General features: G+C 69.1%; 105 protein-coding genes and 1 pseudogene (1 of these 106 running past the window's edge). 34 read left to right on the top strand and 72 right to left on the bottom strand.

Annotation, left to right across the window (positions count from 1 at the left end; translation table 11 throughout):
- Window positions 1-108 precede the first annotated feature (108 nt).
- A complete protein-coding gene (locus NXI30_08825; protein MCR9094307.1) occupies window positions 109-444 on the bottom strand; it encodes a hypothetical protein in 336 nt (111 codons plus the stop codon).
- Window positions 441-740, bottom strand: coding sequence for a SelT/SelW/SelH family protein (locus NXI30_08830; protein MCR9094308.1), 300 nt, complete (start codon window positions 738-740; stop codon window positions 441-443). Before NXI30_08830 ends, NXI30_08825 begins: the two co-directional genes overlap by 4 nt.
- Window positions 741-837: 97 nt before the next feature.
- Between NXI30_08830 and NXI30_08835 the strand changes: the two genes are divergently transcribed.
- Window positions 838-1743, top strand: a complete 906-nt coding sequence (locus NXI30_08835) for a formamidopyrimidine-DNA glycosylase (protein ID MCR9094309.1) — start codon at window positions 838-840, stop codon at window positions 1741-1743.
- A 4-nt stretch (window positions 1744-1747) separates the two neighbouring features.
- Here the strand turns inward: NXI30_08835 and NXI30_08840 are convergent, their stop codons facing one another.
- The 5 genes from NXI30_08840 to NXI30_08860 form a co-directional block, all read right to left on the bottom strand.
- Window positions 1748-2416 (bottom strand): TetR/AcrR family transcriptional regulator, encoded by a 669-nt coding sequence (locus tag NXI30_08840; GenBank protein MCR9094310.1) that lies wholly within the window; start codon window positions 2414-2416, stop codon window positions 1748-1750.
- Window positions 2417-2612: 196 nt separating this feature from the next.
- Window positions 2613-3278 (bottom strand): aquaporin, encoded by a 666-nt coding sequence (locus NXI30_08845; GenBank protein MCR9094311.1) that lies wholly within the window; start codon window positions 3276-3278, stop codon window positions 2613-2615.
- A complete protein-coding gene (locus tag NXI30_08850) occupies window positions 3275-3676 on the bottom strand; it encodes a VOC family protein (protein MCR9094312.1) in 402 nt (133 codons plus the stop codon). Before NXI30_08850 ends, NXI30_08845 begins: the two co-directional genes overlap by 4 nt.
- A 31-nt stretch (window positions 3677-3707) precedes the next feature.
- Window positions 3708-4295, bottom strand: a complete 588-nt coding sequence (locus tag NXI30_08855; GenBank protein ID MCR9094313.1) for a hypothetical protein — start codon at window positions 4293-4295, stop codon at window positions 3708-3710.
- An 87-nt stretch (window positions 4296-4382) separates the two neighbouring features.
- The gene (locus tag NXI30_08860) at window positions 4383-5321 is read right to left on the bottom strand and encodes a sulfotransferase domain-containing protein (protein MCR9094314.1); all 939 of its coding nucleotides are present in this window, start codon (window positions 5319-5321) and stop codon (window positions 4383-4385) included.
- Between the two features lie 170 nt (window positions 5322-5491).
- On the opposite strand from NXI30_08860, the gene NXI30_08865 reads away from it, so the two are divergent.
- Both NXI30_08865 and NXI30_08870 read left to right on the top strand, forming a co-directional pair.
- Window positions 5492-7837: an LptF/LptG family permease gene (locus NXI30_08865; protein MCR9094315.1), complete on the top strand. Its 2346-nt coding sequence runs from the start codon at window positions 5492-5494 to the stop codon at window positions 7835-7837.
- A 107-nt stretch (window positions 7838-7944) separates the two neighbouring features.
- On the top strand, window positions 7945-9129 hold the full coding sequence (locus tag NXI30_08870; protein ID MCR9094316.1) for a mitochondrial fission ELM1 family protein: 1185 nt from the start codon (window positions 7945-7947) through the stop codon (window positions 9127-9129).
- 73 nt (window positions 9130-9202) lie between these two features.
- Here the strand turns inward: NXI30_08870 and NXI30_08875 are convergent, their stop codons facing one another.
- The 3 genes from NXI30_08875 to NXI30_08885 form a co-directional block, all read right to left on the bottom strand.
- Window positions 9203-10138, bottom strand: a complete 936-nt coding sequence (locus NXI30_08875) for a hypothetical protein (GenBank protein MCR9094317.1) — start codon at window positions 10136-10138, stop codon at window positions 9203-9205.
- 130 nt (window positions 10139-10268) lie between these two features.
- Entirely contained in the window at window positions 10269-11402 is a 1134-nt protein-coding gene (locus tag NXI30_08880; protein ID MCR9094318.1) for a mitochondrial fission ELM1 family protein, read from the bottom strand.
- A 48-nt stretch (window positions 11403-11450) separates the two neighbouring features.
- Window positions 11451-12617: an endonuclease/exonuclease/phosphatase family protein gene (locus tag NXI30_08885; protein ID MCR9094319.1), complete on the bottom strand. Its 1167-nt coding sequence runs from the start codon at window positions 12615-12617 to the stop codon at window positions 11451-11453.
- A 468-nt stretch (window positions 12618-13085) separates the two neighbouring features.
- Here NXI30_08885 and NXI30_08890 point away from each other — a divergent pair, with 468 nt between their 5' ends.
- A complete protein-coding gene (locus tag NXI30_08890; GenBank protein MCR9094320.1) occupies window positions 13086-14090 on the top strand; it encodes a 3'(2'),5'-bisphosphate nucleotidase in 1005 nt (334 codons plus the stop codon).
- Window positions 14091-14102: 12 nt separating this feature from the next.
- Here NXI30_08890 and NXI30_08895 read toward each other — a convergent pair whose 3' ends face one another.
- Window positions 14103-14885 (bottom strand): hypothetical protein, encoded by a 783-nt coding sequence (locus NXI30_08895; GenBank protein MCR9094321.1) that lies wholly within the window; start codon window positions 14883-14885, stop codon window positions 14103-14105.
- A gap of 224 nt (window positions 14886-15109) precedes the next feature.
- Between NXI30_08895 and NXI30_08900 the strand changes: the two genes are divergently transcribed.
- Both NXI30_08900 and NXI30_08905 read left to right on the top strand, forming a co-directional pair.
- Window positions 15110-15919, top strand: a complete 810-nt coding sequence (locus NXI30_08900; protein MCR9094322.1) for a right-handed parallel beta-helix repeat-containing protein — start codon at window positions 15110-15112, stop codon at window positions 15917-15919.
- A complete protein-coding gene (locus NXI30_08905) occupies window positions 15910-16788 on the top strand; it encodes a hypothetical protein (protein MCR9094323.1) in 879 nt (292 codons plus the stop codon). The genes NXI30_08900 and NXI30_08905 overlap by 10 nt, the downstream gene beginning before the upstream one ends.
- Here NXI30_08905 and NXI30_08910 read toward each other — a convergent pair.
- The 3 genes from NXI30_08910 to NXI30_08920 all read right to left on the bottom strand — a co-directional run bounded on the left by NXI30_08910 (window position 16730) and on the right by NXI30_08920 (window position 21298).
- Window positions 16730-19762 carry a hypothetical protein gene (locus tag NXI30_08910; protein MCR9094324.1) on the bottom strand — a complete coding sequence of 1011 codons (3033 nt, stop codon included), beginning with the start codon at window positions 19760-19762 and terminating at the stop codon, window positions 16730-16732. The genes NXI30_08905 and NXI30_08910 overlap by 59 nt on opposite strands.
- Window positions 19763-19985: 223 nt before the next feature.
- Complete coding sequence (locus NXI30_08915) at window positions 19986-20447, bottom strand: hypothetical protein (protein ID MCR9094325.1); 462 nt, start codon at window positions 20445-20447, stop codon at window positions 19986-19988.
- A 116-nt stretch (window positions 20448-20563) separates the two neighbouring features.
- Entirely contained in the window at window positions 20564-21298 is a 735-nt protein-coding gene (locus NXI30_08920; GenBank protein ID MCR9094326.1) for a hypothetical protein, read from the bottom strand.
- 107 nt (window positions 21299-21405) lie between these two features.
- Between NXI30_08920 and NXI30_08925 the strand changes: the two genes are divergently transcribed.
- Complete coding sequence (locus NXI30_08925; GenBank protein MCR9094327.1) at window positions 21406-21858, top strand: hypothetical protein; 453 nt, start codon at window positions 21406-21408, stop codon at window positions 21856-21858.
- Between the two features lie 9 nt (window positions 21859-21867).
- Here NXI30_08925 and NXI30_08930 read toward each other — a convergent pair whose 3' ends face one another.
- From NXI30_08930 to NXI30_08945, 4 genes are all read right to left on the bottom strand, one after another.
- Window positions 21868-22386: a hypothetical protein gene (locus tag NXI30_08930; protein ID MCR9094328.1), complete on the bottom strand. Its 519-nt coding sequence runs from the start codon at window positions 22384-22386 to the stop codon at window positions 21868-21870.
- Window positions 22387-22598: 212 nt separating this feature from the next.
- A complete protein-coding gene (locus NXI30_08935) occupies window positions 22599-22784 on the bottom strand; it encodes a hypothetical protein (protein MCR9094329.1) in 186 nt (61 codons plus the stop codon).
- Between the two features lie 414 nt (window positions 22785-23198).
- On the bottom strand, window positions 23199-23633 hold the full coding sequence (locus NXI30_08940; protein MCR9094330.1) for a hypothetical protein: 435 nt from the start codon (window positions 23631-23633) through the stop codon (window positions 23199-23201).
- Window positions 23634-23687: 54 nt separating this feature from the next.
- Window positions 23688-24164 carry a GNAT family N-acetyltransferase gene (locus tag NXI30_08945; protein ID MCR9094331.1) on the bottom strand — a complete coding sequence of 159 codons (477 nt, stop codon included), beginning with the start codon at window positions 24162-24164 and terminating at the stop codon, window positions 23688-23690.
- A gap of 129 nt (window positions 24165-24293) precedes the next feature.
- On the opposite strand from NXI30_08945, the gene NXI30_08950 reads away from it, so the two are divergent.
- Window positions 24294-25478 (top strand): cytochrome P450, encoded by a 1185-nt coding sequence (locus NXI30_08950; GenBank protein ID MCR9094332.1) that lies wholly within the window; start codon window positions 24294-24296, stop codon window positions 25476-25478.
- 249 nt (window positions 25479-25727) lie between these two features.
- Here the strand turns inward: NXI30_08950 and NXI30_08955 are convergent, their stop codons facing one another.
- From NXI30_08955 to NXI30_08985, 7 genes are all read right to left on the bottom strand, one after another.
- Window positions 25728-26141: a DUF4279 domain-containing protein gene (locus NXI30_08955; protein MCR9094333.1), complete on the bottom strand. Its 414-nt coding sequence runs from the start codon at window positions 26139-26141 to the stop codon at window positions 25728-25730.
- Window positions 26142-26234: 93 nt separating this feature from the next.
- On the bottom strand, window positions 26235-26555 hold the full coding sequence (locus tag NXI30_08960) for a hypothetical protein (protein MCR9094334.1): 321 nt from the start codon (window positions 26553-26555) through the stop codon (window positions 26235-26237).
- Window positions 26556-27002, bottom strand: coding sequence for a hypothetical protein (locus NXI30_08965; GenBank protein ID MCR9094335.1), 447 nt, complete (start codon window positions 27000-27002; stop codon window positions 26556-26558). It lies immediately after the preceding gene.
- A 38-nt stretch (window positions 27003-27040) separates the two neighbouring features.
- Window positions 27041-27535: a GNAT family N-acetyltransferase gene (locus NXI30_08970; protein MCR9094336.1), complete on the bottom strand. Its 495-nt coding sequence runs from the start codon at window positions 27533-27535 to the stop codon at window positions 27041-27043.
- The gene (locus tag NXI30_08975; protein MCR9094337.1) at window positions 27535-27885 is read right to left on the bottom strand and encodes a hypothetical protein; all 351 of its coding nucleotides are present in this window, start codon (window positions 27883-27885) and stop codon (window positions 27535-27537) included. The genes NXI30_08970 and NXI30_08975 overlap by 1 nt, the downstream gene beginning before the upstream one ends.
- Before the next feature lie 19 nt (window positions 27886-27904).
- On the bottom strand, window positions 27905-28468 hold the full coding sequence (pyrE, locus tag NXI30_08980; GenBank protein ID MCR9094338.1) for an orotate phosphoribosyltransferase: 564 nt from the start codon (window positions 28466-28468) through the stop codon (window positions 27905-27907).
- 46 nt (window positions 28469-28514) lie between these two features.
- The gene (locus tag NXI30_08985) at window positions 28515-29693 is read right to left on the bottom strand and encodes an acyl-CoA dehydrogenase family protein (GenBank protein ID MCR9094339.1); all 1179 of its coding nucleotides are present in this window, start codon (window positions 29691-29693) and stop codon (window positions 28515-28517) included.
- Between the two features lie 408 nt (window positions 29694-30101).
- On the opposite strand from NXI30_08985, the gene NXI30_08990 reads away from it, so the two are divergent.
- On the top strand, window positions 30102-30233 hold the full coding sequence (locus NXI30_08990) for a hypothetical protein (protein ID MCR9094340.1): 132 nt from the start codon (window positions 30102-30104) through the stop codon (window positions 30231-30233).
- A 222-nt stretch (window positions 30234-30455) separates the two neighbouring features.
- Here the strand turns inward: NXI30_08990 and NXI30_08995 are convergent, their stop codons facing one another.
- The 4 genes from NXI30_08995 to pyrF form a co-directional block, all read right to left on the bottom strand.
- A complete protein-coding gene (locus NXI30_08995; protein MCR9094341.1) occupies window positions 30456-33611 on the bottom strand; it encodes an efflux RND transporter permease subunit in 3156 nt (1051 codons plus the stop codon).
- A 10-nt stretch (window positions 33612-33621) separates the two neighbouring features.
- Window positions 33622-34788, bottom strand: coding sequence for an efflux RND transporter periplasmic adaptor subunit (locus NXI30_09000; protein ID MCR9094342.1), 1167 nt, complete (start codon window positions 34786-34788; stop codon window positions 33622-33624).
- Window positions 34760-35425, bottom strand: a complete 666-nt coding sequence (locus NXI30_09005; protein MCR9094343.1) for a TetR/AcrR family transcriptional regulator — start codon at window positions 35423-35425, stop codon at window positions 34760-34762. Before NXI30_09005 ends, NXI30_09000 begins: the two co-directional genes overlap by 29 nt.
- A gap of 169 nt (window positions 35426-35594) precedes the next feature.
- Window positions 35595-36527, bottom strand: coding sequence for an orotidine-5'-phosphate decarboxylase (gene pyrF / locus NXI30_09010; protein MCR9094344.1), 933 nt, complete (start codon window positions 36525-36527; stop codon window positions 35595-35597).
- Between the two features lie 70 nt (window positions 36528-36597).
- On the opposite strand from pyrF, the gene tgt reads away from it, so the two are divergent.
- Both tgt and NXI30_09020 read left to right on the top strand, forming a co-directional pair.
- Entirely contained in the window at window positions 36598-37743 is a 1146-nt protein-coding gene (gene tgt, locus NXI30_09015) for a tRNA guanosine(34) transglycosylase Tgt (protein ID MCR9094345.1), read from the top strand.
- 23 nt (window positions 37744-37766) lie between these two features.
- On the top strand, window positions 37767-38900 hold the full coding sequence (locus NXI30_09020) for a DsbA family protein (protein MCR9094346.1): 1134 nt from the start codon (window positions 37767-37769) through the stop codon (window positions 38898-38900).
- Here NXI30_09020 and NXI30_09025 read toward each other — a convergent pair.
- Genes NXI30_09025 through NXI30_09035 form a run of 3 tightly spaced genes read right to left on the bottom strand, consistent with a single transcriptional unit; the run spans window position 38897 to window position 46196 of the window.
- Window positions 38897-39736: an alpha/beta hydrolase gene (locus NXI30_09025; protein MCR9094347.1), complete on the bottom strand. Its 840-nt coding sequence runs from the start codon at window positions 39734-39736 to the stop codon at window positions 38897-38899. The two genes, NXI30_09020 and NXI30_09025, sit on opposite strands and share 4 nt — an antisense overlap.
- Window positions 39733-45759: an acyltransferase domain-containing protein gene (locus NXI30_09030; protein ID MCR9094348.1), complete on the bottom strand. Its 6027-nt coding sequence runs from the start codon at window positions 45757-45759 to the stop codon at window positions 39733-39735. The genes NXI30_09025 and NXI30_09030 overlap by 4 nt, the downstream gene beginning before the upstream one ends.
- Window positions 45756-46196 carry a lipocalin-like domain-containing protein gene (locus NXI30_09035; protein ID MCR9094349.1) on the bottom strand — a complete coding sequence of 147 codons (441 nt, stop codon included), beginning with the start codon at window positions 46194-46196 and terminating at the stop codon, window positions 45756-45758. Before NXI30_09035 ends, NXI30_09030 begins: the two co-directional genes overlap by 4 nt.
- 755 nt (window positions 46197-46951) lie before the next feature.
- Here NXI30_09035 and ychF point away from each other — a divergent pair.
- The 3 genes from ychF (at window position 46952) to NXI30_09050 (ending at window position 51304) form a co-directional block, all read left to right on the top strand.
- Window positions 46952-48046, top strand: coding sequence for a redox-regulated ATPase YchF (gene ychF / locus NXI30_09040; GenBank protein MCR9094350.1), 1095 nt, complete (start codon window positions 46952-46954; stop codon window positions 48044-48046).
- A 114-nt stretch (window positions 48047-48160) separates the two neighbouring features.
- Window positions 48161-49462 (top strand): O-acetylhomoserine aminocarboxypropyltransferase/cysteine synthase, encoded by a 1302-nt coding sequence (locus NXI30_09045; protein ID MCR9094351.1) that lies wholly within the window; start codon window positions 48161-48163, stop codon window positions 49460-49462.
- Window positions 49463-49501: 39 nt separating this feature from the next.
- Window positions 49502-51304, top strand: a complete 1803-nt coding sequence (locus NXI30_09050) for a homoserine O-acetyltransferase (protein ID MCR9094352.1) — start codon at window positions 49502-49504, stop codon at window positions 51302-51304.
- A 15-nt stretch (window positions 51305-51319) separates the two neighbouring features.
- On the opposite strand, the gene NXI30_09055 is transcribed toward NXI30_09050, so the two are convergent.
- Window positions 51320-52222, bottom strand: coding sequence for a hypothetical protein (locus tag NXI30_09055; GenBank protein ID MCR9094353.1), 903 nt, complete (start codon window positions 52220-52222; stop codon window positions 51320-51322).
- Between the two features lie 160 nt (window positions 52223-52382).
- On the opposite strand from NXI30_09055, the gene NXI30_09060 reads away from it, so the two are divergent.
- Window positions 52383-52868 (top strand): ribonuclease HI, encoded by a 486-nt coding sequence (locus tag NXI30_09060; protein MCR9094354.1) that lies wholly within the window; start codon window positions 52383-52385, stop codon window positions 52866-52868.
- 12 nt (window positions 52869-52880) lie between these two features.
- Here NXI30_09060 and NXI30_09065 read toward each other — a convergent pair whose 3' ends face one another.
- The 5 genes and pseudogenes from NXI30_09065 to NXI30_09085 all read right to left on the bottom strand — a co-directional run bounded on the left by NXI30_09065 (window position 52881) and on the right by NXI30_09085 (window position 57176).
- On the bottom strand, window positions 52881-53381 hold the full coding sequence (locus tag NXI30_09065; protein ID MCR9094355.1) for an arsenate reductase ArsC: 501 nt from the start codon (window positions 53379-53381) through the stop codon (window positions 52881-52883).
- A gap of 33 nt (window positions 53382-53414) precedes the next feature.
- Complete coding sequence (locus tag NXI30_09070; protein MCR9094356.1) at window positions 53415-53891, bottom strand: hypothetical protein; 477 nt, start codon at window positions 53889-53891, stop codon at window positions 53415-53417.
- 74 nt (window positions 53892-53965) lie between these two features.
- Window positions 53966-54349 (bottom strand): annotated as a pseudogene (locus NXI30_09075) (EVE domain-containing protein).
- 104 nt (window positions 54350-54453) lie between these two features.
- Window positions 54454-55662: an SDR family NAD(P)-dependent oxidoreductase gene (locus tag NXI30_09080; GenBank protein ID MCR9094357.1), complete on the bottom strand. Its 1209-nt coding sequence runs from the start codon at window positions 55660-55662 to the stop codon at window positions 54454-54456.
- 62 nt (window positions 55663-55724) lie between these two features.
- The gene (locus tag NXI30_09085; protein MCR9094358.1) at window positions 55725-57176 is read right to left on the bottom strand and encodes an ATP-binding protein; all 1452 of its coding nucleotides are present in this window, start codon (window positions 57174-57176) and stop codon (window positions 55725-55727) included.
- A gap of 321 nt (window positions 57177-57497) precedes the next feature.
- On the opposite strand from NXI30_09085, the gene aroC reads away from it, so the two are divergent.
- On the top strand, window positions 57498-58595 hold the full coding sequence (aroC, locus tag NXI30_09090; GenBank protein MCR9094359.1) for a chorismate synthase: 1098 nt from the start codon (window positions 57498-57500) through the stop codon (window positions 58593-58595).
- A 205-nt stretch (window positions 58596-58800) separates the two neighbouring features.
- The gene (locus tag NXI30_09095; protein MCR9094360.1) at window positions 58801-59814 is read left to right on the top strand and encodes a DUF2007 domain-containing protein; all 1014 of its coding nucleotides are present in this window, start codon (window positions 58801-58803) and stop codon (window positions 59812-59814) included.
- On the opposite strand, the gene NXI30_09100 is transcribed toward NXI30_09095, so the two are convergent.
- Window positions 59811-60242 carry a nuclear transport factor 2 family protein gene (locus NXI30_09100; protein MCR9094361.1) on the bottom strand — a complete coding sequence of 144 codons (432 nt, stop codon included), beginning with the start codon at window positions 60240-60242 and terminating at the stop codon, window positions 59811-59813. The two genes, NXI30_09095 and NXI30_09100, sit on opposite strands and share 4 nt — an antisense overlap.
- 110 nt (window positions 60243-60352) lie before the next feature.
- Between NXI30_09100 and NXI30_09105 the strand changes: the two genes are divergently transcribed.
- The gene (locus tag NXI30_09105; protein ID MCR9094362.1) at window positions 60353-61240 is read left to right on the top strand and encodes an aminoglycoside phosphotransferase family protein; all 888 of its coding nucleotides are present in this window, start codon (window positions 60353-60355) and stop codon (window positions 61238-61240) included.
- Between the two features lie 14 nt (window positions 61241-61254).
- Here the strand turns inward: NXI30_09105 and NXI30_09110 are convergent, their stop codons facing one another.
- Together NXI30_09110 and NXI30_09115 are read right to left on the bottom strand one after the other, a co-directional pair.
- Window positions 61255-61680 carry a DUF4079 domain-containing protein gene (locus NXI30_09110; protein MCR9094363.1) on the bottom strand — a complete coding sequence of 142 codons (426 nt, stop codon included), beginning with the start codon at window positions 61678-61680 and terminating at the stop codon, window positions 61255-61257.
- A 23-nt stretch (window positions 61681-61703) separates the two neighbouring features.
- A complete protein-coding gene (locus NXI30_09115; protein ID MCR9094364.1) occupies window positions 61704-62429 on the bottom strand; it encodes a competence/damage-inducible protein A in 726 nt (241 codons plus the stop codon).
- Window positions 62430-62517: 88 nt separating this feature from the next.
- Between NXI30_09115 and NXI30_09120 the strand changes: the two genes are divergently transcribed.
- Window positions 62518-62811 carry a 2Fe-2S iron-sulfur cluster-binding protein gene (locus NXI30_09120; GenBank protein ID MCR9094365.1) on the top strand — a complete coding sequence of 98 codons (294 nt, stop codon included), beginning with the start codon at window positions 62518-62520 and terminating at the stop codon, window positions 62809-62811.
- 16 nt (window positions 62812-62827) lie between these two features.
- Complete coding sequence (locus tag NXI30_09125; GenBank protein MCR9094366.1) at window positions 62828-63205, top strand: CbiX/SirB N-terminal domain-containing protein; 378 nt, start codon at window positions 62828-62830, stop codon at window positions 63203-63205.
- A gap of 19 nt (window positions 63206-63224) precedes the next feature.
- Here the strand turns inward: NXI30_09125 and NXI30_09130 are convergent, their stop codons facing one another.
- On the bottom strand, window positions 63225-63818 hold the full coding sequence (locus NXI30_09130; protein MCR9094367.1) for an NUDIX hydrolase: 594 nt from the start codon (window positions 63816-63818) through the stop codon (window positions 63225-63227).
- A gap of 95 nt (window positions 63819-63913) precedes the next feature.
- On the opposite strand from NXI30_09130, the gene NXI30_09135 reads away from it, so the two are divergent.
- From NXI30_09135 to NXI30_09155, 5 genes are all read left to right on the top strand, one after another.
- Window positions 63914-66019 (top strand): chloride channel protein, encoded by a 2106-nt coding sequence (locus NXI30_09135; protein ID MCR9094368.1) that lies wholly within the window; start codon window positions 63914-63916, stop codon window positions 66017-66019.
- Between the two features lie 180 nt (window positions 66020-66199).
- Window positions 66200-67072: a hypothetical protein gene (locus NXI30_09140; protein ID MCR9094369.1), complete on the top strand. Its 873-nt coding sequence runs from the start codon at window positions 66200-66202 to the stop codon at window positions 67070-67072.
- Window positions 67073-67134: 62 nt separating this feature from the next.
- Entirely contained in the window at window positions 67135-67632 is a 498-nt protein-coding gene (locus NXI30_09145) for a hypothetical protein (GenBank protein ID MCR9094370.1), read from the top strand.
- A gap of 56 nt (window positions 67633-67688) precedes the next feature.
- On the top strand, window positions 67689-69143 hold the full coding sequence (locus tag NXI30_09150; GenBank protein MCR9094371.1) for a sigma-54 dependent transcriptional regulator: 1455 nt from the start codon (window positions 67689-67691) through the stop codon (window positions 69141-69143).
- On the top strand, window positions 69143-70360 hold the full coding sequence (locus NXI30_09155; protein MCR9094372.1) for a phospholipase D-like domain-containing protein: 1218 nt from the start codon (window positions 69143-69145) through the stop codon (window positions 70358-70360). The genes NXI30_09150 and NXI30_09155 overlap by 1 nt, the downstream gene beginning before the upstream one ends.
- An 81-nt stretch (window positions 70361-70441) precedes the next feature.
- On the opposite strand, the gene NXI30_09160 is transcribed toward NXI30_09155, so the two are convergent.
- Window positions 70442-71116, bottom strand: a complete 675-nt coding sequence (locus tag NXI30_09160; GenBank protein ID MCR9094373.1) for a hypothetical protein — start codon at window positions 71114-71116, stop codon at window positions 70442-70444.
- Window positions 71117-71223: 107 nt separating this feature from the next.
- On the opposite strand from NXI30_09160, the gene NXI30_09165 reads away from it, so the two are divergent.
- The 4 genes from NXI30_09165 to NXI30_09180 all read left to right on the top strand — a co-directional run bounded on the left by NXI30_09165 (window position 71224) and on the right by NXI30_09180 (window position 75115).
- Window positions 71224-72000, top strand: a complete 777-nt coding sequence (locus NXI30_09165; protein MCR9094374.1) for a hypothetical protein — start codon at window positions 71224-71226, stop codon at window positions 71998-72000.
- 356 nt (window positions 72001-72356) lie between these two features.
- A complete protein-coding gene (thiC, locus tag NXI30_09170) occupies window positions 72357-74045 on the top strand; it encodes a phosphomethylpyrimidine synthase ThiC (protein MCR9094375.1) in 1689 nt (562 codons plus the stop codon).
- An 11-nt stretch (window positions 74046-74056) separates the two neighbouring features.
- Window positions 74057-74527: a DUF4149 domain-containing protein gene (locus NXI30_09175; protein ID MCR9094376.1), complete on the top strand. Its 471-nt coding sequence runs from the start codon at window positions 74057-74059 to the stop codon at window positions 74525-74527.
- A 369-nt stretch (window positions 74528-74896) separates the two neighbouring features.
- Complete coding sequence (locus NXI30_09180; GenBank protein MCR9094377.1) at window positions 74897-75115, top strand: hypothetical protein; 219 nt, start codon at window positions 74897-74899, stop codon at window positions 75113-75115.
- Between the two features lie 302 nt (window positions 75116-75417).
- On the opposite strand, the gene NXI30_09185 is transcribed toward NXI30_09180, so the two are convergent.
- Entirely contained in the window at window positions 75418-76062 is a 645-nt protein-coding gene (locus NXI30_09185; GenBank protein ID MCR9094378.1) for a M48 family metallopeptidase, read from the bottom strand.
- Window positions 76063-76097: 35 nt separating this feature from the next.
- Here NXI30_09185 and NXI30_09190 point away from each other — a divergent pair, with 35 nt between their 5' ends.
- Together NXI30_09190 and NXI30_09195 are read left to right on the top strand one after the other, a co-directional pair.
- Entirely contained in the window at window positions 76098-76772 is a 675-nt protein-coding gene (locus NXI30_09190) for an LON peptidase substrate-binding domain-containing protein (GenBank protein ID MCR9094379.1), read from the top strand.
- 496 nt (window positions 76773-77268) lie between these two features.
- Entirely contained in the window at window positions 77269-79047 is a 1779-nt protein-coding gene (locus tag NXI30_09195; protein MCR9094380.1) for a DnaA/Hda family protein, read from the top strand.
- A 94-nt stretch (window positions 79048-79141) separates the two neighbouring features.
- Here the strand turns inward: NXI30_09195 and NXI30_09200 are convergent, their stop codons facing one another.
- From NXI30_09200 to cofG, 3 genes are all read right to left on the bottom strand, one after another.
- Window positions 79142-79723, bottom strand: a complete 582-nt coding sequence (locus NXI30_09200) for a porin family protein (protein MCR9094381.1) — start codon at window positions 79721-79723, stop codon at window positions 79142-79144.
- 208 nt (window positions 79724-79931) lie between these two features.
- Entirely contained in the window at window positions 79932-81185 is a 1254-nt protein-coding gene (gene cofH, locus NXI30_09205) for a 5-amino-6-(D-ribitylamino)uracil--L-tyrosine 4-hydroxyphenyl transferase CofH (protein MCR9094382.1), read from the bottom strand.
- Between the two features lies 1 nt (window position 81186).
- Window positions 81187-82434: a 7,8-didemethyl-8-hydroxy-5-deazariboflavin synthase CofG gene (gene cofG / locus NXI30_09210; GenBank protein ID MCR9094383.1), complete on the bottom strand. Its 1248-nt coding sequence runs from the start codon at window positions 82432-82434 to the stop codon at window positions 81187-81189.
- Between the two features lie 259 nt (window positions 82435-82693).
- On the opposite strand from cofG, the gene NXI30_09215 reads away from it, so the two are divergent.
- Window positions 82694-84409, top strand: a complete 1716-nt coding sequence (locus NXI30_09215) for a diguanylate cyclase (protein MCR9094384.1) — start codon at window positions 82694-82696, stop codon at window positions 84407-84409.
- Between the two features lie 26 nt (window positions 84410-84435).
- Here the strand turns inward: NXI30_09215 and NXI30_09220 are convergent, their stop codons facing one another.
- The 18 genes from NXI30_09220 to NXI30_09305 form a co-directional block, all read right to left on the bottom strand.
- On the bottom strand, window positions 84436-85203 hold the full coding sequence (locus tag NXI30_09220; GenBank protein MCR9094385.1) for an SH3 domain-containing protein: 768 nt from the start codon (window positions 85201-85203) through the stop codon (window positions 84436-84438).
- A gap of 59 nt (window positions 85204-85262) precedes the next feature.
- A complete protein-coding gene (locus NXI30_09225) occupies window positions 85263-86201 on the bottom strand; it encodes a lysophospholipid acyltransferase family protein (GenBank protein MCR9094386.1) in 939 nt (312 codons plus the stop codon).
- 1 nt (window position 86202) lies between these two features.
- Window positions 86203-91809, bottom strand: a complete 5607-nt coding sequence (locus NXI30_09230; GenBank protein MCR9094387.1) for an ATP-grasp domain-containing protein — start codon at window positions 91807-91809, stop codon at window positions 86203-86205.
- Window positions 91806-92594, bottom strand: coding sequence for a 4'-phosphopantetheinyl transferase superfamily protein (locus NXI30_09235; GenBank protein MCR9094388.1), 789 nt, complete (start codon window positions 92592-92594; stop codon window positions 91806-91808). The genes NXI30_09230 and NXI30_09235 overlap by 4 nt, the downstream gene beginning before the upstream one ends.
- The gene (locus NXI30_09240) at window positions 92591-93391 is read right to left on the bottom strand and encodes a 1-acyl-sn-glycerol-3-phosphate acyltransferase (GenBank protein MCR9094389.1); all 801 of its coding nucleotides are present in this window, start codon (window positions 93389-93391) and stop codon (window positions 92591-92593) included. Before NXI30_09240 ends, NXI30_09235 begins: the two co-directional genes overlap by 4 nt.
- A 33-nt stretch (window positions 93392-93424) precedes the next feature.
- Window positions 93425-93670, bottom strand: coding sequence for a phosphopantetheine-binding protein (locus tag NXI30_09245; protein ID MCR9094390.1), 246 nt, complete (start codon window positions 93668-93670; stop codon window positions 93425-93427).
- A gap of 90 nt (window positions 93671-93760) precedes the next feature.
- Window positions 93761-95050, bottom strand: coding sequence for a beta-ketoacyl-[acyl-carrier-protein] synthase family protein (locus NXI30_09250; GenBank protein ID MCR9094391.1), 1290 nt, complete (start codon window positions 95048-95050; stop codon window positions 93761-93763).
- Window positions 95047-95535, bottom strand: a complete 489-nt coding sequence (locus NXI30_09255) for a beta-hydroxyacyl-ACP dehydratase (protein ID MCR9094392.1) — start codon at window positions 95533-95535, stop codon at window positions 95047-95049. The genes NXI30_09250 and NXI30_09255 overlap by 4 nt, the downstream gene beginning before the upstream one ends.
- Entirely contained in the window at window positions 95528-96262 is a 735-nt protein-coding gene (locus tag NXI30_09260) for a 3-oxoacyl-ACP reductase FabG (protein MCR9094393.1), read from the bottom strand. The genes NXI30_09255 and NXI30_09260 overlap by 8 nt, the downstream gene beginning before the upstream one ends.
- On the bottom strand, window positions 96259-96852 hold the full coding sequence (gene fabA / locus NXI30_09265) for a bifunctional 3-hydroxydecanoyl-ACP dehydratase/trans-2-decenoyl-ACP isomerase (GenBank protein ID MCR9094394.1): 594 nt from the start codon (window positions 96850-96852) through the stop codon (window positions 96259-96261). Before fabA ends, NXI30_09260 begins: the two co-directional genes overlap by 4 nt.
- Before the next feature lie 19 nt (window positions 96853-96871).
- Complete coding sequence (locus NXI30_09270; GenBank protein ID MCR9094395.1) at window positions 96872-97867, bottom strand: ketoacyl-ACP synthase III; 996 nt, start codon at window positions 97865-97867, stop codon at window positions 96872-96874.
- 163 nt (window positions 97868-98030) lie between these two features.
- Window positions 98031-99005 carry an SDR family oxidoreductase gene (locus NXI30_09275; GenBank protein ID MCR9094396.1) on the bottom strand — a complete coding sequence of 325 codons (975 nt, stop codon included), beginning with the start codon at window positions 99003-99005 and terminating at the stop codon, window positions 98031-98033.
- A gap of 446 nt (window positions 99006-99451) precedes the next feature.
- Window positions 99452-102460, bottom strand: coding sequence for an exonuclease domain-containing protein (locus NXI30_09280; protein MCR9094397.1), 3009 nt, complete (start codon window positions 102458-102460; stop codon window positions 99452-99454).
- Between the two features lie 111 nt (window positions 102461-102571).
- Window positions 102572-104227, bottom strand: coding sequence for a thiamine pyrophosphate-binding protein (locus NXI30_09285; GenBank protein MCR9094398.1), 1656 nt, complete (start codon window positions 104225-104227; stop codon window positions 102572-102574).
- A gap of 331 nt (window positions 104228-104558) precedes the next feature.
- A complete protein-coding gene (gene pal, locus NXI30_09290) occupies window positions 104559-105077 on the bottom strand; it encodes a peptidoglycan-associated lipoprotein Pal (protein ID MCR9094399.1) in 519 nt (172 codons plus the stop codon).
- Window positions 105078-105425: 348 nt separating this feature from the next.
- A complete protein-coding gene (locus NXI30_09295; protein MCR9094400.1) occupies window positions 105426-105704 on the bottom strand; it encodes a peroxiredoxin family protein in 279 nt (92 codons plus the stop codon).
- 75 nt (window positions 105705-105779) lie between these two features.
- Window positions 105780-106028 carry a hypothetical protein gene (locus tag NXI30_09300; GenBank protein MCR9094401.1) on the bottom strand — a complete coding sequence of 83 codons (249 nt, stop codon included), beginning with the start codon at window positions 106026-106028 and terminating at the stop codon, window positions 105780-105782.
- Window positions 106025-106465, bottom strand: coding sequence for a hypothetical protein (locus NXI30_09305; protein ID MCR9094402.1), 441 nt, complete (start codon window positions 106463-106465; stop codon window positions 106025-106027). Before NXI30_09305 ends, NXI30_09300 begins: the two co-directional genes overlap by 4 nt.
- Before the next feature lie 47 nt (window positions 106466-106512).
- Here NXI30_09305 and thiI point away from each other — a divergent pair, with 47 nt between their 5' ends.
- A complete protein-coding gene (gene thiI, locus NXI30_09310) occupies window positions 106513-108069 on the top strand; it encodes a tRNA 4-thiouridine(8) synthase ThiI (GenBank protein MCR9094403.1) in 1557 nt (518 codons plus the stop codon).
- On the opposite strand, the gene NXI30_09315 is transcribed toward thiI, so the two are convergent.
- The 7 genes from NXI30_09315 to NXI30_09345 all read right to left on the bottom strand — a co-directional run bounded on the left by NXI30_09315 (window position 108066) and on the right by NXI30_09345 (window position 113480).
- A complete protein-coding gene (locus NXI30_09315; GenBank protein MCR9094404.1) occupies window positions 108066-108308 on the bottom strand; it encodes a cysteine-rich CWC family protein in 243 nt (80 codons plus the stop codon). The two genes, thiI and NXI30_09315, sit on opposite strands and share 4 nt — an antisense overlap.
- A 50-nt stretch (window positions 108309-108358) precedes the next feature.
- Window positions 108359-108961, bottom strand: a complete 603-nt coding sequence (locus NXI30_09320; GenBank protein MCR9094405.1) for a DUF3106 domain-containing protein — start codon at window positions 108959-108961, stop codon at window positions 108359-108361.
- Window positions 108958-109593, bottom strand: coding sequence for a hypothetical protein (locus NXI30_09325; protein ID MCR9094406.1), 636 nt, complete (start codon window positions 109591-109593; stop codon window positions 108958-108960). The genes NXI30_09320 and NXI30_09325 overlap by 4 nt, the downstream gene beginning before the upstream one ends.
- On the bottom strand, window positions 109590-110213 hold the full coding sequence (locus NXI30_09330) for a sigma-70 family RNA polymerase sigma factor (GenBank protein ID MCR9094407.1): 624 nt from the start codon (window positions 110211-110213) through the stop codon (window positions 109590-109592). Before NXI30_09330 ends, NXI30_09325 begins: the two co-directional genes overlap by 4 nt.
- Before the next feature lie 72 nt (window positions 110214-110285).
- A complete protein-coding gene (locus NXI30_09335; GenBank protein MCR9094408.1) occupies window positions 110286-111110 on the bottom strand; it encodes an alpha/beta hydrolase in 825 nt (274 codons plus the stop codon).
- 59 nt (window positions 111111-111169) lie between these two features.
- Complete coding sequence (gene sppA, locus NXI30_09340; GenBank protein MCR9094409.1) at window positions 111170-112903, bottom strand: signal peptide peptidase SppA; 1734 nt, start codon at window positions 112901-112903, stop codon at window positions 111170-111172.
- An 85-nt stretch (window positions 112904-112988) separates the two neighbouring features.
- Complete coding sequence (locus NXI30_09345) at window positions 112989-113480, bottom strand: hypothetical protein (protein MCR9094410.1); 492 nt, start codon at window positions 113478-113480, stop codon at window positions 112989-112991.
- Between the two features lie 142 nt (window positions 113481-113622).
- On the opposite strand from NXI30_09345, the gene nudC reads away from it, so the two are divergent.
- Window positions 113623-114431, top strand: partial view of an NAD(+) diphosphatase gene (gene nudC / locus NXI30_09350; protein MCR9094411.1) — the 5' portion only. The gene runs 31 nt beyond the window's last position; 809 of the gene's 840 nt are visible here — the first part of the coding sequence; the start codon lies at window positions 113623-113625; its stop codon lies off the right edge, out of view.

Below are 114431 nucleotides of genomic sequence, written 5' to 3' on the forward strand. Positions count from 1 at the left end.
AAAAACCACGCCGGATCGAACCGGGGTCCGGCGACGAGAACGCAAGTCACCCGCAGTTCCTGCGCGGTACTTCGCTCAGGCGTGGCGGAGGGACACGGAACCCGCGGATCAGCCGAGCTCGAACGCGGATTCTCCCGTTCGATCCCGGAACAGGGTCTTTCCCTGCGCACGGAGCTCCGCGAGCCAGGCGCGCGCCTGGGCCAGCGCCGAGGCGAGGGCCGTCACGCTGTCGGGCCCTGCGACCTCGATCGGGCGATGGAGGTTCGCGAGGGCCACACGACAGACCCAGGCCCCCCCGTCGCTCGCCCGCTCGGGCGCCGAAAGGGTCAGCGTGAGCCGCGTTCGCGCTCCGGCGGCCTCGGCGCTGTCTGCCCCATCCGCTGCATTCGCTGCTTCCGCCGCCTCCGCCGCAAAGAGCTCGACGCTCGCGATCGCGCCCTTCATTCCGAATCCCCCTTGCGATCGGAGTGGCCGAGATCGCGCTCCGGCGCGACCCGGTCCCGGATCCGCTGCTTCAGCTCGCGAAGCTCCGGGAAGCCCCCCTCTTCCTTTCGATCGAAGACGACCTCGTCGCCGAGGCGCACGACGAAGACGCCCCCCGTTCGACCCGGCACGAGGGCCACCTCGGCCAGCTCGTTCTCGAAGGTCGTGAGCAGCTCCTGGGCCGTCCAGGCGGCGCGCATCAGCCAGCGGCAACCGACGCAATACTCGATCTCGACGCGCGGCGCGCGATCCGACATGGGGTTCCTCCGAACCCCGGAGCGGGGTTCCTGCAGCGCCCGATGATACCCGCCTGCTTGCTACCCTCGGCCGAGCGCGGGGGGCGCAGGAGGCCGCTTGCCCGAGTACCCGGATCTCACCGTCTACGTCGAAGCGCTCGAAGCGCGGATCGTCGGCCAGCCCCTCGAGCAGCTCCGGATCCAGAGCCCGAGCCTGCTCAAGTCCGTGCAGCCGAAGCCCGCCGACGCCCTCGGCCGGGTCGTCCGCGACGTGTCGCGGATGGGCAAGCGCCTGGTCATCCACTTCGACGACGAGCTCTTCCTCGTGCTCCACCTGATGATCGCCGGCCGGCTCCAGTGGAAGAAGCGGGGTGTGGCGATCCCGCGCAAACGGGCCCACGCGGCCTTCGACTTCCCGAACGGCTCGCTCCTGCTGACCGAGGCGAGCACGAAGAAGCGCGCGTCCCTCCACGTCGTCGAAGGCCTTCGCGCCCTCGCCGATCTCGATCCGGGCGGGCTCGAGGTCTTCCGCGCGACGCCCGCGCAGTTTCGCGAGGCCCTCGAACGCGAGCGTCATACCCTCAAACGCTCGCTGACGGATCCCCACCTCTTCTCCGGAATCGGCAACGCCTACTCCGACGAGATCCTCCACCGCGCGGGCCTCTCCCCCGTCCGCATGAGCGACAAGCTCTCCGACGAGGAGCACGCGCGTCTCTTCGAGACGACGCAGGCGGTCCTCGAGGAGTGGACCGATCTGCTGCGCGCGGAGGTCGGCGAAGGCTGGCCCGAGAAGGTCACCGCCTTCCGCCCCGAGATGGCCGTCCACGGGAAGTTCCGCGAGCCGTGCCCGGTCTGCGCGACGCCGGTCCAGCGGATCGTGCGCGCGGAGAACGAGGTGAACTACTGCCCGGAGTGTCAGACCGGCGGCAAGGTCCTCGCCGATCGCGCGCTCTCGAAGCTGCTCGGCAAGGACTGGCCGCGCACGATCGAGGAGCTCGAGAAGCGGCGGCCTGGCGGCGCCTGAGCCGTCAGTCCGACTCCGACTCGCCGACCGGCGCGAGCATGACCCGCGCGAAGCGGCGCAGGAAGCGCTTCTGGAGCTCGATCTGCTCCGGCGCGAGCGGATCCGCCCCGAAGAGCTCGCGGAAGAGCGGCGCCATCGTGAAGTGTCCCAGGATCACGTGGATCCAGGCCGCCACCGCCATCGGCTGCTCGTCCTCGCTCCAGACGGTGAGTCGCGACGACATGGCGCCGAGGCCGGACTCGACGATCGGGCCGATCCAGCCGTGGACGATGTGCGAGAGGCTGGGGCCGCCGGTCAGCGACTCGTGCTGGATCAGCTTCGCGATGTTCGGGTGATGGGCCAGATGGTCCATGATCGCATCGAGGGTCCGATCGCTCGCCGTCTGTCGTTCCTCGACGGAGAGGGCTCCGGCCTCGTCGTTCGTGGCGGTGATGATCGCGAAGAGGGGCTGGACACCGCGGGCGAGCACGGCCTCGTAGAGGGCCTGCTTGCCGTCGAAGTGATTGTAGAGGGACGGTGCGGTCAGGCCGGCTTCTCGAGCGATGTCACGGACGGCGGTCCCGGCCAGCCCGCGCTCCGCGAAGAGCGCCTCGGCCACGTCCAGGATCCGCTCGCGGGTGGATTCCGGATCCGCCGGCGCGCTCGCGGGGCTGTCTTCGATCGCCTCTGCCATGCGTCCTCTCGACCCCGCGGAGCAGCGTCACCCCGTTGGCGTGGGGTCCGCGGGAACGAACGTTCGTTCGACTCGAGTCTCGGCGCTCGATCCGTCGCCGTCAATGATGGCCGATCGGCGCTCCTCCGGAAGGATTCTCGTCAGACGGAAGAACTCTGCGCGTCGCACGAAGGGGCCTCGACGTCGCGGCGCCCCATCAGTCGAGGGAGGTGTCGGCCCAGACCACGCGGTGGAGGAAGACCGCGGCGAGTGCGCCCAGAACCGGCGCCGCGCAGTAGAGCCAGAGCACCGAGACGTCCCCCGACACCACCGCCGGACCCAGCGAGCGAGCGGGATTCATCGATGCCCCGGTCAGCGGTCCCCCGAAGAGCGCGCAGAGCGCGACCGTCGCGCCGATCGTCAGTCCTGCGAAGAAGGCCGACAGCTTGTGTCCGATCGCGCAGGCCATGATCACGAGCATCAGGATCGTCGTGAGCAGGACCTCCATCGCGAAGGCCGGTCCGAGCCCGCCGATCGGAAGCGTCGCGCCGAGCGTCGTCGCCTCCGGGTAGAGCCCGCGGAGCGTCGCCGCGCCGGCGAGGGCGCCGACACACTGCGCCAGGATGAAGGGGACGACCTCACGGGCCTCGAACTCCTTCGCGGCCCAGAACGCGATCGTGACCGCCGGATTGATGTGCGCACCGGAGATCGGCCCGAACGCGACGACCATCATCATCACGATCGCGCCGAACACGATCGAGATCCCCATGTGGGTCACCGCTCCACCGGACAGGTCGTTCGCGACCACGGCGCCGCAGCCGGCGAAGACGAGGCCGAAGGTGCCGAGCAGCTCCGCGAGGAGCCGCCGCACGCGCACGTTCATCCGCCCTTCCCCCGTTCCTCCGGCGGGACTACCGGACCTTCGCTGTGGCCGATCCGGAATCGGTGGCCGTTGTTGTCGGCGACGGTGAACTCGCGCATGCCCCACGGATGCGAGGCGATGTCGTCGACGATCGTGGCGCCGCGCTCACGCAGCGTCTCGATCACCGCGTCGGCGTTCTCGACGCGCACGAAGTTCGTGACCGGTTCGAAGGGCTCGTCGGTCTGGGAGAAGAAGATCTCGCTCTCTCCGTTGTAGACCGCGCCGTACTCCTCGTCGTAGTTCCAGGCGATCGCACAACCGAGGACGTCTCGATAGAAGCGCTGGGTCTCGCGCACGTCGCGCACGGGAAGCTGCGGCGTCACGAAGTGCCAACCCTGGTTCGGTATCGCGGTCGTCATCGCGGTTCCTCCGCTCGCAATCGGCGCATGCCTAGCTTCCCTCTCCCGGCATCGGCGCGTCGGGCGGCGCCTCGGGCACGCCGGGGGTCGGCGGATTGGGTGGCGCCTCCGAAGCCGTCCATCCGAGCTCCGCCTCGAAGCGGGCACGCCGCTCGGTCCGGACGGTCGGCGGCGCCCGGCGAATATATTCCTCCGCCCGCGCCCGCGCCTCGCCCTCGAGCGCACGAAGATGGTCGACGAGCTCGCCCGTCCGGGGGGCCGCGAAGCGCCCGTCCGGACAGCGCGAAGGCAGCGCCGTCCAGACGACCCCGTCGTAGCCGGACCCGGGCAGCCACGCCGAGACCGCGTCCCGCGTCGCCTCGCTCGCCTCCCCGCGAATGCCACCGGAGCCCGCGTGCAGCTGCGCCCCGATCCAGCTCGGCCAGCGCGCCGAACCGATCCGCTCGCGCCGTCCGAGCGCCTCGATCGCCGCGTCGAGACCGTCGACGTCGAGGGCCACCGCCCAGGTCGGGATCGCCACCGCCTGCTCGTCGATCACGAGCGTGACGCGGCCGTCGTGCGCGACCCGGGAGAACTCGATCGGGAGTCGCGGGCCGTCGGCGCGGAAGGGCCCGTCCATCGGCAGCGACCGCGGATCCCAGAGCAACGAGCCCCAACCCAGACAGGCGATGCGCAGGGTCGTCTCCTCGGTCCGGAGTGGCCAGGCCTAGCCGTTCGCCGCCTGGTCCGGCGACGGCGGACGTTCGTAGCCATAGGCCGGGGACAGCGTACCAGCGACCAGGTCGTCGATCTTCGCGACCTCGTCGTCGCTGAAGTAGTCCTTGTAGCCGCCGACCTTGGCGCGCCGGACCTTGTAGGTGTTCGGATCGCCCTTCTTGCCGGGCTTCATGCGTCCGCCGGCGAGCCAGTACACGTTCTTCTCTTCGAGCTTCCGCATGTTCTCGACGCTCGAGTATTCGACGGCGCTCTCGACCGCGTCCTCGTTCGCGCCGGTCCCGTTGATGAATTCCATCACGCGCTCGAGGACCGCGGCGGTATCGCTGCGCATGTCCTCGTAGCGGACGATGAGCAGGTCCTCGACGTGCTCGGCCTCCCGGGCCCAGAGGTTCAGGTAGTCGATGATCCCCGGGAGCCCGACGTTCTCGTCCATCACGAAGTCCCAGGCCGGAACCTCGGCGCCGTGGGGCGGGTACTTGTTGAGCTTCTTCTTGGCCGGACGCATGCGGTGCTGCCACTGGAAGTACTGGCTGACCGCGATGTCCTTCGGATTCCGGACGAGGAGGACGACCTTCTTGCCATAGAAGGACGCCTTCGAGTCGAACTCGCCGGTGTAGTCCTTGATGTAGTTGTCGTGGGTGAAGAAGATCTTCGGGATCTCGGGATTTCGGCGGTGGTAGTTCTCGAATCCGAGGAGGACCCCTTCCGGAATCCCGTGCATGATCTGGTAGTAGCGGGAGATCATCACGCGCAGCCAGGTCCGGCCGCTCTTGCCGAAGGACACGACGGCCACGTCCGCACGCGAGAGGCGGCGGGTCTCCTCGCGGCCGCGCAGCCAGCGTTCGATCCGAACGCGCCGGTCTTCGGGCAGCCAGAACAGGAGGGCCATCACGACCTCTCGGGTCGCCTTCTTGAGAATCGATTCCATGGCGGGGATCCTTCGGGCGGGGCGCCCGGGAGTGGCGGCAATCTATCACAGGCCGGCCCGAGACCCTGTCGAAATGGGTGTTTCCACCCTCATTTCGGTCCGGGAACCGGAAGGACGCTGGCCTCGTCCATCGCCGAGCGCAACACTCGCGCCCGAAGAGGAACTCCCGTTTGACCCCGTCCGCCGCCCACGCCCCGGTCGACGCGCCGACCCCGGACCCGGCCGCTGCGCCGGTCCCGCCGGAACGTCGCGATCGACGCCCGCGCCAGAGCCGCAAGCTGACCCGGTACCTGATCTCCGAGATGGTGCTGCCGTCGGTCTTCGCGCTCGGGGCGTTCGGCCTCGTCGTGCTGATGACCGATCTGCTGGGCTACGCCGAGCTGATCGTGAATCGCGGGCTCGGTCCGGGCGAGGTCGCCCAGATCGCTGGACTCCAGCTCGTCCCGACCCTCGCGCGGACGCTGCCCTTCGCCGTCCTCGTCGGCTCGCTGGTCGGACTCGGCCGGCTCTCGGGCGACCGCGAGCTCCTCGCCCTCGAGACGTCGGGCTTCTCCGCGAGACAGCTGGCGCGACCGGGACTCCTCTTCGCCCTCGCCGCCACGATCGTCTCCGTCGGTCTGACCGTGGTCGTCGCCCCCGCCTCCCAGCGAGCGGTCCGCGACCGGATGATCACCCTCTCCGAGGAGAAGCCGGGCCTCGCCCTGCGCGAAGGCGCCGCCACGAGCATCGGCGGCTGGCGGATCGAGGCGCGCGAAGTCGAGGACGAGGGCGCGCGCCTGGCAGGCATCCTCCTCTTCATGCCGAGCCTCGGCGAGACCCTGTTTTCCCAGCGTGGCGCCGTCCATACGGATCCGGACGGCACCAAGCGCCTCGTCCTCGAAGACGGCCTCGTCCTCTCGAACGGCGAGACGCGCGCCTCGCTGCTTCGCTTCGACCAGATGGAGACCGTCCTCCCCGAGATGGAGGAGGAGAAAGGCGTACCGGTCGATCCCGTCGCGACCCTCGCGTTCGGGCCGCTGATCGACGAAGCGAGCCGGACCGACGACCCCGCCGCCGCGCGGTGGGCGTTGATCGAGGCCCACCGTCGGATCGCCCTCGGCGCCGCGGCGCTCCCCTTCGGTCTCCTCGCCATGGGCCTCGCCCTGGGCCGTCGCGACCTCTCGCGCTCGGGCGGAACCGTGATGGGCCTCGTCGGCGCGATCGCCTACTACGCGCTCTTCCAGTTCGCGGAGGGCATGCTGCGCAACGAGGACGCACCGGTCGCCCTCGTCGTCTGGATCCCGAACACCGTCCTGATCGTCGTCGCGGGCGTCCTGCTCTACCGCGCCGGACGGCACGCCTCCGAGTCGGACCGCAGCAAGGGCAACGACGGCGGCGGGGTCCTCGCCCGCGCCGGGATCGTCCGGAACAAGCTCCGCATGAAGCGGTACGCGCTCCCTCGCTACGTGAGCAGCCAATTCGTGCGAATGGTCGCCGCCTCGATCGTCGGCCTCGTCTTCGCGTATCTGGTGATCGACGTCTTCGACAACCTGAAGTGGTTCAATCAGTACGGCTCGACCGCCGACGAGATCGCCCGCTACTACGGTGCGCGGCTCCCGGTCCTCGTGGGCCGCGTGGTTCCCATGGCCCTGCTCGTCGCCGTCGCCCTCACGATCAGCCTGATCGGCGCGAACGGAGAGCTGCTCGGCATGCGGGCTTGCGGGATCCCGGTCTTCCGCGTGCTCGCGCCGGTCTGGCTCCTCTGCGGCCTCGCCGTCCCCGCCTATCACCTGCTCGCGAACGAAGTCGTGCCCCGCGCGACCGCCGAGGCGAGCCTGATCAAGAAGCGGGACATCAAGAACCAGGACGTCGGTCCCGTCCAGCAGCGCGAGCGCGTCTGGTACCGCGTCGGCACGCGAATCTACGAAATGGAGCGGCTCGATCTCTTCACCGGCCAGGCCAACGACGTGACCCTCTACGACCTCGGAAGCGACGGCCTGCCGGTCCGGCGGACCGACGCCGACTACGCGCGCAGCATCTCGAGCCAGGGCCTGTGGAGTCTCGAGGACGCGCGGACGGTCGAGCTCGCCGAGGACGATCGGCTGCGCCGCCCGAACAGCGTCCCGCGCCTCGCGGAGTTCGGCGAGGAGACGCCCTCCGAGATCGAGACCGCCCACATGACGCCCTCGGATCTGCGTCTCGCGCTCGCGGACCCGGACCTCGAGCCCCGGGAGATCTCCGCCTACCAGACCGATCTGCAGATGAAGATCGCGGCGCCGCTGGCGTGTCTGCTGTTGCCGTTGATCGCCCTCTTCTTCGCAGCCACCGGCCCCCCCTTCCCGCGACCGGTCCATACCCTGATCGCCTGCGCGATCATCGCCGTCGCCCACGCGCTCGCGACCAGCTTCTCGGGCTCGATGGGCTACGGGGGAACGCTCGATCCCGTGCTCGCCGGGTGGGGTCCTTCGGTGCTCTTCGGTGCCGTGGCCGCCGGCATGGGCTTCCGCCTGCGCCGAAAGCTGAGCCGCTCCGGGTAGCCGACGGTCGATCCTCGGCTCACCCCTCGGGCACGCCGGGTCATGCTCCGGACTCCGGGGCTGCGGTAGATTTCGCGAGCCGGGGAGCGCCGGCGCTGGGGAAAGCCTTGTCGGATCCGGGACCCGAGAGCACGATCGACGCCTCCTCGAGAGAGGCGAGCGAGCCGAGCGAAGAGAGCGAGCCGCGCGACGTCCCGATCGTCTGGCTGCTGATGGGCAATCGCGCCGGAGACAACTCCCAGGTGCAAGGCCTCGGTGAGGCACTCGGCTGGCCCCTCGTCGAGAAGCACTTCGAGTTCCAACCCTGGGAGAAGGCGGTGAACCTGCCCTGGGGCGCCCACCTGCTGGGCATCAAGCGGGACCGTTCGACCCCCATGTCCGCGCCCTGGCCGGACCTCGTCATCTCCGCGGGACGCAAGAACGAGCCGATCGCGCGCTGGGTTCGCGCCCGGGCCCTCGCCGAGGAGGGCAAGCGGACCCGCCTGATCCACGTCGGGCGCCCCTGGGCCGCGCCGCCGAACTGGGACCTCGTGATCACGACGCCCCAGTACCGCCTGCCCCACGACCCGAACATCCTCCACAACGAGACTCCGCTCCACCGCGTGACCCGCCCCCGCCTCGACGAGGACGCGCGCAAGTGGGCGGATCGCGTGTCCCACCTCCCGAAGCCCCTGATCGCCGTCCTGTGCGGTGGCAACTCCGGGCCCTACCCCTTCGACCGCGCCTCCGGCGAGCGCCTGGCCGCCGCGGCGGATGCCCTCGCGAGCGAGTTCGGCGGATCGCTGCTCGTGACGACGAGCAAGCGCACGCTGCCGGAGACGACCGAGGCGCTCTTCGAGGGGATCCAGTCGCCGTCGATCCTCTACGACTGGAAGCCCGACGACACGGACAATCCCTTCTTCGCGTTCCTGGGACTCGCGGACCGGGTGATCGTGACCGCGGACAGCGTGTCGATGATGACCGAAGCGTGCGTGACGGGGCGCCCGGTCTATCTCTATGACACCGGCGAAGGGATGACCTCGATGAAGGAAAACCCCTGGCTCGACGGCGAGGCGGGCCACGAGGCGGGCGATCCGAAGCTGGGGCTCTCACGCTGGCACCTGAAGGCGCACATCTATCGCCTGACGATGCGCATGGGTCCCCAGCGCCTGACCCGCGACATCCGGATCGTCCAACAGCTGCTGATCGACACCGGTCGCGCGGTCTGGCTCGGCGACGGACACCCGGACGCGGAGCCGGAGCCGCTGCGCGACATGGAGCGGGCGGTCGCGGCGGTCAGGGCGCTCTTCTAATCCGCCGCCTGCGGGCGCTCGCCGGGTCGCCGCCGGCCGCGGGCGCTCGCCGGGTGACCGCCGGTCGAAGGCGCTAGGCCGCGAGGGGCTCCACGCGGTCGAGCACCTCGAAGGCGTCGTGGCGGACGTGGTTGCGGTCCATCTCGTCGCGCAGGAAGTCCTCGGAGACGATCCCCTTCTCGACGCACTCGCGGAGGAGGCCGAAGAAGAAGTCTTCCTGGCGCTTGTCCGGATGGCTCTTGTAGTCGGGGACGAAGGCGTAGTCGCCGAAGAACTTGCGGCGCGCGCGCAGCACCCAGCGCATCGGCGGGAAGAACTTCCACTTCTCCGCCGGCACGTAGTCGGCGGGCAGGCCGCTCTTCCAGGGCTGCGTCCGTCGCTTCGTATTGTGGATCAGCTTCGTCTTCTCGGTGAGCCGATCGAAATCGTTCCACTCGTGCTCGAAGAGACCGATCTTCGAGCGGTCCTCCTTCTTGAGCCCGATCCAGTCCTGGTAGTCGAGCTCGCGGCGGAAGAGCGAATCGAACTGCTCGCGCACCTTCCAGTGGGTGAGCTGCGCGCAGTCCAGGAGCATGACGCTCGTCGCCAGGATGCCCTCGAAGCCCTTGGCCCCGGAGCGCGGGCGACACACGATCCTATTGCCTTCCATGTCTCGGTTCAGCAGCTCGTTCACGTCGCCCACGGCGAAGACGTCCGGGTCGGTCACGACCGCGCGGCCCTGGTAGCCCATCAGCTCCGGCGGCATGAAGCGCAGCGGCGTGAAGGACTGCAGATCCTCGTTGTGCCAGATCCGCGAGGCCCCGTCGCGCAGATAGGGTCGCCCTTCGTACTCCGCGAACCACGGGTAGTCCTGGTGGCGGATCAGGTGGACGTCGAACGCGTCGGGGTCGCTGGAGTTGCGCTTGAGCGCGTACTGCCCGACGAGCGCGCCGACCATCTGGCGGTGATTCGTGTGGATGAAGACGTTGGGACGGCTCGAATCGATCGCCGCGCTCGGTTCCGTGTTCATCAATCGTTCCCTCCTCGACCCGGATGGGCGGACGCGGAGCCCTTCGGCGCCGCGCAGGCCGGTCGAATCGCGCCAGAGGCTATCACAGGCCCGTCTCGACCCCGTAGGGCGAGGCCGACGCCGCGTCTCGTCAGTCCTCGAGACCGGCCAGCGCGCGAACCCGGCGGACGGCCCCGACGAGGGCCTCGTCCACCCACCGCGACGCGGTGGGCATCGGGTCCGTCGACCACGCGGCGAACCCGTCCGCCACGAGCCGCCGCGCCGTCGCCGTGAGATCCCTGGAGTGGATCGGCCGTCCGAGCGCGGCCATCGTGCGCGCCACCACACCGCCCGCCGGAATCGCGTCCCGGGTCGGATCGACCGGGCGAAGCAGGCGCGCGCCCTCGAGCACGCGCTCGATCGCCGAGGGCGCCCGACCGAGCGCGAAGAGCGAGAGCGGTCGACCGAGCTGCGCGACCTCGACCATCATCGAGAGGCTGTCGGTGGTGACCACGAAGTGATCCGCCAGCGCGAGCAGCCCCCGATACGGGTTGTCGATCGCAGCGAGCGACGCATCGTAGACCGCGAGCTGCTCGTTCGGGTCCGGCTCCTTGGCCTCACGGAAGTAGTCGACGATGGCGGCCGGGGTCCGGCGGCTGGTCACGATGTAGAGGGAGCCGCGGTGCTCGGCGACGAGCCGGCGGGCATCCGCATGGAGCGCCCGCGCCTCCTCGACCCCGAAGCGGAGCCCGCCCGTCGGTCCACCGACGAAGAGCGCCGTGAGCGGCCGCGGCGCGAGTGTCAGCCGCCCGACCCAGGCCTTCTTCGTCTCCGCGAGCGCCTCGTGGTCCAGCTCCATGAGCGGGTAGCCGTGGCGCGCGACGTTCGGCGCGTCCGGCAGGACGTAGTGATCCGCGGCGACGATCAGGTCGAAGGACGCCGCCTGTCCGCGCGGCTTCCCGACGACGACCAGGCGCGTGCGTCCGCCGGACGCCTCCTTGATCCAGAGCGCGACGCTCGCGAGTCGGCGCCCCGCGCAGACGACGAGGTCCGGCCAAGGCCCCTCGAGCGCATCGGACTTCTCGCGATCGACGTGATCGAGGGATACGGCGACCGGTGGCTTGGCGTCGACCCACTCGGGCTTGATCGCGAAGAACTTCTCGACGGCGAGTCCGTCGAGGCCGGCTCGGCGCGCGAGGTTGTGGACCTGTGCGTTGTCGCCGCGCTTCTCGCCGACCACGAGCCAGACCGTCGCCCGTTCTCCGCCTCGATCTTCTTCCTTCATCCGCGCGGGAACGTACCGGATCGGGGACCCGGCGGTCGCGCGCGCAGGCTAGGCGCGGGCGTCGTCGAGGGTCCGCTCGAGCTGCGCGAGGGTCGCCCGTGCGTCCGCGAAGGCGCCCTGCTTTCCCTGCGCGTCGAAGTGGGCGAGCGCACCGTAGGCACCGGCCGGCAGGATCGAGAGGAAGGCGATCCCGCCCGCCGCGCCGCGCAGCAGCCGTCGTCGCGAGATCGGCGGCGCCCGTCGAACACCGAGGGCCACCACCGACGCAGCGGCGAAGGTGAGGGCCTGCTCGCTGTGCACACGATGGCGCCGCGCGGCCTCGGCGTCCGCGACGTGGAGCAGTCGACGCGCCCGATCGATCGCCATCGGGTCCGGGGGACTCACGCTCGAGAACGCCACGGGATGGACGAGCGGAGTGAGCGCGAGCTCGGCGCGGAAGCCGAAGTGGTCCGAGAGCGATCGGTCGATCTCACGGATCCGCGCGGTCTCGGCGAAGAGCAGCCGCGCGTCCCGGGCGCGCCAGGCGACGTCGGGTCCTGGACGGACGAAGAGGAAATCGATCCGCTTGTCTTCGGCGGTGCGATGACGCTTGTAGTAGTTGGTCCGCGAGAGGGTCGGGTGGCGACTGCCGCCACCGAGCTCGAAGGCGCCGGAGAGTCCCTGGAAGAGGTCGTACTCGGTCTCGCCCGCGGCGCAGTTGAAGTCGCCCCCGAGAACGACCGTACCTTCGGTCTCGCTCAGGTGGCGCAGGATCTGGAGGAGCTGCGCCAGACGGACGGCGCTGTTGAGGCGCGGTCGTTCGCGCCGATAGCGCGCGTGGAGATGGGTGTTCACGACCTCGAGGGGGCCGTGGTCGCTCTCGATGGCGACCGTCTGGAAGCCCTTGCCGCCGATGAACTCGCCGGTCGAGAATCGCTCGGGGTCACCCCGGAATCGAAAGCGTTCGAAGCGCGAGCCCAGGATCGACTTGCGGGAGAGCGTCATCAGTCCGCCGTTCGCCCCGGGGCCGTCGGCCACCTCGAAGCCGGCCTGGAGCGCGCCGGCCCGCAGGGTCGTCCGGACCTCGTCGGTCCACGCCTCCTGGACCAGCAGCACGTCGAGGTCCGACGCCTGCAACCGACGCGCGATCAGCCGCATGCGGGACGAGACATCGTCCCCGAATCCGAAGGTTTCGGGGAGTCCCCAGACGTTGAAGGTGCCGAGGCGCAGGGACACAGGGCCTCCTCGGGGATCTCGAGATCGCCCGCGAGCTTCCGCCCGGGCGGCGCGAGACCCTCGGTGCGGAGCAGGAGAGGGATCTCCGACCCGATTGGAATGCAAGTCGCAGACCGCCCGAGCGGTGGATTCGCGGTCCCTTCCGGTCGTTTCCCGATAGAGCAGACACCCGCTGCGGATGCGGCGTTGCCTGCCGCTCGGTTGCATCGTGCCGAGCCCCGAACGATCCCGGCGGGAAGCGCGAGCAAGGGAAGGACCGTGCCCTTCCAGCGCCCCTTTCGTTCCACTCCGCAGGCGATTGCGGTCACACGACGCGCGCCCTCGACGCCCCGATCATTCCGCTATCGTCGCGCCTCCCGCCCGGCGGGTTCCGTTCACGTCCCCATCTCCATCCACCTCCCACACTTTCACGCCCACCGCGAGCCCGCGCCGTACCGCGCCCGCGCGTCCGGGCCACCCGAGGAAGCCGTGTCCACCATCGACCTCCAGAGCGAACTCGACGCCGCGATCGTCGCCGTCCGCGACGCCGCCACCGTGTGCCAGAGCGTCCAGAAGAACCTCGTCACCGCCGCGACGATCGAAAAGAAGGACAAGAGTCCGGTCACCGTCGCCGACTTCGCCTCCCAGGCCCTCGTCTGCTCGGCCCTCGCCGGCACGTCCAAGGTCGCCGACGTCGTCGGCGAGGAAGACGCGAAGGATCTCCGCGAAGCCGGCGCCGAAGAGACCTGCGCCAAGGTCGTCGAGCACGTCCGCGGCGTGCGCGGCGCCGAAGTCTCGACCGACCAGGCGCTGGACTGGATCGACCTCGGCGGCGTGACGCCCGACGGAATCGACACCCCGTACTGGACCCTGGACCCGATCGACGGAACCAAGGGCTTCCTCCGCGGCGAGCAGTACGCGATCGCCCTCGGCCTGCTCGACCACGGACGCGTGGTCTTGGGCGTCCTCGGCTGTCCGAACCTGCCCGGTCCGGACGGTCGGCCCGGTTGCCTCCTCGCCGCGACCCGCGGCGGCGGCGCGCAGATCCTGCCGCTGCTCGGCAATGGCCGCGACGGTGCAAAGGACATCCGCGTCAGCGACGTCACCTCGACCGCCGCCGCCCGCTTCTGCGAATCCGTCGAGTCCGGCCACAGCGACCAGGATCAGAGCGCCCAGATCGCCAAGGCCCTCGAGATCACCGAAGACCCGGTCCGCGTCGACAGCCAGTGCAAGTACGCGATCGTCGCTCAGGGCGAAGCGCAGATCTATCTTCGGCTCCCGACGCGCAAGGACTACCGCGAGAAGATCTGGGACCACGCCGCAGGCCTGATCGTCGTCGAGGAAGCCGGCGGGCGCGTGACCGACGTGCGCGGCAACGCCCTCGACTTCGCCCACGGACGCAAGCTCGAGAACAACGCCGGGATCATCGCCACCAACGGCCCGATCCACGACCGCGTGCTCGAGGTCGTCGGCCAGTACATCGACGTCGGCTGACCGCCACAGTCGCTAAGCAACGAGCGACGGCGATCCCGCCTTTCTCCGCGCGAGACCGACCAGCACGAGCAGACCGGGCGCGAGCATCGCCACCGCCGACGGCTCGGGCAGCATGAGCTCGAGCGTGACGTCGTAGCTCGCGGTACCGGCGTGCGGACCCGGGTTCGAGCTCAGCGCCGGCGACAGGCCATTCATCACTGCGTTCAGGCGATACGAGCCCGCCGGCAGCGTCCCGCTCAGGGCGAGCGGGCCGAACGTCGTGTCCTCGTTGAGGATCGCCGGGACCGCCGGACTCGTGTCGTCGAAGATCAGGCGTCCCGAATAGATGCCGTTCGGATCGTTCGAGAGCGAGACCGTCAGGACGTAGTCCACGGGCTCGATCACGTCGAAGGTGTACGTCGACGTGTTGTTGAGCTGTGCCCCGGCCACACCGACGCCCCATATCCACTCCGCTTCTCCCGTCGAAGTGCGGGACATCTCGAGCAGGTAGCTGTCCGAGGTCAGCGTGAGCGTCTCGGCGAGCAACATCGCCGCGTCGACGGTGGCCCAGCCGTCGGCATTGCCCCATTCCGTGGCGTGCGCCTCGTTCACGAAGAGATTCTGTGCGCCGTCGACCGCGTCGACCACGCGATGTCGATCGATCGTGCTCGTCGCGCCCGCCCAGACATCGAACGTGTACGAAGTGGCGCGGCTCGTGATCAACGCGATCTGCGCGCCGGCGATCGCAGGCGACCCGAGGACGAGGAGCACCGCGACCGCGATCAGCTTGCGAGCTGCGTTTCCCGACTCGGACATCGATCTCTTCTCCCCGACGTGCGCCCGCGGTGATTCCCGAGCGCCGGGCCACAGGCTCGACGAGCGGGATTAACGTGGCCGAAACCGAGAGCCCCTCGGGGCCGATCGCTCCCACGGCCGGGACCAGGCCCCGTTGCGCGGCGGTTAACGCGCCCGGCGCAGGCTCTTCCCGTCGCTTCGGTCGGAGTTCCCCGACGCACGCGGCAAGCCACGAAAGGGCCTCGATGATCCGGAAACGACGATCCACACGCGCCTGGCGCATTCTCCTCAAGGCGATCGCGCTCCTCTGCACGACGGCCGCCCCGGTGCTGGCCGGGGACGGTCGAATCGAGATCAACCAGGCGCGGGCCCTCGCGGGCGGCGTCAGTTCCAGCGACGCGCCAGGCTTTCCGGTCACGCTCGAATCCCAACGGAGCTACGTCCTGACCAGCAGCCTCTACGTGCCGGCCGCGACCCCGGGCATCCAGTTCCCTGCGAGCAGTGAAGGCATCAGCCTGGACCTGAACGGCTTCACGGTCGAGGGTCCGGTCGCCTGTACCGGTACACCCGTCAGCTGCAGCGCCCGCGGGGTCGCCGACGGAATCCGAGCGCACAGCGCCAAGGACGCCACGATCCGGAACGGGAACATTCGTGGCTTCGACGGCAGCGGCGTCGAAGCCTTGTTCGCGTCGGGGCTCACGATCGAATCGCTTCGCGTCCGGAGCAATGCCGGGGACGGGCTGAGGCTGGGTGGGACGGTCACCGTTCGCGATTGCGCGCTCGTCCTCAACGGCGAGAGCGGCCTTCAGTCCGTCGGAGCGGGCGGCAATCTCAGCGGGCTCCACGCGGTCGACAACGGCGACATCGCCATCGACCTCGGCTCTGGCGACGGTGGAATTCTGAGCGACAGCTGGATTTTCTCGACCGGAACCGCGCTCCGGATCGGGAGCCTCTCCTTCTTCGGCTACCGCGACAACTCGATCCAGGGCGCCGTCTCGGGCTCGACGGGCAACCTCGGCGGAAACATCTGCAACGGGTCGCCGACGTGTCCGTAGGGCCGACGAAGGCGCGAAGACGAGACAGGCTGACCCTTTTCGCCGTCGGCCTCGTCGGTGCCGCCTGGTCGCTGACCGCGCTCGCCCAGCCGCCGACCGCCTACGACACGACCCTCCTCCTGGGCGCTTCGCCACCCATCCTCGTCGAGGACGAGGACGTCGTCGCGTTCTCCCCATCGGGTCCCGTGGTGCTCGCGGACCTGCCGCCCCTCCCCGCGAATGCGGGGCTCAACGCGTTCGAGCGCGACGGACCGGACGTGCTCTTCAGTCTCGACGTGACGGCGATCGTCGAGGGCACGACGATCGAGCCCCGGGACGTCGCGCGCTGGAACGGTTCGGCGTTGAGCCTGGAGATCGACGGAAGCGCAGTCGGCATTCCGGACGGGATCGAGATCGACGCCGTCGCCCTGTCGCTCTCGACGGGCAACCTCCTGATCTCGATCGACGGCACCGCGCTCGTCGGACCGGTGACGGTCGAAGACGAAGACCTCCTGCGACCCGCCCCCGCTCCTCTGATCGTCTTCGACGGGTCCGCCGAGGGGATCGACCCGGCGCTCGACCTGAACGGCTTCGGTCTGCTGACGCCGACGCTCGGGCTCCTGACCTTCGACGGCAGCGGCCAGGTCGATGGCATCGACTTCGACGACGAAGACCTCCTCGCCTGGGACTTCACCACTGGAGCGTTCACCCTCTACCTGGACGGATCCGCCCTGCGCCCCGCCACCCCGGCCGCGGACGTCCAGGCCGTGCCGGAGCCACTCGTCGGTCGGATGACACTGTGGGGTGTACTCGCGCTCGCCTCGCGCGGGCTCAGGAAGCGGGTCGCCGAACGCCGACGGGCACACCTAGCCGGCGTGCGAAGCGGCTGAGGTCCGCGCCGATCGGCAGCCCCGCTTCCTCCAGACGACGAAGCCCGAGCTCGACGACGGCGCGCGCGCTCCTTCGATCCCCTTTCCGGAAGTACGCGATCGCCTGGAGTCGGTAGGCATCCTCGGCGAGCTCGTCCTCGGCCAGCGCCGCTTCCAGCCAGCGATGGGCCTCTTCGAACCGTGACCGGCCTACGAGCAGGCCCGCGGCGCGAACGCAGCCGGCGATGAACCTCGCCCGAAGGCGCACTCGCTCCATCTCGCCCCAGGACGCATCCGGCGCGTCCGACAGGAAGTCGCCGCGGTAGAGGGGCAAGGCCGACTCGAGCGCCGCCAGCGCGGCGGCCGTGCGCCCCGCGCGATCGAGTCGCTCCGCATGGTCGAGCCCCTTCTGGAACTCCTCCGAGTCGACCACGAGCCAGCTCCCCGACTCCAGCCGGATCGAGCCCGATTCGGAGCGCACGAAGTACGGAGGCGCATTCGACTCCCGGGCCGGCTCGAGGGCGTTGATCAGGTGGTTGAGGTTGACGCGCAGATTATTCGATGCCGCCGGGCCGTCGAGCTCCGGCCAGAGGGCGTCGGCCAGCTCGTCACGCGAAGCGCGCCCCTTCCAGGCGAGGCGCTGCAGGAGCGCACGGACGCGCTGGCGGGCCAACGCCGGGTGCTGGACGATCACGCCGTCGCGTCGGACCTCGAGCGGACCCAGGAGGCCGATCGAGAGTCGCTCGCTCGGCCTTCTCGGCGTCTCGCCGAGGATTCTGCGCGCGAGCGCCACGCGCGGCTGGTCCTCGGACCGGGTACCGAGACGATTCGTCAGCTCGGAGAGCGCCGCGCGTCGTCGACCCGCAACGTCGCGCGCAATGTCTTCCGCTGGACGTTGCCCCGCGGTCGCGGCCGCGAGTGCGAGCTCCAGCACGAGATCGGGCACCAGAAACGACCGGAACAGCTCGACCCGGCCCCAGTCCAGGGCGGTCGCCGGCCCCGCGTCCCCTCGCTCTCGCAGGGCGACCAGGGCTCTCGCGGCCTCCAGCCCCCTCGCATAACACGGCCCGACCGGGAGCGCGTCGATCTCGTCGCGCGCGTCGGGAGCGAGCACGTAGAACTGCGGCAATGCTCGGAGGGAGTGGCGGTTGTAGCGCGCCTCCTCGGGCGCCTCGGCCGACGCGGCGGCGAAGAGCGCTCTTCCGTCCTCGCCACGCCCCTCGGACACCGCCACCATCATCTGACCCGCGGCCACCGCCAGTGCCGCTCGCGGGCCGAGTCCATCGTGCGAATCCAGCGCCACGCCGGCCATCAGCTCGCGCGCGACGCTCTCCAATCCGGCGGCCGCCGAAAAGAAGGCAACGGTCGAGCGGAGCACGATCGAGTTGTGCAGATGCCCTGCGTCCTCGTTCGCGACCTCCCCCGACAATCGCTGGAGCGCGCCTTCGTCCAGGCGCCCGAGCAATCCGCGCGCTTCGAGCCGCGAAGCGCGAATCGACGCTCTGATCACGTGCGGGAGCTGCTCGTCCTCGTCGACGGAGATCCGCAACGCCCGCTCCGGCTCTCCAGCGTCCAACGCGGCGATGAGCAGCGTCGAGTCCATGATCGGGCGCAGCTCCGCGACGGAATCCCGCGCCGCATCGAGCCGCGGCAACGCTTCCGCCGCTCGCCCTTCGAGCAGCGCGGCCGTCGCGAGCGAGGACCTGGCCAGCCCCTCCCGGGAGGGATAGTCGAGCTCGAGCACCAGAGCCGCCACCTGTCGAAGCAGCACGCCGCTTCCCGCGAAGAAGCCCAGCATCGCCATCGCGTTCAGCGCACCCACCTCGAGATCGGTCTCAGCGCCCGCACGAAAATCCTCTCGTGCCTGGACGATCAATGGAAAGGCGCCCTCCGGATCGAAATGGATCCGGAAGACCCCCTCGACGAAGCGTCCGACCGCACGCGCTCGCGTCGCTTCGGATCGGGACCGGACGAGCGCCTCCAGGTCGGCGGTGGATGCGCGCAACCAGCGGGACACGCCCGCGAATCGCGAGACGACGGAATCGACCTGCGACTCACTCCCGACGCGTTGGGCGAGCTCGAGCGACTCTCGGTGGAACCCCTGCGAAGACAGCCACTCCACCGCGGCATCCACGCTCGCGGGATCCCACTCGGCGTCGATCGTTCGAAGCGTCGGTTGCCAGAGGGCGTGCAGGCGCCGCTCACCCCGCTCACCGGTCGACACGAGCGGCATTCCGTCGAAGAGCTGCTCCGCCGTCATCGCCGAACCGGCGACCCCCGCGACACGGGCATCGTCGACCCAGTCGAGGTCCACGAGGCGCGCGAGCGCGCGGAGACGAGCGGGGTCGATCGCCGAGAGCACCTCTTCCCAGAGATAGTCGCCCACGCCGGATGCACCGACCGCAGCAGCCAGCTCGAGACCCGCTGGCCACCCGCCGAGGCCGCTGTCGCCGTCGAGACCGCGATCCGCGAGGAAGCGCGAGCGCTCCTCCTCGTCGAAGGCCAACGCCTCGTCGTCGAGGGTGGTGACCTCCCCCGCCGCGATCCAACGCGTGATCGCGAAGGGAAGACTGCCTCGTGTCGCGAGCACCAGGTGGCCGTTCTCCGGCAGGACGTGGAAGAGCGACTCCAGGAGACGTGCGCCCGGGGTCCCTGCGCCCAGTCGGTGCGCATCGTCGAGCACGAGCGCAACGTCGTTCGGACTGCGGCGCCAGATCGCGTCGGCGGCCGCCTCGACGACGTCGCGACCATCGTCCTCCAATCCGAACACCGCGCGAAGCGCGCTCGCCAGGGAGCGCTCCCCTTCATCCGACGCGCGGCAGCTCAGCCAGACGTCGATCCCGGCAGGATCCTCGCGATTCGCCTCGAGCGCCTGCGAGAGCAGGATCGTCTTTCCGAACCCGGCGCCCCCGCGCACGACCGTCAGCTTCCGGTGGAAGCGTCCGTCGAGGGCTTCGAGCAGGCGCGGCCGGTCGATCGTTCGATCGATCGACACCGGGGACGACCACGAGGGTGCGGAGTTGGGATGCGCGAACGAGTTCACACGGCTCTCTTGCACTCCGGGCGAGGAAGCCGCTGGTGCGCACGATCAACGACGGAGGCCACGCGAGCCTAACGAATCCCCTTCCCGGGCCCAGCCGAGGACGACGCGGGCGGACGCGACGCAGCCAGTCTCTCTCGGGAAACGCAAGCCAGCGATGGGGAAACGCATTCCGGGTTCATCCCTGCAGGAAGAACCACGCCCAGGGCAGGATCACGGTGTAGAGCGCGATCCCGACCAGGGCCCAGGGAAGCTGGCTCGCCGAGAACGCGTCCGGCTCCTCGACGCCGGTATGCGCGACCGCGATCCGGTTGCCCACGAAGGCCAGCGCGGCCCCCGCCGCCAGCGGCACGGTCCCGACGAAGAGCAGCGGGAGCCACAGCTCGCGCTGGACGAGCGGCGCGATCGCGACGGTCGGGACGAGCAGCAGCGTGCCGGGCACCGTCATGCCGTACTTCAACATCCAGAAGGGCGCGAGCAGGAGCGCCCCCGCGTTGAAGCCCCGCCGCGGATCGGCGAGCGGCGTGCCCGCGACGCGGGCGCGCGCGGCCTCGACCTCGATCCGACGATGGGCGAGCAGTGCCCAGTAGAGGCCGAGCGCTCCGAGGGTGATCGAGTAGGCAGCGATGACGTAGACCAAGACGCGTCTCCGGCGCGAGGATGTGCCGCCGGAGGGTATCACGCGATCGCGGCGCGAAGACGGGGCGCGACGGATCGCTGCGGGGGCGACAGCGGGACGGAGCAGACGGAGCGGCTCTACTCGACGTCCGACTTCGGGTCGAGCCCCGTCGGCGGCGGGGCGGCGACGGTCGCGCTTTCGCGATCGCTGATCAGCTGTGCGAGGCGCTCGACGGCGTCCTCGGCCTGCCCTCGCATCAAGCGGTCACGGATGCCCGCCGGCAGCGACCCGCCGACTTCCGCGCGGCTCACGTAGGTCGCGAACGAGCCGAACGGCGCGCGTGGCCGGAATTCCCAGTAGCCTGCGGTCCGCAGTCGGAGCACGCCTTCTTCGGGCGGCGGGAGATGCTCGTTCTCGTCGACCCAGTCGATCCGGTGGATCCCACTCGACACGTCGTGGGAGGCGACGATCCGGACCGCGAGCTCTCGATCCGAGAACATGAAGGGCAGGTCGACGAAGGTGTGGACGAGGGCCGAGTCCCGGGTCCGTTCGAGCAGGACCCGCCGTTCGCCGCGGGTCGTCGCGTCGTTTTCGGCCATCGACGCCATCAGCGTCCTGGCCGCGATCGCCGGCGGGACCTCGAAGCTCGTCTCGATCCGGAACGCGGGCACCCCGGGCGCGGGATCGGTCTCGACGTAGATGGACCACGGGAGGTCCCCGTCCCGCGTCTCCGACTCCTGCCAACCGGCGAAGGCGTCCCCGGGCGCGTCCGCGGACGCGGTGCCTGGGAGCGCGACGACCGCGAAAGTCGCCACCGCCGCGATCCACACGACGGCCCAGCTCGCTCCGGTCGAACGGTCTTCCCTCTGCATTGGACGACACTCCGGGGGTCCGCCGGTCCCGTGGGCTCCGGCGCAGTGCGTCACGCGAGGGTAGCCTTCCTGGAGCCCTTCTGGACAGGGCGCAAAGGAGACGATTCGTGGCCGAAACGAAGAACGCGGAATGGACGGCAGACTCGATGTATGCGCTCGGGGTGCGGCACGCGACCGCCGAGGCGGAGGGCGATCTCGAGGCGACGATGGCGACCCTCGTCGACGAGCCGGTCTACGAGTTCTGGCCGATGGGCAAGCGGATGATCGGGACCGACGCCGTGCTCCGCTACTACGAACATCTCGTGAGCGACTTCATGCCGTCCCAGATCGGCTACGAGATGATCTCCGAGACGGTGAGCGCCGAGGCCCTCTCCCAGGAGTTCGTGATCGAGCTCCGCGGCGAGGACGGAGCGCCGGAGACCCACCGCGTGCTCGGCGTGCTCTACGCGGCTCAGGACGGATCCGGATTGATGGGCGGCGAGCGGATCTGGGGCTCGGACGAATTCCTTCGCCGGATGATCGGCCCGATCTGGGACGAGCTCGAGACGATCGAGGCCTAACGAAGCGCGCTAGACGGGGGGCTGGAGCGGCTCGGGCTCCGGCGTCTGGACCGCGGCCTGCTTCGGAACGGAGCGGGTCACGAGGCCGTAGATCAGAAGCGGCAGCTCGAGGGTCACACCGAGCAGCGCGAGGAAGAGCACCCCGCCCCGTGCGACGCGGGTCGCCAGGTATTCGTCGGGCAGACCCAGGTAGAAGAACGCGATCGCCAGGCCCGTCGCGGCGAAGCCGCCGAGGGACATCGCCACGAAGGTCCCGAGCGTGTTGCCCTCCGGACCGAAGCTGAAGAGGAAGCCGGAGGCGAGGTTGTCGCCGATCTCGGCCTTCCCGCCCGAGACGATCGCGCCGAGATAGTGGCTCCATTCGTGGGCCAGGTAGGCGCCGACGAAGAGCAGCACGCCCACGATCCATCCGGACAGGTCCGCGACGAAGTCGGTTCCCGCCGAGCGCGCCGCCAACAGCCACCAGGCGACGACGGCCGACGTCACGAGGACGAGATCACGAACGATGAATCGGTGGAGCATGGACATGGCGACTGCCTAGCACGCCCCGGTCGAGGGGGCTCCTCGAAAGGGACGGGCGCCGGACACACGTGTCCGGGTCGCCTCTCCTCGCGACGACGCTCCTCCTGGGAGCCGGAACGATGTAGGGGGTGGGGGCGCGCCAGAAAGGCTCGCATCCCGCAAGGGCACCGCGAGCGGCTCCGAACGAATCGGAGCCCTCGAGGCCTCCGGGCCTGAGCTCAGCCGGGGAGGCGGAGGTGAAGGGTCGCGCCCTTCGTGGTGGCCTCGAGGTTGGACCACTCGGCCAGCAGTCGGCAACGTGTGACCTGAGCGCTCCCGGGCGACCCCATCTTGATCTTGATCTCGCCCTTCGGGCTGCTGTTGAGGCGGTCGATGACCGCGGACCAGTCTCTGACTTTCCGCATGATTGAACCTGAATGTGTGATTGGTGACGGACGCTTCGAACTGACAATAGCTCTTAGCACGTGTTGGGAACGTGCATGGGCGAGCTTAATCACGGAAACCGCGCCGCCTAGCGTTGCGGTTTCGAATTCGGAAAATGTTCGCGGCCATTCGTCACGTTCGCGTCGAACGGAGCCGCGTCGCGTGGCCGAACGGGGTCTTGCGTCGTTCGATCGCGCACCGGCTGTGGCGCTCCTCGAGATGTCCTCTCCTGGCGCGCATCCCCGAAAGCGTGGTCGCCTAACGGCCGTTCGGACCCTTCCAATCCAACTCACCGTCAGCAGACGGTCCGTCACAAACGACGACGGGCCCACCAGAACGGCGGGCCCGTGCGGACGTCGACTCATCGAGGCGATTGAACCAGTCGGTTCGTCGCGTCAGCCGTTCTCCGGCAGGTAGGTCTGGAAGAGCTCACCGATCTCCTGCTCTTCGTGGCGCGGAACCTTGTAGTAGGTCCGGATGGTCAGGTCCCCGTTCTCCTCGAACCGGTACGTCTCGATCGAGAGGCCGATCTGGTCGCGTCCATTCGAGTGGAAATGATTCTCGAGCAGCCAGGCGACCTCGTTGTCGCAGATGAAGAGCGAGCCCGGGACGATCCGGAAGCGGACGTTCGGTTGGAAGAGGTCCCAGGAGTCGAGGCAGGCGTGTTCGAAGCCCACCTTTTCGGGGGTTCCGACCGGATCGAGCATCCGCACGGTCCCCGGCGCGACCTTTTTGTAGTTTTCGATCCAGGCTTCCTTGTCACCGGCGTTCCAGAGCTTCGGGTAGTTCTCGGCCCAGGTCTTCAGCTGGTCGAAGGTCGGCTTCGGCATGTCTGCTCCTCGCACCTCCGTCGGGGACGGATCAAGTGCTGCTTCGGGAAGCGATCAGGATAGTCGCTTGGTCATGAAATAGGTCGGCGGCGCGTCATGGGCGAACCCGAAGCGCTCGTAGAGACGCTGCGCGGCTTCGTTCGACCCGACCACCTCGAGCGTCAGCTTGGCCGCCTCCCGTGCACGGGCGCGCCGTTCGAGCTCGGCCAGGATCGCGGTGCCGACGCCGTGCCCCTGCGCTTCGGGCAGGACCGAGAAGTCGTGGAGGTTCACCGACGGCTGCCCCGCGAAGGTCGAGAAGCTCCAGACGCAGACCGCCGCCCCGACGACGCGCTCCCGCAGACGACCGAAGAGGACGAAAGCCATCGGGTGATCACGCAGTCCGGGCCCGAGGTTGCGTCGCGCTCGCTCGGAGAGCGGCGCGCTCTGTCCACCCGGCCCCCGCGCGTAGGCGTCGAGAATCTCGAAGAGGCGTTCGACCTGGGCCTCGTCCTCGAGATCCGCTTCGACGACGTCGATCGGATCGTCCATCGGGTGCGCCCTCCGCGCAGAGCGGCTCCGGGCTTCATGCGCGGCGCGCCGTCTCGGGCAACCCTACGCTAGAGGACCGGATCGGGGCGCGCATTCACGCGCGACGGATGTGAAGGAACGAGAGCCGCCATGCCGACGATCGACCCTGCCAACGCCGATTTCGTGCTCGACGAGATGCCCGGCGACGCGCTCCACGCGTTGTTGCGCGCCTGTCGCGAAGCGGGGCCGATCGTGCCGACGCGCTTCATGGGGCTCGACGCGCGAGTGATCGCGGGTCACGACGCCTTGCTCGAGGCCTTCCTCGACGAAGCGACCTTCCCGGGACACCGCATGTACCAGGCCTCCTTCGAGCCGGCGATCGGCGCGAGCTTCATCTCCGATCCGGATCCCGTGAGCCATCTGCGAACCCGGAAGCTCGCCACGCCCGCCTTCCGTTCCCGCGCCGTCTCCCGCTTCGCCGAGGAAGGCATCGCCCCCCTCGCCCACGAGCTCCTCGACGCCCTCGCCGACCGCGAGCGATTCGATCTCGTCGCCGAGTTCACCGCCCGCCTTCCCTACCTGGTGATCACCCGCCTCCTCGGTCTGCCTCGCGAACGCGAGGACGAGTTCCACGCCTGGGCCCTCGCCCTCCTCACCTTCCGTGACGATCCGGATCGTGCCCTCGAGGCCAAAGCCGCGCTCTCGGCCTTCCTCGCTCCGGTCGTCGAAGCGAGGCGCGCCGAGCCCCGCGACGACGTGATCAGCGAGCTGGTCGCGAGCGAAGTCGACGGACGCCGCCTGACCGACGAAGAGGTCTTCTCCCACGTCCGCCTCCTCTTCCCGACCGGCGGCGAGACGACACACGGATCCCTCGGCAACCTGCTCTCCACGCTGTTCACGCGCGAAGGCGAATGGGCGCGCCTCGTCGCCGATCCGTCCCGCATCGAACGAACCGTCGCCGAGGGCCTCCGCTACGAGACCCCGATCGCCGTCCTGCCGAGGCTCTCGGCGAGCGCCCCGACGGCGTTCCGCGGCGAGAAGATCGACCCGGACACCTGGGTCCTCTTCGCGATCGCCGGCGCCAACCGCGACCCCGATCTCGTCGAAGCCCCGGACCGCTTCGACCCCGACCGCGCGCAACCGCCGAACCTGGTCTTCGGCCGCGGCCCGAAGAGCTGCCCCGGCCTCCACCTCGCCCGCCGCAACATGGAGGTCGCCCTCGGCGTGCTCACCGAACGCCTCCCCCACCTCACCCTCGAGGACGAATCCGCCGCCCTCCCGCGTCGCACCGTCCTGCGCTGCCCCGACGCCCTCCACGTCCGCCGCCTGGACTAACGAAGAAGCAACGGGACCACCCACGGTCACCGCAGCCCAGCGCTCACGCGCCCCGAACACGATCAACGGAAGTAGTCGAAGCTCGACTCGACGCCGCGAACACGATCAGCGTCAGTAGGAGCTCGACTCGGCGCCCCGAGCCCGATCGGCGTCAGAAGAAGCTCGACGACACGCCCCGAGCCCGATCGCCGTCGCCTGAGGGGCCAGGCGCCACGCGGGCGTTCAAGCCGTGCCCCAGCCGCAAAAAGGTCAAGCGTCGACGTCACCCGAATAGATATCGAAGGCGGCGACCAGCCCGCGCTCGGAGAGGGCCTGGGCGATCCGGGGCGAGAGTTCGAAACCTTCGTTGTACTGGTCGAGGAAGAGGCTGCAGAGGATCGACGCCGAGAAGCGATCGGTCAGGCTCGACCACTCGTCCATGTCGTTCGAGAGCGAGCCGAGCATCACCTCGATGTGCTCCTCGAGCTCGACGCGCTCGGAGAGTGGGCTGTCGAGGATCCACGCGCCGGTCGGCTCGACGGCGTCGCCGCCCTTGCCCTCGATCTTGTCGCCCTTGCGATGCTGGCGCGACGGCGGGCGTCCGAGCAGCGCCGAAACCTCGTCGGGATCCAGGGACTCACCGAAGACGCGCAGAGAGGCACGTACGCGCCCGATCGCTGCCATCGCTCACTCCTCTCCAGATCGTCGGGCGGGTTCGACCCGATCGCTCCCGATCCTATCACAGTGACGCCAACGGCCCTCATGTCGCTTCGACGGCTACTTGAGTACGCAGCCTTCGTAGCAGGCCTTCCCGATCGAGACCGTTCCGGCCTGCGAGAGGCAGTCGAGGATGCATTCGTCCAGCGCGCTCAGATTCTCGCAGCGACTGCCCTGGTAGAGGTCGAAATCGTAGTCGGAGAGTTCGTGCCGGGCGTCCACCACCCGCCCACAGAGCATCATCTTCTGCCCCACCGTGAACTCGTTGAGCTCGTCGGCCCCGCCCCCGGACACGATGTTCGCGAGCTTCGCGCCGATCCAGAACACCAGGAACGCGACCACGAGCGCGAGCAGCAGCGCCGGCAGGAATCGTTTCTTCACCTAACACCCCTCCACTTCGAACGTCTGGGAGAGCAGGACTTCACGCGTTTCTACGACGCGGATCACGAACTCGTAACGCCCGCTCTTCAGCTCCTCGGGATGCTCGAGGTGCCAGAGGGCGCGACCGGAGAGAACCGACTCGCCCCAGTCGAGCTCGGGGTTCGGGGCCCGCGCGGCCGACTCGGTCCCCCAGAGTCGTTCCGAGGGAATCGCGAGCTCGGGATGGATCCATCTGAACTCGACCGGAAGCACCCCGCCGAATCGCGCCCCCTCCGCCTCGATCCGGTAATCGACGCCGAAGAGCGCGCCGGGCGCGCAGGCGATCCGGGTCGTCTCCTCGACGAACGCGTAGCGACCGGACTCGAGCGAGAAACGACCGGCGAGCTCCACCGACGCCGCGAGCGACTCGGGCGCGATCTGACCGCCGCACCCCGCGAAGACGAGCACGGCAACCGAGAAGAGCGCCCATTCGACGCCTCGCCCTCTCACAGTGCTCGTTCGAACCACGTCACGTCCCAGTACCGCCCGAACTTGAAGCCGACCTCACTGAACGTCGCGATCCGTTTGAAACCGCACCGCTGGTGCAGTGCCAGCGAAGCGTCGTTCGGAATTGCGACGCCGCCGTAGGCCCGATGGGCCTGCGGCTCCTCCACCAGCGCGTCGAGCAGGTGGAGATAGAGCGTCGTTCCCGCCCCCGTCCCGACCCGATCGTGATCGAGATAGATGGAGGTCTCGACGCTCCGCGCGTAGGCCGGCTTCGAACGGAACACACCGCTCGAGGCATATCCGAGGAGATCGTCCCCGTCCGCAGCGACGAGAAGGCGGTGGGGTCCCGACGTCGAGAAGCCCTCGAACCAGCCCATGCGCGCCTCGAGGGTCACCGGTGCGAGGTCGAAGGTCACGTGGGTGTGTTCGACGTAGTGGTTGTAGATCTCGAGGAGCCGCGGAACGTCCTCGGCGATGGCGGGACGGATCTTCATCAGAAGCGCTCGCCCCCGCGCTCCCTCCCCGGATCGGGGAAGTCGCGGTAGAGGGCGAACTCGACCCGGGCCGCGTGGCGGTTCACCGCGTGGTGCAGCGATTCGATCGGCCCTTCCCGGCGCGAGACCTCGCCGAAAGCGCGATCGAGCTGGGCCAGGTCCTCGACCTCGATCTCGACGTGGAACTCGCCGAGCGTGCGCGGACCGAGACCGAGCTTCCGCCGCGTGAGTCGGTGGCCCGCGATCCGGCCGTCTTCGCGGAGACGGCCCAGGTAGGCGTGAACGGCGTCGGAGAACTCGACGTCCGAAGTGCCCGGCTCGAGGTCGCACCAGATGTGATAGACGTCCATCGATGGTCCGCCCCGCCGGCTAGATGGGCAGATCCTCGCGCGTGAACAACGCTTCGAGGGTCACGTCGCGCTCGGCGAAGGCCTCCGCGGCGCCTTCGCCGCGATCGACCAGGCAGATCACCCGCGCGACCTTGCCGCCGGCCTCCTCGACGATGTCGAGGGCTTCGAGGGTAGAGCCACCGGTCGTCGTCGTGTCCTCGAGGAGCGCGACGTTCTGACCCGCCGCGAAGCCGCCTTCGAGCTGGCGCCCGAGGCCGTGCTTCTTCTTCTCCTTCCGCACGAAGAAGCCGAGGAGACCGTCCGTCGCCGGATCGTTCGCCGCCGCCGCGAGGACCGCGGACACGAAGGGCACCGCGCCGACCGCCATCCCGCCGACGGCGTCCACCGGCGGTCCGCTCTGCAGCATGTCGAGGACCAGCTTGCCCGCGAGTCCCACGCCCTTCGGCCGCATCAGGGTCTGACGCAGGTCGAGGTAGAAGTTGCTCTTCTTGCCACTCGCGAGGGTGACCTCCCGTCGCTCGAACGAGACGTCGAGGATCAGGTTGAGGAGGGCCTGGCGATCGGCGGGCGTCACTTGGGGCATGTCTTGGGGGCGTCCTGTGATGAGGGTCTATCGATCGGGCGAGATCCTAGAGCTTGCGGATCCCGAGCGCGTACTCGGCCACCATCTTGGTGTGGAGGTCGGACGTGCCCTCACCGAACTCGAGCGCCTTGGCTTCCATCAGCAGGCGTCCGATCTCGTATTCCGCGGTGACGGAGTAGCCGCCGAAGACGGCCATGCCGTCGAGCGCGTTCTGGGTCGCGGCGACGCTGGCCTTCCACTTGGCGAGCGACGACTCGAGTGAGCAGCGCTCGACCCCCGCGTCCTTCATCCGTCCGAGCCGGTAGACGAGCTGCCGGGCCTGCTCGGTTCGCGCGACCATCTCTGCGAGCTTCGCCTGCACGAGCTGGAACTCGCCGATCGGCTGACCGAAGGCCTCGCGGTCCATCGCGTAGGGCGCCGTCAGGTCGATCGCGCGCTGGGACTGGCCGACGCAGCGAGCAGCGACCGAGAAACGACCCATGTCGAGGGCACCGCCCAGGATCGGGAAGCCGCCGCCGGGCTTGCCGAGCACCGCCTCGTCCGGCACGAAGACGTCCTCGAAGTGGACCTCGGCCAGATTGTCGCGCTTGAGCGTCCGCATCGGGAACTTGCCGATGGTGAGGCCCTTCATCTCGCGGGGGTCTGCGACGAACGCGGTCACGCCCTTGTGCTTCTTCGTCCGATCGATCGAGGCGACGATGAAGAAGAGACCCGCATGGTCGGCGTGGGAGATGAAGACCTTCGTGCCGTTCAGCAGATAGCCGCCGTCGACCGGCTTCGCGGTCGTCTCCATGTTCGCGAGGTCGGTGCCGCCGCGGGGCTCGGTCAGGCAGGCGGAGCAGATGATCTCGCCGCTGGCGATGCCCGGCAGGAATTTCTGCTTCTGCTCGTCGGAGCCGTGGGCGAGGATCGAGCCGGCGCAGAGCGAATTCGCGACGGACACGACGCTCGCGATCACCCAGTCGACCCGGGCGAGCTCTTCCATGATCACGCCGTAGGTCAGGACGTCGGTGTAGGACCCGCCGTACTCCTCCGGAATCATCGGACCCATCAGTCCGAGTTCCGGCAGCTTGTCGACGAGCTCGGTCGGGTAGCGCTCTTCGTTCTCGTATCGCTCGACGTGCGGAAGGATCTCGGCTTCGGCGAAGTCCCGGACGGTCTTGCGGACGAGACGCTGCTCCTCCGTCAGGTCGAAGTCCATCATGCGCTCGAGGGCAGCGTTCATCGTCTCGGGTTCCTTGGTCGTCGGGCGCGGCGGGCGGGCGATACGGGGAGCGCCGGCCGGGGCCACCCGCGAATCGCCGGCGCGGCCGATTCCGCCTCGGGCGGCACCGTGGGAGCCGGGGGGCGCGCGGACCGGCCCGGGGCAGCGCGGCGCGGGGCCGCTCCGTTGCGATACTAGCCGCTCCCGGGTGGGACGCCTGAAAACGTCCGGTTTCCGGGCGATTGGAGCGGTTTATCCCCGTGGGGCATCGGAAAACCGATGGAAATTCCGGGGCGCCTCGCCTAGATTTCCGGCCCTCCGGACGCCGACCCCCCGCGACCGGCACCCGAATCCACCCCGCACGCCCGAGCCTCCCGCGGCAGACCCTGCCGGCGGCCTCGCTCGACCCGCGGAGAAAGACGATCCCCGATGAGCGCAAGCAAGAAGTCCCGCGGCCACATCAAGCGAAACAAGAGTGCCCGCTACCGCGCGAAGCTCAAGGCCAAGCACCGCCGCGCACGCAAGCGCCAGACCGGCGGTGAGCGGAAGTATTATCGATAGGCTTCGCCTATCGATGTGCACGGCGCTGCGCGCCGCGCACGGGTGACTCTTTTTGGCGGGCGCTGCGCGCCCTTGGGCTAGGGGCGGCGTTGCTCGCGCGAGGCGACGTGCCGGCGCTTTGAGGGGCGCCGTTCGTTGCGGGCCCGCCGCCGCACGCCGGTCCCGCAAGAGACCGTGGCGACGGTTCGTTGGCGACCCGCTCTTCGTCGACTCGTTGCGTCGTCAGGCGGCGCGGGCGGAGCTGGGGAGGCGGGCGACGACGCTTCTTGCGAGGGCGCCGACGCCGCTGATGGGCTGGTCCTGCTTGCGGCTCTCGAAGACGACGAAGACGCTCGGGACGAAGTAGAGCGCCAGGATCGAGGCGCCGATCACGCCGCCGGCGATCGCGGTCGCCATCGGGGGCCAGAAGCGGCCGCCGAAGATGATCAGCGGCAGGAAGCCGCCGATCGTCGTCATCGTCGTCGCCAGGATGTGGCGCGTCGCGTCCAACACGACCTCCGCCGTCGCTTCCGGATCCGCGTTCACCGATCGTGCGTCCGATCGGAGGTGGTTCAGCACGACGATCGCGTCGTTGATCGCGAGCCCCACGAGCCCCATCGTGCCGACGATCGCGACGAAGCCCATCGGGTGGCCGAAGATCCAGATCGCGAGCATCGCGAGTCCGACGCTCAGGAACGCGACGGCGAAGATGATCGAGGCCATGCGGAACGAGTTGAACGTCAAGACGATCGTCGCCGCCATCAACACGAAGAGCGGGAGCGCGAACGCGGCGAGCTCCTGGGTCGACTCGGCACGCTGCTCGAAGTCGCCACCGAGCTCGAGTCGCACGCCGGGCGGGAGATCGATCGAGGCGGCGTCCATCCGCGTCGAGAAGTCGTCGAGGGACGTCTGGATCAGCTGATAGGGCACGAGGAACGCCTGGACGGTGTTCACGCGTTCGCCGTTGCGGCGGGTGATCGCCGCGAGCTCGGGCGTGAGCTCGAGTCCGCCGACGACGCTGAGCGGAATCCCTGCCAGCGCATCCGCGGACCCGACGTCGGCGTTCCCGCGCAGGAAGCGCGTCGCCTGGATCCGATCGATCGCCGCGCGATCCCGGTCCTCGACGCGGACGCGGATCGGAATCTCCTGCGTGCCGTCGAGGATCCGGCCGGCGCGCACGCCGGTCAGCGCCGCGTTCAGCTGATCCGCGATCTCGCCGAGGGGGAGACCCGCGAGCCGCGCCCGGTCCTCGCTCGCGTTCACGACCAGCTTCGGGCGGCCGCCGAGCAGCTTCGCCCGCGTATAGGTCACGCCCTCGGTCTCGGCGAGGACGGCGCGGATCCGCTCCCCGCCGTCGCGCAACGCGTCGAGATCGGGTCCGACGAGTCGCACCTCGATCGGCGCATCGAAGGGCGGCCCCTGCTCGAAGGGCAACGCCAATACCAGCGCCTCCGGCACCGCGCGCCGGAGCTCTGCCTGGAGCTCGGGCAGGATCCGCTCCGTCTCCGCCGGCGACGCCGTCTGGACGAACCCGCCGCCGTAGCTCGCGATGTCGTAGTTGCCGAACATGTTGTAGAAGACGCGCGCGGGCGACTCGCCCGTGAACCAGTGCGACTCGACGACGCCTTCCTTCGCGTCGACGATCGCGCGCACGCGATCCACGACCTGCCGGGTCGCGTCGATCGAATAGTGGGCAGGCAGGTCGACCAGGACCTGGAACTGATCGCGATCGTTGGCCGGGAAGAACTGGAGCGGGAGCGAGCCCGCGACGGCGAAGCCCAGGATCGGAAGCGCCGTGCCGACCGCGACGCCCAGGGCCGGGCGGCGCAGGACGGCGACGATGCTCTGGCGGTAGCGCTCGCGAAGGACCGGGTTCGAGTAGCCGTGCCCCGAGCCTTCCGGTGCCTCGGGGTCGTGGGCGATGAAGAAGCCGGCGAACGCGATGATCACGGTCATCGACAGGGCGAAGCTCGACAGGACCGCGAGGCTCACACCGACACCGATCGTGCCCACGAACTCGCCGCTCGCGCCCGGCTGGAGCGCGATCGGCATGAACGCGAGGGTCGTCGTGAGCGACGACGCGCCGAGGGGCACGACCATCGCGCGAACGACCTGCCCGACCGCGTCGGCGCGGGCCACGCCGCGTCGCAGCTTCAGCGTGTACTCGTCGACCACCACGATCGCGTTGTCGATCAGCAGACCCAACGCGATGATCAATCCGGTCACCGAGATCTGGTGGAGCGGAATCTCGAGCCACTTCATCTCCATCAGCACGAGGAGCAGCGTGAGGGGCAGGATCGACGCCACCACGAGCGCGGACCGGAAGCCCATCATGAAGAAGAGCACCGCGACGACGATCGCGGCGCCGAGCGCCAGGTTCGTCACGAGATCGGAGAGGCGCGCTTCGGTATAGCCGCTCTGGTCGAAGAGGATCCGGTAGCCGACGCCGGCCGGGACCTCCTCGCCGTAGCGCTCGATCACGCCGCGGGCGCGCGCGGCCCAGAGGTCGACGCGACCGCTCCGCGCCAGCATCGTCGCCGAAACGGCGACGCCCCGGCGCCCGTCGAGGATCGCCATCGTCGCCGGCGGGTCGACCTGGGTCTTCGAGACCGTCCCGAGGTCGCCGATCCGGAGCATGCGCCCATCGGACGTGCTCCGCAGCGGAATCGCGCGAACCCGGTCGACGTCGGTCAGCTGACCCGCCACCTCGAAGGGGATCGTGCTCGCTTCCGCCTCGAGGCGCCCCGCCGGTCGGCGCGTGTCCGCCTGCCCGATCGCCGCCGCCACGTCGTTCGCGTCGACGCCGATCTCGGCGAGCACCAAAGGATCGAGCGCGACCCGCAGCTCTTCTTCGGCTTCGCCGTAGAGCTCCGTCTCCTTCGTGCCGGGCAGGACGCGCAGGCGACTCTCGAGCTCTTCCGCGAGACGGGTGAGGAGCGCGAGCGGCGCCTCCCCCTCGCCGTCCCAGGTGAGGCCGACGAGGAGCGTGACCGCCGTCGACGTCCGGTCCGCGAACTCCGGGGGACTCACCTGTTCGGGCAGCTCTGGCAGGACGTCCGCGAGTTTGTCGCGCACCCGGGACCAGATCTCGTCGACGTCACTCTCGTCGTACTGCTCTTCGAGCTCGAGCCGGACGGACGAGAGGCCCGTCCGCGAGATCGACTCGATCGTCTCGATCTCGTGAATCTCCTGGAGACGGCGCTCGATCTTCTCGGTCACGAGGGATTCGACGCGATCCGCGGTCGCGCCGGCATAGAAGGTCGTCACGTCCGCATAGCGTCGCGAGAGGGCCGGGTCCTCCTGGCGCCGAAGCGTCTGGAGCGAGCCGAGCCCGCCGACGACGATCAGCCCGAGGAACAGGACGAGCAGGCGGCGGTGTCGGTAGAAGAGATCGCTCACGGGTCCCCCCTCAACCCGCTTCGCCGACCGGCGTCACGGCGAGCCCGGGAATCAGGCGATGCATTCCGTCTGCGACGATCCGATCGTTCGTCTCGAGGGTGCCGCGAACGAAGGCGGCATCGCCTTCCGCGTGGACGATCTCGACGACGCGGCGCTCGGTCCGAGACACACCCTGGGCGTCCTCACGCACGGCGAAGAGCGTCCAGGTTCCCCGACGCCCTTCGGCCAGGGCCGCCATCGGCACCCAGGCGCCGCGACTCGGAACGGAGCGCGTGACCCGGACCCAGACGAGCGTCCCGTCCGCGACCCGGAGCGGATCGTCGGTCTCGGCATCGATCTCGAAGAGCGCCGCCCGCGTCCGCGTCTCGCGGTCGAGCTCGGGCAGCACGTGGCGCAGGGTCGCGCGGAGCGTGCCCGCCGATCCTTCGACTTCGTAGGTGCGCCCCGGCTCGAGGGACGCAGCCACCTCTGGCGGGACGCCGAGGCGGACTTCGCGCGCGCCGTCTTCGATGAGCGACAGGACCGGCGTCCCCGGCGTCGCGACGTTGCCCTCGTCCTGCTGGCGTCGCACGACCACCGCCGGGTACGGCGCCTCGATCCGGGAGAGGCTGAGGGCGACCGCCGTGCGCTCGAGAGCGGCGCGATCCGCCGCGAGCTGTGCTTCGAGGCTCGCCTCTTCGGTCAGCGCCTCGTCGAGGGACTGGGCCGAGAGCGTGCCGGACGCGGCGAGGCGACGCTGACGCTTCGCGGTGACCCGGGCGAGCTCGAGGCGGGCCTCGGTCGCCTTCATCCGCGCCCGCTGCTCCCGACGCTCCGCCTCGAGCGCGCGGGTGTCGAGCTTGGCGAGAAGCGCGCCGGCCTCCACCCGGTCTCCCTCGTCCACGAGGATCTCGGCGAGGCGCCCGCCGCGCTCGAAGCCGACCTCGCTCCGACGCCGACTCGTGACGCGACCGGCGATCCGATCGCGCACCTCGAAGGCGTCGAGCACGACGACGTCGGTGAGACGAACGGGAATCGCCTCCGTCGCCACCGCCGGCGGCGGCGGGGCCTCCCCGTTCGCGAAGGCCGCCCAGGCGCCGGCGATGAGGAGCGCGACGAGGACGAGTCGTGATCCCGTTCGGCGCAGCAGGCCGGACGGGTTCGACGCGTCAGTCGTCGTCTGCTCGGGGTTGGACATGGTGGACTCCCGGATCGCTCGAATTCGGGGGCGCACCGATTCCGCGTAAGAAGGTGTCGACGGCGGGCCCGATCAACTGATCGAGGTCGCGGCCGAGCAGGAATTTGTTGCTGAGTTCGAGGGTGACCAGGCCGTGCAACATCACCCAGGCGAGATGAGCCAGATCGATCGGGTCCCCGAACGCACGTCCGGAGTCGACCAGCTCTTCCATCACGGACACCAGCGGTGTCCAGCCGCGCAACACTTCGCCCCGCGTCTCGGGATTGCGGAGCGTCTCTCCGAGATCCGTACTCGACGAGAGCGAGAACATGATCCGGTAGGCGTGCGGTTCGTCGCGGGCGAAGGCGACGTAGGTCTTCGCGAACGCGTGCAGGCGATCCTCGGGATCGCGATGCTCGAGGGCGGCTTTCTCGGTCCGCACGCCCTGGCGGACGAAGGCTTCCGTCCGGACGGCGGCGAGGATCGCCTCCTTGTTCTCGAAGTACCGGTACGGAGTCATCGGACTGCAGCCCAGCTCGCCCGCCAGGGCCCGCATCGTCACTCCGTCGAAGCCGTTCTCCGCGAAGAGCCGCTCCGCCACGCGACACAGGTCGGCGCGGAACGCTTCGATCTCTTGCTCGGACAGGGCTCGCGGCATGCGCGTAACTTACATCGTAAATTTACGCTGCATAGGACGACTCGTGTTCCAAAGGCGGAACAGACGATTTCCTGAGCCAGGACAGCGACTTACAAATGTTCGACCGGCGTACGTTCGACGGGTCACGCGCGGCCGGGGTTCTATTCGGCGTACGAATCCCGCGCGGGCGTCAGCGCTGGACGGCATTCCCGAGCTCGTCGACGGCCTGATCGAGAGCGGCGTCGAAGGCCTGCTCCCAGGTCTTGGGATCGTCGGTGCCCTTGGCGTCGCCGGGGAAGAGGATGCCGCGGGACGAGTTGACGACGCCCCCTTCGAGACCCTTCGGCCCCGGCACGAACCCCTGGACCGCCGCCGCGGCCGACCCACCCTGGGCGCCGTACCCGGGCACCAGGAAGAGCGCGTTCGGCAGGGCGTCGCGAACGCGTCGCGCCTGGTCCGGCCAGGTCGCACCGACCACCACGCCGAGGCTCGACCAGGGCGTCGTCTCTCCGGCGAGCTGCGCCTCGAAGCGCCCCAGCCCGTCCGCGACGATCCCGAAGAGCGGATCGCCGTTCACGTCGCGGTCCTGGAGATCGCCACTCCCGGGATTGCTCGTCCGCACGAGCACGAAGAGGCCACGCCCGGCGTCCCCCGCCACGCGGGCGAAGGGCTCGATCGTGTCGAAGCCCAGATACGGATTCAGCGTGATCGCATCGACCGGCATCGCCGCGTCCGGCGCCAGGTATGCGGCGGCGTAGCCCTCGGCGGTCGAACCGATGTCCCCGCGCTTCGCGTCGAGGACGACCAGGATGTCGGCTTCCGCCGCGCGCCGGCAGAGCCCGTCGAGCACGCGCAGCCCGCGCCAGCCGAGCTGCTCGAAGAACGCGATCTGCGGCTTGATCACCGCCACGCGACCGACCAGCCGATCGAGGACCGCCGTCAGGAACGTCTCGACCGCATCGACCGTGCGCTCGTCGTCCGTCGCCATCGTGCCCTGCCGGAAGAGCGGCGGGATCGGCGCCAGATGCGGATCGAGTCCCACGCAGAGCGGATGGCCGAGATCGCGAACCCGGGTGATCAGACGATCGGCGAACGAGGACGGGGCTTCGCGGACGGGGGCCAAGCGGATCTCCTGTCTGGACCGGAGCGAGGTCGGCGCGGATCCTACCCCAATCGGGGCTACGTTGCGGCGAATGGACGCTCCGCTCCCCACGACCGAATCCCCGGCCCTGCGCTTCACCCTCGAGCGAACGAGCGATCGTGCCCGGGCGGGACGCGTCGAGACGAGGCACGGGGCGATCGACACGCCGGCCTTCATGCCGGTCGGGACCCATGGGGCGCTGAAGGCGATGACCCCGGCCCAGGTCGCCGACACGGGCGCGCAGATCGTCCTCGCCAACACCTATCACCTGGCCCTGCGCCCGGGGGAGGCCCTGGTCGAGAAGCTCGGCGGACTGCATCCCTTCATGCAGTGGCCCGGCCCGATCCTGACCGACTCCGGGGGCTTCCAGGTCTTCTCCCTCCCCGGCGTCGAGATCACCGACAAATCCGCCCGCTTCAAGAACGAAGTCACCGGCAAGGAGATGGACCTCACCCCGGAGCGCTCGATCGAGATCCAGAACGCGCTCGGTGCCGACATCATCATGGCCTTCGACGAGTGCACGCCCTACCCGGCGACCCGGGAGCTCGCCGGCCAGGGAGTTCGCCGGACGCTGCAGTGGATGGAGCGGTGCCTGCGCGCGCATGGTCGGCCCGGCGAACAGTCGCTCTTCGGAATCGTCCAGGGTTCGACCTATCCCGAGCTGCGCGAGGCCTGCGCGGCTTCGCTGGTCGCGATGGACTGCCCGGGCTACGCGATCGGCGGCGTGTCCGTCGGCGAGGGGCACGAGCTGCTCTGTCAGGTGACCGACCACGCGGCGCCGCTCCTGCCGGAAGCCAAGCCCCGCTACCTGATGGGCGTCGGTCTTCCCGAAGACCTGATTGCGTGCATCGGATACGGCATCGACATGTTCGACTGCGTGATCCCGACCCGATACGCCCGCTCGGCGACGGTGTTCACGTCGCGTGGGCGGATCCGGCTCACGAACCGCCGATTCCGTCGCGATGCGTTTCCCGTCGACGCGGCCTGCGACTGCTACACCTGCACGGGCGGATTCACCCGGGCGTACATCCATCACCTCTTCGCCGCGAACGAAGTCCTCTCGGCGGTCCTCTGCTCGATCCACAACGTGCGCTTCTACCAACGCCTCGTGGCCGACGCGCGGCGCGCGATTCTCGCAGGCGACTACGCGGCTTTCGCCGACGAATTCATGGCCCGCTACCGGAACGAGCCAGCCTAGAGCGGGTCGCTACCCTCCCGGCCATGCATACCGACTCGTCGCGCAAGCTCGCCTCGTTCACCGCCCTCGTGGCCCCCGCCACCTGGGCCCTGCTCGCCACCTTCGCGGTGTGCGTCACCACCGGCTGTGGCGCCCTGGGCCTCGATTCGAAGGGGCAGCCGACGGCGGCGGCCTCGACCGCCGCCCCGGGGCCCTCCACCGAAGGCGGCGATCGGGTCGCGCTCGTCCTCGACGGTCGCGAGATCACGGTCGACGAGCTGCACGCCCACATGCAGAAGCAGTTCCTCGACGAGCTGCTCCGCCAGCCCGAGTCCGAACTCTTCGAGCTGCGCGAGAACGCCGCGCGGGATCTGGTCCAGCGCCACGTGATCGACGCCGCCGCCGCGGAGGAAGGCCTTTCTCCGGAAGCGCTCCTCGAGAAGGTCACGAGCACCGTCCCCGAGACGACGGTCGAGCAGGTGACCGCCTGGTACACCGAGAACCAGTCCCGTCTGCGCGGCGCACGCCTCGAGGACGTCGCCCCGCAGATCAAGGACATGCTCGACAACGAGGCCAAGGCCCGTGCCTGGGGCGAGTACATCGGCCCGCGACTCGAAGCCCTCGAATGGCGCTTCGCCCTCACGCCGCCGCGCGTCGATCTCGAAGCGACCCGCCTGGTCCGCGGACCCGCCGAGGCCCCCGTCACGATCATGACCTTCAGCGACTACCAGTGTCCCTACTGCATCCGCTCGGAGCCGGTCCTCGCCGAGGTGCTCGAGCGCTATCCCGAGGACGTTCGGCTCGTCCATCGCCACTTCCCCCTCGACAGCATCCATCCCCAGGCCCGCCCCGCGGCGGAGGCCGCGATGTGCGCCGACGAGCAGGGACGCTTCTGGGACTACCACGACGCGATCTTCGCCCGGAGCGGCCGCCTCGAGGCGGACTCGTTCGCGGAGATCGGACGCGAGCTCGACCTCGACCTCGACGCGCTGGGACAGTGCATGGGCGAGCGCCGCTACCAGGCCTTCGTCCAGACCGACTTCGAAGCGGGCGAGGCGGCGGGGGTGACCGGCACGCCGGCCTTCTTCGTGAACGGCATCGCGCTCAAGGGCGCCCGGGACGCCGACGAGATCAGCCGCGTGATCGACTCGGAGCTCGCGCGAATCCGCGCGAACTAGCCCGCCTCTTCGAGGAAGGCGATCAACGCGTCACCGAATGCGTCCGCCGAGTCCAGCATGATCGAGTGCCCGGCACGCTCGAAGACCCTCGTCTGCGCTGAGCCGCCGGCGCGGCGCATCATCTCCTCGCAGGTCTCGGCCGACAGGATCGACGAGAGCGCGCCCCGCGCCACGAAGATCGGCAGCCGGAGGCCCTGGTAGGTCGCCCAGAGTCGCGCCGAGGTCGCCTCGCTCGAAGGGGTCGCCGCCGCCGTCACGAACGCCGGATCCAGAGCGGGCTCGAAACGGCCGTCGAGTCGACGCGCCAGACTCGCCTCCACCAACCGCGCGAGCGAATCCGCTTTCGCGAAGGGGTGCACCCTGGCCAGGATCCGCGCGTATTCGTCGACCGATTCGTACACGCGGAACGTGTCGGCGACTTCCCCCAGGACGGCGCCCGCCCCATCCGCGCCGAGGGTGGGCCCGATGTCGACGAGGGTGAGCGAGCGTGCGTGCGGTCCGAGCCGTTCCGCGGCGATCATCGCGACCTGCCCCCCGAGCGAATGCCCGACCAGATGCACACCGGTCCCGCCCTGGGATCGCACGACCGCCTCGAGGGCCGCAGCCATCCGATCGAGCCCGTAGTCCGGCTCGGCCGACCAGGGCGACTGGCCATGTCCAGGCAGGTCGATCGCGATCGGTCGGAAGCGATCGGGGAGCGACGCCACCGCGACGTCCCAGACCGCATGGCAATGGCCGAAGCCATGGACGAAGACGACGGGCTCCCCGGCGCGTCGCGGATCGAAATGCGCGATCGAAGCCGGCTGGCTCTCGGAAGCGAACCCGGCCACGCTCATCGATCCGCCCCTTCACCGGCATCGTCGATCCGATCCGCCAGCGCGCCGGCGATCTCCGACAGCGAAGGAAGACCCTCGAACCAGTCCCGCTCGATCTCGAGGGAGAGCGATCGGGAGAGCCCGACGAAGAGCTCCATGGTCATCAACGAGTCGAGACCGAGGGCATCGAGACGACGGCCAGGCTCGAGCGCTTCGACCTGCGTCTCGTCGAGATCGAGGACCGTGGCCAGCTCGTTCGTGACGAGTCCGAGCGTTGCTTCGCGACGCTCGGCGATCGACATGCGGGCCAGCTCCTCCCGGGAGTGCCCCCGGCTCGCGACCTCACGCGGCGCCCCGTCGCCCGCGACGGGGCTCTGCCAGCGCGCCGCATCCTCGGGATCGATCCAGGCGAGGGACGGGTGTGCCTCCGCCTCGACCGCTCTCGCCACGACGTCGACGAGGCGATCGAGGGTCGCCTCGCCGTCGATCGAGAGATCCGTCCAGCCCATCCACGCGTCCTCGGATCGCGCGAGCAGGTCGATCAGGAGTCGCCCCTCCCAGGCTCGATCCTCCGCCGGCACGCCGACGGCGGCCGGGCGCAACGAGACGAAGAGCGTCCGCTCGGCCCCCCTACGCGCGAGCGCGTCGCGCCGGGCCGCGCGACCGGCCGCGTCTCCCCCGTCGAAGTGGACCCGCACGCCGCGCAGCGCCCGCGTCGGGTTCGCCGAAGCGACGTCGTCGGCCTCGACGCCGCGACGGCGGAACGCCTCGACGAAGTCGCGGGTCGACGACGGGCCGTGGGCCGAGACGAGCAGCCGACGCGTCTCCCCATGCATTCGAGACGACGGACGAATCGACGCCTCCGCGGCGGACTCGAAATCGAGGCAGACCCGGCCCACGTGGCGGCCCTGCGCGGCGTGACGGAACGCGCGCGCGCATTCCCCGACCGGAAAGACGACCCTCGGCGGCGGCTCCAGGGACTCGCGGGCCGTGGCGGCGAATCTGGCGAGGGACTCGGCGACCCAGTCCGCGTCCTCTTCGACGAGCGAAACCAGATCGCAGCGGCTGAGGCTCGCGTTCGCCGGCAGCTCGAGGGCTTCACTCCCCGGCGTCGCGCGGAGATCGACGAAGCGACCGAAGGACCCGAGGCGCCGCGCGAGGGCGCGCAGCCCGGCGCCCGACGCGTGCGAGACGATCACGTCGAAGCTCCCCTCGTCGTCGTCGCCACGCCCGTAGGCCAGCGCCCCCCGTCGACGCACCCCCGCGACGAGCGCATGTCCGACGCCCCCCCGACCGGCATCGACGTACACGCGCTCCCCGGCCTTCAAACCGACGACGCGGTCGAGCACATGATCCGCCACGACGGTCGGGAAGGTGGCCGAAGCCAGCGCGACCGGATCCGCCGCGCCGGAGACGCGCGCGACCCGCGCGGCGGGAACGCGCAGCCTGCGCGACATCGCCCCCCGGACGAGCCCGACCACGCGATCCCCGATCGCCACCGAGGTCACCTCCGGCGCCACCCCGAGGACGCGCCCACAGAAATCGAGACCCAAGGCCGCGGGACCGGCGTCCCGATCGTCGAGCTCGGCGAGCACGTCGACCCGCGACAGCCCGGCGGCTTCGACTTCGATCATGACCTCGCCCGGACCCACCGCCGCCTCCGTCGCTTCCGTCCCTTCGATGGCCTGGAGCGCGACTCTCGAACCAAAGCTGCGTGCTGGCGTTCGCGCCACACGGAAGTCGGTCTCCGCCGCGCGGGTCCCCGACGCCTCAGAGCCCCCGACCGCCGCCGGATCGACGAGTCTCGGAACGCGAACGACGCCGGATCGGACCGCCAACCACCGGTCTTCGATCGAGCGTCCGAGCAGTCCCACCAGACGGGAACGATCGGCAGCGTCCGCTGCGGCGCTCGCATCGAACACGCGACACCGATCGAGCTCCACGGCGTTGGTGAACTGTTCGATCTCCTTCGAGACCGATCGGGCGATCGGACTGCCCGCCCGTTCCTCCGACTCGACGGGCAGCAGCCCCCGGGTCGCGATCCAGATCTCCGCCGCGTCGGCGGTGACGGATCGGATCGATTCGGCCCAGGACCCTACGCGGTAGTCGCGGTGGAGGCGCGGTTCGCGGTCGCCGTCCGAGGGCGCGGCTCCCCAGGCGAGCAGCACCAGTCCCCAGGCCGAGTCATCCGATGCGCGCATCAAGGGCGCGAGCATCTCGAGGTCCTCGATCTTCGGACAGAAGCGGCACTCGTCCCCGCGCTTGCGGAGCTCGGAGGCCAGGAGCTCCGCGCGGGACGCGTCGTCGGACACCACGAGCCATCGACGGATCCCCGGCTCCGCGCCCTCCGCTCTCGAGGCCACCTGCGGCTCGAGCGCTCGCCAGGCGAGCGCCAGGGGAGCGTCCGTGGCGACCCCGGGCGAATCGATCGCGCCGCGCACCTGCGTCCGAACGCCGACCATCTCGGCGAGCACGTTTCCGTCCCGATCCTGGAAGGCGAGATCGAAGACGGGGGCGTCTCGTGTCGAGTCCGAAGTGTCCTCGTCGCGCCGCTCGACGCGACACCAGACCTCACTGCCGAGCTTCCCGAGAAGACGGATCCGTTCGACCGAGACGAGCTCGACGCTCGGGCCCGCGATCGCCGCACCGACTCCCTGCAGCGCCGCCTCGACGAGCACGGGATGAGCATGATAGGCGTGCCACTCGGACTCGATGCTCCGGGAGAGCAGCAGGCGACCGACGAGCACCCTTCCGTCGTCGCGCGCCGGCCGTCGGAGCTCCTTCAACGCGCGAGAGCGGCGACTCGTCTCCACACCGGCGCGAGCGAGTCCCTCGTCCACGCGCTCCGCCTCGAGCACTTCCCCGTCCTCGGCGGAGAAGGGCGCGCCGATCTCCGCAGGCTCGGCTTCCCTTGCACGAAGCATCGCCGTCGCGTGGCGCGTCCACTCCGCCCCGGCGCGATCGGCGCGGCTCGACACGATCAGCTCGAACTCCTCGCCGCGCGGGCGGGCCACGAGCTGCAAGCGCCGGCGACCGGTCGCGCCGAGCGTGAGCGGCGCCTCGACGCGCAGGCCGTCGATCGGACCTGCGCCGGCCGGCTGCAGACGCTCGGAGGCCGCGATCGCCAGCTCGAGGAAGATCGACTCGAGCACGACGGTCTCGCCGGCCACCCGACGATCCGCCACGAACGCCGCCGTATCGGCGTCGAGGAGGGTCTCCCACAGCTGCACGCCCGGATCCGTCGAAGACTCGACCGGGGAGCCGAGCAGCGGGTGGGTCGGGCGGTCGCGGTCGAGTCGCGTGCGCTCGGAGAACCAGTAGCGGGTCCTCTGATAGGGATAGAGCGGAGTCGAGACGACCCGTCCGGACGGACCGAAGCGGGCGAAGTCGACCTCGACGCCCGACGTGAAGAGCGCCGCCACACAACGGGCGAGGGATTCCATGGCAGGCTCTTCGCGCACCAGCGACCCGACGAAGCCGAGCGCATGTCCGGCGTCACGGCCGGTCTCGTCGATGGCGCGGGCGAGGGTCGGATGGGGCGAGATCTCGAGGAAGACCTCGCCGCCCTGCTCGGCGGCCGCGCGCACCGCGTCGTCGAAGGCGACCGCGCGGCGCAGATTTCGGACCCAGTAGTCCGCATCGAGGACGGGCGGTGCCCCGCCCTCTCCGTCGACCGACGAATGGATGGGAATGTCGGATGCCCGCACGATGAGGCGGTCGAGGTCCGCTCGGAAGTCGTCGACGAGGGGATCCATGTGGAAGCAATGCGACGCGAAGTCGACGTCCAGGAGCCGCGCGAACTCGCCTGCCGCCTCGCGTGCCGCAACGAAGGCCCGGACGCCCTCACGATCGCCGGACACGATGGTCGTTCGCGGCGAGCTGACCCCTGCGATCTCGACCCGTGACCCGTCCGAAGCGGCCTGCTCGGCATCGAGCCACCCCTGAACCGCGTCTCGCGAGGCCGCCACGACCGCCATCGCCCCCGCACCGCTCGCCCGCGCGACCACGCGTCCGCGAACGCAAGCGAGTCGCGCGACGGCGTCCACGTCGAGCGCTCCGGCCACGAAGGCCGCGGCGATCTCGCCCATGCTCTGACCGACGACGCGATCGGGCACGACGCCGAAGCTCCGGAGCAGCTCGGCCAGAGCGATCTCGAACGCCACCAGAACGGGTTGGAGCACGTCGAGGGGCCAGCCCTCGGCGTCGTCGGTGGACTCGAGGATCGACCGGAGCGACCAGTCGACGTGGTCACGGTAGGCCGCGTCGAGGACGTCGATCACCTCTGCGAAGACCGGCTCCTCCCGAAGCAGGTCGCGGCCCATCCCGACCCACTGCGCGCCCTGGCCGGGGAACACCATCACGAGCTGCGGGCGGCGGTCCGTCGGCGCGACGCCCTGGAGCGCGTCCCTGGGCGTGTCCCCGGCGAGCGTCGCATCGAGCACCTCGCGCAGCGCCGCGGGCGACGACGCGCGGAACGCGGCGCGGTGCGCACGCCGATCTCGCTTACACGCGTAGGTGTAGAGCAGATCGTCGAAGGCGGACGCCGGCGATCCTGCGAGGTCCGGATCGTCGAGTCGCGCGCGCGTCGCTTCGATCATCTCGCGGAGCGCACGGGGATGGTGGGCCGAGAGGGCGAGCACCCGTTCGCGGGTCGGCGGGCGGGAGGCCTTCGGTGTCGCGCGTTCCGGCGGGCTCTCGAGCACGACGTGGGCGTTCGTCCCGCTGATCCCGAAGCTGTTCACGCCGACGAGCGCCGGGCCCGGCTCGGGCCAGCCCGTCGTCTCGTCCTGCACGCGAATCGGAATCTCGTCCCAGGGAATCGTCGGGGTCGGCGTCTCGAAATGGAGCTGCGCGGGCAGTGTCCGATGGCGGATCGAGAGACACGCCTTGATCAGCCCCGCGACCCCGGAGGCGGACTCCGTGTGTCCGAGATTGCCCTTCACCGACGCGACGCGCAGCGGCCGCTCCGGATCCCGTCCCGGCCCCATGACGTCGGCGAGCGCCCCGATCTCGACGGGATCTCCGATCGCCGTCCCGGTTCCGTGCGTCTCGACGTACTGCACGCGCGCCGGCTCGACGCCGGCCTGCGCATAGGCGTCGCGCATGGCCTGGGCCTGACCGAGACGACCGGGCGCCATCATGTGCCCGCCGTCGCGCCCGTCCGAGCTGATGCCGCTCCCGCGGATCACCGCGTAGATCGGGTCGTCGTCCGCGAGTGCGTCGGATACGCGCTTGAGCAGCACGACGCCCGCGCCTTCGGCCCGGACGAACCCGTCGGCGTTCGCGTCGAAGGCGCGGCAGGCGCCGGACCTCGAGAGCATGCCGCTCCGACTGAGCGCGATGTTGCCCTCCGGCGAAAGGAAGAGATTCGCGCCGCCGGCGATCGCCAGATCCGCCTCGCCACGACGAAGACTCTGGCAAGCGAGATGCGTGGCGATCAACGACGACGAGCAGGCGGTGTCCAGGGTGAAGCTCGGCCCGGTCACGCCGAGCAGAAACGCGATCCGGCCGGAGAGCACGGCGTGGGACATCCCGCCGACGGTGAACACGTCGTGACCACGGAAGACGTGCTCTTCGCCGAGGACGCCCGTGCGCTCCCGCGAGTAGTCCTCCGCCATGTAGCCGAGGATCACGGCCATGCGCTTCCCGGCGACGGAAGACGGCGGAATCCCGGCGTCCTCGAGCGCGTCCCAGGTCACCTCGATCATCAGCCGCTGCTGCGGATCCATCGTGACCGCGTCCCGCGGCGCCAGGCCGAAGGGCTCGGGATCGAAGAGCTCCGGGTGCTCCAGGAAGCCGCCCTTCTTCGACGAGATCCGGCCGGGCACGCGGGGGGTCGGGTCGAAGAAGTGATCGAGGTCGTAGCCGAGCGCGACGCGATGGGCCGGGGCCTCCCGGACCGTGTCGCGTCCGGAGCGGACGATGTCCCAGAACTCGGCGGGGCCGCGCGCGTCCGCGTAGCGACAGCCGATTCCGACGATGGCGACGGGCTCGTCCGGGCTCCGGGGCGCGGGCGACGAGCTGCCCGCTTGCTTCGAACTCACGTCGGGAAGACGGCCCGTTCCACCCGCGTCCACGCGAGGCGACCGACCGGGGCATCGTTTCCGACCGAGAGCGCGGCGGTGAGCAGCTCCAGACGGTCGCCGCTGATCTTGTACCAACGCTCCTGGATCGTCCCGGTCCAGGCTTCGAGGGAGCTCACCTCGACGAAGTGCCGGATCCGGTCCCCGTTGATTTCAAAGGGTCCGGTATAGGCCATGAACTGGTCGTAGGTGCTCGCCTGTGCGGCGGCGCCGAGCTCCCCGTCCGGCACTTCACCCCGGGCGGCGTTCATGAACGCCGCGGACATGAAGCCGTCGGCGTTGTAGAAGAGGTAGCCGGCGAGGTCCTCGCCGTACGGGTGACTGATCGTGCCGTCGGTCGCCTGGAGCTCGAACGCGTCGAGCCGCCAGGAGCCGAGCAGCGGATGCGCTGCGGTCATCTCGCCCTCCCATCGAATGCGAGCGCACAACCTATGGAGCGCATCGACCTCGATCAAAGGCGTGCATCAGACCGGACTTCGAGCGGAGTCCGAGATCGGACCCGTGACGCTCGCGAGTAGGACGAGAGAGCGGGACTGCTCAGGGGGGCGAAGACCACGTGCGCCGAAACGGGGTCCCGAAACGACTCGGCGGGGTCCCCGCCACGGCTTTCGCCGACTACGTGAACCCCGCCGAGGGAGGTGAGCGTGCTTACCGGTTTCCGATCCGTGAGCGCCTCTGCCCGGGCTCGATTTTCATCCACGCAGACCGCACGAAGCGGATCGCGAGAATCGTGCTCATGGGCGAAGTCGTAGAACGCCTGAAAACCTGCGAACCCCGTACGGCCTGCGGTGGAGCCGTCCCCTGCCGGAGCTCGTGTTCGTCCTACGTTTTCGTCACTCTTGGTCCGGTCACCGGCCGAACAAGCCGACGGTGCCTCGAACCGCCTCTCTCACCTCCTCCGTTCCTTCTCGACTTTCTCACACCCGCGTCACCCGCTTCCAGTGGAAAATGCGCGTTCAGTCAAACTAACGCCCCGTTAGATAAAGCGATTTAGCCACTCCTGTTACACATTTTCGAGCCCGATCCCATTCCCTCGCCGAATCGGGTTCATCGAGACACTTCTCAGAAGGAATCCGCGCATCTACGAATTTCCGATCCCGAACGACGCCTCGGCCATGACAGGACCGAGTGGATTCGGGAACATGCGCCGCCTATGGGACTCACCTGCGGCATCGTCGGCCTCCCGAACGTCGGTAAGAGCACGATCTTCAACGCGCTGACCGCCGCCGGAATCCAGGCCGAGAACTACCCCTTCTGCACGATCGAACCGAACACCGGCGTCGTGACCGTCCCCGACGGCCGGCTCCAGCAGCTCGACGACCTGATCCACTCCAAGAACGTCGTCCCGACGACCGTCGAATTCGTCGACATCGCCGGTCTGGTCAAGGGCGCGTCTCAGGGCGAGGGCCTCGGCAACCAGTTCCTCGGCAACATCCGGGAAACGAACGCGATCATCCACGTCGTCCGCTGCTTCGACGACGAGAACGTGGTCCACGTCGACGGCTCGACCGACCCGGTGCGCGACGTCGAAACGATCGAGCTCGAGCTCGGGCTCGCCGACCTCGACACCGTCGAGAAGCGCATCGACCGCGTGAAGCGGGTCGCGCGGTCGGGGGACAAGCAGGCCAAGGCCGATCTCGAGATGTTCGAGCAGCTCCGCGACCACCTGTCCGCCGATCAGCCCGCGCGGACCTTCGAGGTCGCCGAAGTCGTCCGCGCCTCGTTCGACGAAGCCTGTCTGCTGACCGCCAAGCCCATCCTCTACGTCGCCAACGTCGATGAGGAAGGGCTCGCTTCCGGCAACGACTACAGCGCCGCCCTCGAGGCCCACGCCGCCACCTCCGGCGCCGAGGTCGTGCGCATCTGCGGCAAGGTCGAAGCGGAGCTCTCGGAGCTCGACGACGAGGAAAAGGGAGAGTTCCTCGCGGACCTGGGGATCGAGGAGCCCGGGCTCCATCGCCTGATCCGCGCCGCCTACGCGCTCCTCGAGTTGGTCACGTTCTTCACCGCCGGCCCGAACGAGATCCGCGCCTGGACCATCCGCCAGGGCACCGCGGCGCCCCAGGCCGCCGGTGAGATCCATTCGGACTTCGAGAAGCACTTCATCCGGGCCGAAGTCATCCCCTTCGACACCTACATCGAATGCGAAGGCGAAGCCGGCGCGAAGGCCAAGGGCGTGATGCAGGTCGAAGGGAAGGAGTACGTCGTCTCCGACGGCGATGTAGTCTATTTCCGGACGAGCGCCTGATTTACCCGACGCGCGCAGAGCGCGCTGACGATCGCTTCGCGATCGCCCGCTCAAGGCTGTGCGGCCCAACTCCTTCTCTCGAGCCGGCCGGAGGCCGTACAGGAGACCCCCCCCATGAGTGAAGAACAGAAGCATGGACTCGGCACGATGGCGGTCCACGCCGGTCAGGAGCCGGACCCCGCGACGAACGCGCGGGCGGTCCCGATCTACGCGACCACGTCCTACGTCTTCAACGACACGGAGCACGCGGCGAATCTCTTCGGGCTCGCCGAGTTCGGGAACATCTACAGCCGGTTGATGAACCCGACCAACGACGTCCTCGAGCAGCGGCTCTGCGCGATGGACGGCGGGGCGGCGGCGCTCAGCCTCGCGTCGGGCCAGGCCGCGATCACCGCCGCGCTCCTCACGATCTGCCACGCGGGCCAGAACTTCATCTCCGCCACGAGCCTCTACGGCGGAACCTGGACGCTCTTCACGCAGACCTTCAAGCAGATGGGGATCGAGGTCCGCTTCTTCGATCCGGATCACCCGGAGCAGATCGACGACCTCGTCGACGAGAACACCCGCTGCGTCTACTTCGAGAGCCTCGGCAACCCGAAGAACGACGTGCCGGACTTCGCGAAGATCACCGAGAAGGCGCACGCGCACGGTCTTCCGACGCTCTGCGACAACACGGTCATGACGCCGGCGCTGCTGCGACCGATCGAGCACGGCGTCGACATCGTCATCTACTCGACGACGAAGTTCATCGGCGGCCACGGCGTCCACATCGGCGGCGCGATCATCGACAGCGGCAACTTCCAGTGGGCCGAGAACCCCGACAAATGGCCGGAGTTCTGTGCGCCGTCGCCGTCCTATCACGGCGCCGTCTTCGAGGAGGCGCTCCGCCCGGTCGGCAACATCGCATACGTGATGCACATCCGGACCCACTGGCTCCGCGACACCGGCGCGGCCATGAGCCCCTTCGCCGCGTTCCTCACGCTGCAGGGCCTCGAGACACTCCACCTGCGGATGCCGCGCCACTGCGAGAACGCCCTTGCCGTCGCGAACTTCCTCGAGGGCCACGATCTGGTCGAGTGGGTGAACTACCCGGGCCTGCCCTCGCACTCGCACAACGGCATGGCGAAGCAGTATCTGGCTGCTGGCGCGGGCGCGATCCTCGGCTTCGGCATCAAGGGCGGCGAGGCCGCGGGCAAGAAGTTCATCGAGAACGTGAAGCTCGCGAGCCATCTCGCCAACATCGGCGACGCCAAGACCCTCGTGATCCACCCCGCCTCGACGACGCACTCCCAGCTCACGCCGGAAGAGCAGGCCAGCGCGGGCGTGACGCCGGAATACGTGCGCGTCTCCGTCGGAATCGAGGACGCCGCCGACATCATCGCCGACCTCGAGCAGGCCCTGCGCGCGAGCGCGTAGGCCCGGCAACCCGAGGGTGGCGATTCGCGGGGGCACGGCATGAGCGCCGATGAGGCCGGACACGTCCGTCTCATCGGCGCGCCGCTACCCCACGCCGAGGCCTGGCGGAGCGAGGAACCCCTCCGCCTCGAGAGCGGCGACGAGCTACCGCGCCTGCAGGTCACGTACGAGACCTGGGGCAGCCTCGACGGCGAAGGCAGCAACGCGATCCTCGTCTGCCACGCGCTCTCCGGGGACTCCCACGCCGCGAGCCACGCGGAAGACGACGATCCCGGTTGGTGGGAGCTGCTGATCGGGCCGGGCAAGGCGATCGACACCGACCGCTTCTTCGTGATCTGTTCGAACGTGCTGGGCGGCTGTCGCGGCACGACCGGGCCCGACTTTCTCCGCCCCGGCGGCGAGCGACGCTACGGCGCGGAGTTCCCGACGGTCACCGTCCGCGACATGGTCGAGGTCCAGCGACGCCTCCTCGACCACCTGGGCATCGACCGCCTCGCCGCCGTGATCGGCGGATCCCTGGGCGGACTCCAGGCGCTCCAGTGGTCGATCGACCATCCGACGCGGGTCGGCGCCGCCGTCGTGATCGCCGCCGCGCCCCGGCTCTCGAGCCAGGGCATCGCCTTCGACGTCGTGGGACGCAACGCGATCCGTCACGATGCCCATTTCGCCGAAGGGCAGTACTACGACGGCCCGTCGCCGGAGGCGGGGCTCGCCCTCGCGCGGATGCTCGCGCACATCACGTATCTCTCCGACGAGTCGATGCGCGCGAAGTTCGATCCGACGCGGCTCCAGCCACGAGCGATCGAGACGGGCTTCGAGAGCGTCTTCTCCGTCGGCTCGTACCTCGCCTACCAGGGAGAACGCTTCGTCGAACGCTTCGATGCCAACAGCTACGTCACGCTCACGACGGCGATGGACCTCTTCGATCTCGGCGAGGGCCCGGACGCGATCCGCGAGTCCCTCTCGAAGAGCACCTGCTCGTTCCTCTTCCTCAGTTTCACGACGGATTGGCTCTACCCGGTCGAGGCGTCCCAGGAGCTGGTCGACGCCCTCGTCGCCGAAGGGCGACCGGTCAGCAGCTGCGTGATCGAGAGCCCGGCCGGGCACGACTCGTTCCTGCTGGAAGAGTCGATGGTCCTCGGCCAGCGGACCGTCGCAGCGTTCCTCGCCTCACAGCTCGGGGAGAGCGGGCCGATCCGCGTGCCCGAAGAGCCCGAGACCGACGAGCCCACGAGCATCTTCTACACGAACCGCCTCGACTACGGGCTCATCCTGCGACTCATGCCCGAGACCGGGAGCGTCGTCGACCTCGGCTGCGGAAACGGCGAGCTGCTCTCGATCCTTCGAGACCGCGGCCACGCGCCGCTCCTCGGTATCGAGCGTGAAGCCGACGCGGTCGCCGAGAGCATCCACCGGGGGATCGTGACCGTGCACGCCGACGTCGACTCCGGCCTCGCGGCGATTCCCGACGACGCCTACGACGTGGCGCTGCTCTCGCAGACGCTGCAATCGATCCTCGACGTGGTCGGCGTCCTCCGCGAGATCGTCCGGATCGCGAAGCGCGGCATCGTGAGCTTCCCGAACTTCGCGCACCGTCCGCTCCGCGAGATGTTCCAGCGCGAAGGGCGCCTCCCCAAGGAAGAGGGCCTCTACGCCTACGAGTGGTACGACACGCCGAATCGGCGCTTCCCTTCGATCCTCGACTTCCAGGAGCTCTGCGCGACGCTCGGGATCGAGATCGAAGAGGCGATCTACATCGACTCCGCCCGCGAAACCGAGGTCACCGACGACCCGAACCTCCACGCCGACCTCGCCGTCGTCGCGATCCGACGGATCGACTGAAGGCCGAGCGTCGAATCAGTCGTCGCCGCGACAGCGCGCGACCTGATAGACCCCGTCCTGCGCTTCGCCGGGCAGGTCCACGTGGACGGCGTAGCTGGGATAGCCGGGATAGTCGGCGCAGATGCGACGCTGATCGGGATGGATCCGAACGGGCCACAGACTCCGCGGGCGTGCCCGGAGCGAGGCGTGGTTGCGAAGCTCGAGATGTCCGGGCCAGGTCCGACCGAGTCCACCGCCCGGCGTCGGGCGATAGACGATCCCGACGCCCAGGCTCTGTCCGTCGACGCCGTCGTAGTCCCAGTAGCCGACGTCCTGCCACCCGCTCTGGAGCGCGAGCCCCTCGCCCGAGGGCGGAACGGCCGGGTTCGTCGGGTTCGAAGGGCCGGTCGAACGGCCGGTCGAAGGCGCACCCGACGCGACCATGCGGGGCGAGCGGAAGACGACCTTGTCCCGGTAGCCGAGGGTCCGCCGATTCATGTCCCGAGCGAGGAAGCGCTGGAACACGACCGCGCGGATCGACGTCGCCCGCGTCGACAGATTGGTCGCGATCACCGTGAACGAGTAGCTGCTGTCCGCGACGGCGGTCTGCGACCAGACGGTGCCCGTCTTCCAGCCGACGCGCTCCCCGAACCCTCCCGTCGTCACGGCGTATTCGCTGCCGAGGTCGTCCTGGATCCGGATGTCCCGATAGATCTCGATCCCCTTGTCCGTGTAGCGGTTCGTGATCGAGAGACGACAGATCGCCGACCGGTCGGGGGTGATCTCGCAGGACGTCATCTCGATGGACACGTCGTTGAAGGACACCACGTTCGAGGAGGGCGGCGTCGGAACCGGGAGCTCGAGGGCAGCGAGCTCGGACTGACATCCGAGCAGGCAGACGATCCAGATCGTCCGGGAGAAGAGGGCGCGAGACTTCATGGTGACTCCAATCCGCACCGACCGGCGCGGTTCAGGAAAGAAGAAGGGGCACGCGTCTGTGCCGTTCGGTAGCAGGTCGGTTTCACGCCAGCGAGAGACGTACGCCCAACTTTGCCGCCCCTGCTTTCCGATCCGACATCCTTCGGTAAGCTCGGCCGCCGTGGCAAAACGAAACGGCGCACAGAAGTCCCCGCAAGAAGTCCTCGATTCCGAGTTCGGCGGTCCCGAGACCGGGATCTTCACCGACGGATCCTGCGACCCGAACCCCGGACCCGGCGGATGGGGTTGGGTCTGGGTCGAGAAGGGCGAGATCCTCGACCAGGGCCATGGACGCGCCCCCGACACGACGAACAACCGGATGGAGCTCCAGGCGCTGATCGAAGCGTTCAAGAAGCTCCCCGAAGATCGCGACCTCGTCGCCTACTCGGACAGCCAGCTCTGCGTGAACACGATCAACGAGTGGGCGCCGGGCTGGGAGAAGCGCGGCTGGAAGCGCAAGAGCGGTCCGATCAAGAACCTCGAGCTCGTCCAGGAGCTCTACGCGCTCGCGCTGGCCAAGCCCCGGATCGAGCTGCGCTGGATCCGCGCCCACGAGGGCGCGCGCTGGAACGAGTACGCCGACGCGCTCGCGGCCTACGGCGCCTAGTACGGCCCTTCGTCAGACGTCCGCGATCGCGTGGATCCGATCGGCCAGCTCGGTGGCCGTGAGGGCGTCGAAGTCGAGGGCGACGAGCGCCTCGACCTTGTTCGCGAGCTGATCATGGATCCGCTCGAAGAAGGCCCGCTCCTCGTCCTCGGATCCTTCGAAGGCGGCCGGATCCTCGACGCCCCAATGCGCGCGGATGGGCGCCCCGGGCCAGACCGGGCAGGTCTCGTTCGCCGCGTTCCCGCAAACGGTGACGACGATGTCGATCGGGGGGGCGTCGTCGCCGGCGAAGACGTCCCAGCTCTTGCTGGACAGGCCCGAGGTCTGGTAGCCGAGGCGCGCGAGGGTCTCGATCGTTCGCGGGTGGGGCGCACCCTTCGGCTGGCTGCCGGCGCTGTGGCTCGCGAAGCGGGCGCCACCGCGGCGCGCGAGGGCCGCCTCCGCGAGCAGGCTGCGCGCCGAGTTGCCCGTGCAGAGGAAGAGAACCCCGATCGGCCGTGCGTCTGCTGCCATGGCGCTTCGCCTCGCTCTCCCCGCGAACCGGGCCTAGGGCCCGCCGTCGAGATCGATCCCGTCCGTGACGTTGGCGAAGCGCTTCGCGAGGTCGAGCGCCTGGCGATAGCCGGCGATGAGGTCCTCTTCGGCCAGCGTCGACAGGCGATGGCTGAAGACCGCGTAGATCACGCCGTCGGAGAGGGCGTACTTCGCGTCGAGTCCGTGATGGAAATTCGCCTGGAGCATGCCCACCAGGTGCTGGACACCGACGTTCTCGGTCAGCGGAACGGGCACGATCAGCTGCATGCGATCGGTGTCCGGGTCCGAGATGAGCACGACGTCGATTCCGTCGACCTGGCTCCGGAGATAGCCAGCGCCGCCCGCGATCTTCTCGACCTGCCCCTCGAAGATCCGTTCGAGCCTGACCTGATCCATCGCACCCGCGCCCGCCGGCGTCCCTCCGCCGATGGAGACGCAGCCGGAGAGCAGGATCGAAATCGTCGCGAGCAGGAGGACCCTGACCTTCACTTCTTCGCTCCCTTGCCACCCTGCCTGGCCCGCGCCGCGGCGACGCTGTCCGCGATCTTCGGCACCTTCGTCTTGCCGAGCTTCGCGACGTGGCGGAACTCCTCCGAGGTGAGGGGGACGACCGAGAGGCGACCGCGCTTCACCAGCTGGATCTCGGGCAGCGCGGGATCGGCCTTGATGGTGGCGAGGCTCACCGGCCGCGTGAACGGGACGATCGGCGCGACATCGACCACGACCCACTGCGGGTCGTCCGCAGTCGGGTCGGGATAGCCCTCGCCCACGATCTCGACGATCCCGACGACCTCCTTGCCCTCGTTCGAGTGGTAGTAGAGAGCGAGGTCCCCGTTCTTCATGGCCGCGAGGTTGTTCCGGGCCTCGTAGTTGCGGACGCCGTCCCAATAGGTCTGGCCGTCCTTCACGAGGTCGTCCCAGGAATACTTGAAGGGCTCGGATTTCATGAGCCAATAGCCGCGTGCCACTCGGTTCTCCGGTGTTCTGGAGGGATGGGTCTGGTCGAGAGTAGGGAAGTCGGCGCAGGGAAGCGTCGCACAGTCGCGACGAGCTAGCGCAGCTCTTCCGGGGTCTGCTTCGCCATGTGATGGCCGGCGACGAGGGCGAGGATCGGGCGCGTCGTCAGGCGATAGGCGGCGTTGGCGCGGATCCAGTTGAACCAGCCGGCGATCACCGACGGCTGCTCGCCGAGGGAGCGCAGGCCGAGGGCCGCGACTTCGTCCGCGTCGGCGCCACCGTGCGCGATCTCGCCGGCGACCTCCTGGAACTCGGTCTCGACGGTGCCGGGCTCGAGGACGAGGACGTCGATGTTGCTCGCGCGGAGCTCCACCCAGAGCGCTTCTCCGAGTTGTCCGTCGAAAGCCTTCGTCGCCGCGTAGACCGCGTGGAGCGGGAGCGGCTGTCGCCCGGCGACGGAGCCGGTGAAGAGGACACCGCCCCGGCCGCGTTCGCGCATCCCCTGCACGAACGCGTGGGTCAGGACGAGAGGCGCCTCGCAGTTCACCGTCACGAGACGGCGGAGTCGTTCGCCGTCGAGCAGATCGAAGCGTCCCGCGTAGCCGAGCCCCGCGTTGTTCACGAGCAGACCGATCTCGAGATCGGAGACCGCTTCGACGAGCGCCGCCGCACCGCCGGCCTCGGCGAGATCCACCGCCACGACCCGGGTCTCGATCTCGTAGTCCCGCTCGAGCTCCGTCGCGAGACTCTGGAGCCGGTCCTCGCGCCGCGCGCTCAGCACGACGTTCACGCCGTCGGCGGCGATCTGCCGCGCGAGGGCCGTCCCGATCCCGGCCGAGGCCCCGGTCACGAGCGCCCAGTCGCCGTAGCGCGCGCGGAGCGCCAGCGGCTTCGGGTCGAAATGCTCGCGGTGCGTCCAGAACGCCCAGGTGAGCGCCCCCATCGGCAGTGCGGGGAAGATCCCGACGATGATCCCCGAGAAGCCGCCGGTCTCGAGCGCCGTCCAGAGATAAAGACCGAAGGCGACCTGCGCCGTGTAGGCGGGCGCCCAGAAGGACATCCACGGGCGACGGCGGCGGAAGCCGTAGACGGCAGCGCCGTATACGAACCAGTGGGGCACGGCGAGGATCTTGGCCCAGATGCCGGTGAAGAGGATCCCGAACCAGACCTCCTGGTCGACCTCGACGGGCTTCACGAAGAGATCCCACGGCATGTAGACGAAGGCCATGTACGCGCAGAAGACCATCACCGCGTTCATCCACCACGGACGCTCGCGGAAGACGTCGAACAGCCACTCGCGCATCGGATCTCCTCGGACGGGGCGCCGGGAAAGTAACCGATGTGCAGGCCCCCGGGAGCCGTCGCTCAGGTCCGGCGCGGGTCGACGTGGAGCGGGAAGTAGAGATGGAAGGCCGTGCCTTCGCCTTGCGCGCTCTCGACGCGGAGCCCGCCCTGCGCGGACTTCACGAACGCAGCGACGCTCGCGAGACCGAGGCCGGTCCCCTCGCCGGGCGCCTTGGTCGTGAAGAAGGGCTCGAAGACCCGGGGCAGGACGTCGGCGGGGATCCCGCAGCCATCGTCCCACACCGTCAGGCGAACGTGGTCGCCGGGCCGCAGCCCGGGGATCGGGTCGGCCTCCCCCGTCTCGTCCTGGCCCGACGCGTCGATGCGCACGACCCGCGTCGAGAGGTCGAAGTGCCCACCCTCGCCGACGGCTGCGCGCGCGTTGGCGGCCAGGTTCAGGAGTGCCGATTCGAGCCGACCGCGATCGAGGCGCACCGGCGCAGGCGTCGGGCCCGGGTCGATCGCACACTCGATTCCGCGCCCGAGCACCTGGCGGACCCTCCCCGACAGCGACGCGATCGTGTCGCCGAGATCGAGGGTCTCGATCCCGTCGTGCTCCCGACGGCCGAATCGAAGGAGCTCGTCCACCACGGTCGCGGCCCGCTGGGCGGCGGCGCAGAGCTCCGCGAAGTCCTCGTGGCCCCGGTCGCCGGGCTTCAGGTCGAGCTCGAACCCGAGCAGCTCGCCGTAGCCCAGGATCGCGGTCAGGATGTTGTTCAGGTCGTGGGCCGTCGTGCTCGTCATCCGGCCGATCGTCTCGAGGCGCGATTGGTGCGCCCTCGCCTGTCGCAGGGTCGCGAGGTCGCCCTCGAGGAGGATCCGGTCGAGGGCCAGGCCCACGAGTCGACCGAGATGCTCGGCCCGGTCCAGGGTCGCCAGCCGGTCCGCTCCCGCCTGCGCAGTCGCGGCGACGCCGAAGACGCCGAGGAGTCCTCGGGGCGAGGGGCACGGTACGAGCAGCACCGGGTGGGCACGTCGCCAGCCGAGCAGCGTCGCCCCTTCGCGCGCCTTCCCGATCGCGGTCGCCGGCCCCGTCGGCAGGTAGGCGATTCGCCCGGCGGTCAACGCGTCCCGTACGGCCGACTGCGCCTCGAGGTCGAGCCGCGCCGGAAGCGCCGAGAAGGATCGCGGCCCCGTCGACGGGGGGGCGAGCCAGCGCTCCGCATGCTCGAAGCCGCCGGCGGACCCGTCGGTCCCCGTCCGCCCGAAGCCCACGGCGACCATCGCGTCGGCCGCGAAGAAATCGACGACCTCGGCCCGCAGTCCGAGGCCGAGGGTCTCGAGGGCGAGCGCGATCGTGCCTTCGATCGTGCCGCCGTCCGGGTCGACGAGGCGCAGCGACAGTCGCTGGATCGCGGCTTCGAAGTCACGCCCGGGCGGCTCCGTCGGAGCCCCGGCGACCGGCCGGCCGCGGCGCTCCACACCTCCCGGCTCCCCGGCCTCGGCGATCTCCATCAGCAGCGAACTGGACATGACTCCCGACCCCTCTCGGCAGCGACTCCCGGAATCGCCCCCATGAAAAGGATGTCGTCGGGTCCGCGAGCAGGCTTTAGTGTTGCCGCAGCTTTCCACGGTCATTGGAATCCGATTCACCCCGGGCGCACAGGCATCCTCTGGAGGCCGTATCCGGGTTTTTCCCCGGCTTTTCGTTCTCCATCCAAAAGGGGTACCCTCGGCGCCGTTTCGACCCCCCTTCCGGGGCTGGGCTTCCGATCTGGAAAGGCGCGTGACTCCGCGCCACCTCCACCCCCCTCGACTCCCCGGCGAACCCCGCACGAGCGACCAGCGATCACCATGGGCAGCGTCTACGGCCATCTCTTCCGCATCTCCACCTTCGGCGAGTCCCACGGCGGCGGCGTCGGGGTGATCCTCGAGGGGTGCCCGCCCCGGCTCGAGATCGACATCGCCGAGATCCAGCGCGACCTCGACCGGCGGCGCCCCGGCCAGAGCGTCCTGACGACGCCCCGGCAGGAAGAGGATCGGGCCGAGATCCTGTCCGGTGTCTTCGAGGGTCGGACGCTGGGAACCCCGATCGCGATGCTCGTGCGGAACAAGGACGCGCGTCCTTCCGCCTACGACGAGATGCGCGAGACGTATCGCCCCTCCCACGCCGACTACACGACCGACGCCAAGTACGGGATCCGGAACTGGCAGGGCGGCGGCCGCGCCAGCGCGCGAGAGACGATCGGGCGGGTCGCGGCGGGCGCGATCGCGCGCAAGCTCCTCCGCGAGTACGCCGGCGTCGAGGTCCTCTCGTGGGTCCGGCGCGTGAAGGACATCGACTCGAAGGTGGACCCGGAGACGGTCACGCTCGAGGAGATCGAATCGAACGACGTGCGCTGTCCCGACGCGGACGCCGCCGAGAAGATGTACGCGCTGATCGACGAGGCCCGGCGCGACGGCGACAGCGTCGGCGGCGTGGTCGAGTGCGTCGCGCGGGGCGTCCCGGTCGGGCTCGGAGACCCGGTCTTCGACAAGCTCGAGGCGGATCTCGCCAAGGCGATGATGTCGCTGCCCGCCGCCAAGGGCTTCGAGATCGGCTCGGGCTTCGAGGGCACGCTGCTCACGGGCAGCGAGCACAACGATCCCTTCGAGATCGACGGCGAGGGGCGGACGAGAACGTCGACGAATCGCTCCGGCGGCGTCCAGGGCGGCATCAGCAACGGGGAAGCGATCACCCTGCGGATCGCCTTCAAGCCGACCGCGACGATCCGGACCGAGCAGCAGACCGTCACGTCGGGCGGCGAGGAGACGACCCTCGCGGCCCGGGGACGACACGATCCCTGCGTGCTCCCGCGTGCAGTGCCGATGGTCGAGGCGATGGTCTGCCTGACCCTCGCGGATCACTGGCTGCGGCAGCACGGCCAGGACGTCATCCCGCGAGAAGACTGAGCGCGCTCCGGACGGCTCGGCCCCGCACGCTCAGTAGGCCTCGCCATCCAAGAGGATCGCGATCGCCGCGGGACGGGAATCGGGATGGACCTTCCTCGCGGACGCCCCGGATTTCCGCAGCCGTCCGAAGCCCTTCGCGCTGGGACGCGTATCCTTCCCGTGGCGCCTGCCCCCGACCGATGGCAGCGCGGAGAGGATCTCTTCCATGGCCAACGAATGGGCACAGCTGGCCAGCTACGGATCGCTCGTCGAAGCGGAGCTCGATCGCGCGCGACTCGAGCAAGCGGGCATCGAAGCGAGAACGGCGAGTGACGACGTGGGCGGCGCCTACCCGGTCCTCCAGGGCCACGGCTGCAGGCTCTTCGTTCGTGCGGAGGATCGGGGGCGGGCCTGGGCGCTCCTGGCCGACGCTCCCGCGCCACCGCCGGAGGTCGAGTCGCCGGACGTCCTCGCCGCCGCGGAAGACCAGGTCGCGAACCACGAAGGCAGAAGGCTCACGCGCTTCGAACCGCTCGACGTTCTGCTGATCTTCCTGCTGCTCTTCTTCGCTCTCGCGCTCGCCTCGTCGGCGACCGCCGTGCAAGAGGAGACCCGCGTCACCCTCGATACGACCGATGGCCTCCAGACGAACGGCGTCATCGTCCGTGCGGCCGAATTCGGGGGCCGCCGAGCCGTCGAAGTCACGATGGAGAGCGATTTCGCCGGCGGCGACTCGAACACGATCGCCCTCGTCGAGGGCATCGATTTTCGGGACGGAACCATCGAGTTCGACGTCGCGAGTGGCGTCAACCCCGAGAGCTGGTTTCTCGTGAAGTGGATCGCGCGCGGCTTCGCCGGCATCGCCTTCCGCGTTGCCGACGACCTCTCGCGCTTCGAGTCGATCTACCTGCGGCCGACCAACGGCGACGCCGAGGACCCGGTCCGGCGGTCACACGCCGTCCAGTACTTCTCCTACCCCGACTGGGACTTCGCGCGTTTCCGCGAGGAGTCCCCGGGCGTCTACGAAGCGCCCGCTCCGATCGGACCCGATCGCTGGATCCACGTGCGCGTCGAAGTCGCCGGATCCATGGCGCGCCTCTACGTCGACGACACGCCCGAACCCGTCCTCGTCGTGAACGACCTGAAGCTCGGCCCCGACGCCCGCGGCGGCATCGCCCTCTTCGTCGACGCCGGCACCAGCGCCTGGTTCTCGAACCTGGTGGTCACGCCGGCACGCTAGTCGGCGAGATGCGCTGCCTGGTACGCCTGAATCCGAGCGTCGTCGCCTTCGTTCACGAGATCGGCGAAGAACCGGATCCGATCGCCCTCGAACTCGACGCGTTCCGTTCCGCTGAAGACGAGATCCGGCTTGCCGGCGAGGCTGTAGGTCCCGCGCCAGTCGAAGGTGACGGTGTCGTCGACGGCCACCGGCGCGCCGAGGAGTTCCGTCTTTCGTGCGTCGAAGCGCCGATCGAGCTCGTCAACGCTCGCCTTCAGCTGGGCGAGGACCGCGTCGCGCCCTTCCCAACGGCCGCCGAGGGGTGGGCCGCCGGTGACTTCGTAGACGGCGTCCTCGGTCAGGAAACCTTCGAGTCGACTCCAGTCGTCGTCGGCGAAGGACTTTTCGAAGGCGGCGGCGAACTCGATGAAGCGCTGGATGGGGTTCAACGGAAGCTCCTGCGCGGGCGCACGGGACGCGGGCCGAGCGTAGCAGGACGTCGGGACGCCCTGCGGCATACTGAGGCCGCGCGTTGACGCGCTGAGGGGAACGACGCGCGATGACGCCGAAGACGCCGCCCGCCGAAGTCGCGATCGACGAGGGCCTCGTCCGGCGTCTCCTTCGAGCGCAGCATCCCGACCTCGAGGACCGGACCCTCGCCCTGGTCGGCGAGGGCTGGGACAACGCGATGTACCGACTCGGCGACGACCTCGTCGTTCGCCTGCCCCGACGCGAAGTGGCCGCGAAGCTCGTGCGGCACGAGCAGCGCGCGCTCGCGACCCTCGCGCCCCGGCTGCCGATTCCGATCCCGACGCCCGTGCGGCGGGGCGTGCCCGGCGAGGCCTACCCCTGGGCCTGGAGCGTGATCCCCTGGTTCGACGGCGAAGAGGCCGTGTCCTCACCGCCGCCGGACGGAGACGCGGAACGCTTCGTCGAGTTCCTCCGCGCTCTCCACGCGCCTGCCCCCCCGGACGCGCCCGAGAACTCCGTGCGCGGCATCCCGCTCGTCCAGCGGGCCGAGGCCGTCGAGACCTGGTTCGCAGAGCTCCGCCGAGAGACCGACGTCGTCACACCCACGATCGAGGCGGCCTGGGCGGACGCGGTCGCTGCACCGATCGCGGAGATCGACGTCTGGCTCCACGGCGATCTGCACGGCCGCAACGTCCTGATTCGCGACGGCCGCTTCGCCGCGATCATCGATTGGGGCGACGTCACGAGTGGCGACGCCGCCTGTGACCTCGCATCGATCTGGATGTTGTTCGAGGACCCGGCGGTCCGCGCGGACGCACTCGATCGCTACGGCGCGGACGAAGCGCTCCGGCGGCGCGCGCTCGGCTCCGCGATCAGCTTCGCCGCGGTGCTCCTCGCGCACGGGCGTCGGGACGCCCCGCTCCTCGCCCGGATCGGTGCGAACACGTTCCGCCGGGTCGAGACGGACCTCGCCTAGCAGGCGATCTCCCGTCAGGGCAGCAGTGTGAAGCCCGCGATCGCGGACGCCAGCGCGGACGCGATCGCCGCACCCGCCGCGATCCGATGGACGTCACGTGCCCCCGCCTTTCCGCTCGCGAGCGCTCGACCGCTCCAACCCGTCCAGAGGAAGAGGCCGAGCACGATCAGTCCGAGAATCGCGTGAAAGCTGTCGAAGACGCCGCGCTCGCGGAAGTAGAGCATCGACGGCGGGCCGGCGGCGAAGCCGACGACGACCATCGCGATCGCGGACTTCCCGAATCGGAGATGACGCGCTCGAAGCGCGCGTCCGGGCGGTTGCCCCTTCGCGCGACGGCGACGGATCTCCAGACCCATTCGAGCGGTCGCGATCGCCAGCGCGATCGAGACGACCATCCAGAGTGGATGGGCGAAGGCGAGGACGCGCTGCCAGGTCTCCACGATGTCGCCGACGGGAGACGCGCCTACTCGATCTTGTAGACCGAGTCGGGGGGCAGGTTCGCGACGAGGCTCTCCATCGCCTTCTCGAGGTAGCTCTCGTCGCGGGACTCGAGCGTCAGCATCACGCGGTAGTGCTCCTCGTTGATCCGCGGGTAGCTGCCGAGCATCAGCTCGGGGAACTCGCGCAGCAGCGCGTTCAGGATCTCGGCGATGTCGCTCTCCGCCGGACGGACGTAGAACTTCTTCAGCTGGAAAGGCACGCCGCTGAAACGATCCGAGAGCGAGTGGAACTTCTTCTCGAAGAGCTCCGGGATCCCCGGGAAGACGTGCACGTTCTCGACGATCACGACCGGAAACCAGAGCCCGCCCACGTCGATGATCTCCGCGCCGGTCGGGATGATCGCCATCTTCTTCATCGCGTCGTTCAGCGGTTTGTCCGAATAACGCGCCATCCGGTCGACCATCGACTGGTTCATCTCCAGCTCGCGATCGAAGGCCTTCGCGACCCCGTCCATCGTCATGTCGTCGTGGGTCGGACCGATCCCGCCGGACGTGAAGACGAAGTCGAAGCGTTCCGACATGTCCCGGGTCTCGCGGGCGATCAGGTCGATGTCGTCGGGGATCGTCAGGATTCGCTCGAGATCGACGCCCAGCTTCCGCAGCTCCACGGCGAGGAACGCCGAGTTGGTATCGCGCACCTTGCCCGAGAGGATTTCGTTGCCGATGACGAGAAGTGCCGCGGTGGCCATGGCCAGAATCGTAACCCAGCCGGACGCGGCCGGGGGCTCCCCAGAGGCGTCCTCCGCCGACCCGGGTTCCATTCCCTAGACTCCGGCGATGCGTTGCCGAGTCCGATTCCTGCCCTCCGAGAAGGAGCTCGAAATCGAAGCCGGGGAGTTGACCCTCCTCGAGGCGACCCGTGCCGTCGGCCTTCCGATCGCGAGCGCCTGCGGCGAGAACGGGGCTTGTGCGCGATGCGGGCTCGAGATCGTCGAAGGCGCGGACGCGATCGAAGCGCCATCTGATCGAGAGGTGCGCATCAAGGAACGCAATCGCATCGACGAGACTCTCCGCCTGGCCTGCCGCGTACGGCCGAGCGGCGACGTCACCGTTCGCGCGGCGTACTGGTAGGCGGAGGGAGGAACGAATGAGCGTCCCCCGCCGAGCCCTCCTGATCGTCGACCATGGCAGTCGCAACGAGAACGCGAACCGGGCCATCTCCGACTTCGCAGGCCGAATCGCCGAAGCCCGACCGGATTGGCGGGTCGCCCACGCGCACATGGAGCTGGCGCAGCCCGACGTGTCGTCGACGATCGATGCCCTCGTCGAAGACGGCGTGAACGAGATCCACGTCCATCTGCATTTCCTGGGTCGCGGCTATCACGTCCGCGAAACGATCCCCGAGCTGATGGACGCCGCGCGCGCCCGCCATGCGGAGCTCCGCATCACGATCTCCGATCCGATCGGTGAACACCCGCGCCTGGTCGAGATCGTGCTCGAGAGCCTCAGCCCGGCCGAAGGCTGAGCCCGACGCCTGCACGGCCTCAACGTCGCGCGTCGCGCCAGATCTCGTACGCGTAGAGCGCGGAGACTGCGAGCGCGTGGTCGATGCCGATCTCGCGCACGACGGCGCGAAGGTTCGTCACCGGAAGCAGCTCGAAGGTCGTGTGCTCCGTCGACTCGTTCCGGATCACGTCGACCTGCTCGCACTCGAGGGCGAGCTGCATGTGGACACGATTGCCGAAGAGCGCGGGATTCGGATTGAGCGAGCCGAGATCCTCGAGCCGGCCCGCGCGGAATCCGGTCTCCTCGAGCAGCTCCCGACCTGCCGCCTGCGCGGGCGTCTCGCCCGGGTCGATCAGACCCCCTGGAATCTCGAGGGTGACGGTCCGCGACCCGTGCCGGAACTGACGGACGAGGACGAGATGTTCGTCGCGCGTGAGGGCCACGACGTTCACCCAATCCGGCGACTCGATCCGGTAGAAAGGATGCGCATCGCCGGTCCGCGGCGATTCCATCGTCGCGCGATGGACGTCGAAGACCTTGCAGTGCTGGAGGTGTTCCTCGTCGACGACACGCCAGGCGGGCGGCGGTGCGATCGGGGGGTTCGAGCGGTCATCGGAGTCGGATTCGGCCATCGATCGAGGCTACCACGCACGCCCGGGAAACCCGGCGTTCGCGGCCCCCGGTGCTAACTTGCGCCGCGCCTCGACCCCCAGGAAGGCTCGCCCGATTGTCCTCCTCGTCCACCGAAGCCCGAAGCCTGCTCGAACGCGGCGGACACCTCTACATGGTGGGCTGCGCGGTCTTCGTCGGCCTCGCGGGCGCGCTGGGCGCGGTCCTGTTCCGGCTGATGATCCGCCTGATCCAGGGCCTCTTCTTCGAGGGGACCGCCGGCGTCGCAGCCGTCTTCGAGGAAGGGATCGCCGCCGAGACGCGCGACCCCCTCGACGTCGCGCAGCAGCTCGCCTGGTACTGGCGGATCGCCATCCCCGCCGCCGGTGGCGCCCTCGTCGGCCCGCTCATCTACTTCTTCGCTCGGGAAGCCCGGGGTCACGGGATCCCCGAGGTCATGAAGGCGGTCGCGATTCGCGGCGGCGTGATTCGCGCGCGGATCGTCGGCGTGAAGGCGCTCGCCTCCGCCCTCTCGATCGGGACCGGCGGCTCGGTCGGCCGCGAGGGTCCGATCGTCCAGATCGGCTCCGCCTTCGGCTCGACGATCGGGCAGAAGCTCCAGCTGAATGCCGCCGGGGTTCGCACCCTCGTGGGCTGCGGTGCGGCCGCGGGCATCTCGGCCACGTTCAACGCCCCGATCGCCGGCGCGATCTTCGCGGCGGAGATCATCGTCGGCGACTTCGCCGTCACCCAGTTCACGCCGATCGTGATCAGCTCGGTCGTCGCGTCCGTGGTCACCCGATACGCGATCGGCAACCACCCGGCGTTCCCGGTTCCGGACTACGAGATCGTGAGCCCCTTCGAGCTCGGACCCTACATGGTCGCCGGCATCGTCGCGGGTCTCGTCGCCGTCGCATTCATCCGCACGCTCACCTTCGCCGAAGACACCTTCGAGCGCGTGCCGCTCCCCGAGTGGTCGAAGGCGACGGTCGGCGGCGCGCTCGTCGGCCTGATGGCCGTCTGGCTGCCGAACGTCTACGGCGTCGGCTACACGACGATCTCCGGCGCTCTGACCGGTCAGCTCGCGGCGGGCCTGATGGGTCTCCTCGTCGTCGCGAAGATCGTCGCCACGTCCATCACGATCGGCTCCGGCGGCTCGGGCGGCGTCTTCGCGCCCTCCCTCTTCCTGGGCGCGACCGCCGGCGGCGTCGTCGGCTACCTGGTCGAGCAGTATTTCCCGGGCGCGACCGCGACGAGCGGCGCGTACGCGCTCGTCACGATGGGGGCCGTCGTCGCGGCGGCGACCCACGCGCCGGTCTCGGCGATCATCATCATCTTCGAGCTGACGCAGACGATCGACATCATCCCGGCGCTGATGACCGCCTGCGTGATCTCGACCCTCGTCGCCCAGCTCTCCTACCGCGACTCGATCTACACGACGAAGCTACGCCGCCAGGGCGTCGACATCTTCGAGAAGCAGAACCCGAACGTGCTCAAGGACCTCTCGGTCCGCGACGTGATCGTGCTCGACCCGGTGGTGATCCCGGCGAGCGCCGACTTCAAGACGATCCTCGACCTGGTCGTCGCCAGTCCGCACAACCAGTTCTACGTGGCGAGCCTCTCCGGCGCGCACATGGGTGCGATTTCGCTGCAGGAGATCCGACGCCTGATCTACGAGCAGGACGCGCTCCAGCACGTCGTCGTCGCCGGCGACCTGGTCGATTCGAGCCATCCGTCGGTGACCGACGACGTGGATCTCTCGGTCGTGATGTCGATCTTCAGCTCGAGCCACGTCGACGAGATCGCGGTCGTGAACGCCGACGACCCCAAGAAGCTCGTCGGCACGATCCGCGAGAAGGACGTGATCGAAGCGAGCCACACCGAGCAGCTCCGTCGGGATCTGGCCGGCGGAATGCAGACGAGTCTCCGCGCCGCCGGCGCGGGACAGACCGTCGACCTCGGCGACGGCCATCAGCTGCGCGAGATCATGGCGCCACCCCACGTCGTCGGGCGGTCGCTGCGCAAGCTCGGCCTGCGCGAGCGGCTAGGCGTCCAGATCCTGCTCGTGCGATCCCGGAGATCCGACGGCTCGACGCACCTGCGCGTGCCCCACGGCGAAGACGTCCTCGTCGAGGGTGACGCGGTGATCGTCGCGGGAACGACGCAGGCCCTCGACATGCTCGACGCGCTCTCGACGCAGCCGCCGCCGGAGACGACGCTCTAGCGGACGCGCGCGTCGAGCATGTCGTATCGGCCAATGATGGCCGATTTTTCGGCCAAGATTGGCCGGCCTTTCGTGCGAGCGGCCCTCTCGTGCCGTTCAGTCGCGTCTGGGACGCCACCCATCCTGGCATGCACCTTGCTCTCTCTATTGGGCGTCAAGAACGCTCAACAGGAGGAAGCCATGAACATCCAGAGCCATCCGATCCCAGAAGCCCCGAAGCCCGTCGGCGCGATGCCGATGACACGGCGCCGAAACGGACGGGCGCCGCGGACCGTCGTCCACGCGGGTCCGCTGGTGCTCGCCCGAGACGGCGCGCCCAGGGGACTCGAGCGGTACCTCGAACGCGAGGAAGACCGTGAGCTCATCCTTCTCCATGGCGGCCAGTCTACCCTCAAGGAGATCGCCCGCGAGTCCGGCGTGAACGCCGTGCGGCTCGAAGAGATGGCCCACCATGAGGAGGAAGCGGCCGCCGCCGACATGGCGATCGCCCTCGGAGCGGAGCAGCTCGAGTTCGCCATCGACGACCCCTGTCTCCTGAACGACTCGGGGCGACCCGTTCGCGAGCTGACGGCCTACGAGGCGCGCGCCTACGCGGCGGACGCTCGGGTCCCCAAGCGAATCCGAGCGAAGCTCGACGCCGGCTGTTCGGCACTCGACCGGGGACTGATGAAGGTCCGGATCGGCCACCCGGCCGCGCTCGACCGCGAGCGCGCGACGATCGTCTTCCCGGATCCGCCGCTCCACTTCGGTGTCGAGCTCCGCGAGCCCGAGGAGCCGGAGCCAGCCGAAGCGCGCGAAGGCGACCATCCGAAACGCGACGAGCGCGACCGGTCGCCGATCAGCGAGCCGACCCGAACGCCCGAGCAGCCCGCGCTCGATCTGCGCGCCCATCGCCGGCCGAAGCGCGTGTCCCGCCGCGCCGACATGCGCTGCGAGATCGGATCGCGCAGGCCGACGCCGTTCCCCGATCTCCCCGAGCCCTACGCCACCTATTCGATCGGTTCGACCCGAGCGCCGAGTCGCACGCGGCGGCGCCTCGCGCGGCGCTCGTAGGACCCGCCTTCCCGACGGCCATCGACCCGGAACGAACGAACCGAACCCAGCGAGGAAACACCATGCGAACGATGTATGCGACTGCGATCGAACACCACCGGCACCAGGAGGACGGCTTCCGGCCCCAGCTGGTGCGCTGGAAGAATCTGCTGCGTCCCCACGTCGGACCGATCGGAACGCTTCGCTGGGTGCTCCGGGAGAACCTCGCGGCGGGCCGCGCGAGCGACGACGCAGCGGTCTCGGTCGTCTTCCAGACCTTCGAGCCTGCGCTCCCCGACTGGCGGATCGCGCACGTCTTCGAGCGCGAGCGCCGGGCCGGTCGACCGGTCCACTTCGAGCTGGTCGCGGCGCCGCCCGACTCGCTCGTGGTCTCGCTCGCCTCGCGGCGGAGCTGGGCGCGTCGGGTCGTCGCGCTCGACGGCGTCACGATGCAGATCGAACCGACCTTCCACTGTTTCGCGGAGGTCGACGATCCCGAGACGTGGCGTGAGACCGTCGCAGGCGCCGTCCGCAAGGACGACGTCGACGACCTGGGCCGCTTCCTGTCCCTCCATCCCTGATCGCGCGTGCGTGCGAGACCCGTCGTGCGCACGACAGCGCTACGCTCCCTCCCATCTTGGGCAGGAGCAACCGGCACGTCGAGTCCCAGAAGACGCACGACCCCGAGCGGACCGTGGTCGTCGCCTCGAACGTGCTCGCTGACCACCTGAGCGCGAGCGCACTCGACGTCGTGGCCTGGCCGGGCGATGCGGGCAACGACGCACCGCGGGTCGCGCTCGTCGACGTCCGAGACCGCGATCGCGGAGCCGCGCAGGACCGGGTGGATGAGATTCGTCGGCGCTGGCCCCTCGTCGACGTGCTGGTGATCGCCCCGGAGGCCTCTGGGTCCGACGTTCGGGACTTCCTGCGCTCGGGCGTGAAGGACGTGCTCGTCGACGACGATTCGGTGGAGGCGATCGAGCGCGCCGTCGAGGCGACGCTCGATGCTCAACGGATCCTTCCGGTCGTGGACGAACTAGCGCGCTCGCGCGTCCGCACCTCCCGCTTCGAAGGCATGTTGAGCCGCAGCCAGGAGATGTGGGACGTCTTCGAGACTTGCGCCCGCGTCGCGCCGAGTGATGCCAACGTGTTGATCTTCGGCGAGACGGGCACGGGCAAGGAGCTCCTCGCCCGTGCGATCCACAAGCGTTCGGGTCGTGCCGGGCGCTTCGTCGCCATCAACTGCTCGAGCCTCCCCGAAGCCCTCGTCGAATCCGAGCTCTTCGGACACGAGCGCGGCGCGTTCACCGGCGCCGCGCGCGCGCGGCGCGGCATCTTCGCTGCCGGCGCCGGCGGGACCGTCTTTCTCGACGAGATCGGTGACATGTCACCGAGCGCGCAGCAGAGTCTGCTCCGTACCCTCGAGACCCGAACGATCCGCCCGGTGGGCGGGACCGAGGAGATCCCGGTCGACGTGCGCGTCGTCGCTGCGACGCACGTGAACCTCGACGATGCCGTCGCCGAGAACGCGTTTCGCGAGGACCTCTTCTATCGACTCGACGTGATCCGGCTGATCGTCCCGCCGCTTCGCGAGCGCCCCGAGGACGCGGTGTTCCTGTTCGCGCACTTCCTCAAGCGATTCGCGCGCCAGTACGGCGTCGAGCCACCCCGTATCCAGTCAGCGGCGCTGGAGCGCCTCTCCTCGTATCCGTGGCCCGGCAACGTGCGTGAGGTGGAGAACTTCGCCGAGCGGGTCACGCTGCGCAGGCGACGCAACCTGACGGTCAGGGACGTCGAAGAGTGGATCCGACCGGTCGGCCTCGCGAACGGAAGCGAGTCGAACGAGTCGGCCCACGCACGAACGACCTCCGAGCCCGCTCCCGAGCGGCTCCAACTCGACACGCGGGAGCCCCTCGCCTCCGCGGTCGCACCGATCGTCGCGGACCTCGAGCGCGAGTACCTCCGAACCGTGCTCTCGGAGTGTCGCGGAAGCATCCAGGACACTGCGGCCCGGTCCGGTCTCTCGAGAAGGACCCTGCAGCGAAAGATGAAGGCGCTCGGTCTCCGCAAGGAAGACTTTCGCGATACGTGATGGAAGGGTCCGAGCGCAAGCCCTCCCGACTCGCGACCGACGTCTCCGACGGGCGGCGCCGGCTCCACTTCGTCGCGGGCAACGCCCTGGAGTTCTACGACTGCGGCAAGCGCGCCTTCCCGGCCATGCTTTCGGCGCTCACGGGAGCCACCCGGTCGATCAGCCTCGAGATCTACACGCTCCGCTCCGATCGCATCGGATCGCAGGTGATCGACATCCTCGAGGAACGAGCACGTGCCGGCGTCCATGTGCGACTCGTCTACGACGCGATCGGCTCGATCGGACTCGGCTCACGCCGAATCGCGTCGCTTCTCGAATCCGGGGTCGAGGTCGGCTCGTTCAACCCGCCCTGGCGTGGCCTCTCCGCGCTTCGCGCCGTTCGACGTCGAGATCATCGCAAGCTGTCGATCATCGACGGCGAAGTCGCCTTCCTGGGCGGACTGAACCTCGGAGACGAGTACGACGGATTTCCGTCGCCGGACGAAGGCCAGCCGGTGTGGCGGGATACGCATCTCCGCCTGCGCGGACCGATCGTGTCCGAGCTCGAACGCGCTTTCGAGGGTTCGTGGCGACGAACGACCTCGAAGCCGGACCGGATCCGAGCCGCGGCGAAGACGCTCGCGAGCGGCCGTTCGGAGAACGACGTGATGATGGGATCCGCCGGTCGCGCCCGCGTGGCCGTGGTCGCAGACGGCCGGCGCCGGGAGAATCGTCGGACGGCGCGACTGTTGGCCCGCGCGATCGACGCGTCGCGAGAGTCCATCCGGATCACGAGTCCGTACTTCGCTCCGAGCGCGCGAATCCGCAGGGCGCTTCGCCGGGCCGCGGCCCGAGGCGTCGGGGTCGAGATCCTCACGGCCGGCGAGACGGACCATCGGATCCTTCGCTGGGCGCATCATGCGACGGCGACGCCGCTGCTCGAAGCGGGCGTTCGGCTCTTCGAGTTCGCGCCGGCCATGATGCACGCGAAGTGCAGCGTGTTCGACGAACGTCTCGCGATCGTCGGCAGCTCCAATCTCGATCGGCAGAGCCTGCTCCACAGCTTCGAGCTCAACGTCGTGATCGACGACGAGCCGGCCGCTCGCGAGATCCGTTCGCTGATCGGGCGAGACCTGGACCATTCCCACGAGATCACCATCGCGGACCTCCAGCGACGGACGCGGTGGCGGCGGGTCCGTGACCTCGTGGCGGCCCGCTTCGTCGCCGCACTGCTCTGAGCGCCACCGAACCGTGCGTCTACGAGCGCGACCTCGCGATCCGAGGAAAGGCGCCGGAACGGACGCCCGGTGCCGTCTTCGCTAGCTGCGCTCCGAGAGCGTCAGCTCGACCCCGGCTTCGCCGGGCGTGAGCCCTTCGACGACCGGGCTCGAGATGTCCCCCGGGCCGCGGGTCATCGCATTCCCGTCCGCATCGAGCCTCGCGGAGAGCGAGATCGGCCCGGCGAACTGCATCGTCGGGATCATCACGTTCTCCGGCCCGATCGAGAAGGAGAGCGGGAAGTCCGGGTCCGGGATCCGGAGCACGGCCAGCGGCGGCCCACCCGTCGCCCCCTGCGGCCGGGCGATCACGAAGAGCACGCCCTGATCCGGACGCGCCATCGCGAGCTCCGGGGCGAGCGCGATCTCGCCCAGGATCGCGCCGCCGGCGCCGGCGCCACGGGCGGCGGTGGTCGCCGCGGGCGGGGCCGGCCCTTCGGCGCGCGTCGGCGGAACCGCCCCGCGCGGCGTCGCGCCTTCATTCTCGCTCTGCCCCTCCGCCGAGCCCACGCCACCGGGCGGGCCCGGAAAGATGCGCGCGAGGTCGGGTTCACGCGGCTCTTCGCCGGGCGCATAGGGCTCGATGTTCCGGTCGCAGCCCGAGACGGACGCTGCAAGCGCGAGCAGCAGAAGTCCGCCGCGAAGAATCGGGGTCTTTCGGCCACGATTCAGGACCTTCGGGCCGAGGCTTCGCGCAGATCGGACGGAATTCGACATGCGGCGCACCTTAGCGCGGCCGCTCCCGGCGACCACGAAACGGGACGTTGCTCTGCTTTCGAGCCTGGGGATCAAGCGAGGCGCGCGATCGACCGCTGTGAAGATGCGTGAAGACGGCCGCCTGGATTCTGCTGAGCGCCGCCTGCCTGGCGTTCCCCGCCGCCGCCGAGACGCGGTCCCGCGCGTGCGCGGGGGGCCAGACCCTCGCCGGCGGCCCGATCGACGAGACCGTCTTCGCGCGCGCCGCGTCGCGGGGCGTTCGCGCAGAATGGTGCGAGCAGTACGACGCGCTCGGGCAAGCCGTCCGGGTCGGCCTGTATCGGGAACGCTATCCGGACGGCGGCGTCCGCCTGGTCGCGCGCTACGTCGACGGTCGGCTCACGGGACCGGTCGTCGCGTACCACGCGGGCGGAGCGGTCTTCCTCCGCGGAGAGCTCGCCGCCGGTCGCTGGCGCGGCCGACTGTCCCTTCATCACCCGAATGGCGAGCTCTTCTGGACGGGCGCGTTCGAAGGCGGTCGACTCGACGGCCGCGTCGAGCTCCGGCATCCGGACGGCGGCCTCGCCGCCGAGATGCGCTTCCAGAACGGCCGCGAGGACGGCCGCGCCCGGAGCTTCTACCCCGCGGCACGCGGCGGCGGGATCCAGAGCGAGGTCCACGTCGAGGCGGATGCGCTCGTCGGGATCCACCGCGTCTTCGACGTGAACGGCCACGTCCGCCTGCAGGCGGATCGCGATCGCGCGCCCGCGAGCTGGCCCACCGCCCAGCCCGTCGCCACCCCCGCCGGTGGGGACGGGACGCCGAACGCGCCGCGCCGTGCGCGGGGCACCCGGCCCAGCGCGAACGAGCGCCCGCCGGCCGCCGGAATCCGCGACCCCCGCTGATCGATCGTGCCCGAGTGGGGTACGCTCGGCTTTCCTGCTCGATCGTGCCGTGCGACTGCCAGCGCGAGCCGATCGTTCGTTGCCTGGGGGTGGTCGGTTCGCGCGAGCGGCCGACCTGAGAGCAGACCCTTCGAACCTGATCGTCGTCGCCGAAGGCGACACGCGTAGGGAAGGCCGTCATGTCCGCCGATTCCAGTCCGTCCTCCGAGAACCTCGCACTCCTGGCCAGCCGCTTCGGCCTGCCCGGACTCGGGAACAATCCTTCCTCTTCACTGCTCGGCACGACACCGGGCAGCTTCGCGAACCCGCCGGAGATCGGCGGCGCGCGGACCTTCTCCTCGCCGGACACCCCCGGCATGCCGAAGCCGTCCGACAAGACCGCGTGGGATTTCATGCCGCCGGACTGGACGGAGCTTCCGGGAGACGAGCGCTGCGCCGAGTCGGTGCATCCCGAGTTCGCCCCGGCGAACGCCTATCGCTTCGCCGCGCCGAACGGCTTCGAGCCGATCACCCAGCTCGAGCACGCGCGGCTCGGGAACGTGACGCCCGAGATGAAGCGAGTCGCGCAGCGCGAGCCGCATCTCTCTCCCGAGGAAGTGCGCGACGAGGTCGCGGCGGGACGCATGGTGATCCCCGCCAACAAGGTCCATCTCCAGCACGACCTCGACCCGATGGCGATCGGCCGTGCGTCGCTCACGAAGGTCAACGCGAACATGGGCGCGTCGCCGATCTCGAGTGGCACCCACGAAGAAATCGAGAAGCTCCGCTGGGCCGAGCGCTGGGAAGCGGACACCGTGATGGACCTCTCTACGGGCGGCGACGTCGACGCGACCCGCAAAGCGATCTGCGGGGCGTCCACCGTGCCGATCGGGACGGTGCCGATCTACTCGATGATCCTCGACAAGAAGATCGAAGACCTCGACAAGCACACCGTCCTCGAGACCCTGGAGCACCAGGCCCGACAGGGCGTCGACTACTTCACGATCCACGCCGGCGTGCGCCGGGAACACCTGCCCTACGTGGCCAACCGCCTGATCGGAATCGTGAGCCGCGGCGGGAGCTTGCTCGCGAAGTGGATGATCCACCACGAGCAGGAGAACCTGATGACGCAGATCTGGGACGACATCTGCGAACTGGTTCGCAAATACGATGTGACCTTCTCGATCGGCGACGGGCTCCGTCCGGGCGGCCTCTCCGACGCGACGGACCTGGCGCAGCTCGGCGAGCTGCAGGCCCTCGGCGAGCTGACCGAGCAGGCGTGGCGACATGGCTGCCAGGTCATGATCGAAGGTCCGGGCCACGTCCCGTTCGACCAGATCGAGTTCAACATGAAGCTGCAGCGCCGGCTCTGTCACGGCGCGCCCTTCTACGTGCTGGGCCCGCTCGTGACCGACATCTTCCCCGGCTACGACCACATCACGAGCGCGATCGGCGCGACGAGCGCGGCGTATCACGGGGCTTCGATGCTGTGTTACGTCACGCCCAAAGAGCACCTCGGCCTTCCCAAGAAGGACGACGTCAAGCAGGGCTGCGTCGCGTACAAGATCGCGGCCCACGCGGCGGACGTGGCGCTCGGGATCCCCGCCGCGCGAGATCGCGACGACGAGCTGACCAAGGCCCGCGCCGCCCTCAACTGGGAGAAGCACTTCGAGCTCTCCTTCGACCCCGACCTGGCTCGCGCCTATCACGACGAAGACCTCGACGTCGACACCGACTTCTGCGCGATGTGTGGTCACGACTGGTGCTCGGTCCGGATCTCCAAGGAGATCACGCTCTTCGTCTCGGGCAAGGACGAGGACTACCAGTGGGACAAGCCGAAGATCTCCGAAGCACTGAACGACGAGCAGAAGGCGATCCTCGAACAGCGCGGCGTCCTCTCGCCCGACGAGATCCATCGCCTCGCGTCGAAGACGAAGGGCGCGATGGCGAACGAAGGTCGCAAGGCCGCCTGCCACAGTGACCTCGTCGACGACGAGGCCGCCGCCCATCTCCAGAACGAGCGCCTCGACCCGGTCACGCTCGAGCCGATCGAGCCGTCGGCGTAGGCCGAGCGCCGATGCTCTCCCGGACGGTCCTGCGGACGTCGCTCTGGCTTGCCCTCGGCAGCTGGGTCGGTGCCTGGGCGTTCTTCGCGTTCGTCGTGTCGCGCCTGGCGTTCCAGGTGCTCCCGGGCGACCTCGCCGGACAGATGGCGGGCGCGCTCCTCACGGTGCTCCACCATGGAGGCGCGATCGCCGCGTTCGTCGTGGTGGGCACGGGGATCGGCCTCGATCGGCGCGGCTGGGTCATCGGCCTGCCCGCCCTCCTCGGGCTCCTGTGCCTGGGGTCCGAGTGGTTCCTTTCGCCGCAGGTCGCGGCGGTCAGTCCGATCTCCCTCGGCGCCGAGAACACGATCGAGACGCAGCAGCGCTTCCGCCTGCTCCACCGGATCTCGCTCGGCCTCTTCCTGGTCATCCATCTCGCCTCGGTGGTGTTGGTCTGGGGCCACGCCCGACTCGAGACCCGCGCCGAACGCGTCGATTCGTAGGCGTTCCCGACCGTAAGGCCCCGAAATTGCGGGAAAAATGGATAGCCCCGCCCGCGCCGTTGGTGTATCCTCCGCGGCCAATCAGAATTCCGCTGCAATTCCAGATACTTGCGGCTGATTCGGTTCGAGCTCGAGGGCTCGCTCCTGTCGTGGAGTGCGCTCCATTGGCCGCTTGCTCGACGAATCGGCTCTCAGCGACAGACAGCGAACCGTCGTGAACCGGTCCGGGCGCACGCGGTCGAATGCGAAGAGCGAGTCCGTAGTAGATCCGAGAGAGCAGCGTGGCGCGACCGCGCCAGATCGACACTGGGCGAAGAGCGCGGCGACGACCGACCCGATCGGCCGCCGCGCGAGGACGGAAAGAGAACGATGGACGAGATCAAGATCAAGTTCGCACTCGAAATCACCATCAGCGAGAGCGACCTCGAGGACGGCCTGGCCGAATACGATGAGCTGAGCGTCGACTCCCTGATCAGCCAGATCCTCGACAAGTCGATCGCCGTCGACGACATCAACTGCAAGGTCGTCGAAGGCCCGAACAACCTCGAAGAGGTCGACGAGCTCCGCGCGGCTTCGAACGCGGGCTGACTTTTTTATCCGCCGGATCCAAGCACTTCGGCCGGACGCGGAGCCGGCGGCCTTCCGCCGAGCACTTCGGCCGGACGCGGAGCCGACGGCCTTCCACCGGGCACTTCGGCCGGACGCGGAGCCGATGGCCTTCCACCGGGCACTTCGCTCGGACGCGGAGCCGGCGGCCTTCCACCGGGTGCTCGATCGGGCGACGTGCCGCGGCCTTCGACTCGAAGCTCGTCCGGCCGAACGAGGCGAGTCCTCGAATCCAGCGCCGGATCGGGTGCCAGGCGACCGATTCCGACTCTCCGGCGCCGGGGCTAGCCGAAGAGTTCGAGCTGGCCGGATTGCGGCGACGTCTTCGGACTCGAGGTCGGAGCGGCCGGCTTGCGACGACGCGTGGGTCGCGCCGCGACCGTGACCCGGGCGGCGAAGACGTCGAGCTGGACCGGACCCGTCTCGGGTTTCGGCCGAGCGCGGGGCGCGGGTCGGGCTCGCACCGCCGCGGGATCGGGGCCGGGTCGGTAGATGCCCTCGCGCCGAGCCCACTCCAGGATCTGTGCGTAGAAAGCCTGGAAGCGGGGGCCATGGTTGAAGTGGCGCAGGTGCGCGAGCTCATGGCAGAGGGTGTTGACCAGGCTCGAGTACTTGAGCGGCTGCTTCGTCGTCACGTGGGTGAGGCGGATCCGGATCGTGCCGTCCGAGAAGCAGACGCCGTAGCGCCGTTTCACGTTGGCCCGCTCAGGCTCCAGGACGCGGTAGCGCAAGCGGAAGCGGGCGCAGATGCGCAGCGCATCGCGCTCGAGCCTCGCCATGAGCTCCTTCTTGGCCCGCTTGTCCACCTCGAGATGCCCCCAGGGCGGGATTGTCGGGATCCCGAGTCCCAGCGTCAACGCCGAGACGCAGCCGGACCGCAGGAGCGACTCGGGCGCTTTCGCCGCCGCGCCGCCTGCATGGCCCCCCACCACGCCTGCACCGGGCGGCTAAGCTTCGCACAGCGATGCAGACCATCGAATCCCTCGCGCTCTTCCCGCTTTCGGACGTGGTCCTCCTCCCGGAGGTCTCGGTCCCGCTCTACATCTTCGAGCCGCGCTACCGCCAGATGACCCGGGACGCGCTCGAAGGTTCGATGCAGATCGGGATGGTCACGGTTCGCCCGGACAGCGTGGGCGAGATGGCCGGCGATCCGCCGATCTTCGACATCGGCTGCGTCGGACGAATCGCCCACGCGCAGCAGCGACCCGACGGCACGTACCAGATCATGCTGATCGGAGAGAGCCGCTTCCGGATCCTGGAAGAGGACGAGCGGGATGGAGAGCAGCTCTATCGCAGCGCCCGAGTCGCCCTGCTCGAGGACACGGTCCCGACGACCGAGGCCGACTTGTCGTCGATGGTGGTCGCACGCGACACATTGCTCGAGCTCGTCGACCGTCTGATCCGACGCATCGGTTCCGCCGAGGATCCCGCCCGCGCGATGGAGGCCTTCGAAAAGCTCGAGTCGCCGCGACTGGTGAACGCGCTCGCGCAGTCGATCGCCTTCAGTCCGATCGAACGCCAACAGCTGATCGAAGCCGACTCGGTCGTCGGACGCTGCGAAACCCTGTCCGAATTGTTGCGCTTTCGTCTGGCGGCGACGGGGATCCCGGACGACGGCTCGGCGCCGCTCCCGAACTGAGTCGGGCGCTCATCTGACGCCACAACAAATCGAGAATCTTGGAGTAAGCGTGAGAGAAATCGCGTTTCCTTCAGATCGCGATTTCGGAAACGGCGGTTGTTCCGCGCGTGACGGGCGCGTGAATTCGGTTCCGGATGTGCGTCGAAAGCCCTCGAATCACATTGGAAATCGGAATCGAAACACTGGTTAGATGCCGTCTCGGGGGCGGTTCTGGGTGTTTATCTAATGTGTCACCTGGGCGGGTCGATCGGAGTCGCGTTTCGTTGCGCATCCCGGGATCTCGTGGTTAATTCGTTTCCGTTCGGTTGGACCTACGACGAATCGAGTGAGACCCGGCGTGAACCCGCTGAAATCCCCCAGAATCCGACTTCGATCCGCGATTTCGAGGGCCGGTCCCCACATCTCGCCGCGCCACTTCTGAACATGCCAGCAGCCCCGATCGTCCCTCTTCGTCCCGCGGTTCCGCCCCCGCGGCCTCCCCGTTTGGCCCCCTCGAATGACCTTTTCGCCCAAGGTCTGGGGCGACGCTTTGCGTCGACTCCAGAACGAGACTCCTGACTTCGCCTTCGACGCCTGGATTGCTCCGCTCCAGGCCAAGAGGGCGATGGACCAGACGACGGGCCGTGACCGGGTCGTCCTCGGTTGCCCGAACTCGTTCCATCGCGACCGGATCCGTCTCCACCATCTCGACGCGATCGAACGCGCGATCGGGGAAGCGCTCTGCGCCGACGCCGAGACCCGCGCGCCCGCCAACGCAGCCTCTCACGCGTCCGGCGCGCCCGGTCCCGAACACGGGCTCGGGCTTCCCATCGAGCTGCTCGCCGCCGCCGAGTTCAAGGCCGTCGAAGGCCAGAGCATCGAAGCCCGGGTCGGCATGCGCCGCGTCGGTCACGCACGCGCCGCCGAGGCGGTCAACGGACCGACGACGTCGGGCGCCGCACCCGCCACACGGCGCACGCCGCCGTCGACTCCGCCCGGCGAGCCGACGGAAGTGCGTCCGACCCTGCGCGCACTGCCGAGCCCGAGCGCGGAGGCCCTGCCGCGAGGCAAGCGGGTGGACCCGGTGCGCAACGATGCGGTCACCGCACCCGACCCGCCGGACGGGCCGCGCTTCGATCTCGACGGCCAGCCGGCTCCGCGGTCGCGCGGCGGCGCGTCGGAGCCCGCCTTCTCCTTCGAGAGCTTCATCGTGGGGCCCTGCAACGCCCTCGCCCGCGAAGCGACGATCGCCCTCGCGCGGCAGCGCCAGCAGAGCCTGAACCTGCTGTACCTCGCGGGGCTGTCCGGCATGGGCAAGACGCACCTCGCGAAGGCGGCCGCCGAAGAGGCGCGGCTGGACCTCGCGAGTCGCTCCGCGCGGCGCGGCGCCGAGCCGGACGCACGTCGTCCGGGCGCCCAGCGAGCCCGCGTGCTCTACACGACCGCAGAGCAGTTCACGACCGACTTCGTCTCGGCGATGCGCAACGGACGCAGCGAGGCCTGGGCCGCGCGCTACCGGGGCCCGATCGCGCTGCTCGTCGTCGAAGACGTCCAGTTCCTCTCGGGCCGGACCAAGACTCAGCAGGAGCTCTACCACACGATCGCCCACGTCCTCGAGTCCGGCGGACGCGTGCTCCTGACCGGTGACCGCTCGCCGCGGGACCTGACCGGCCTCGACGACGCGCTCCGCGCCCAGGTCGGCCGTGGCTTCATCGCCGAGCTCGATCGGCCCGACCCGATCGTCCGACGCCACATCCTGCGCGCCAAGGCGGCCGCCGGTGGCGTCCACCTTCCCCCCGACTGCCTCGAGCGACTGGTGGATGCGACCGAGTGCTCGGCCACGGGGAAGGGGCTCGGCTCGAGCGTGACCGAGATCGAGTCGTTGCTGATCCAGGTCGTGACGACCGCGTCGCTTCTGTCACGCCCGATCGACGCCGCCCTGGTCCAGGAAGCGATCGACGTGAAGTCGGGGGGCGCCGCGGCCCTCGCGCCGCGTCAGGTCGCCGTCCCCGAGATCGTCAAGGCGGTCGCCGCCTTCTTCGGGACGCGCCCCGAGGCGCTCGCGTCCCGGTCGCGTCGTCGCGACGTCCTGGTCCCGCGCCAGCTCGCGATGTACCTCGCCGATCGCTACACGAGCGCTTCCTATACCGAGATCGGTCGTGCCCTCGGCCGCGATCATCCCTCGGTCGCGAACGCGATCAAGAAGATCGAGCGGCAGATCCTCGAGAATGCCCCGGTGCGGTATCAGGTCGAGGCGCTCTCCGAGAAGATCGACGCTCTTCTGGCGGACGCGTAGCGTCCTGTCGATCGCGGGCGCGATCGACCGCTGAAGGCTCGGTCCCCAAACGCGCGCGGACAGGTCCGGGCCGTGCGCCCTCGTCCGCCCCCTCCTAGAAGTGGAGGACGAGGCCGCCACCGTACGACACGTAGTCGAGGTCCTCGACGTCGTCTCGCGGAAGCAGGTAGTCGACCCCGAGGTCGATCGCGATGTTCCTGGTCACGAAGAACTCGGCGCCGCCCCCGAAGCGAATCACCGGGCCGGTGGCGTCATCGTTCACCGAGGTGGCGGTCAGCTCGGTGCGCATCACGCCGACGCCGAACAGCGCGTAGGGCTGGAAGCGCCCCGTCGCCGCGTAGAGCTTCGCGTTCACGGTCGCCGTGATCGAATCGAGTTCGGCGACGGGATTCCCGAAGAAGAACCCTTCCACCGCGATCTCCGCCGAGTCGAGGTAGTCGAACTGGGCTTCGACCGCGACGTGGTCTCCCGCGCGATAGCCGAGGACCGCGTCGAAGCCCGCCACGTCATCGATGTCCACTTCGACGAAGCCGCCCAACTCGTCCTCGAGCTCGTTCTCCGCGACCGTGTAGGTCGCACCCATCGCGCGGACACCGAGATAGAAGCCCGGAGAAGCCATGTCGCTCGTGTCCTCGCGGGCCTCTCCGAGTGACGGTGCGCCGAGTCCGAAGAACATCAGCACGAGCGCGATGCGAAGACTGGATCGTGAGATCCGGGGGGCAGCAGCGGAGTCGGCAGGAAAGAACACGGGCGGATCCTCTTCGGAGCACGAAGCCGGGGGAGGCATGCTGATCTCGACAGGCGCAGAGGTCCGAAGCCTCGTCGACGCCCGCCCTGTCGGTTCGCAGCGACGTCCAGGCCGGCCTCCTTCGAGGGTCCGAACGCTAGGCGGTCGCGGCGCGGACTTCGGCGCGGGCCTTCTCGACCTTCGCGCGCCAGCGGGTGGGGCCCGAGAGATCGAGCTTCTTCTGGAGGTGCTCGGGCTCCTTCGAGGGCGGATCGAGGGCCGGGTCGTCGAAGCGCTGAACGATCTTGTAGAGCGTCGTGCGCTCCACGGGCGTTCGGCCGATCTCGCGGATCAGACGGCGGAACTCCTCGGGCGGCGTGTTCTCCCCGTGATCCGAGCCGGACTCGCGGCTGATCGACTCCTCCATCAGCGTCCCGCCGAAATCGTTGGCGCCCGCGCAGAGCGCCATCTGACCGAGCTTGTGGCCCATCTTGACCCAGGAGACCTGGATGTTCGTGATGTGCGGTCGCAGGAAGAGACGCGAGACCGCGATCATCCGGAGGTCCTCGTCCATCGACGGTCCCGGGCGCGACCCCATCAGGTTGTAGAGCAGGTTCCGCTCGTGGATGAACCCGAGCGGGACGAACTCGGTGAAGCCGCCGGTTTCCTTCTGGATCTCGCGGAGAAGACTCAGGTGAGCCGCGATGTGACGCTTCTCCTCGATGTGGCCGTACATGAGCGTCGAGGTCGAGCGGAGGCCGATCCCGTGGGCCGCCTTGATGATCTCGATCCAGCGCTCGGTCTTCAGCTTGTTCGGCGAGAGCTGGTCGCGGATCTCGTCGTCGAGGATCTCCGCGGCGGTCCCGGGCATCGTGCCGAGCCCCGCGTCGACCAGCCACGAGAGGTATTGGGAGAGCTCCATCCCGCTCTTCTTGTGCCCGAAGTCCATCTCCTCCGGCGAGTAGGCGTGGATGTGGAGGTCGGGGTAGACCGCCTTGATCGCCCGAAGGATGTCGCGATACGTCTGGTGGTCCTTGCCGGGATGGATGCCGCCCTGGATGCAGACCTCGGTCGCGCCACGCTCGACCGCGTCCTTGCACTTCAGGAGGATTTCTTCGTGGCTGCGGTCGAAGGCTTCGTCTTCGTCGCTGTGGCGGGCGAATCCGCAGAACGAACAACCGACGTAGCAGACGTTCGTGAAGTTGATGTTCCGACAGACGACGTAGGAGACGTCGTCGCCATTGTCCCAGGTACGAGCCAGGTCGGCGCTGGCGAGGAGCGCGTGGAAGTCCGCGCCTTGCGCAGAGAGAAGGCGTTCGGCGCCTTCTTTACTGAGTTCTTTTCCCGAGAGGGCGCCCTCCAGGAGGTCACGGACATCGGGACTCACGGCGGATGACAATTGATCGAGCATGCTAGGCGGCCTCCTCGGACTGGTCGTTTCGCTGCGCGTAGCCCTCGTCGTTGGCGTATTTTGGCAGCAGCGCCCGAATATTCGGGTCGAACATCTCGGGTCGTTCGAGGATCCAGTCCGGATAGACCGGTCCCCGCTCGAAGAGCTCGAATCCCGCACTCGAAGTGTCCTCGCGCAGCGCACGCAGCGCGGGCCAGGGAGCCTCGGGATTGATGAAGTCGACGGTCACGGGCGAAACCCCGCCCCAGTCGTCCACCCCCGCGCCCGCCAGACGCGGAAGCATGTCGGCGCCGAGATTGGGCGGCGCCTGGACGTGGACCTCGCGCGGCAGGAGCAGGCGCGCGAGGGCGACCCAGCCGATCACGCGGTCGTCGTCGAGGGGCGATGCCGCACGCATCTTCGTGCCGGGCTTCGGATGGAAGGGCTGGATGATCGCTTCCTGGATGTGGCCGTAGCGTTCGGCCAGGTCCTTGATCGCCCAGAGCGTATCGACGCGCTCGTCGTCGTTCTCGCCGATGCCGAGGAGCATCCCGCTCGTGAAGGGGATCTGGAGCTCCCCCGCTTCCTCGTGCATCTTGATCCGCGTGGCCGGCTCCTTGTCCGGCGCGTGGAAATGAGGCATCCCCTTCTGGCGCAGGCGCGTGCTCGTCGTCTCGAGCATGAGTCCCATCGACGCGTTGTAGGGTCGCAGGAGCGCCATCTCCTCCTTCGTGAGGATGCCGGCGTTCGTGTGCGGCAGCATGCCCTTCTCACACGTGATCTTGCAGGCGTCGAGGATCAGGTCCGTCGTCGTCTGCAGCCCACGGAGGGCGAGCTCCTCGCGGTAGCTCTTGTAGGCGACCTCCGGCTTGTCACCGAGGCACATGAGCGCCTCGACGCAGCCCGTCGCGACCCCGCCGCGAATGGCCTCTTCGACCTCGTCGATCGTGTAGGTGTGGGCTTCGGCGGAGTCGGGCTGCTTCGCGAACGTGCAGTAGTTGCAGCGGTTGCGACAGAGATTCGTGAGCGGGATGAAGATGTTCCGCGAAACCGTCACGCGCGTGCCGGTCTGGGCGACCTTGATCGCCCGGGCCGCTTCTGCCATGCGCTCCCGGACCGGTGCCTCGTGCAGCGAAGCGCCCAGGGCCTCGGCCTGCGCCCGGTCGAGCGGCTGGCCATCGACGACGGCACCCACCCAGGCCTCGACGTCTCCCGGGGAGGGGGACGAGGCGGACGGACGGGCGGCGGCGGCCGGATCGGCGGTCGACAAGGGCGGAGGACTCCGGGGAGGGGGGCGCGCTTCGGATCATCACACAGGGGCGTGGGGCGACGCAATTCCAGCCCCGGAACCGGAAATCCGTCGTTCGAAGCACGGAATCCATCCGATTGCCGATCCCAGGGGGAATCCCGGGGTGCGAGCGTCAAGGGCCGCAATCTGACCACCGATGAGCCGAGGGGAGCCGGGCCCTCCGCGCCCGGCCCGAACGACGACTTTTCCGGCCCCGGCGCGGGGACCGGGCAGGAAATCGATGCGCAACCCGCTCCGCAGTCTCGCCGCCCGCATCACGCTGCTCGTCTTCGCCGCGACGATCCTCTCGGCGCTCTCGGTGTCGTGGGTCTCGCTCCAGAGCCTCGACGGATTCCTGCGCCAGAAGGTCGACCAGCGATTCCCCCACGTCGCGAACCGGATCGTCCAGGAGCTCGACCATTGGTACGAGAAGCGCACCCACGAGGTCGAGGTCTTCGCTGGCAGCGCGATCCTGACCGAGTCGGCCCCGGAGCTCGGGAGCCGGGGGCGGCGCGGCGACCGCGCCCGGGACGAGGCGGAGCAGTATCTCCGCTACGTGCTCGAGAGCTTTCCGCAATTCGAACGGCTGCTGATCACGACCGAGGAGGGCGAGACCCGGCTCGAGGTCGGGGACGGCGAGCCTCTGCCCGACGACTTCCTCGCCGCCCATGCGAAGCCCGCCGAGCACACCCGGATCAGCGCGAGCTTCCGACACGATGCCCAGCTCGTGCAGATCGCGTCGGCGCCGATGCGGGACGCGGACGAGCGCACGATCGCGCGGCTCTTCGCGCTGATCGATCTCTCGCACCTCGAAGCCCTGCTGAAGAGCGGCGAGCTCGGCGACTCGGCGAACGTCTACATCGTGGATCAGGACGGACGCTTCCTGAACCCGCCCCAGGGCTTCGATGAAGACGCCACCTGGCAGGGCGCCGGCGTCGAACGCGCGCATGCGTCCTCGGTCGCGTACTACCCGAATCCGCTCGGCGAGGAAGTGATCGGGACGAGCGTCGATTTTCCGCGCTTCGACTGGACCCTCGTGATCGAACAGTCCTACGACGAAGCCTTCGCGCCGATCGTCAGCTCGATGAGCCGGGTCGCGGCGGTCAACCTCGCCATCGTCTTCGGGGTCGGCCTGCTCGCCTTCCGGATCGCGGGCTCGATCGTGAAACCCCTGCGCGCGCTCTCGGACGCCGCCTCGCGCCTCACCCACGGCGAGCGTGAAGTCGAGATCGAGGAAAACGTCCACGGGACGGAAGAAGTCGATCTCTTGACCCGGACCTTCAACGAGATGAGCCGGGGACTCGGGCGGAGCGCCCGCGAGCTCGAGGAGAACCAGCGCGAGATCGAGGAGGCGAACCAACGTCTCCTCTCGAAGAACGAGGAGCTGTCCAACATGAACCTCGTCCTCGAACAGCTCTCGATCACCGATGGCCTCACCAAGCTCCACAACCATCGCTACTTCCAGGACACGATGGCCGCCGAGTGCAAGCGGGCGTCGCGTACCGGCGATCCGCTCTGCCTCGTGCTCCTCGACGTCGACTTCTTCAAGAAGTGGAACGACCGACTCGGCCATGCCGGCGGCGACGAGATCCTGCGGCGGATGGCGGAGGTGATGCACCAGACCTGTCGCGAGACGGACCTCCTGGCTCGCTACGGCGGAGAGGAATTCGCGCTGCTCGCGATCGACACCGACCTTGCCGGCGCGACCGCTCTGGGCGAGAAGATCCGCCAGGCCGTCGAAGAGACCGACTTCGTGACGGACGTGCCGAGCGAGCGGGAGCCGCTCACGATCAGCGTCGGCGTGGCGGCGTACGCGGGAAGCCGCAAGCAACTCTTCGCGGACGCGGACTCCGCCCTCTATTCGGCGAAGGATTCGGGTCGCAACCGGGTCGTCGTCGCGCCGCCGTCCACGGACGGATCGCAGATCGATCCGAGCGAGCTCACGGACGACGACTAGCCCGCCGACGCGGCCGCGTCGAGGCGCTACGGCTTCGGAGCGGCTGGCGCGCCCCCTTCGGAAACGTGCTGTCCGAGCAGGCTGCGATGGATCCAACCGGCGGGGCCGCCGGTGACCTGAACGAGCGTCCACTCGCCCTCGGTCGCCTGCGGGATCACGGGCGTGCCCGAGGTCAGGACGGCGAGGATCCGCTGCCCGGTCGACGGGCCGGAACGCAGATTGACCCGCGTCGCATTGATCATCCGCGCGTTGCCGGCTCCGACGATCTGCTCGACCTCGTCGAGGACGCTCTCCGCGACGCGGCGCGCACGATAGACGAAGAAGAGCGCGGCACCGAAGCGACCTTCGTCGACCTGGCGCTCGGCCTCTTCCAGCTTCTGTCGGGCGCCCGCGATCTCGACGGCGCGCCAGGGTGCACGCAGGGCGGCGCGCTCGACGTGGATCCGGGTGACCGCGAGGCTCGAGACCGCGTCCGCACGACCGCTGCTCCCCGAGAGACCGGACTCGACCTCGACCAGGGCCGACTCCGCGGTTTCGAGGTCCGCCTGGAGGCGTACGATCTGGAGCGCGAGCGCCTCGGCGCGATCGGTCTCCGCCTTCCGGAAGAGGTCGGCCTTCTCGCGTTCGACCGCGACGGCTTCCGAGTCGCAGACTTCCTCGGTTCCGCCCGAAGGGCGGGAAAACAGCGAGAAGCCGGTCCCGCCGTTCGGCCCGCTGGCGCAGCCGGTCAGCGCGAGGAAGAGGAGAAGCGACGACACGATCGTCGCGCGCCGGAGAGTCGGGTGGGAAGCCATGGGTCGTCTCGCGATGGGGCGGGCCGCCGGCAGGGCCCGGTCCACGACGACCGTCGCGGCTAGCGCGCGTCGGTCGCTTCGGGCTGGTCGCGCCAGCGCCGATGGGTCCAGATCCACTGCCCGGGCGTGGCCCGGATTGCCTGTTCGAATCCGGCGGTCACCTCCTGGAGGATCCGCCGAAGGACCTCCTCGTCATCGGACTCCACGGCTGCCGTCTCAAGTGCAGGTTGGATGGTGAGCCGATGTCGGCGCCGATCGGCGGACCGCTGGGCCCAGCCGTGCACGATCGGGGCGCCCGCCCGCCGCGCGAGCTTGATCGGGGCCCGCCTCGTTGCCGCCGGCTTGCCGAAGAAGCGCACGTCGATGGATTCTCCGGGCTTCCCGCGCTGGTCGAGCAGCGCCAGAACCACTCGACCCCGCTCGAGCGCTCGCGCGAAGTGCACCCCTGCCCTCGGCCCCATCGGGATCGACGCCACGCCTTCTCCGCGGATCCGACGCAGCGCGCGCTCGAACGCGGGGCGCCCGGTGTCCCGGTAGACCGCCGCGACGGGAAGACCCACGTCCGCGAGCTTCGCCGCCGCGAGCTCCCAGCTCCCGAGGTGCGGAGCGAGGACGAGGACCCCGCCTTCCTTCGTCGCCTTGCGGGCCGCCTCGAGGTGTTCGAGGCCCTCGATCTCGACGCGTGCGAGGAGTGCGGCCCGACGGCGGCCGGCGAGCAGCAGACCTTCCGCGACGCCGAGTCCGAGGTGGACGAAGACGGCGCGGGCGATCCCCTCGATCCACGCGGGGTCACGCTCCGGAAAGGCCTGCGTCAGCTGCGCGCGAACCCGTTCGCGACGCGGGCCGCGCAGCGTCCACCACGCACGACCCAGTCCCTCGCCGAGGCGCAGGGTCGGCTCGACGCCGATCCACTCCGCCACGCGAATCGAGATCCGGATCCCCGCGTCGAGGAGACGATCGCGCGGCGGCTCCGCACCTTCCGGCGCCGCCGCCGACATCTCAGTCCCGGGAGGTCGTCGCGTCGAGGGCGTCGATCACGCTCGCGCGCAGGTCGCCCGGTGCCAGGATGTCGGTGAGCGAGCCCACCTCCTTCGCCCGCTCGACGCTGTGGATCGCGTCGAACTCCGCGGCCGTCTCCGCCTGCTTCTCGAGGGTGACCTCGCGCAGCACCGCATCGAGCGCCGCACGATTTTCCTCCGACGGATGCCGCCGCACGATCTCGGTCTTGTCCTTGACCCGCGGATCGTCGAGGGCCATCGCGCGGACCTCCCGGCTGAAGACGACCGTCGCCGCCGGCCCCCCGCCGATCACCGAGGCGTAGGAACCCTCGAGGGCCACCGCCTGCATGTCGTCGTTCAGCTCCTGGCTGAACACGACGTAGGCGCCGCCGTGGTAGCGGGAGACGACCACGAAGTAGATCGGACCCTGGAAGTTCACGACCGCCCGCGCGATCTCGGCACCGTTCTCCAGCTGGATCTTCCGAAGCGACTCGGGCGAACCGTCGAAGCCCGAGAGATTCGCCAGGACGACGACCGGGCGGTTGCCGCTCGCCGCGTTGATCGCGCGCGCGACCTTCTTCGACGACTGAGGGAAGAGCGTTCCGCCGTTCCAGGCCTCGGGACCGTCGACCGGGTGGTAGCCGTCGCGCGGCACGTTCCGGCTCTCGATGCCGATCAGCGTGATGGGCTTGCCGCCGACGTGGGCGTCCCAGACGATCGCCGTCTCGCCGCCGACCCAGGCGTTCCATCGTTCGAGGTGACCGCCGTCGGTATCGACGAGCGCGCCCATGACCGCGCGCATCGAGAACGCGCGCTTGCGCCCCGGGTTCGTCTCGTCGTCGAAGAGCTCGCCCACGGTCGCGAGTCCGTCGGCATCATCGGCCTTGATCTCCGTGTCCCCGATCGAACGATCGCGCGGATCCGACGTCGGGAAGGCTCGCGGACCGGCTTCGCCCGGAACGACGTAGCTGTAGCGATAGTGTTCGTAGAGGATCCGATAGGCCTCGGGGAGGTTTCTCGCGTAGTACTGCGCCTCGCCGTTCGGCCCCATGATCCGCTCGAAGCCACCGATCGCGACCTCGTCCTCCGCCGAGACCGCACCCGACGCTTCGAGGGCGGCGCGGCCGGTCAGCACCATCGACGCGTTGTGCGTCATGATGAGGACACCGCGGCAGTGCATCAGCATCGTCGCCAGCGCGTCCCAGTAGCTCTGCGCGCCGACGTTCACGCCCTGGACGATCACGTGGATCACGCCGCCGGCCTGGGTGAAGGTCACGATCCGGCGCACCACGCGCGCCGTCGCATCGAGGTTCTCGGTCCCGGAATCCATCGCGATCTTCGCGCCCGACGAGACCGGCACCCACTCGACCGGCACGCCGAGGGACTCCGCGAGATCGATGGCCGCGACGATCCGATCGCATTCCGGCCCTGCCAGCGCGCCCATGCCCATCGTCGGGTCCGACAGGACGAGCACGCGCGTCATCCCCTCCGGCACCTTGTCGGTCGGCGTCCGGATGACGCCGAACACGACGGCGGAGGTGTTCTGTCCGGGCGGCCGATCGGAGACGGCGGCCGCCGTCGGCTTCGCCGCCGTGGGATCGAGGTCGTACTCCTCGAACGCGCCGCTCTCGGACTCGTTCGTGAGCATCTTCACGATCTCGTAGGGGTAGATGAGGCGTCGGCGACGGGCGGCGACGACCTTGCGCTCGTACTCCTGCGCCGGCGCGAGCGGCGCATCGTGGGGCGGCCGCCAATCGATCTCGAGCTGCTCGCCGGTATCCATGAAGACGAGCTCGACGGGGACCGCGGGCGCATCGGGATTCTCCCGGTCCAGCCGGTTCAGTCGGACCAGGACCTTCTCGAGGCCGAGGTGTCGCGTCGCCGGCGCGAGTCGACGAGCGACTTCGGCGGCGACGTCCTCGTCGATGAAGACCGGCGGAGCGACCGAGAGCGAAATCCGGTTCCACTGCAGGCGGCGCCGGGGATCGTGGGTCTGCAGGATCGTGCGAAGACGGCGTGCCGCGCGGTTGAAGACGCGCTCGAAGGTCGCGAGATGGTGATAGAGCTCCCGGCCCGGCTCGGGCGATCGATCCCGAGCGTCCGCGAGCACGAAGACCCGCTCGTCTCCCGGCGCCGTGCGCGCGCGACCGTGGAAGGCGTACACCCCTTCTTCCGCCTGAAGGCGTTCGAGCTCGAAGTGCCCGTAGCGGCCGAGCCCGATCCGCATCGCGGTCTCGGGATGGAGGTCGTGATCCTCGGTCGCGAGTTCGAGCCGTCCCTCGCGCCGGATCAGGGTGCGGTAGACGTCGCCCTCCCCGTCCGGCGTGAGCAGTCCGACGGTCATGCGTGCCTCGAGGCCCCCGTCGCCCCAGTTCGACTCGAAGCTCCCCAGGGTCGCGTCCCAGTCGATCTGCGACTCGGAAGAGACGAGATATTCGAGCGCCAGGATCGGCGTGGACGGGTCGTGCTCGAGGAGCTCCGAAGCGCCGCGGACGAGCCGGTCCATCCACAGGACGGCGTCGTGGCCGGGACCGCTCGCCGCGAGGACGACGCCCTTGTCGGGATACTCGACGCAATGGATCGGCTCCCCGTCGACACGAACCGCGCGGTAGGCCTCGGGTCGCGACGGCGCGTACCGTCGCTGGACGTGCGCGGCCAGCGCGATCGCCCGGCGATTCGGATCTTCGCCTGCGATCCAGCGACCGACACGCTCGAAGACGAGACGCGGCGACGAAGCCAGCTCGAGCAGCACGTCGCCGGGCGGCGCCACGACGTCGAGCTCTGATTGAGCGAGCCACTCCTCGACGCTCCGCGAGGAACGCTTCGCACGGGCTTCGATGCCCGGCTGCTGGAAGAGCACGTAGGCGGCCTCGAGGGCAGCGTCCGCGACAGGATCCGTCACCTGCGGACGAAGTCCCGCGATCCGGTTGAGCGAGCGCGCGAGCGCATCGTCGTCCCCGAGGTCGATTCCCGCCTCGGCCACCGCCGCCGTCCGGCGAAGCACGCCGAGCATCAGCGAGAGCCGGAGCGACTTGTCCGCCTGGCAGGAGAGGATCCGGAGCAGCGCCCGACGGAGCGCATCGAGGTCTCCCAGATCCGACACACCGTAGTGTCGGAGGGCGGCGCGCACGAGCTCGAGGTAGCCCTCGTCGATCCCGCTGCCTTCGGCTTCGATCCGGCGCAGGAACATCCGTAGGCGCGCGCTGTTCGAGGGGCCGGATTCGCCGGAGATCGACGCGGAGGGGGCGCGGATCGAGAGCAGCTCGACGTCGGCGAAGGCCGCGATCTCGTGGCGGATCTCGGCGAGCTCGCGCAGGAAGCTCTCGGAGGTGCCCTCGGGCAACGGTGCCTCGAGGAAGGCGGTGAGCGACTCGGCGCGATCCGGGTTCGCGTCGTAGCCGAGGAGCACGCGTCGAACCTCGTCGCGGATTGCGTCCATGGCCGCGCGGCGAAGGCGCAGGTCCGCCTGGTCCGCGGCGAGCAGGTCGGGCGTCCCGAGCAGGCGCGTCCCGTCCTCGGTCTCCTCCGGCTGGAAGAGCAGCGCGAGCGGATCGACCTGGGACGGAAGCGAGAGTCGGCTCTTCGAGGCCTCGCCCGCGTCGTCTGCGGCGGACTCCTCGATCACGAGAATCACGTCGCCCGCGGCGACCTGCTGCCCCTTGGAGACGAGGATCTCCTTGATGGTACCGCCGACCGGCGCGTTGAAACCGATCTCCATCTTCATCGCTTCGAGCAGACCGAGCGGCTGGCCGACCTCGACCGTCTGGCCGACCTCGACCTGCACGGCGACGACGACGGCCGGCGTGCTCGAGCGGACCTGGCCGGCGGTCTGCGAGCCGAAGCGGAGCGGGTGACCGTCGACCTCGAGCCGGAGCCCGCGATCGTTCGCATCGTAGATCACGCGACGCACCCGATCGTCGATCTCGAGCCGGGTCGCGTGCGCCCCCTCTTCGCGCATCGTCGCTCCGACGGCGACGCCCTCGAGATGGACGCGGTACCGCCAGCTGCCCATCGCGAAGACCTTGAGTCGATAGCTCTGGTTGCCGTGGGTGAGGTCGATCTGCTGCCCCTCGGAGCTCGGCAGACGATCGGTCCGACCATCCGCGAAGACGCCCTTCCGCAGGGTCCTCCGGTTGCGCTGATAGGCGAGGATCGCCGCGGCGACGAGGGCGTCCTGCGCGATCTCGGGGTGGCGCTCCGCGATCGGCGGCCGCGCCGCGCCCCACCGATCGAGCCAGCGCGTGTCGACGCCACCGGCCCGGAAGTCGTCGCTCTCGAGGATCGAGAGCAGGTAGCCCTTGTTGGTCGCGCCCCCCTCGACCACCAGCTCGAAGTCGCGAAGGGCACACTCCATGCGCGCGAGCATCTCGGCGCGATCGTCGCCGACGGTGATCACCTTGCCGATCAGCGAGTCGAAGTCGTTCGAGATCACGACGTCGGTCGTGACGCCGGAGTCGACGCGGGTGTTGGGTCCGAGGGCCGGCTCGAAGAGCGCGATCCGGCCGGGCGACGGCAGGAAGCCCTCGTCCGGATCCTCGGCGCAAACACGGGCCTCGAGGGCAAGGCCGCGATTCTGACGGGGGACCTCCGCGATCGATTCGCCGCGAGCGATCCGGATCTGGAGCTCGACCAGATCGACGCCGGCGATCAGCTCGGTGATCCCGTGCTCGACCTGCAGGCGCGGGTTCACCTCGAGGAAGAAGAAGTCCTCACCGGTCAGCAGGAACTCGACCGTTCCGACGCCGCAGTAGCCGACGTGCTCGACCAGGCGGACGGCGGAGTCCTCGAGACGTGCGAGCAGCTCCGGCGCGAGACCGGGCGGCGGGGCTTCTTCGAGGACCTTCTGATGGCGACGCTGGACGGAGCAGTCGCGGCAGCCGAAGGCCCGCGCGTGTCCGTGCTTGTCCGCCGCGACCTGGACCTCGATGTGTCGCCCGCCGGTCACCATCGCTTCGACGAAGAGGGCCCCGTTGCCGAAGGCGTTCACCGCTTCGGACTGCGCCGACCGGAACGCCTCGTTGATCCCCTCGGCCTTCTCGACGATCCGGATACCGCGTCCGCCGCCACCGGCGGTCGCCTTCAGGACGACCGGGTAGCCGATCCGCGAGGCTTCCCGTTCGGCGTGGCTCTCGTCGGCGAGCTCGCCCCCGCTCCAGTCGGTGACGGGCACGCCCGCCCGCTCCGCCAGCCGCTTCGAAGTGATCTTGTCTCCGAGGGAGCGCATCGCTTCACCGGAGGGGCCGAGGAACTCGATGCCCTCGGCGGCGAGCCGGTCCACGAAGACCGCGTCCTCGGCGACGAAGCCCCAGCCCGGCCAGACCGCGTCCGCGCCGACTTCCTTGAGCGCGGCGACGACCGCGTCGTGATCGAGGTAGGCGGCGACGGCGCCCTTCGCGGACGGGAGCTCGACGGCGCGGTCGGCCTGACGCACGAAGGGCGTATCCCGATCCGGCGGCGTGAAGAGCGCGACGACTTCGAGGCCTCCGCCCTCGAGGGCACGCAGGCTCTTCGCCGTTCGAAGACATCGCACCGCGGCCTCGCCGCGATTCACGATCGCGAGTCGCTCGATCTTCCGCTGCTCGACTGCCGGCTTCTTCTGCTCGCTCATCCCACGACCTCGTTCCACTTCGCTTGCCCTTGCGCCTCTCTCGGGGTCTGGCGCATCGATTCGACTCCGCTCACACCGCCTGCTCCTCTCGCGCCGCTCCCGGAAGGCCGCGATCCACGCGGACACGCATCGGGATCCGCGCGCAGCGTCATCGCGCACGCGACGAAGCGTCCGTGGTGGGAGAGAGACAGCTCGAGTCCGCTTCGGGACCCGTCGATCAGGACGGTGGGGATCTTCGCCGCGCCCCCGGCTCGCGGATCGCCGCGGCGGCCGATCGTCACCCGCGCCTCGTCGACCCCGAGGTCTCGGGCGATCGCGAAGCACGCCAGGGTTCGGACCCGCGCAGAGGGATCGTCGTCGGACCCGGTCCGCTCGATCGCGGACACGATCGCGTCCCAGTCGGCGCCGGGGGGCACCGCGAGGACGTGGACGCGCTCGCTCGTCTCGTCGCTCCGGAGCTCGAGATGGTCGATTCCCGGCACGAGTGCCCGCGGGAGGGTGAGGTTTCCACGACGAATCGTGCGCCCGCCCTCTTCGGATTCGATCGAATCGAAGCGCGCGACCAGACGCGAAGGGGTGAACACGAAGGTGTCGTCCGCTTGTCGCGCGAGCTTGTACGCCGCTTCCTTCGCCGCCCAATGGGCCCAGCGCCGGAGGTGGGGACTGGGATCCTTGGCGATCGAACGCCGCTCCGCCGGATCGAAGACGCGCTCGTCGAAACGAGGGCGGAAGGTCTCCGGACGCGTGTCGGGATCCTCGAGATCGACGACGTCGTTGCCGATCATCGGGCCTCTCCAGCCGCTGCGGCGGAGGCGGACTCGCCCCTGGCCTCGAAATGCGCCGCTTCCATGTTCATCAGCTGGCGGACGATCTGTTGCGCGAGGTCGCGGGATCGCCGCACGCCCTTCGCGTCGCTCTTCGGCTCGATGCATGCGAGGCTCACGTCGAGGGTGTCGCCCCTGGCAGGGAAGTCGCCCCAGGTTTCCTGCTGGCGCCCGCGCATGTACACGCAGAGCACGCGGCACTGCGGATGCGCCCCGACGATCCGGCCGACCCCCCAGGCGGCCGAGGATTCCTCGACACGCCCGGACCGACTGCGTCCGGCTTCCGGGAAGATCAGCGCCGTCTCGCCGCGCTCCATCAGGTGCTTCACGCGTTCGAGCACGTCACCGACGTCCTCGCGGGCGCCACCGCGGGTGATCGGGATGCACTTGGCCACATAGATGAGCGCACGCGCGATCCAGGTCTTCCCGAAGTTCGTACGCTCCGGCGTGTTCCAGGGCAGCTCGTCCGGATGCGTGAGCCAATAGCCGGGGCCACCGAAAGCCCAGGCGATCAAGAACGAATCCACCAGGGTCAGGTGGTTCGCGCAAACCAGGATCGGTCCGTCGGACTGTGCGCGCAGCGCTCGATAGCGCGCGCGCACGGCCTCGACGTCCTCGATCCGGTAGCGGAACCAGAAGCGCATGATGAGGACGGACGCGCCGATCCAGATCGGCCCCGCGAGAATGCTCACGAGCCGTTGGCGCGCGTGGCGCTGGATCATCCCGGAGTTCGCTCCGGGCTGCTCGTCCGCCGTCATCTGGCAACGGATTCCCGTCCGACCGGGGTCGGACTAGAGCTTCCCCGAAATCAGGTTCACCGCGTCACCCACGGTGTTCACCTGGTCGACGTCCTCGTCGGCGATCTCGATGTCGAAGTCGTCTTCGAACGCGATCACGACGTCGACGAGTCGCGCCGAGTTCACCTTGAGATCCTCGAGGATGTTGGTCTCCATCCCGACGTTCGCCAGCGCGCCCTCGTCCTTCACCCAGGGCGTGAGAATCTTGACGACCCGTTCCATCACTTCCGACTGTTCCATCGAACTCCACTCCTCGTTCACGGTCGGCCCGCGTCTGCGGACCTCCGAATCGAATTCAAGTTGTCCGGGCGGTCGCGCCGCCCTATCGCGTCACGCCTTGTAACGCTTGAAGACCAGGCACGCGTTGACGTCGCCGAAGCCGAAGCCCGCCTTGACGAGCACGTCGAGGTCCGGCTTCTCGAGCAGCTCGTGCGGAATCGAAGCCGCGTGGGGCTCGATCTCCGGATGCACGTCCTCGCAGTTGATCGAGGGATGCACGAAGCCCTTCTGGACCATCAGGATCGAGGCGACGGACTCGAGACCTCCGGCGGCGCCCAGGCCATGACCGATCATGCTCTTGGTGGACGTGATCGGCGGCAAGGTCCCGGGTTCGCGCTCGAGCGCCCGCGCCCAGGAGCCGACCTCCTTGGGATCCGCGCCGGTCGCCGTCAGGTGCCCGTTGATCGCGTCGACCTCCGACGGAGCGACGCCGGCGTCGGCGAGCGCCTGGGAGATGCAGCGCTGGACGCTCGTCGGATTCGGCGCCGTCATGCTGCCACCCATGCGATGGCCACCGCAGTTGACACCACCGCCGGCGAGCTCGGCGCGAATCGTCGCGCCACGCGCCAGCGCGCTCTCGAGGCTCTCGATCAGGACGACGCCCGATCCGGAGCCGGGGATGAAGCCGCCGGCGCTCGCGGACAGCGGCCGCGACGCCTTCTCCGGCTCGTCGTTCGAGCCGCGATTCAGCACGCGCATCGAGTCGAAGCCCGACCAGATGTAGTGGCTCGCCGCTTCGGCGCCGCCGCAGAGCATCCGCTCCGCGAGACCCGCTCGGATCCGCTCCATGCCCATCGCCAGCGCTTCGGTCCCGGTCGAGCAGGCCGACGAGTTGGTGGTCACTTGATTGCCCAGCGCGAGCTGGCCGGAAAGGCGCGCGCTGATTCCGCTCGCCATGACCTGCTCGACGCAGGTCGAGCCCATGCGTCGAATCTTCTTCGCGTCGGTGAGCGGCACGACCTTCTCGGCGATCGTGTCCATTCCGCCGATGCCGGTCCCGAGGATCGCGCCGGTGTCCCAGTCGACCTCGTCCGAGTCGTGGGCCGGGCGTTCGAAGCCTGCGTCCTTCCAGGCTTCGAGGGCGGCGAGGCTCGCGTACCGGTGGTTCATGTTCATCGCGAGGAGCTCCTCCTCGCTGAACGTCTTCTCACAGAGCGCGTCGACGCCTTCGGGCGAACCGGCGACGGTGCAGCCGAACTTCGCCTCGATCATCGATTCCTGGCTCTTGAGCCCGGATCGACCCTCGCGAAGCGCCTCTTCGTAGGCGGGCACGCCGACGCCGTTCGGCGCGACGACGCCGATCCCCGTGATCACGACTCGTCTCTTCTCGGCAGCGCTCATCTCGGCACTCCCATCCCCGACACCTCGCCGGAACAGACGACGGTTCCGTCGTCGAGCTTCATCTCGAATTCGGCGCGCAGCTTCTTGCGTCGCCAGAACTTCTTCTTTCCGTAGGTCGTCACGCGATCCCCGGGCTTCACCTGGCCGGCGAAGTCGACGGCGCAGTCGGTGAAGATCGTGAGCAGCTTGTCGACCTCGCCGCGCCCGGACTCCCTTGCTACGAGCGCGATCCCGAAGGCGACGACGACCGCCTGCGCTGCAGTCTCGGTCAGGATCACACCGGGTGTGATCGGGTTGCCCGGGAAGTGACCCCGATAGAAGTCGGCGTCCTCGCGGAACGTGTAGGTCGCCACGATGTGCTCGTCGTCGAGCTCGACGATCTCGTCGATGAACCGGAAGGGCTCCTGCTGGGGAACCATGTCCAGCACTTCTTTCGCCGTGAGCTCGACCCCGGCGCTCTCCGCCCGAACAGGCGCTTCACCCACCGTACATGCCCCCGTTCACGTGCAGCACGGAGCCGTGGACGTAGCTGCCGCGCGTCGCGAGGAACGCAACGACGTCGGCGATCTCGGCGGCGTCGGCGACGCGGCCGAGCGGAACCTTCGCGAGGATCTGCTGCTGGATCTCGTCCGGCAGCTCCTCGGTCATCTCGGTCTCGACGAAGCCCGGCGCGACCGAGTTCACGAGGATCTCACGGCCCTGCAGCTCCTGGGTCAGCGACTTCGTGAACGCGTCGAGCCCCGCCTTCACCATCGTGTACGGGATCTGCCCGGCGTTGCCCGTGTGGCCGACGACGCTCGTGATGTTGATGATGCGACCCGTCCCCTTGCGCATCATGAAGCGACGCAGGACGAGCTTGGTCAGATACCACGTACCGCGCGCGACGCTCGCGACCTTGTCGTATTCGTCGAGCTTCATCGAGAGCATCGGCGCGTTGATGTTGAAGCCGGCGTTGTTCACGAGCACGTCGATCCGTCCCGCGACCTCCTTCAGCTCCTTGATCATCGCGTCGATCGATTCACCGTCCGCGAGGTCGGCCTTGATCGTGAAGGAGCCGTCGAGCTCCGCGGAGAGCTTCTTGGCGCCTTCCTCGGACGAGCGGTAGTGAATGCCTACCCGGAAGCCTTCGGCGGCGAGGGCGCGGGCGCAGGCGGTTCCGATCCCCGTCCCCGCACCGGTGACGAGCGCGACGGGTCGTTCGTCTTCACTCATCTTTCCATCCTCCCGCCGCGGGAGTGCTCGCTCTTCTCGGGATAGTCCGGGTAGTCGATGTCCCGGAAGAGACCGACGCGGGCGCCCTTCACCGTGTAGATCTCCTCGTCGTCGATCAGGACGCTCGCGTCGCCGACGACCATCGAGGCCCCCGCGTTCTTGAGCTCCGTGTAGCGCTTGACCTTGACCTCGTACCGCATGACCGAGTCGTGGGGCCGGATCTGTCCGAAGAACTCGACCTCACCGCAGCCGAGAGCGCGTCCGGCGCCGACGCCGCCCCGCCAGTTGCAGTAGAAGCCGAGCAGCTGCCACACGCCGTCGAGGCCGAGGCAGCCGGGCTGGACCGGGTCTCCGAGGAAGTGGCAGTGGAAGAACCAGTCGTCGAGACGTACGTCGCGGCTCGCGCTGATCGTGCCCTTGCTCTTCTCGCCGGTGATCGACTCGATCCGGTCGACCATCAACATGGGCGGCACCGGCAGGCGCGCGCGGAAGCCCTCCGGCGGGTCCTTGATCAGCCGGCCATAGGCGAAGCCCAGGAGGTCCTCCTGGCCGAAATGGTCGCGGCTCTTGAACTCTTCGTGCGTCAACATATGGGTCTCGCGCGGCGCACTAGGCCGCGACGTCCTCCTCGAATCGCATCAGATAGCTTCCCCACGTCAGTCCGGAACCCACGCCCACGACACAGATATCGTCGTTCGCGGTCCACCGCTCCCAGCGTTGCGAAATCACGCTGGCCGAGCCGGCCCCGGCGGTATTGCCGATTTCGGCGCAGTTCGAGTGGTGGAGCTGATCGGGAATGTCGCAGCGCTTGCAGACGGACTCGAGCATGCGCAGGTTCGCCTGGTGTCCGACGAAGTGGAACTTGCGCGCGTCGTCCTGGACCGCGTCCCAGGTCGCCTTGTAGAGATCCCCGGTCTTGCGGATCGCGAAGGTCTGGACCGTGCGGCCTTCCTGGTTGAAATGGCCGAGTCGCGGAACGACGACCTTGTCGTTGCCGCCCGGGTCGGAGCGGAGGCGTTGGTCGATGAGCCGCGCCTTGCCCCGATGTTTCGTCGACAGCACCGCGGCCACGGCGCCGTCCCCCCAGAGCACTGCGCTCGCGCGATCTTCGTAGTGGACCGTTCCGGTCATCGGCTCCGCGCAGACGAGCAACACGTAGTCCGGCAGCTTCGCCTCGTCCATCATCGAGAGCATGTAGACACCCGCGATGAACGAGGAGCAGGCCGAATTGACGTCGAGGGCGGCCGCTTCGATGCCGAGCTCCCGGCCGATGTTGCACGCCTCCGCCGGCGACACCGTGTTGGGCGCACAGCCTCCGCCGACCAGCAGACCGACGTCGGCCGCCGCGACGCCCGCACGTTCGAGCGCGAGCTCGGCGGCACGGGCCCCCATCCCCGCATTCGAGACCTCCGCCACCTCGACCGCCTGGCGTACGTCGGCATTCCGCGTCTCCCGGATGTAGTCCAGGGGAAGCGAAGTTCGTCGCGAACGAATCCCCGTCCGCTCGAGGATCCACTCGTCGGTCGTACCGATGTCGAGTTCCTCGAGGAACTGGTTCGTGATCTCGTTGTCGGGATTGAAGTGTCCCAATCCGAGGAGGTTCAAGCTCAAAGCCCTGCCCTCGAGGCGCGTTCGTTCAAATCTGCGCGTCGCACTCCGCGAACCGGCCAGAGAGCGCCGCTTCACGAGCATGAGACACGTTGAAACCTTCCGTTCTCGGCTTCGAGGAGCGGTCGAAGCCACCCCGTCGCCGAGCGCCCGCAGGCGACTACTTAGTCGATCCGGAGATGTGCTCACCGCCATCGACGCGAATCAGCTCACCGTTGATCCAGCTCGCCTCGGCCTGCGAGAGGAGATAGATCACACCGGCGATGTCCTCGGGCGTCGTCAAGCGACCGCCCGGATTGCGCAGCCGCGCCTGGCTCTTGAGCTGGTCGCTGCCGGGAATCGCCCGGAGCGCCGGCGTGTCCGTGACGCCCGCCTGGATGATGTTGCAGCGAACGCCGTAGGGCGCGAACTCGATCGCGATCGAACGCGCGAGGGATTCGAGGCTGACCTTCGCGGCGGAGACCGCGGCGTAGCCCTTCCAGGCCACCTCGTTGCCTTCGCTGGTCATGCCGAAGATCCGCGTGTCGGGGGCGAAGAGGCCCTTCGAGAAGAGCTCCTGGGTCCAGCCCAGCAGACTCGTGCCCATCGCGAGGATGGTCCGCCCGAAGTCCTCTTCGTCGAGATAGGACGTGTCGGGGTACTTCGGCTGGCTGACCAGCGGGTGGAGTCCGTCCTCACCGGCCTCGAAGAGCTCGTCGGCGATCTCGGTCAGCTTCTCGGCATCGACGCCGAGGCGCTTCGCCAGCTCGGGGCCCGCCGTGCGCGCGTCGACCTTCTCGGGCGCGATCAGCTTGAGGTTGCCGAAGGCGATCGAATGGAGGAGGACCCGGACCTTGCCGTCGGGACCGATCGTCTCCGCGATGGACTCGATCGTCTCGGAGCGCTTGTCGGCGGCGATCGCATCGGCGTTCCAGGTGTGGAACCCGAGCCCGCGCGCTTCGGCCTCCGCGGCGATCTCGTCGAAGTGGGGCTGGATGTCCTTCATCGCGCCGCGTCGGTCACGATGGACGATCAGCATGTTGAGGCCGCCGCGCACCAGGCGCTTCGCGGTCGCGAGACCGAAGCCACTCGATCCGCCGAGGATCAGTCCCCACTCGTTGCTCGGGAAGTCTGCTCCGGATTCGTTCGTGCCCAACTCGATTCCCCTTCAACCCGGACCACCCACGCGGGGGCTCCGGTCGTCCTCTGCGATTTCGTCGGGCTGCGCTCGAGTCGAACGTCCGTCCACTCCCTTCCCGGTATGGGAGGAGAGGAGAAGACCCGACACCTCGGGACGCAGCTTTCTGGGGGCTAAAACCAACCCACGCGATCCGGTCGACCTGACCGGCCACGGCCACGCCGCTGGGGAAGCGACGGGTCGCGGAGGCATGGAGACGGCTTGCTGCGACACGGAATCCGGTCTGAACGAGCCCGGTAAAGGGTCGGTTCCGATCGGGATTTCCGAATTCCCGAAGAGTAGCGAGGGATCGCGATCCGAAGTGCAAATGTCTCGCAAAACTTGTGCAGCAAGGCGCTGAGCGGGAATAGTGACTCATGGTCAAGCCAGCCGCCAGCGCTCCGCCGGACCGTCGGTTCGGCGAGTCAGATCGATTCGGGTCGAAAAACGCCCAACTCGAGGCTTCGAACGATGTCCGGCAGCGCCCCGACCTCGGCCGACTCCAGTGCGACCCCTTCGGGGAAGGCGTCCGACAGGCGGCGGAAGTAGGGACGGTCCCGACGCGCGTCGACGATCACCACCAGGCCGCGATCGGTCTCGCTCCGGATCAGGCGGCCCGCCATCTGCTTGAGGTGCAGGAGCATCCGCCCGAGGGCAGCGCGGCGGAACGGATCCTCGCCCATCGCCCGAAGCCGGTCATCCCGGCGCCGACGAAGCTCCGTCGGCACGTCGAAGGGGAGCTTCTCGATCACGACCGCCTGCAGATCCTCGCCGCGCACGTCGATGCCCTGCCAGAATCGCCGCGCCCCGAGCAGCACCGCCCCACCCTTCGCCTTGCGGAAACGGTCGACGAGCGCGCCCGGATCGTCGCTCGCCCGTCGCGGGAGGAGGACCTCGATCCCCTCGCCCTCGAGGAGCTGGCTCAGGCGATCCGCCGTGTCGCGCATGCGCGCGAGGCTCGTGAAGAGGCCGAGGGTCCGACCGCCCATCGCGCGAGCCAGCGTCGCCAGCGTCTGGGCGGTCTCCTCGACCAGGTCGCCGGCGAGCGCCGGATCGTGCTCGATCGCCACGACCCGCATCGCCTCGGCGTACGGGAAGGGTGAACCGACCGCGCGGCTCCAGCTCTCCGGCACGTCGTTTCCAGCGAGCCCGACTTCACCGAGGGCGGCGTGATCGTCACCGCCGACGAAGAGCGTCGCCGACACCACGGCAAGCCCCTCGAGCTTCTCGAGGAACTCCTCCCGGAACGCCTCACCCGGCGCGACCGGCCGGAGCACGAGGGACCAGCGATCGTAGGGGCTCTCGAGACCCTCGAAGGCCGCCACATAGTCGTCGTTCTCGGGCGCGAAGGCCACGCGGAGTCCATGGGCGGCGCCGACCAACGCCTCGACGTGGGCCGTGATCGAGCGCTCCGCTTCTTCCTCGGCGTCGAGATCTCGCTGGGGGCCCGTCGGAAGCCCGTCCCGATCCTCCCCGGACACGAGCCGCTTGGCCGGACCCGTGCGACTCGCATGGGCGGCGATCGCGTCGAGCCGCCGCGCGGCGGCCTCGGCCACCTGCCCCGCCCCCCGGAATCGACGGGCCGCTTCCGCCGAGAGCTCGACGCCCCCGAACGCATCCGCGCCTTCGGCCATCGTCCGCCCGAGCCCGATCAGCTCGAGCATCAGATCGCGCCGGTTCTGCCGGAGCGAGGCTTCTTCGTTCTTCGATTCGGGCTGCGCCACGAGGCCCGTCGTCGCATACCGTCGCTGGCCGCGCCGAACCGGGGCGCCGAAGAGCTCGTCGAGCCGCTCGGCCACGTCTTCCGGACGCACGCGGATGGCGTAGACCTCCTCCGCGACCCCGCCGACCTCGTGCCCCTCGTCCATCACCACGTGCGCGAAGGCGGGGTAGTCCGGCGGCCAACGGAGCAGCAGATCGTGGTTCGCGACGACGAGGTGGGCCTTCGCCAGGGAGCGCCGATGTCGGCCGAAGGGACAGCGACGCTCGTGGGCGCACTGCTCCCGGGAGCACTGGTCCGATCGAACGGCCACGCTCGCGCGCAGCAGCTCGCGCAAGCGCGGATGCCTTCGCAGGAGCGCCGCGGGCAACGTGCCGATCTCGCCGTTCGGCCGGATCCGCGCGCACGCCTCGAGGAGCGCGTAGTCCTCGCGGAGATCGTCGAGGAGCGCCGGGTCCGAGGCCTCGCCGAGCGCGGCGCTCAAGCGCCGCTCGCAGACGTAGTTCGCGCGGCCCTTGATCGAGAGCGCACGCAGGGACGGGTGGCCCAGGAAGCGCGCCGCGGCGGCGATGTCCTTCCGTAGGAGCTGGTCCTGGAGGAGCTTCGTCCGCGTCGAGAGGACGACCGGCTCCTTGGCGCCGGCCGCAGCCCGCGCGATCGCGAACGGAATCGCGACCGCGAGATAGGCGAGCGACTTCCCGACCCCTGTCCCACCCTCGAGCTTCGCGATTCCACCGTCGGCGAACACGTGGAAGAACTCGCGAGCGAGGGTCAGCTGCTCTTCCCGCACGCGGTAGCCCGGGAAGTGACGCCGCCCGCGCGCCTCGTCCGAGAGCGCCTCGAGGATCGCCTCGAGCTCGAAGGGCACCGGCACCTCGCCGCTCGCCCCGATCTCCAGGAAGCGCCCGTCGGCCTGCGAGCCGGGGGGCGCGGGCCGGACGCCCGCTGCGTCTTGCGTTGCACCCGTGGCGAATCGCTCGAAGTCGAACGCCTCTTCGTCGTCGCCGACGACGAAGAGATCGTCGGCCTCGCCGTCGGCGAGCTCGCTCGCGGCGCCTTCCAGCAGCCCGCGCCACGGGGAGCTCGGGAGATGACGCGCGAGGATCCGTCGCGCCTCGGAATAACGTGCGACACCCAGGATCGCGCCCCGCGCGAGCCGACCGACGAGGGTGGCGGCATCCAGCGCGTCCTCGAAGGCCCGATGACGCTCCTCGCGATCGAGCATCGAGCGCACGAAGGTCTCGAGCCGGAGATCCCCCGCGTCGGGATGGGTGAGCGCGAGGATCGCCTGCGTATCCAGGAAGCGTGCGCTGCCGAGACCGGAGTCGACCTCCTTGCGCAGGAAGGCCCGCTCGAACTCCGCTTGATGAGCCACGAGCGTTCGGCCGGCGAGCGCCTCGCGAACGCGCTCGCGCAGCTGGATCATCCGCGGCGCCGACTCGACGTCGGCGTCCACGAGACCGGTCAGTCGACTCACCAGTGGCGGGATCGGCCGCGACGGGCGGACCAGGCTCGCCCCGACGCCGACGGTCGCCTCGTCGGGATCGAGGAGCAGGAGCCCGATCTCGATGATCTCCGCCGAACGACTCTCGGGCAGCCCCGTCGTCTCGAGATCCACGAACGCGACCGGACCGATCTCGGACAGCCACGACTGCAACGCAGCCAGGTCGAGCCCGAGATCCTCCGGATTCCGCCGCTCGATCTCGAAGCTCATTCCCTCACCCGGCCTGGCGTCGATCGGAGACCGTTCGAAGCCAAGGCGCCCGCTCTAACTGGACGTCGCCATAGGGGCAAGGCGCGACGAACGCGCCTTGGCGCCCCCCGGCTAGACATAGATCCCGCCGGCGTACTCGCGGTCCTGACGGATCTCGACGTTGATCAGAGCGGGCAGTCCCGAAGCCGCGGCGCGTTCGAGCGCGGGCCGCAGCTGATCCGGCTCGGTCACGTACTCCCCGTGACCGCCCAGGGCTTCGACGACCTTGTCGTAGCGCGTGCGGTTCAGCAACACGCCTTCGAGACGATCCCAGCCGTAGATCGCGCCCTGGGGTCGCATCATCTGTCCCCAGGCGCCGTCGTTGCCGACGATGCCGATGATCGGGAGGCCGAAGCGGACGGCGGTGTCGTACTCCATCCCGTTGAAGCCGAAGGAGCCATCGCCGTACATGATCACGACCGGGCGCTCCGGGTGGGCGAGCTTCGCGGCGAGCGCGAAGGGCATCCCGACGCCGAGCGTCCCGAGCGGCCCGGGATCCATCCAGGCGCCTTCGCTCTTGACGGGGATGATCTTCGCGGAGGTCGCGACGATGTCGCCGCCGTCGCCGATCACGATCGGGTCGTTCCCTCCGACGGAAAGGGTGTCGAGCCAGTCCCGCACCTCACGACACATGCGCTGGGGGTCGATCGGAACCTCGTCGCTGTTCAGCGCGGCCTGGACCTTCGCCTCGGCCTTGTTCTCGATCTCGCGGAGCTCGTCGCGCCAGCCCGTGAAGTCGAGCTTCGCGCCCTGCGTCTCGATCTCCGCCGAGAGCGCCTCAAACGTGCACGCCAGATTTCCGACGAGCGGGACGTCGGCCTGGCGGTTCTGACCGATCAGCGTCGCGTCCATGTCGAGCTGGATGATCTTCGTGTCCGCCGGGATCGTCTGGCCGAAGCGCATCCGGAAGTCGAGGAGCGTGCCCGCGAGGATGATCAGGTCGATCTTCTGGAGCGCATCGCGTCGCGAGCGGTTCAGGAACTCGGGCGAGTCCGGCGGAACCGTGCCGCGACCCATGCCGTTCGTGTAGGTGGGCATGTGCGTGTCGGAAATGAACTGATTCATCGCCTCGGACGCGTACGACCACTTCACGCTCGTCCCGGCCATCAGCATCGGCCGCTCGGCCTGTGCGAGGAGCTCGACCGCCTTCGTGACCTCGTCCTTGTCGGGGGAGAGACGCGGCGGGTTCGTCCGGATTTTCGGGATCGTGACCTCTTCCTCGACGCCCCCCATGAAGATGTCCATCGGGATCTCGAGGTAGGCCGGGCCGGGGATGCCGGAGACGGCGTGGCGGATGGCGAGCTCGATGTATTCCGGGATCCGCTTCGATTCGTAGACCGCGTCGCAGTACTTCGTGATCGGGCGGACGACGCCGAGGTGGTCCATCTCCTGGAGCGAGCCCCGGCGGAGGTTCTCGAAGGGCCCCTGACCGCCGAAGACCAGGATCGGAGAGTTGGCGCGCCAGGCGTTCGCGATTCCCGTCACGCCGTCGGTCACGCCGGGGCCGGCCGTGATCGCCGCGACGCCGATCGACCCGGGATTGCAGCGCGCCCAGGAGTCGGCGGCGTGGACTGCGGCCTGCTCGTGCCGCACGTCGACGATCTTGATCCCCTCGTCGATGCAGCCGTCGTAGAGGGGCATGATGTGTCCCCCGGAAAGAGTGAAGACGACTTCGACGCCGGCCTCCTTGAGCGCCTTGGCCGCGAGCTTTCCGCCGTGAAGGGACATGTTGGGACTCCGACTCGGCCGGGCTTCGTCCACGGAAGCATGGAGAGGACGAGCGCCGAGCGATTGGGAACGGGTTGCGGGGCGAACGGCCCGCTGCACCCTCGCAGATGGCCGGATCCGCACGATATCACCGGGCCCGAGGCCGGGCCAAGCGAGTGCCGGCGTCCACCGACCGTGAAACGCAGGACTCCGGGTTTCGCAATCGGTCGCAGGAACCGCGACCCGCGAGCGTGTCACGCGAGCGGGACCCGAACCAAAAGGGCCGGTGGATGCTTCCGCATCCACCGGCCCTTCGATTCGCAGGCGGCGATCCACGCCGCGCCGGCGTTCCCTAGCGAACGACGAACTGCGCGCGGCGGTTCAGCTGCCACGCGGTCTCGCCGGTGCCGTTCACGGCCGGGCGGGCCTCGCCGTAGCTCACGACGCTCATCTGGCCGTTCGGAACGCCCAGGTTGTAGAGGTAGGAGCGGACCGCATTCGCGCGGCGCTCGCCGAGGGCGACGTTGTACTCCTCGGATCCACGCTCGTCGCAGTGGCCCTCGATCGTGACCGAGGCGCCGGACTCGCGAAGCGCGTCCGCCGCGCCCTCGAGGACGTCCGCGAACTCGGGCTTGATCGTCGATTCGTCGAGATCGAAGTAGACCGGCGAGATCGAGATGTTCGCCGCGGAGATCGTCGTGTCCTGGACGGGGGCCGGCGGAGGCGGCGCGGGCGCCTCCGTGAACTCGCTGGTGTCCGGCTCTTCCTCGACCGGCGCGTCGTCGGTCGCGCAGGCGCCCACGAAGGCAACCATGGCCAGGCAGAGGAAGGGGATCAGCCGCTTCTGGGTCGAGGTGGAAATTCGCATCATGACTCGGTCGTTGCCTCCGCGACGAACATCCGCCGACGCCATGCGTCCTAACCGGGGGCGGCTCATCGCTCTTCTATATGCATGTTTGGTCTTCGAGGGCTGGCCTCGAAGCCCGCCAAACGGCAGCGGGGGGTCCAGGTCCGGAGCAGCCGCGACTCCCTCGAGCGACATCGAAGACGCTCCGGGAACCGCGCTGGTTCCGCCGATTCGGATCACACGGGCGTCCGAACCGAAGGAGATAATGGGGATTCCCGCGGGCCCGTGCAAGCTTCCGAGTGAGACCCGGCGACCGGCAAACGACCTGCTCGACTCGACTTCCGTGTGACCCCCGACACGAAGGCGTCGCGCCTACCAATCGCTCCGGGCGAGCGCTTCCCGGACCGCCTCGGGGTCCAGCCAGAAATGGAAATCTTCGCGCACGTCCACGAAACGGATCGTGCCGCCCGCGTCCAGCAGGAGCGTGGTGGGGTGGGGGACCCCCTGCTCGATGGCCTCCGGCTCCTGTTTGAGGATCCCGAGTGTGCTGATCAACTCACTTCTGGGATCGGCGAGGAAGAGGATCCGGTTCGCCAGACCGAGCTCGTCGATGAAGAGCCGGCTGCGTTCGTTGATCTGCGACTCCGCCATGACCCACACGATCCTCAGGTCCGGCGTCTCCTCGAATGCCTTCCGCAGCTCGACGAGCCGCGCCTTCGTGAAGGGTCACCAGTCGACCGAGCGTTCGAAGGTCAGTAGGACACGATGCCCCAGGAGGTCTTCCCGGGTGAAGGCCCGGCCCTGGAGATCGTGGAGCGTGAGCGGCGGCAACGTCTGACCGACGGCGAGCTCGCTCACGAGGTCCGCCCGCACCCGGTTCTCCGGTCCGCGCGCCATGCCCTCCACCGAAGGCAGGAGGAAGTTCAGCACGAGCAGTCCGCCGATCGCGAGGCTCGCGAGTCCGCGCAGGATCATGCGCTTTCTCCTTCGGGTACCGGTCCGCGGAGACAGCTCTCGGCGACGGTGGGTTTGGTCCAGATCAGAGCGAGGGCGATCAGCAGGAAGCCCGTGACCTCCCCGCGTAGCGCCTCGCCGGCGAATTCGTAGTAGTCGCCGATGATCCAGGCGACGAGTCGGATCACCGCCATCAATACCAGCGCGACGATCGTCATCGTCCCGACCGAGCGCGACGCCCACGGATCCCGTGCGGCCCCGATCAAGCCACCGGACCAGCCGACGAGCGCGCAGCCGGCGAAGGCGACGAAGTAGTGACCGATGGGACCGGTCGTCACCAGCGGCGTCGAATGCGGTCGCTGATAGAGAAAGAAGGAGAGGATCAGCGCCATCCCGAACAGGAAGAACGCGATCCCCAGCGATCCCATCAGCACGCGGTAGAGGCGCACACGATTCATCGCCCGGTATGATACCGCGCAACGAGCACAGGAACTCCCGTCTGGTGGTGAACGACCCCGATCAAAGCAAGACCGAAGCGCCTCCGCCGTCGAACGACGGTACGAAGCCCGAGACGACGCTGCTCCTGCTGCGCTTCAGCGGCGATCTGACCACGAAGGCCGACGCCACGCGACGCCGGATGACGTCGCGCCTCGTCGAGAACCTGCGCACCAGCCTCAAGAGCAGCGGCCGCGCAGGAAAGGTCGTGAAGGAGCGGAATCGCCTCTTCGTCTCCCTGGAGACGACCCACGATCCGACGCTCCCGGACGACGACGCCATGGCCGCGCGCTTCTCCCGGGTATTCGGAATCCAGTCCGTCTCGATCACCCACGCGATCCCGTGGTCCGACCAGGACGAAGTGGTGCGCGAGGGTGAGGCCTTCGGCGCGCCCTATGTCCGGAATCGGAGCTTCGCGATCCGCGCGCGTCGGGTCGGCGAGAAGAGCAGCATCCCGATCAGCACGACCGCCGTCGAGCGCGCGCTCGGCGCAGCACTCCTGCCGCTCGCGACCCGCGTCGATCTGGGAAACCCCGAAGCCGTCGTCTTCGTCGAGATCGATCCCGATCAGGCCTACTACTTCTCCGCGAAGGAGCCGGGCGTCGGCGGCCTCCCCCTCGGAACGGAGGGCCGCGCCGTCAGCCTCCTCTCCGGGGGCTTCGACTCCCCCGTCGCCTCCTGGCGGCTGCTCCGCCGCGGCGTCGCCCTCGACTACGTGTTCTGCAACCTCGGTGGCCGACAGCACGAGCTCGAGACGCTGCAGATCGCGAAGTGCCTCGCCGACCGCTGGCAGGCGGGGACGCGCCCGCGCTTCCACTCGGTCGACTTCGACCCGGTCAGCCGCGAGATCCAGGAGAAGGTCACGACCCGCTACTGGCAGATCATCCTCAAGCGGCTGATGTTGCGCGCCGCGGAGGCCGTCGCGGCGCGCTGGGAAGCCTCCGCGATCGTGACCGGCGAGGCGATCGGACAGGTCTCCTCCCAGACGCTGCAGAATCTCTCCGTGATCGAAGCCGGCGCGCAGCTTCCGATCCTTCGACCGCTCGTCGGCAACAACAAGGAAGAGATCATCGCGGAAGCCCGACGCGTGGGGACCCACGACCTGTCGGCCAAGGTCGGGGAGTACTGCGCGATCGTCCCGTCCAGGCCGGCGACCCATGCGCGTCTCGAGGACATCCTCGAGGAAGAGGCCAAGCTCGATCCGGGCGTGCTCGAAGAGGCCCTCGCCTCGCGCACCCACTACGGGCTCACCGAGGTCGACCTGGCGGCGTGGGACGCGGAGGCGCTGTCGGCCCGTGAGATCGGCCCGGCGGACACGGTGATCGACCTCCGGCCGAAGGCGGCGTATGCGACCTGGCACTACCCCGACGCGCTCTTCCTCGACTTTCCGAACGCGCTCCGCGCCTACGCATCGTTCGACCCCGCCCAGAGCTACGTGCTCTACTGCGAATTCGGGCTGAAGAGCGCGCACCTCGCCGATCTCATGCGACGCCAGGGGCTGAAGGCGAGCCACGTCTCGGGCGGGCTCCGCGAAGTGCGCCGCATGGCCGAGGCGCGAACGACCTAGCGTTCCGCGGCCTCGGCTTCGGCCGCGGAATCGAGACACGCCTCGCAGACACAGCTCGCCCCGCCGTCCCGTTCGGTCGCGCGCTTCGTGATCGAATCCGGGAAGACCCGCGAGACGCACCAGCAGGGCTCGTCGACGTCCTCCCCCTGCGCCCGCCGCTCCATCACGCAGGCGTTCGGTCCACCGCAGAGCACGCAGCGACTGCGGTCGATCTCGAGATCGACGATCTTGCGCGGCAAGGGGATTCCTCCACGGGATCGGGCCCCGGAACGTCGAGAATACCTCGGGATCAGCGCCGCTTCGCGGCCTCCATCTCCCGCAGCAGCTCGCGGCGCTCCTCGACGCTCATCTCGCGCAGGCGCTTCATCTGCTCGCGCGCCTCCTGGCGTTCGGCCTCGGACATATCGCGCCAGCGTCGGCGATTGCGTTCGAAGCGCTCGATCTCCCCCGATCGGCCCTGGATCATCGCCTCGAGCTCGTCGACGAAGGCCTTCCGTTCCGCCGGTTCGAGGTCGTCGATCCCACGAAGCCGCTGCCGGAGCGCCTTCCGTTCCTCCGCCGGGAGCGTCGCGGCGGCGCGCAGCAGCGCCAGGCGCTCGATCGGCGAGAACTCGGGCAGCGCCCGCTCGAGGGCGCGCATCCGCCGCCCCGCGCGGCGTCGTTCGCGCGGGGACGCATCCTCCAAGCGCTTCCGGACCTCCGCGCGCATCGCGCGCCGCTCCACCGGCGTCGCCTTCTGCCAGCGCTCGATCATGTTCGCGCGGTCGGGTCGCGCCGTCGGCGCCGTTTCCTCGGACCCCGCCGCGGCGGCGACCGTGAGCGCGAAGAACCCGGCCAGCAGGAAGGTGACCGCCCACGCGCGTACGAGGCGCCTTCGCTCCGTCGCGCTCATCCTCGCTCCCCCTCTTCGCGGCTCGCCATGAAGTCGAGCAGGTCGAGCTCCGAAATCACGGGCAGGTCCGCGTTGTCGACCCCCGGCACGAAGTCCGGACCCTCGCCGTAGCCGAGGGCGATCGCGAGCTCGGGGTCGAAATCCGGATCTCCGTCTTCCAGGCCGAAGGGATCGACCGCCTCGGGCGTCGCGACGACGACCCCCTCCCGGACAGGCGATTGGGGGCGCTGCACGATCTCCGAAGGTGCCGAGGCCGTGTCGGCGGACTCGCTCGGCATGATCGCGAAGTAGAGCATCAGCGCCGCGGCGGCCGTACCCGCGAGCAGCGGAACGGCCGGATGCCGCCACGGCGCGCGCCAGCCGTCGAGCTGGACGACGCCGGAAGCCTCGCTTCCCGTCCTCTCCCTCAGGCGTTCGAGACCGTCGGCGATCGCGGCCTCCCCGAGCGGAACACGCCCGAGATCCGCGAGGGCGTCGTCGATCGTCGCGAAGGCCGTCCGGCGCTCCACCGCGGCGGGATCGCTCGCGAGCAGGGCGTCGAGCTCCGTCCTCTCCCGGGGCTCGAGCGCATCGTCCCGCTCCGCGGACAGGAGCGCATCCAGGCGTTCTTCGGTCGAGTTCGAATCGCTCATCGCGACCCCTCCGTCATGGGCGTGTCGGGCGCTTCGGTCGCCGGGCTCGAAGCGGCCATGCGATCCGCGAGGGTCGCACGGGCGCGGTGGATCAACGCCTTCACCGACTGGGGCGATGCCTCCAGCACCTCGGCGATCTCCGCGTACGAGTGGCCTTCCACCGCCGCGAGCCAGAGCGCGGTCCGCTGGCGCTCGGGGAGCACCGCGAGCTCCGCCTCGATGCGGCTCCGTTCGCGGCGGGCGTGGGCGAGATCGTCCACGGCGTTCCCGCCGGAGACCAGGGTGAGGGCGGGACGCTCGTCGTCTTCGCGCGCCGGCGCGTCCGTACTCACGTGGGTCGCCTTGTTGCGGGCCCGATCGAGCTCGTTGAGCGCGAGATTCCGGGCGATGCGGAAGAGCCAGGTCGAGAAGCGGGCGTCCGCCTCGTAGCGATCGCGCGCGCCGTGCACCCGGACGAAGGTCTCCTGCATCAGTTCTTCCGCCGTCGCTCGTTCGCGCACCATCCGCTCCAGGAAACGGAGAACGGGCCCCGCCCACCTCCGGTACAGGGCGGAGAGGGCTTCCTCGTCCCCGTTCCGGAACGCGATCATCAGCCGGGCGTCCGGATCAAGGGTCTGCATTCCACCTCCGCACGGGGGATGAAACCGTCGACGAACGGGAAGGTTGCGCCGGGAGGCGAGATCGGACGCCCTTCAGGCGCCCTCGAGCTCCGCCAGGAAGCCGAGCACCTCGCGCTCGAAGACGTCGGGCTGCTCGATGTTCACGATGTGCCCCGCGTCCGGAACGACGACGTGGCGCGCGTTCTGGAGCTTCGCGCTCATGACCTCGCCCGCCCGGCGATAGGGCTTGTCGTCCTCGCCGACGAGGACCAGCGCAGGCACCGCGATGTCGGCGAGCTCGTCGATGACGGGCGGAATCGTGGCCGAGATCTCGCGGCCGAACCGGGCGATCCCCGGAACGGACTGGGCGATGATCGCCTTCGCCGCGGCCTGCGCGGCGGGGAGCTCGGGCTTGCTTCCGATACAGGTGATGCCCGCGCGGCCGTTCACGAAGTCCTCGAAGCCCCGGGTCTCCAGGAAGCTCGCGGTCCGCTCGACCTGCGCAGCCCAGCCCTCGGCGGCCTCGGGGTTCTTGAAGCCCGGGCCGGAGCCGACGAGCACGAGGGCGGCCACGCGATCCGGGAAGCGCGCCGCGAAGTGGAGACTCGCGAGTCCGCCGAAGCTGTGTCCCGTCGCCACGAAGGGTGCATCCGGGGTCGTCGCGTCGGCGATGGCCGCGAGGTCGGTCATCACGTTTTCGAGGGACCACGTCGGATCGTTCTGGGGGGCGGGCGAATCGCCGTGGCCGCGCTGGTCCCAGAGGACGACGGGATGGCCGGCCGCGACGAGGGCGCCGACCTGTCCACGCCAGTTCTCGTGCGTCGTGCAGAAGGCGCACGAGATGATCACCGTCGTCTTCGACTCGCCCTCGGGCCGATGGTGTTCGTAGTAGAGGGTGTTGCCCTCGGCAGTCGTCACGAAGGACAAGGTCGTTCCTCTTCGTCTGGAGTGAATCCGGGCGCCTGGCTTCGACGCGCCTAACGAATCTCGATCATCATCGGCGGCACGAGCACCGGGCTCCCGGTCGGCAGCCCTTCGACCGCCTCCGCCAGCTGGGCCAGGGGCGCCGGCCACTCGAAGGTCGGCGCGACGGCGCGGATCGACGCAGAGGAGAACGCGCGCATCAGCTGCTCGGAGAGCGTCGGCGGCTTCGGGTACGGGATCAGCAGGACGTCGTCGTCGGGATCGAGGCCGATCTCGACCTTCGCACGCCGCGCCGCGGTGTAGAGACCGCCGACCTCGTCGACGAGCCCGGCATCGAAGGCCTGCCGTCCGCTCCAGACCCGCCCCTGCGCGACCTTGCCGACCGCGTCGATCGAGAGCCCGCGGCCGTCCGCGACCCGGGTCAGGAAGAGCTGGTAGGTGTCGGAGACCGAGGTCTGCAGCCGCGCCAGGGCCGCCGGCGAGAGCTTCTCGCTCGAGAGGAGGAAGTCCGCGTGCCTGCCGCGGGTGAGCGACTCGACGCCGACCTCGAGCTTCTCGAAGAGGCCGCCGACCACCGGCCGGATCGCGAAGACACCGATCGAGCCCGTGAGCGTGCCGGGATCCGCGATGATCGCGTCGGCGGCGCTCGCCACGTAGTAGCCGCCCGAAGCGGCGACGTCGGACATCGACACGACGACCGGCGTCCCGAGCTCCCGCGCCCGGATGATCGCCCGCCAGATGATCTCGCTGGCGAGGGCGGAGCCGCCGGGACTGTCGATCCGCAGCAGGATGGCGTCGATCTCGGGGTCCTCGGCCGCGTCGAGGATCGCGCGGGACACGGTCTCCGACGCGAAGACCGTGTCGGTCGAGAGGGGGGAATCGTTGGCCTCGCCCTGGAGGACGGTGCCGACGCCGAAGATGAGGGCGACGCTCGCCTCGGGCTCGAAACCGATCGTCGCCGGATCGACTCGCGCGTAGTCGACGTCGTCGAGCAGTGCTCCGCCCTCCCGTTCGAGCAGCTCGTCGAGATGGACCTCGCCGTCGATCAGTCCGAGCGCCTCGAGCTCCTGGCTCCGGACCGGGCCCCGGTCGATCGCCGCTTCGACGGCGGCGACCGGAAGATTCCGCCCTTCCGCGAGGGCCGACACGAAGCGCGCCCAGGCATCGTCGAGGAGCGAGTTCGCCATCTCTCGAGCGTCGTCGGACATCGTCCGCTCGGCGTAGACCTCGACCGCGCTCTTGTACCGGCCGGCCCGCGCCACGTCGAAATCGATGCCGAGCTTCTCCCAGAGCCCGCCGAGATAGATGTACTCGGCGGCGAGACCGACCAGGGGAATCGCCGAGCCCGGCGCCACGAAGATCTCGTCCGCCGCGCTCGCCACATAGAGCTCCTTGTTCGCCAGGAAGCCCTGGATCTCGAGATGGGCCACGACCCGCTTGCCGCTCTCCCGCACGCGGATGGCCGCCGCGCGGATCTCGTCCGCCTTGCCCCACCCGATCGCGAGGGACTCGATCCGGAGCACCACGGTCTCGATCCGCGAATCCCGTTCCGCTCGGGTGAAGAGCCCGAGCAGGCTCAGGAGCGGCTGGGTCGAGTCCCCGGCCAGACGCGCGAGCGGATTGGGGCCGGGGGTATCGACGTACTCCCCGCCGATCTCGATCAAGAGCGTGGTGCCGTCCTCGACCTCCACCGCCGTTCCGCCGCCCAGCGAACACGCGAGGGGGGTGGCGATCAGGAATAGAAGGAAGAACGCAGGCACCGAGCGAAGAGAGAAAGCCGTCTGCATGCGGCGAGGGTATCAGAGGCGCTCCGCCGGGCGCGAAACGCCGGTCCCGAACCGACGGAGCGCACGCCCCTCGAGACGAAGGCGGCTAGCCCGCGAGACCCAGCTTCCCGTCGAGGGTCGACGCGAAGAGCTTCGAGATCCCTGCCCCCTGCGCGCGCGTCGGCTTCCCGATCTTGACGCTCATCCCCATGCTCATGGTCGAGAGCGTGTGCGCGCCCTGGCTGATCGAAGTGACCACGACCACCGGCAGGTCCGCCACCTCCCCCTCTTCCTCCAGGGAGACCCGCATCAGGAACCGGGCGCCGACCTCCGCCGCAAAGGGGGTCGGCACGAAAAACCCGGCGGGCTGGATGTTCGAGACGACGGAGTCGAGCAGATGCTCCCGGTTCCGGTACTCGACGACGAGGCGGGTGGGGCGCTCCCTCGAGTCCCCACCGCCCATCGCCCGGAGGCCGGCCTGCCGGGACTTCGCGAAGGAGTTCCCGATCTGGCCCTTCAGGTCGAGCCAGCGCTGGTATTCCAGCGGCGTCACGCCCGCGCCGAGACGCTTGCGCTCCAGGCTGCCGAATTCCCGCATGAGCGGCATCAGTTGCTGCACTTTCGTCCGGTCCCGCATCCTCGACCCATCGGCAGATCGGGATCCCCGCCGAAGGGAGATCCCCGGCGGGTGCCCTCGAAGCGCCGCGGACGAGCCGCCCCGATTCCGTTAGATTCGCGGCATGAGTCACGACCATTTCCGATTCCTGCCTCATCACATCTCCCCGGACGATCCCGGAGATGACCCCATCGTCTTCGCCTTCAAGGGCCGAGACCTGCTGGTCACCGAGGACGGCACCCTCCCGGATCTCGGCAAGATCGACGCCGCGGGCTACGAGGCCGTCCGGCGCCAATACCTGGGCTCCCTCGAGGGTCGGCACTGCTTCTCCGCCGAGCTCGCCGACGACGCGCAGCCGGCGGGCGGCCTGCGCTTCTCGAACCTGCACATGCTCTACGGCTCCCTCGACGAGGCGACCCACGCGGTCGCGGGCCGCGCCGTCCAGATCGTCGAATGGGACAAGACCCACCAGTTCTGCGGCGCGTGCGCGGAACCGACCGTCGTGTCCGAGATGGATCGCTCGCGCTCCTGTCCGTCCTGCCAGATCCCGATGTACCCGCGGCTCTCGCCGGCGATGATCGTGGCGGTCGAGCGCGGTGACGAGATCCTCCTCGGGCGCTCGCCGCATTTTCCGGAAGGCATCATGAGCGTGCTCGCCGGCTTCGTCGAGCCCGGCGAGAGCGCCGAGGACGCCGTCAAGCGCGAGGTCTACGAGGAGACGAAGATCCTCGTGAAGAACGTGCAGTACTACTCGAGTCAGGCCTGGCCCTTCCCCAACTCGCTGATGCTCGGCTTCCGCGCCGAGTACGAAGCGGGCGAGATCGAAGTCGATGGCGTCGAGGTCGTCGCGGCGGAATGGTTCAGGGCGAAGGACATGCCGAACTTCTTCCCGGGTCGCGTGAGCATCAGCCAATGGCTGATCCACGACTTCCT

This window comes from bacterium, from assembly GCA_024742285.1.
Classification (GTDB): domain Bacteria; phylum Myxococcota_A; class UBA9160; order UBA9160; family UBA4427; genus UBA4427.

Bases quoted from the DNA above. Each gene is read 5' to 3' on its own strand.
- NXI30_08825 (MCR9094307.1), bottom strand. From the start codon at position 444: ATGAAGGGCGCGATCGCGAGCGTCGAGCTCTTTGCGGCGGAGGCGGCG.
- NXI30_08830 (MCR9094308.1), bottom strand. From the start codon at position 740: ATGTCGGATCGCGCGCCGCGCGTCGAGATCGAGTATTGCGTCGGTTGC.
- NXI30_08840 (MCR9094310.1), bottom strand. From the start codon at position 2,416: ATGGCAGAGGCGATCGAAGACAGCCCCGCGAGCGCGCCGGCGGATCCG.
- NXI30_08845 (MCR9094311.1), bottom strand. From the start codon at position 3,278: ATGAACGTGCGCGTGCGGCGGCTCCTCGCGGAGCTGCTCGGCACCTTC.
- NXI30_08850 (MCR9094312.1), bottom strand. From the start codon at position 3,676: ATGACGACCGCGATACCGAACCAGGGTTGGCACTTCGTGACGCCGCAG.
- NXI30_08855 (MCR9094313.1), bottom strand. From the start codon at position 4,295: ATGGACGGGCCCTTCCGCGCCGACGGCCCGCGACTCCCGATCGAGTTC.
- NXI30_08860 (MCR9094314.1), bottom strand. From the start codon at position 5,321: ATGGAATCGATTCTCAAGAAGGCGACCCGAGAGGTCGTGATGGCCCTC.
- NXI30_08875 (MCR9094317.1), bottom strand. From the start codon at position 10,138: ATGAACACGGAACCGAGCGCGGCGATCGATTCGAGCCGTCCCAACGTC.
- NXI30_08880 (MCR9094318.1), bottom strand. From the start codon at position 11,402: ATGAAGGAAGAAGATCGAGGCGGAGAACGGGCGACGGTCTGGCTCGTG.
- NXI30_08895 (MCR9094321.1), bottom strand. From the start codon at position 14,885: ATGTCCGAGTCGGGAAACGCAGCTCGCAAGCTGATCGCGGTCGCGGTG.
- NXI30_08900 (MCR9094322.1), top strand. From the start codon at position 15,110: ATGATCCGGAAACGACGATCCACACGCGCCTGGCGCATTCTCCTCAAG.
- NXI30_08920 (MCR9094326.1), bottom strand. From the start codon at position 21,298: ATGCAGAGGGAAGACCGTTCGACCGGAGCGAGCTGGGCCGTCGTGTGG.
- NXI30_08930 (MCR9094328.1), bottom strand. From the start codon at position 22,386: ATGTCCATGCTCCACCGATTCATCGTTCGTGATCTCGTCCTCGTGACG.
- NXI30_08935 (MCR9094329.1), bottom strand. From the start codon at position 22,784: ATGCGGAAAGTCAGAGACTGGTCCGCGGTCATCGACCGCCTCAACAGC.
- NXI30_08940 (MCR9094330.1), bottom strand. From the start codon at position 23,633: ATGCCGAAGCCGACCTTCGACCAGCTGAAGACCTGGGCCGAGAACTAC.
- NXI30_08945 (MCR9094331.1), bottom strand. From the start codon at position 24,164: ATGGACGATCCGATCGACGTCGTCGAAGCGGATCTCGAGGACGAGGCC.
- NXI30_08950 (MCR9094332.1), top strand. From the start codon at position 24,294: ATGCCGACGATCGACCCTGCCAACGCCGATTTCGTGCTCGACGAGATG.
- NXI30_08955 (MCR9094333.1), bottom strand. From the start codon at position 26,141: ATGGCAGCGATCGGGCGCGTACGTGCCTCTCTGCGCGTCTTCGGTGAG.
- NXI30_08970 (MCR9094336.1), bottom strand. From the start codon at position 27,535: ATGAAGATCCGTCCCGCCATCGCCGAGGACGTTCCGCGGCTCCTCGAG.
- NXI30_08975 (MCR9094337.1), bottom strand. From the start codon at position 27,885: ATGGACGTCTATCACATCTGGTGCGACCTCGAGCCGGGCACTTCGGAC.
- pyrE (MCR9094338.1), bottom strand. From the start codon at position 28,468: ATGCCCCAAGTGACGCCCGCCGATCGCCAGGCCCTCCTCAACCTGATC.
- NXI30_08985 (MCR9094339.1), bottom strand. From the start codon at position 29,693: ATGAACGCTGCCCTCGAGCGCATGATGGACTTCGACCTGACGGAGGAG.
- NXI30_08990 (MCR9094340.1), top strand. From the start codon at position 30,102: ATGAGCGCAAGCAAGAAGTCCCGCGGCCACATCAAGCGAAACAAGAGT.
- NXI30_09000 (MCR9094342.1), bottom strand. From the start codon at position 34,788: ATGTCCAACCCCGAGCAGACGACGACTGACGCGTCGAACCCGTCCGGC.
- NXI30_09005 (MCR9094343.1), bottom strand. From the start codon at position 35,425: ATGCCGCGAGCCCTGTCCGAGCAAGAGATCGAAGCGTTCCGCGCCGAC.
- tgt (MCR9094345.1), top strand. From the start codon at position 36,598: ATGGACGCTCCGCTCCCCACGACCGAATCCCCGGCCCTGCGCTTCACC.
- NXI30_09020 (MCR9094346.1), top strand. From the start codon at position 37,767: ATGCATACCGACTCGTCGCGCAAGCTCGCCTCGTTCACCGCCCTCGTG.
- NXI30_09025 (MCR9094347.1), bottom strand. From the start codon at position 39,736: ATGAGCGTGGCCGGGTTCGCTTCCGAGAGCCAGCCGGCTTCGATCGCG.
- NXI30_09035 (MCR9094349.1), bottom strand. From the start codon at position 46,196: ATGACCGCAGCGCATCCGCTGCTCGGCTCCTGGCGGCTCGACGCGTTC.
- ychF (MCR9094350.1), top strand. From the start codon at position 46,952: ATGGGACTCACCTGCGGCATCGTCGGCCTCCCGAACGTCGGTAAGAGC.
- NXI30_09045 (MCR9094351.1), top strand. From the start codon at position 48,161: ATGAGTGAAGAACAGAAGCATGGACTCGGCACGATGGCGGTCCACGCC.
- NXI30_09050 (MCR9094352.1), top strand. From the start codon at position 49,502: ATGAGCGCCGATGAGGCCGGACACGTCCGTCTCATCGGCGCGCCGCTA.
- NXI30_09055 (MCR9094353.1), bottom strand. From the start codon at position 52,222: ATGAAGTCTCGCGCCCTCTTCTCCCGGACGATCTGGATCGTCTGCCTG.
- NXI30_09065 (MCR9094355.1), bottom strand. From the start codon at position 53,381: ATGGCAGCAGACGCACGGCCGATCGGGGTTCTCTTCCTCTGCACGGGC.
- NXI30_09080 (MCR9094357.1), bottom strand. From the start codon at position 55,662: ATGCGCGAGTGGCTGTTCGACGTCTTCCGCGAGCGTCCGTGGTGGATG.
- NXI30_09085 (MCR9094358.1), bottom strand. From the start codon at position 57,176: ATGTCCAGTTCGCTGCTGATGGAGATCGCCGAGGCCGGGGAGCCGGGA.
- aroC (MCR9094359.1), top strand. From the start codon at position 57,498: ATGGGCAGCGTCTACGGCCATCTCTTCCGCATCTCCACCTTCGGCGAG.
- NXI30_09095 (MCR9094360.1), top strand. From the start codon at position 58,801: ATGGCCAACGAATGGGCACAGCTGGCCAGCTACGGATCGCTCGTCGAA.
- NXI30_09105 (MCR9094362.1), top strand. From the start codon at position 60,353: ATGACGCCGAAGACGCCGCCCGCCGAAGTCGCGATCGACGAGGGCCTC.
- NXI30_09115 (MCR9094364.1), bottom strand. From the start codon at position 62,429: ATGGCCACCGCGGCACTTCTCGTCATCGGCAACGAAATCCTCTCGGGC.
- NXI30_09120 (MCR9094365.1), top strand. From the start codon at position 62,518: ATGCGTTGCCGAGTCCGATTCCTGCCCTCCGAGAAGGAGCTCGAAATC.
- NXI30_09125 (MCR9094366.1), top strand. From the start codon at position 62,828: ATGAGCGTCCCCCGCCGAGCCCTCCTGATCGTCGACCATGGCAGTCGC.
- NXI30_09130 (MCR9094367.1), bottom strand. From the start codon at position 63,818: ATGGCCGAATCCGACTCCGATGACCGCTCGAACCCCCCGATCGCACCG.
- NXI30_09140 (MCR9094369.1), top strand. From the start codon at position 66,200: ATGAACATCCAGAGCCATCCGATCCCAGAAGCCCCGAAGCCCGTCGGC.
- NXI30_09145 (MCR9094370.1), top strand. From the start codon at position 67,135: ATGCGAACGATGTATGCGACTGCGATCGAACACCACCGGCACCAGGAG.
- NXI30_09155 (MCR9094372.1), top strand. From the start codon at position 69,143: ATGGAAGGGTCCGAGCGCAAGCCCTCCCGACTCGCGACCGACGTCTCC.
- NXI30_09160 (MCR9094373.1), bottom strand. From the start codon at position 71,116: ATGTCGAATTCCGTCCGATCTGCGCGAAGCCTCGGCCCGAAGGTCCTG.
- thiC (MCR9094375.1), top strand. From the start codon at position 72,357: ATGCCGAAGCCGTCCGACAAGACCGCGTGGGATTTCATGCCGCCGGAC.
- NXI30_09175 (MCR9094376.1), top strand. From the start codon at position 74,057: ATGCTCTCCCGGACGGTCCTGCGGACGTCGCTCTGGCTTGCCCTCGGC.
- NXI30_09180 (MCR9094377.1), top strand. From the start codon at position 74,897: ATGGACGAGATCAAGATCAAGTTCGCACTCGAAATCACCATCAGCGAG.
- NXI30_09190 (MCR9094379.1), top strand. From the start codon at position 76,098: ATGCAGACCATCGAATCCCTCGCGCTCTTCCCGCTTTCGGACGTGGTC.
- NXI30_09195 (MCR9094380.1), top strand. From the start codon at position 77,269: ATGACCTTTTCGCCCAAGGTCTGGGGCGACGCTTTGCGTCGACTCCAG.
- NXI30_09200 (MCR9094381.1), bottom strand. From the start codon at position 79,723: ATGTTCTTCGGACTCGGCGCACCGTCACTCGGAGAGGCCCGCGAGGAC.
- cofH (MCR9094382.1), bottom strand. From the start codon at position 81,185: ATGCTCGATCAATTGTCATCCGCCGTGAGTCCCGATGTCCGTGACCTC.
- NXI30_09215 (MCR9094384.1), top strand. From the start codon at position 82,694: ATGCGCAACCCGCTCCGCAGTCTCGCCGCCCGCATCACGCTGCTCGTC.
- NXI30_09220 (MCR9094385.1), bottom strand. From the start codon at position 85,203: ATGGCTTCCCACCCGACTCTCCGGCGCGCGACGATCGTGTCGTCGCTT.
- NXI30_09225 (MCR9094386.1), bottom strand. From the start codon at position 86,201: ATGTCGGCGGCGGCGCCGGAAGGTGCGGAGCCGCCGCGCGATCGTCTC.
- NXI30_09230 (MCR9094387.1), bottom strand. From the start codon at position 91,809: ATGAGCGAGCAGAAGAAGCCGGCAGTCGAGCAGCGGAAGATCGAGCGA.
- NXI30_09235 (MCR9094388.1), bottom strand. From the start codon at position 92,594: ATGATCGGCAACGACGTCGTCGATCTCGAGGATCCCGACACGCGTCCG.
- NXI30_09240 (MCR9094389.1), bottom strand. From the start codon at position 93,391: ATGACGGCGGACGAGCAGCCCGGAGCGAACTCCGGGATGATCCAGCGC.
- NXI30_09245 (MCR9094390.1), bottom strand. From the start codon at position 93,670: ATGGAACAGTCGGAAGTGATGGAACGGGTCGTCAAGATTCTCACGCCC.
- NXI30_09250 (MCR9094391.1), bottom strand. From the start codon at position 95,050: ATGAGCGCTGCCGAGAAGAGACGAGTCGTGATCACGGGGATCGGCGTC.
- NXI30_09260 (MCR9094393.1), bottom strand. From the start codon at position 96,262: ATGAGTGAAGACGAACGACCCGTCGCGCTCGTCACCGGTGCGGGGACG.
- fabA (MCR9094394.1), bottom strand. From the start codon at position 96,852: ATGTTGACGCACGAAGAGTTCAAGAGCCGCGACCATTTCGGCCAGGAG.
- NXI30_09280 (MCR9094397.1), bottom strand. From the start codon at position 102,460: ATGAGCTTCGAGATCGAGCGGCGGAATCCGGAGGATCTCGGGCTCGAC.
- NXI30_09285 (MCR9094398.1), bottom strand. From the start codon at position 104,227: ATGTCCCTTCACGGCGGAAAGCTCGCGGCCAAGGCGCTCAAGGAGGCC.
- pal (MCR9094399.1), bottom strand. From the start codon at position 105,077: ATGATGCGAATTTCCACCTCGACCCAGAAGCGGCTGATCCCCTTCCTC.
- NXI30_09295 (MCR9094400.1), bottom strand. From the start codon at position 105,704: ATGGCGGAGTCGCAGATCAACGAACGCAGCCGGCTCTTCATCGACGAG.
- NXI30_09300 (MCR9094401.1), bottom strand. From the start codon at position 106,028: ATGATCCTGCGCGGACTCGCGAGCCTCGCGATCGGCGGACTGCTCGTG.
- NXI30_09305 (MCR9094402.1), bottom strand. From the start codon at position 106,465: ATGAATCGTGTGCGCCTCTACCGCGTGCTGATGGGATCGCTGGGGATC.
- NXI30_09320 (MCR9094405.1), bottom strand. From the start codon at position 108,961: ATGAGCGCGACGGAGCGAAGGCGCCTCGTACGCGCGTGGGCGGTCACC.
- NXI30_09325 (MCR9094406.1), bottom strand. From the start codon at position 109,593: ATGAGCGATTCGAACTCGACCGAAGAACGCCTGGATGCGCTCCTGTCC.
- NXI30_09330 (MCR9094407.1), bottom strand. From the start codon at position 110,213: ATGCAGACCCTTGATCCGGACGCCCGGCTGATGATCGCGTTCCGGAAC.
- sppA (MCR9094409.1), bottom strand. From the start codon at position 112,903: ATGCAGACGGCTTTCTCTCTTCGCTCGGTGCCTGCGTTCTTCCTTCTA.
- NXI30_09345 (MCR9094410.1), bottom strand. From the start codon at position 113,480: ATGCGGGAATTCGGCAGCCTGGAGCGCAAGCGTCTCGGCGCGGGCGTG.